The organism is Solwaraspora sp. WMMD937, from assembly GCF_029581175.1.
GTDB lineage: Bacteria > Actinomycetota > Actinomycetes > Mycobacteriales > Micromonosporaceae > Micromonospora_E.
This window is the reverse complement of record NZ_CP120738.1, coordinates 6,331,694-6,447,036: the sequence shown is the minus strand read 5'-3', so window position 1 is coordinate 6,447,036 and position 115,343 is coordinate 6,331,694. Positions and strand designations below refer to the sequence as shown.

Here is a 115,343-nt window from a genome sequence, read left to right as displayed (position 1 = left end):
ACGGCGAGCAGTTCGGTGTGGAGCACCGGGACCGTCGCCGGCGGCCAGGCCGAGCTGGCCGCCAACCTGACGCACCGGGAGCAGGTCTGCGAACACCTGACCATCACCGGTACCTGCCCGCAGCGCCCCGGCGAGGCGTTGCTCAGCGCACGCAGCGCCGAACGGCTCGGCGTCGGGGCCGGTGACCAGGTCACCCATCAGGCGACGCGCAGCGCGCCGGTGGTTCTCACCGTCACCGGGACCTACCAGGTGACTGATCCCGGGGATCCGTACTGGGCGTTCGACGACCTCGGCAGCGGCGGTACCGACGCCGACAGCGGTGACCCGGTCTTCGCCACCGCCGGCACGCTTGCCGCCGTACCGGTGGACAACCTGTTCGCCGCCCACCACCTGGTGCTGCCGGCCGCCGCCTACCTCGCCGGAGTCGACCTGGCCACCGAGGTCCGCCGCTCCGACGGTGGTGGCGTCGTCGGCCGTTGGCAGGTCCGCACCGACGCGGCGATCCTGGTGGACCAGATCGCCCGCCACCGCCAACTGGTCGAGCTCGGTGTCGCCGTCGCCGCCGGGCAACTGCTGCTGCTGTCCTGGTTCGCCCTGTTCTTCGCCGTCCGACATACCGCCGAACATCGCCGCCGTGACCTGGGACTGGTCAAACTGCGCGGCGGTGCCCGGTGGCGGGTGTGGCTGCTCACGGTGGGCCAGAGCGGGCTGCCGATGATCGTCGGCGCGCTGGTCGGTGCCGCCGCCGGCCTGGTGGCCGCCCGGCTGCTCGCCGGTGCCGGCCCGGACCCGGAGCAGGCCGGCTCCGCCGCCCGGCTCGCCCTCGCCGCGACCGGCACCGCCGTCTCCGGCGCGCTGGTCGCCGCAATCGCCGCCGACCTGCGCAACGCCCGTGCCGCAGTGGTGGACCTGCTCCGGCACGTGCCGGCCCGCCAGCGCGGCTGGCGGACCGATGTCGTCGACCTGATCGCGGTGGCCGTCGCCGGGGCCGGGCTCTACCAGGCGTCCGTCGGCGCGGCCGAGCCGGACGAGGCCGGTGCTCTGGTGCTGCTCGCCCCGGCGTTGCTGGCCCTGGCGATCGCGCTGATCGCCGGTCGGGCGGCCACCCCGGTGGCCGGGCGGGCCGCTGCGGCCCTGCTGCGCGCCGGTCGGCTGCCCGCCGCGCTGGCCGCGCTGCACCTGGCCCGCCGGCCGGGGACCGCGCGGCTGGTCGCCCTGCTCACCGTCGGGGTGGCGTTGCTCGGCACCGCGATCGGCAGCTGGACCGAATCGGTCTCCGCGCGGGCCGTCCGGGCCACCCACGCCACCGGCGCCGACCAGGTGCTCACCGTGCAGGCCCGCAGCCGGGCCCACCTGCTGGCCGCGGTCCGCGCCGCCGACCCGTCCGGCCGGTACGCGATGGCGGTGGTCGGCAACAATCCCGGGTCGGCCCAGTACGTGCTCGCCGTCGACGCCTCCCGGTTCGCCCAGGTCGCCGCCTGGCACCCCGGCTACGGCCCGGTCGCCGCCGAGGTCGCCGCCGCGCTCACCCCGCCGGCCACCGAGGTTCGGGTCGGCGACGGTCCGCTGGTCCTGACCGCCACCGGACCGGACGAGGTGCCGGTCAGCGTCGTCGCGCACCTGGTCGACCCGGCCGGAGACCCGGTGCAGGTGGTCTTCGGCCCGCTCGGCACCGATCGTGCCGGGCACCCCGCCACGGTGACCGGATGCGGCCCGGACGGCTGCCGGCTGGCGTCACTCGAACTGGTCCAACCGGCCTGGAACGGCGCACCGGTGCTGGCCGAACCCGATCTCACGATCATCCTGCACGATCTGGCCGGGGCCACCACACCCCGGCTGGACACGGCGTACCTCGGTGACATCGGAAACTGGCGTGGCGCGGTCGCCGGTGGCGCCCTCGGCCCCCGGATCAGCGCCGGACCGGACGGCGTGACCCTCATCACCCCACCACCGGGCGGGGTGTACCGGGAGCGGTCCACCCGGATCCATCCGATCGACGCGCCGGTGCCGGTGCCGGTGGTGCGCTCCGGGCCGGAGCTCGCCCCGGACGTTCCGGGCGAGCCACGGCTCGCCGTGTTCGGCGGTGCCGAGCTGCCGGTGCGGTACGTGTCGGTGGCCGCCGCTTTGCCGCAGGCCCGCCAGCGCGGCTACCTGGTCGACCTGGAACGGGCTGACCGGCTGGCCGACGGAGCGGGCGCCGGCGACGTGCCGCAGGTCTGGCTCGCCCCCGACGCGCCCGGAGAGCTGACCGACCGGCTCACCGCCGAAGGGTTGACCATCCTCGGCACCGATTCCCGGGCGGCGGTGATCGAGCAGCTCGGCCGCCAGGGTCCGCCATCGGCGCTGCGGTTCCAGTTGGCCGCCGGACTGATCGGGCTGCTGCTGGCTGCCGGGGCGCTGGCGGTGGTCGCTGCGGTGGAACGCGACGACCGGGCCGCCGAGTTGGCCGCTCTGCGGGCGCAGGGGCTACCGGCCCGCGCCGTCACCCGGATCGCCTACGGCGGGTACGCCGTCGCCGTGGCGCTCGCGGTGGTCGTCGGCCTGGTGGCCACCGTGCTCGCCCAGCTGCCGATCCGGCAGACGATGCCGATCTTCGTCGACAACTGGGCCGCCCTGCCGCTGCGGATCGGTCCGCAGGCCGTCCCGTTGCTGGTCAGCGTGCTCACTGCGGCAGGGGTGCTCGGTGCGGCGGCCGCGTTCGCCGGTGCCCGGCTGGTCCGGGCCGTCGACTTGCGGGTCGGTCCGCCGGCCGGTTCTCGAGTGGCTCCGCCGGCCGATTCCCGGGCCGCTCCGCCGGCCGGTTCGAACCCGCCCATGGCCGGCGACCGGGACGGAGACGTCGGATGATCTCCCTGCTGCTGTCGATGCTCGCCGCCCGGCGCGGGCAGGCGCTGGTCGTCTTCCTGCTGAGCGCGTTCGCCACCGCCGCCGCAGTGACCGGCCCGGCGTACCTGGCCGCCGCGGACCGGGCCGTCGTGGCGGCAGAGCTCGACGCGGCCGACCGTGGCGACCGCACCGTCACCCTGTCCATCCCTGACGTGCTACCCGGGGAGGAAGCCGGCCTCCTGGCGGTCACCGGTGCCGTGCTCAATCTGCCCGGCTTCCGCACCGTCTACACGGTGCAGATGCCGATGCTCGGGCTGGAACCCGTCGCCACCGAAATCTCGTACCTGGTCTTTCGCGAGGACGTCTGCGCCAACCTGCGGATGGTCGCCGGGCGTTGTCTGATGTCGCCGAACGAGGTCGTGATCGGGGCGGACACGGCTCGGCGGCTGGACCTGGCCCCGGGCACCCCGATCACCGTCACCTGGGCCGACTACGACCCGGTACAGCGCAGCTACCGCCCCGGCGGGGCGCCGGCCGAAATCACCGTCGTGGGCGTCTACGAACCGGTGGACCCGGACGCGCTCTACTGGGGCCGGACGCCGTACTTCGTACCCGGCGCTCTGGACGCCTACCGCGAGCCGGTATTCACCAGCCGGTACGTCGTCGACGCCATCGACCGGGGCAGCGACTACCGGGGCGTGGACGCGCTGGCCGAGGCCGACGCGTTGGGACCGGACCGGCTGGCGGCGCTCGATGAGCAGTTGGCCAGGCTCGCCGAGCAGGTCCGCGCCGACGGTGCCGGGTACGTCTATCTGTCCGACGACGTCGGGCCGCTGCTGGAGCGGATCTCGGCGGCGCAGGCGCTGAGCCGCCAGGTGGTGCCGGTCGCGGCCGTCCCGCTGGTGGTCCTCTGCCTGTTCGTCGTCTTCGTCGCGGTCGCCGCCGGTACCGTGGCCCGCCGTACCGAGCTGGGCCTGATCGCGCTGCGCGGGATCCCCCGGCGGACGCGGTGGACGCTGGCCGCCGGTGAGCCGGCGGCCGCGATCACCCTCGGCGCGCCGGCCGGCTACCTGCTCGGCTCGGTCGCCGTCGGGCTGCTCGCCGGCCTGCGACTGGAGGAGGGCCGGTTCGCCCCGGTCACCTCGGGCGCGGCGGTGCTGGCCGGCTGCGTCACGTTCGTCGGCGCGCTGCTCGCCGTGCTGGCCGCCCAGCGCAGGGAGCTGGCCAGCCCGGTCGCGGACCTGCTGCGCCGGGTGCCGGCCCGGTCCCGTCGCTGGACGTCGTTGCTGGCGGAGACGGTGATGGTGGCCCTGACCGTGGTCGCCGTGGCGCAGCTGCGGCTGTTCGACAGCCAGCTGATCGGCGTGTCGCTGCTGGTGCCGGCGTTGATCGGGGTCACGGTGGCGTTGCTGGCGGCGCGGGTGGTAGCGCCGCTGACCGGCCGGGTCGGCGCGGTCGCGCTGCGCCGGGGCCGGCTCGGCCCGGCGTTGGGGCTGCTGCACCTGGCCCGGCAGCCGGCCAGCCATCGGCTGTTCACCCTGCTCACCGTCACCGTGGTGCTGACCGGCTACGCGGCCAGCGCGTTCGACGTGGCCCGCCAGTCGCGGGCGGCGCTGGCCGAGGTGCGCAGCGGCGCGGACCGGGTGCTGACCCTGCTGCCCGTCGACGCGGGCACGCTGCTGACGGCCGTACGGTCGGTCGACCCGGCCGGCGAGTACGCGATGGCGGTCGGCTTCGCCGACACGGACGCGGACACCCCGGCGCTGCTCGCCGACACGTCGGCGCTGGCCGCAACGGCCCGCTGGCGGCCCGAGTTCGGCCCGGCCGGCCCCGCTGACGTCGCCGAGGCGCTGCGCCGACCGGCCGCCACCGCGCCGATCACCGTCAACGGGACGGAGATCTCGGTGGACCTGGCCGTCGTCGACGCCGCCCCGGAGCAGCCCGACCCGCAGGACACCGTTCCGGCCGACGATGTGCGGTTCACCGTCCACCTGCGGTCGCCGTCGGGCGGCGCGGTGGCCGAGGCCACCTTCGCCCGGCTGGGACGGCACACCTACCGGATTCCGGTCGAGTGCGCCGAGGGATGCCAGCTCGCCGGGCTGTCCGTCCGGCTCGAACCGGACACCGCCGGTGCGGTCGACCCGGACACCGAGACCGATCCACGGGTCCGTGAGGTGACCCTCACCGGCCTCTCCGTCGACGGGGACCGGCTGCTCGGGGCGGTGGAGCTCACCGACGAGCAGCGCTGGCGTGATCCGTCCGGTGACCCGTCCGAGGCCGGTCCGGACGGGCTGCGACTGCTCGCCGGCGGGGCTGCCCCCGACCCGTGGGCGCTGCCGGCCGACACGCCGTACCCGTTGCCAGCGGTGACCGCCCTGGCCGACGACCGGCCGCCCGGGCTGAACCAGACCACGGCGCTGCTGCCCACCGGTGCGCAGCTGACGTCCGAGGTCGACCCGGTCCCGGCGCTGCCGGCGCTGGGCGACCGCGGCTTCCTGGTCGACATGGAGTACGCCGTACGGGCGGTGCCGGAGAAGACCGGTCTTGAAACGGCCCAGGTCTGGCTCGGTCCCCGGGCACCGGCCGACATCACCGAGCAGTTGGACGCGGCCGGGCTCACCGTCACCGGCGAGTTCACCCCGGAGCAGGTCCGGGCCGGGTTGGACCGGCAGGCACCGGCCCTGGCGATCTGGTTCCACCTGCTCGCCGCCGCCCTGGCGGTGATCCTCGCCGGCTGCGGGATGGTGTTGCTGGCCATGGTCGAACGGCGCCGTCGTGCCGAGGACCTGACCGCGTTGCGGACCCAGGGACTGCCGTCCCGGTCAGCGGCCGGCTCGCTGCGCTGGAGCGGGCTGCCCGCGGTGCTGCTGGCCGCGGCGACCGGGCTTGGCGGCGCGCTGCTCGCCTGGTGGTTGAGCGGCAGCTACCTGCCGGTCGCCGTCGAGGAGGCAGTCCCGCTGGCCCCGGTGCGCTGGCCCCGGCCGGTCGCCGTGCTGCTCCCCGTGATCGGCGTCATGCTGCTGTTCGGGGCGGTGGCGCTGGCGTTGGGACGCGCCCTGCGCGTGCGAGACTAGGTAACCATGAGCGACCCACGTACCACCCCGTCGATTTTCACTCGCGGCGCGGTAGACCTCAGCTCGCTGCGCAGCGCAGCGCCGGCCGGCGGGAACCGGCCGGACGGGACCCCGACCCGGGCCGGTGGCGGCCCGGCGACCGGCGCACCGGCGGCAGCCGGTGCCGTCATCGACGTCACCGAGGCGACCTTCCAGACCGAGGTTCTCGAACGGTCGATGACCACACCGGTGGTCATCGACTTCTGGGCCGAGTGGTGCGAGCCCTGCAAGCAACTGTCGCCGCTGCTGGAGCGACTCGCGGCCGAGGGCGGTGGCGCCTGGACGCTGGCCAAGATCGACGTGGACAGCAACCAGCGCCTGGCGCAGATGTTCCGGGTGCAGAGCATCCCCATGGTGTACGCCGTCGTCGGCGGCCAGCCGGTCGACGCGTTCGCCGGTGTGGTGCCGGAGGCCCAACTGCGGCAGTGGATCGGCGCCGTGCTCAAAGCTGGCGGCGTCACCGTCGAGGAGCCGGAGAACCCGCTGCTCAACGCCGCCGACGAGGCGCTGATGATGGGCGACCTGGACGCCGCGGAGCAGGCCTACCGGAAGATCCTCAACGAGGCGCCGGCGGACACCGCCGCCGAGGCCGGGCTGGCCCAGGTCGCCCTGGCCCGCCGGGTGCAGGGGGTGGAGCCGGCGGCTGCGCTCGACGCGGCGGCGTCGGCCCCGGACGACGTACCGGCCCAGCTGCTCGCCGCCGACGTGGAGGTGCTCGGCGGTCAGGCGGAGCAGGCGTACCAGCGGTTGATCGGCCTGGTCCGGCGCAGCGCCGGTGACGACCGGGAGACCGTCCGCAAACACCTGGTGTCGCTGTTCATCATGGCCGGTCCGGACGACCCGGCGGTGACCAGGGCCCGCCGGGCGCTGGCCAGCGCACTGTTCTGAGCCCCGCAGATGCGCCGGATCGCCGTACTGGACGCACCGTCGAATCTCGGTCTGCGACCGCCGACCGGGACGTCGGTGCCTGGCTGCGCGAAAGCGCCCGGCGCACTGCGGGACCATCAGCTGGTGGGTCGCCTCGGCGCCCGTGACGCCGGGTGTCTGACCCCGCCCCGGTACGACCCGGCGGACTGGCGACCCGGCGACGGGGTCTGCCACGCCGGGTCGATCTCGGCGTACACGATCGCCCTCGCCGGGCGGATCGGTGCCGTCATCGACGCCGGGGAGTTCCCGGTGGTGCTGGGCGGCGACTGCTCGATCCTGCTCGGCGGGGCGCTCGCCATGCACCGGCTCGGCGAGGCGGTCGGCGGGCGGATCGGCCTGGTCTACGTCGACGGGCACTCCGACTTCCGGCATCCCGGCAACGCCTCCTACGTCGGTGCGGCAGCCGGCGAAGGGCTTGCCCTGGTCACCGGCCGGGGCCAGCCGGATCTGGCGGGGATCGAGGGCCGCCGGCCGTACTTCCGTGACATCGACGTCGTGGTGCTCGGCATCCGGGCCCAGGACGAGTACCGGCTGGATCTGCAGGCGGCCGGTATCGTCACCCGACCGGTGCCGGAGTTGCGTGCCGAGGGGGCGGCGCGCAGCGCCCAGTGGGCCCGCGACCAGCTGGCCGACTGCGCCGGCTACTGGGTGCATGTCGATGTGGACGTGCTCGACCCGGCGGTGATGCCGGCGGTCGACGCGCCGGACCCGGGCGGCATTGCCTTCGCCGAGCTGGAGCTGCTGCTCGCGGACCTGGTCGACACCCCGCACTGCCTCGGCGTCGAGTTGACCGTCTTCGACCCCGATTACGACCCGGACGGCAGCTACGCCGCCGACATCGTCTCGACCCTGGTGGCCGGTCTGCGTCCGGTGCACGCCGACCGCGTTCCGGTTGAGGAGGCACCGTCGCAGGCAGCCGATTTGACTGTTGCCGCCCCTGCCGAGCAGGAGACACCGGCGGTCGCCGGGCTGCGGCCGGCGGTGCCGCCTCCGGCGGTGACCTTGACGGTCGCGGATCGGAGCGCGCCAGGTGGCGGGGCGGCCAAGCCCGGACGGCTACGGCGGCAGGCGCCGTCCCCGCGGCCTCCTGACGCTGACTCCACCAACCCGTCGCCGCAACAACCGCCGGCCGCCGAACCGCCGGCTCCGTCCGCCGCCGACACGTGATCTGTCACCGCTGGGAATCGTCGCGCCACCATGCCGGAGTGGACTAAGATGCTAGCTAACTGGGAGGTCTAGTCATGTCTGCCGAGGCCGTGCACTACAACATGCACGACGCCAAGACCCACCTCTCGCGCATCATCGAGCGGGTGGAGCGCGGCGAGGAGATCATCATCGACCGGGCAGGTACCCCGGTGGCGAAGGTGGTGCCGTTGGTACGTCGGGCGAATCGGACCGCGGTCGGCTCACTCGCGGGGCAGCTGGACCTGTCCGGGGACTGGGACTCGGCCCAGACCAACGCCGAGATCGCCGCCGACTTCGGCGTCGGCGCATGAGCTTGCTGCTGGACACCCACGTCGCGCTGTGGGCCATCACCGGCGACGCCACCCTCGGCGACGACCTCCTGGACCGGCTCCGCCACGATCCGGACATCTTCCTGTCTCCGGTCAGCCTGTGGGAGATCACCATCAAGCAGGCCGCCGGAAAGCTCGCCGGCCCGACCGACCTCGCCGAGCAGGTGCGGAACATGGGTTTCGTCGAGCTGCCGGTGACCCACGCTCACGCGATCGCGGCTGGTCGCCTACCTGCGCATCACCGAGATCCCTTCGACAGGATGCTGGTGGCGCAGGCGATCGTCGAGGGTGCGACGCTCGCCTCCCGCGACTCGTCGATAGCGCTGTACGATGTGGACATTTTGAAGGTGTGACAAGCCGGTCAGATCGATTTCGCCAACCAGGTGCCGCTGCCGGGGTCAGTCGGTGGCGAGCCCGCGCAGGAACCGCTCAGCGATCGGGACCGCCCGCCCGGAGCCGGAGCCGCCCTGCTCGACGAAGACGGCGAAGGCCAGGTCGCCCTGCCAGCCGACGAACCAGGCGTGCGTGTTCGCCGGGTCGTTGTCGTACTCGGCCGTGCCGGTCTTGCCGTGCACCGGCTCGCCCGGCACGTCCCGCAACGCCTGCCCGGTGCCGTCGGTGACCACCTCACGCATCATCGTCCGCAGCGCCTGCACCGCCGCCGCGTCCAGCTGCGGGCCGTCCGGCACAGCCGACGGCGGCGGCGGCTCGACGATGAGCGTCGGCTGGCGCCACTGCCCCCGGACGACCGCCGCGGTGGCGCCGGCCATCGCCACCGGGCTGACCAGCGTGGTGCCCTGGCCGAAGGCGGCGGCAGCCCGTTCCGCCGGTGGGCCACCGGCGGAGACCGCGCCGGTGAAGGCGGACACGCCGAGCCGCCATTCGCCTTCCAGCCCGAGCAGCCGGCCCGCCTCGGCCAGCCCGTCCGCCTCCAGCTGCGGGGCCAGCTCGACGAAGGTGGTGTTGCACGACTTGGCGAAGGCGGTCCGGAACGGCACCCGACCCAGCTCGAAGCCGTCGGAGTTGGTGAACGAGCGTCCGTCGACGGTGGCCGTCTTCGGGCAGTCGACCGGCGCGTCCGGGTCGACCGCGCCGGCTTCGAGCAGCCCGAGCGCGCTGATCATCTTGAACGTGGAGCCGGGCGGGACCTGCGCGGTCAACGCCAGGTTCTCCGTACCACCGTCGGGGCCGTTGGCGACGGCGACCAGCGCGCCGTCGCTGACCCGCACCGCCACCAGCGCGGCGCGCTGCCCCTCGTCGGCCAGCGCGGCGTCGGCGGCGGTCTGCACGGCCGTGTCCAACGTGGTCCGCAACGGCTCACCAGGCTGGGCGTCGGCGCGGAACACCACCTCGTCGCCGGAGACGCTGCCGTCCGGGGCGGTCCCGACGATCTGCACCGAGTACCCGGGGACGCCGCGTAGCCGCTCCTCGTACCCGCCCTGCAAGCCGCCGTGGCCAACCAGGTCGCCGACCTCGTACCGGCCGGGGTGCGCCTCCATGTCCTGCCGCTGCACCGGGTCGACGGTGCCGAGCAGCGCGCGGGCGAACTCCCGGGTGGGGGCCAGGTCCCACTCCTGCCGGCGGAACTTGGTGCCGGGCAGCTCGTAGATCCGGTCCCGAATCTGCTCGTACGCCTCCTCGCGCAGGGTGACCACCTCGACGAAGGCGTCCGGTTTCGCCGCGTCGAGCCGGTCCGCCAGCCCGGAGACGTCCACCGGCGGGCTGATCGCCGGTCGGATCGCCCGGAACGCGGCGTCGAGCTGGGCGGCCAGGGCGGCCGGGTCGTCGACCTCGCCGGGCTGTACGCCGACCACCACCACCGGGCGCGGCGCGACGATCGGTTGCCCGGCCCCGTCCAGGATGGCGCCGCGGGGCGGGGCGAGCCGGCTCAGTGCCAGCTGGTCGCCGCTGCCGAGCCGCTCGTGGACGATCGCCGGCTCCCAGATGATCTGCCAGGCGTCGTCGGCGCCCCGGCGTAGCCGGACCGACGTCGGGTAGCTCCACCGCACATCGCCGGGGAGCGTCCATTCGACGGCGATGGTGGCGGTCGCGATGTCCTCGGTCACCTCGGCGTCGCCGTCCGGGCGCAGCTGCGGCGGCGTGTCCTTCAGATCGCCGACGAGGGCGGTCAGCTCCTCGGTGACGTCGGTGGCGGGCAACCGTTCGCCGGCCGGGGTGATGAAGCCGATGTCGGTGAGGTCACCGGAGTGCCATCCGTCGATGAAGGCCGCGACTGTGGCGTCCGGTCCGTCATCGGAGGAACAGCTGGTCAGTGTGGTGACGACGAGTAGCAGCGCGATCGCGACGGTCGCCTTGCGGCGCATGCGACGGCCCCCTTCCGGACGCATGGCGGACACCGGAACGGTAGTACGTGTGCGCATGGACCGCTGTCCCTCGGGGTACCGGATGAACCGCTGTCCCGTTTCGTCCAGGGCATATCACACGACGTGGTCAAACGGTGTCGCCAAGCCGACGACGGGGGGCCGGTGTGCCGTCGGAACGACGATCCGGGAGGAATAGGCTTGGCCGAGGTTGACCCCACAGCGTGGTGGGGCCGAGGGGAGTCTGCGCCAATGAACCGCCGTCCGGTCACGAAGTCGAAACGCCAGGCCTCGGGCGGTGACGGGCAGCGTCGCCGGCAGAGCGCCGGGCCGCACCGCCAGTCCGAGCTGGATCCGGACGAGGTGTTCGACCTCCAGACGTTCGCGCCGCCGGAGTCGGCGCTGGCCGCCGTGGTCGACGACACCGACGACAACGGGTACGACGAACCGATGCCCAGCGCCGAGCGGCTGATCGCCCAGGCGGTGTCGCTGGCCGACACCGACCACGACGCCGCCTGCCTGGTGGACCGGTTCTGGCGGTTCGCCGCCGACGAGGAGCTGGTCGGCTGCCGTCCGCAGGAGATGCTCGACGCCGCCCGAGCGCACCGGGAGCTGGCCGGGCACCGGCTGCCCGGCGAGCTGAAGCTGCGGCTGACCCCGCCCGGCGACGGCCGGCCGTACACGATCGTCGAGATCGTCACCGACGACATGCCGTTCCTGGTCGACTCGGTGACCGCGCTGCTGGCCGAACGGCACTTCGACGTCCATCTGCTGGTGCACCCGCTGGTGGTGGTCCGCCGCGAACCACTCGGCCAGCTCACCGAGGTGGCGGCCGACGTCGAGCCGGACGACGCGATCGACGGCGACCTGGTGGAGAGCTGGATCCGGATCGAGATCGACCCGATCCGGATCGCCGGTGACCTGGACCGGCTCCGCCGCGACCTGCAGCGGGTCCTCACCGACGTACGGGAAGCGGTGGAGGACTGGCCCCGGATGCGGCAACGGGCGCTGGCCCTGGCCGACGAACTCGACCGGGCGGAGCCCGGATCACCCGACGCGCCGCCGGTGCCGGAGAAGGACCTCACCGACTCGGTCGAGCTGCTGCGCTGGCTGGCCGACGACCACTTCACCTTCCTCGGCTACCGGGAGTACCGGCTGGTCGACAACGCGGACGGGGACAAGGCGCTGGTCGCGGTGCTCGGTTCCGGGCTGGGCATCCTGCGCCAGGACCAGACCCGGCCGCGCCCGCTCACCTCGATGACCCCGCAGGCGGCGGCGAAGGCGTTGGAACAGCGGCTGCTGATCATCACGAAGGCCAACTCGCGGGCCACCGTGCACCGGGCCGCCTACCTCGACTACGTCGGCGTCAAGGTCTTCGACTCGGCCGGGGCAGTGGTCGGCGAGCGCCGGTTCCTCGGGCTGTTCTCCACCGCCGCGTACCGGACCAGCGTGCAGGAGCTGCCGGTGGTCCGGCGCAAGGTCGCCGAGGTGCTGGAGCGCTCCGGGCTCAGCCCACGCAGCCATTCCGGCAAGGACCTGCTGCAGATCCTGGAGACCTATCCACGCGACGAGCTGTTCCAGATCCGCACCGACGACCTCTACCACGCCGTACTCGGGGTGCTGCGGATGGCCGGCCGCCGGCAGTTGCGGCTGTTCCTGCGCTCCGACGGGTACGGGCGGTTCCTGTCCTGCCTGATCTACCTGCCCCGGGACCGGTTCACCACGCACAACCGGCTACGGATGCAGCAGATCCTGCTGCGCGAGCTCAACGGGGTCGGCGTCGACTACACCACCCGGGTCACCGAGTCGATGCTGGCCCGGGTGCACTTCATCGTGCGTACCGACCCGGCGTCGCCCCCCGTCGAGCTGGACCCGGACCGGCTCGCCGAACTGCTCGCCGAGGCCACCCGGCTGTGGGAGGACGACTTCCGGCTGGTGCTGGAACGCAAGCTGGGCGACGAGTCGGCCAAGTCACTGCACCGGCGGTACGCCGACGCCTACCCGGAGGGGTACAAGGAGGAGCACACCGCGTACGAGGCGGTCCAGGACCTGGCCAAGCTGGAACTGCTGGAGGAGCCCGGCCAGCTGGAGATGCACCTGTTCCGGCCACCCGGCGGCACCGGGGTCGACGAGCGGGACGTGCGGTTCAAGGTCTACCGGTACGGCGAACCGATGGTGCTGTCCGACGTGCTGCCGGTGCTGCACTCGCTCGGCGTGCAGGTGATCGACGAACGGCCGTACGAGATCGACCGGGTCGACCAGCGGATTTACCTGTACGACTTCGGGCTGCGGCTGCCGGTCGGCGCGCGGGCGATGGCCGAGGTCCGGCCGCACGTGGAGAACGCGTTCTCGGCGGCCTGGCGCGGTGAGGCGGAGATCGACGGCCTCAACGAGCTGGTGCTGCGCGCCGGGCTGACCTGGCGGCAGGTGGTGGTGCTGCGGGCGTACGCGAAGTACCTGCGCCAGGCCGGCGCGGTCTTCTCCCAGGAGTACATGGAGTCCACCTTCGTCGCCTACCCGGCGATCGCCGCGCTGCTGATCCAACTCTTCGAAACCCGGTTCGCGCCGGGGCCCGACGCCGACGACGAGCGCCGCCGCCGGCGCGGCCAGGAACTGGTCGCCGTGATCGGCCGCCAGTTCGACGAAGTGGACAGCCTCGACCAGGACCGGATCCTGCGCAGCTACCTGACGCTGATCCTGGCCACCCTGCGGACCAACTTCTACCAGCGCGGCGCCGACGGCCGCCCGGTCCCGTACGTGGCGATCAAGCTGGACCCGCAGGCCGTCCCGGACCTGCCGGCACCCCGGCCGGCGTACGAGATCTTCGTCTACTCGCCCCGGTTCGAGGGCGTGCACCTGCGCTTCGGTGAGGTCGCCCGGGGTGGGCTGCGCTGGTCGGACCGGCGGGAGGACTTCCGTACCGAGGTGCTCGGCCTGGTCAAGGCGCAGATGGTGAAGAACGCGGTGATCGTGCCGGTCGGCGCCAAGGGCGGCTTCGTGGTCAAGCAGCCCGGCGGTACCGCGCGCGGTCGGGCGGCGGCCGAGCCACCGGACCGGGAAGCGGCCCAGGCTGAGGGGGTGGCCTGCTACCAGCAGTTCATCTCCGGTCTGCTGGACGTCACCGACAACATCGTCGCCGGGCAGATCGTGCCGCCGCAGCGGGTGGTGCGCCACGACGGCGATGACCCGTACCTGGTGGTCGCCGCTGACAAGGGCACCGCGACCTTCTCCGACGTGGCCAACGCGATCTCGATCTCCCGGGGTTTCTGGATGGGCGACGCGTTCGCCTCCGGCGGGTCGGCCGGCTACGACCACAAGAAGATGGGAATCACCGCGCGGGGGGCCTGGGAGTCGGTCAAGCGGCACTTCCGTGACCTGGGGGTGGACGTCCAGCGGCAGGACTTCACGGTGGTCGGCATCGGTGACATGTCCGGCGACGTGTTCGGCAACGGGATGCTGCTGTCCGAACACGTCCGGCTGGTCGCCGCCTTCGACCACCGGCACATCTTCCTCGACCCGGATCCGGACGCGGCCACCTCGTACGCCGAGCGGCGGCGGCTGTTCGACCTGCCCCGGTCGTCGTGGGCCGACTACGACACCGGGCTGATCTCGGCTGGCGGTGGCGTGTACCCGCGTACCGCCAAGTCGGTGCCGGTCAGCCGGCAGGTCCGCGCGGCGCTCGGCCTCGACGACGGGGTCGACCTGCTCTCCCCGCCGGAGCTGATCCGGGCGATCCTGCGCGCCCCGGTGGACCTGCTGTTCAACGGCGGCATCGGCACCTACGTCAAGGCCTCCGGCGAGTCGCATGCCGACGTCGGCGACAAGGCCAACGACCCGATCCGGGTCGACGGCCGGTCGGTGCGGGCGAAGGTGGTCGGCGAGGGCGGCAACCTGGGGCTCACCCAGCGTGGCCGGATCGAGTACGCGACCGCCGGCGGGCGGATCTACACCGACTTCATCGACAACTCGGCAGGCGTGGACTGCTCCGACCACGAGGTCAACATCAAGATCCTGCTGGGCGGCGCGGTGGCCGATGGCGAGCTGACCGTACCGCAGCGTGACGCGTTGCTCGTGGAGATGACCGACGAGGTCGCCGCGCTGGTGCTGCGGGACAACTACGACCAGGCTCGGGCCCTGGCCAACGCCTGCGCCCAGGCACGTCCGCTGCTGCCGGTGCACCGGCGGATGATCACCGACCTGGAACAGTCCGGGCAGCTGGACCGGGAGTTGGAGGCGCTGCCGTCCGACGACGATCTGGCGGAGCGGATCCGCGCCGGCGCGGACGGGTTGACCCTGCCCGAGTTCGCGGTGCTGCTCGCCTACGCCAAGATCTCCATCGAGGGGCAGGTGCTGGCCGACGGGCTGCCCGACGAGGCGTGGACCGACCGGGTGCTGGCCGACTACTTCCCGACGCCGCTGCGCGAGCGGTACGGCGCCCGGATGACCGACCACCGACTGCGCCGGGAGATCGTGGTGACCAGCCTGGTCAACGAGGCGGTCAACCGGGGCGGCATGTCCTTCGTCTACCGGACGATGGAGGAGACCGGAGCGTCGGCCGCCGACGTGCTGCGGGCCTACGTGGTGGTCCGCGACGTGTTCGGGCTCGACACGCTGTGGGCCGACATCGACGCACTGGACAATGTGGTCGACACCGCCGCGCAGGTTGCGGTCTACCTGGAGAGTCGGCGACTGCTGGACCGGGCCGTCCGCTGGCTGGTCACCAACCGCAAGTCCCCGCTGGACGTGTCGGGCGAGACCGCCCGGCTGCGCGAAGGGGTCTCGCGACTGCTGCCGGAGCTGGGCGACTACTTCCGGGGCGACGAGCGGGAGTCGCTGCGGGCCCACGTCGACACCATGACCGGTCGCGGTCTGCCGCCGGATCTCGCCGACCGGGCCACTCGGATCATGTACAGCTTCGGGCTGCTCGACGTGGTGGAGACCGCCGCCGACACCGGCTGCTACGTCACCGAGGTCGCGTCGGTGTACTTCATGCTGTCCGAACGGTTCCGGGTCGACTGGCTGCTGAGCAAGATCTCGTTGCTACCCCGGGGGGACCGCTGGCAGACGCTGGCCCGCACCGCGCTGCGCTACGACCTGTACGCCGCGCTGGCGGCGCTCACCGTCGAGGTGCTCACCTCCACCCCGAGTGAGCTGGCGGTGCAGGACCGGGCCGAACAGTGGGAGCTGGACAACGCCAGCGCGGTGGCCCGGGTACGGCGGGCGATGGAGGACTTCGCCCACTCACCGGCCGACCTCGCCGCACTGTCGGTGCTGCTGCGCCAGATCCGGACACTGGTTCGCACATCTTCGGCCAACTGACCACATCGGCCGGAAAAGCTGCATACTTTCGGCAGGGTAGACAGAGGCGTTTCCGGGCGGGTGAACGGCTTCTCCATCAGGGCGGCGTGCGGGCCGTTCCGTACGGCAGGAGGCAGGCAGGATGCTGGACAAGCGTCTCTACCACCATCTGGTCAGCTGGCTGGGCCAGTGGCCGGCCGGCCGGGCGTTGCAGGTGGTCGGCTCGGAGCGGCGAGTCCGACCGGGCTGGGACGGCCGGCTGCATCCGGTGGTCGGCGTCGGGGCGCCCGGCGGCGCGGTGCTGTCCGTGCCACCCGACAAGGTCGAGGCGGTACGCGCGTTGACCGACCTGCCGCTCACCGATCTGCTGGCCAAGTTGCCCACCGCGGTCGGCCGTCCTGGCTGGCGGGCGCAGCGCACCGTGTTCCGGTACTGTCTGGCGCCGGCGCCGCTGCCCGACGCCGGGGACTGGATCGACTCCGCTGACGAGTCGTTGCCGCCCTGGCTGCGGCAGTTCACCAACCCGGTGCTGGTCGCCCGGGACGCCGAGGGGACGTTCCTGGCCGGGGTCGGGCTGAAGCGGCACGACGCGCACGGCCAGGAGATCGCGGTCGGCACCGTACCGGCGGCGCGTGGTCGTGGTCTGGCCCGCCGGCTGGTCGCCCAGGCCGCCCGTCGGGTGCTCGACGGCGGCGCCGTCCCCACCTACCTGCACGCGGTGGGCAACGCCGCGTCGGCGAAGGTGGCCTCGGCCGCCGGGTTCCGCGACCGGGGCTGGACCGCGTACGGCATCTCCGCCGACTGATCGAGCACCGGCGCTCCTGGCCCGACAACCGGGCCGGCTTCACTCGGTACGGGTGATGCCGTACCACCCAATCGGCCGCGACCCTGCCACTGGGTGGAGGGAGCGGATCATGCCGCAGACGACGCAGCGGGCGCAGACCACACGGACGGCCTCGGCGCGTGAACCGATGCCGGCGACGCGGGAGTTCTTCGACCGCCTCGGCCATAAGGAGAACGCGGCGCTGCTGCGGCAGATCTCCGGGACGGTGCGGTTCGACCTGGCACACGACGAACAGGTGGACTACTGGTTCGTCACCTTCGATGACGGCCGGGCCAGCCTGGTGCGCGAGCAGCGGGACGCAGAGAGCGTGCTGCGTACCGATCAGGAGGTCTTCGAAGGGATGGCCCGGGGCGAGATCAACCCGATGGCGGCGATGTTACGCGGCGACATCATGGTGCTCGGCGATCTTCGCCTGCTGATCCTGATCGAGCGGATGATGCCCGGCCCACCCGGTTCCCACGACCCACGCGCGTTCGCCCGGCGGGAGAGGACTGAGCAATGACCGAGGGAATGGTCAGTATCCTGGACGGTAACACCTTCGTGGTCAGTGACAGTCAGGGCGACATCGACGCCTCTCCGGCGGCACCCACCGGGCTGTTCTCGTTCGACACCCGGTTCCTGTCGAAGTGGCAGCTGACCATTGACGGTGAGCGGCTGTCCTCACTGTCGGTCGATGACCTGCAGTACTTCGAGGCACGGTTCTTCCTGGTGCCCGGCGAGCCGACCCACTACGTCGACGCCGAGATGTCGGTGATCCGGCAGCGCTGGGTGGGCGGCAGCTTCGACGAGGAAATAACCATTCTCAACCATGCCCAGGAGCCGGTGGAGCTGAAAGTCCGGCTGGAGGCGGGCAGTGACTTTGCCGACCTGTTCGAGATCAAGGACGTCCGGAACAAGGTCGGTAAGCACTACGCCCACGTCGACCGGGACTGCCTGCGGCTCGGCTACCAGCGGGAAAGCTTCCACCGGGAGACGGTCATCTCCAGCAGCGAGCCGGCAGCGATCGACGAGCACGGACTGAGCTTCACCATCGTCATCGAGCCGCACGGCCGCTGGGTCACCCACATCAAGGTGAAGACCACGGCGATCGGTCCGGACGGTCGTGACCTGCGCGAAGGGATGCTCGGTCAGCACTTTGACCGGGCCAAGCCGGAGATGCGCCGGGAACTGGACGAGTGGATCGCCCGGGCACCTCGACTGTCCTGCGAGTGTGAGCCGCTCGCGTCGACGTACCGGCGGAGCCTGGTGGATCTGGCCGCGCTGCGCTACACCCCGTTGTCGCTGGCCGGCCAGTCGGTGCCGGCCGCCGGTGTGCCGTGGTTCGCCACCATGTTCGGCCGGGACAGCATCTTCACCAGCCTGCAGGCATTGCCGTTCGCTCCGGAACTGGCGGCGTCTACCCTGCGGCTGCTCGGCGGGTTGCAGGGCAGCAAGCTCGACGACTTCCGGGACGAGGAACCGGGAAAGATCCTGCACGAGATCCGGTACGGCGAGTCGTCGGCCTTCGAGGAGCAGCCGCACACTCCGTACTTCGGGGCAGCCGACTCGACCCCGCTGTTCGTCGTGCTGCTCGACGAGTACGAGCGGTGGAGCGGCGATGTCAAGCTGGTCCGGGCCTTGGAGGCCGAGGCCCGGCAGGCGCTGTGCTGGATCGACACCTACGGTGATCTGCTCAATAACGGCTACCTGTGGTACGAGCGGCGCAACGAGGAGACCGGGCTGGAGAACCAGTGCTGGAAGGACTCCTGGGATGCGATCTGCTACCGCGACGGCCGGCTGCCCGGCTACCCCCGGGCGACCTGTGAGCTGCAGGGGTACGCGTACGACGCCAAGATGCGCGGCGCCCGGCTGGCCCGCGAGATCTGGCACGACCCAGGGTACGCCGACCAGTTGGAGCGGGAGGCGGCCGACCTGAAACATCGGTTCAACCGGGACTTCTGGGTCGCCGACGGGGAGTACTTCGCGCTCGCGCTGGACCCGGAGGGCGGCCAGGTCGACGCGTTGTCGTCGAACATAGGCCACCTGCTGTGGAGCGGCATCGTCGATGTCGGCAAGGCCAAGAAGATCGCCAAGCACCTGGTCAGCCCGCGGATGTTCTCCGGCTGGGGGGTGCGGACCCTTGCCGAGGGGGAGGGCCGGTTCAATCCGATCGGCTACCACGTCGGCACGGTCTGGCCGTTCGACAACTCGTTCATCGCCTGGGGCCTGCGCAAGTACGGCTTCGTCGAGGAGTCGGCCCGGATCGCTGACGGGATCATCAACGCCGCGCAGTACTTCAACGGCCGGCTGCCGGAGGCGTTCGGCGGCTACGACCGGGCGCTGACCAAGTATCCGGTGGAGTATCCGACCTCCTGCAGCCCGCAGGCCTGGTCGACCGGGGCCACCCTGCTGCTGCTGCGGACCCTGCTCGGCCTGGAGCCGCAGGGTGAGCACCTGGTGGTCGACCCGGCGTTGCCGATCAGCATGGGCCGGATCGAACTGTTGGACATTCCCGGCAGGTGGGGCCATATCGACGCGTTCGGACGCGGTCGGATGGACATCCATCGAAAGGACCGCGAGCCGGCCTGACCCGGGGCATCCGGGCGTCCGGCCGGCCCGGGACATCCGGGCGTAGGGTGTCGACCGTGCGGGTAGGGATAGTGATCTTGCCGGACGAGCCGTGGTCGGTGACGTCGCGCCGCTGGCGCCAGGCCGAGGAGTGGGGCTTCGACCACGCCTGGACCTACGACCATCTGGGGTGGCGGGACCTGGTCGACGGGCCGTGGTTCGACGCTGTCCCGACGCTGGCCGCCGCCGCGTCCGTCACCGCCCGGATCCCGCTCGGCACCCTGGTGGCCTCACCGAACTTCCGGCACCCGGTGCACTTCGCCCGCGAGGTCACCGCGTTGGACGACATCTCCGCCGGCCGGCTGCTGCTCGGGGTCGGCGCCGGCGGGCTCGGATTCGACGCCACGGTGCTCGGCGCCAAGCCGTTGACACCGCGCGCCCGTGTCGACCGGTACGCCGAGTTCGTCGAGCTGCTCGACCTGCTGCTGCGCACCGACCGGGTGACCTGGCAGGGCCGGTACTTCCAGGCGGTGGACGCCCGCAGCACGCCCGGCTGCCGCCAGTGGCCCCGGGTGCCGTTCGTCATGGCCGCCAACGGGCCCCGGTCGTTGGACCTGGTCGCCCGGTACGGCGCCGGCTGGGTGACCACCGGCACCGTATTCGACGACCAAGCCGCCTGGTGGGCCTCGGTGGCCCAGTTGACGCGGCGGTGCGACGCGGCGGTGGACCGGGCCGGACGGGACCGGGACGACCTGCGCCGGTACCTGTCGCTGGACTCGGCACCGGTCTTCTCGCTGACCAGCGCCGACTTCTTCGCCGACGCGGTCGCTCGGGCCGCCGCGCTCGGCTTCACCGATGTGATCACCCACTGGCCGCGCCGGAGCAGTTGGTACGCCGGTGACGAGCAGGTGCTGGCTGAGGTGGCGACCGACGTACTGCCGCAGTTGCGGGCATGACTCTGCCCGCCGAGCGCCGCCCGCGACGAGGCGTCAACCGGACCGGTCGGCCGGCCGTGGTCCGGGCAGCTCGGCACTGGGCTGGCGGTCGGCCCGCAGTCCGGCCACCTCGGCCCGCAACGCGGCGAGTTCCTCGGTGAGCGCGACGACGTCGGCGCGGGTCGCCGGCGACTCGGTGGTGTCGGCGTCGCCCGCTGCGGAGATGCGTTCCACGATCCAGCTGGCCAGCGAACCGGTGACGAAACCGATCAGGCCGATACCGCCGATCATCAGGGCCAGCGCCACGAACCGGCCGGTGCTGGTGATCGGGTAGTAGTCGCCGTAGCCGACGGTCGTGATGGTGACCACCGACCACCACAGCGCGTCCGGATAGGTGTTGATCGCACCGTCCGGGTGGCTGCGTTCGGCGTCCAGCACCGCCAGCGCGGAGACGATCACCAGCAGGACAGTGGTCGAGCCGACGTAGAGCGCCAGCCGGCCACGCGCCCAGACCTCGGTGCGCCGGGTCAGCAGGAGCACCGCGGTGACCAGCCGGAGCATCCGCAACGGCCGGAGAATGGGCAGCAGCAGCACGATCAGGTCGAACAGGTTGGCGCGGACGAACCGCCACCGGTCGCCGGCCAGCCACAGCCGGACGAGGTAGTCGACCCAGAAAAGCGCCCAGATCACGATGTTGGCAGCGACACACACGGCGTGCCAGCGCGCCGGCATCTGCGGGTAGAGAATGGGCGCGGCATAGACGACGAGGAACGCCACGGCGAGCACGGTCAACCCGGCCGCTGTCTGGCGCTCCCACCTGGCGGTTCGGTCCTCGCGGTGGGGGTCGGGCCCCGGATCCTGGAGAGACATGCCCGACAGGCTGCCTGATGGCGGCAACCGGCCCGCCACCGGCCCCACCGCGACCTCGGCTGGCCGGCGTCGTCGGTGGCGGGTCCCGATGTGGCGGCGCGGTGCCGACCGGTTCCAGCACCCGGCCCAGGTGATCGCCGGCGGGTTCGCTGCCGCCATCGCGCTCGGTACGGCGCTGCTGATGCTGCCGGCGGCGAGCCGGTCCGGCACCTCGCCGCCGCTGATCGACGCCCTGTTCACCGCGACCTCCGCGGTCTGCGTGACCGGGCTGGTGGTGGTCGACACGGGGGGTCACTGGTCGGCGTTCGGCCAACTGGTGATCATGGGCCTGATCCAGATCGGCGGACTGGGCATCATGACCCTGGCGACGCTGTTCACCGTACTGCTGTCCCGCCGCCTCGGCCTGCGGGCCCGGTTTCTCGCCCAGGCGGAGACCAAGACGCTGAGCCTGCGCGACGTCCGCCGGGTGGTGCGCAACATCGTGCTGTTCAGCCTGGCCAGTGAACTCGTGGTCGCGGTGGTGCTGACCGTACGGTTCGCGGTCGGCTACGACTACCCGTGGGGTCGGGCCGCGTACCACGGGGTGTTCCACGCGGTCTCGGCGTTCAACAACGCCGGCTTCGCCCTGTATGCCGACAGTCTGATGCGCTTTGCCGCCGATCCCTGGATCACCACCACCGTCGCCCTGGCGGTGATCGTCGGCGGACTCGGCTTCCCGGTGGTCTTCGAACTGCTCCGGTGCTGGCACCGTCCCCGCCTCTGGTCGGTGCTGACCCGGATCACCGTGGTGCTGACGGCCAGCCTGCTGGCCGTCGGCACCATCGTGTTCACCCTGGTCGAGCTGCGCAACCCGGCGACGTTCGGCCCACTCGACGGCGCGCACAAGGTGCTGGCCGGCTTCTTCGCCTCGGTGATGACCCGTACCGCTGGGTTCAACAGCGTCGACATCGCGGCCATGCGGCCGGAGAGTCTGCTGCTCAGCGACATCCTGATGTTCATCGGTGGCGGCAGCGCCGGCACCGCCGGCGGGGTCAAGGTGACCACGGTCGGCCTGCTGGCCTTTGTGCTGTGGGCCGAGACGCGCGGCGAGACCCGGGTGAACGTCGGCTCCCGTCGGGTGCCGGAGGGCAACCAGCGGCAGGCGCTCGCGGTGCTGCTGCTGTCCCTCGGCGCGGTGGCGGTGGCCACCTTCACCCTGCTCGCCATGACCCGGTACCCGCTCGACCAGGTGCTGTTCGAGGTCGTCTCGGCGTTCGGCACCGTCGGGCTGTCCACCGGCATCACCGCCGGCCTGCCACCAGCGGCCGACGTCCTGCTGGTCGTGCTGATGTTCATGGGCCGGATCGGGCCGTTGACCGTGGCGTCGGCACTGGCGCTGCGGGAACGGAGCCGGCGCTACGAACTTCCGGAGGAGAGGATCATCGTTGGCTGACGCACGCAACGAACCGGTGGTGGTGATCGGGCTCGGCCGATTTGGCGGGGCGCTCGCCGTCGAACTCAACAACCGGGGCACCGAGGTGCTCGGTATCGATGGCGATGCCCGGACCACCCAGAGCTACAGCGGGCAGCTGCCGCATCTGGCCACCGCCGACGCCACCGACGTCGAGGCGCTGCGCCAGCTCGGGGTGAACGAGTTTCACCGGGCGGTGGTCGGCATCGGCACCGACATCCAGGCCAGCATCCTGGCCACCTCGTTGCTCGCCGAGCTCGGCGTGGCGGACATCTGGGCGAAGGCGATCAGCCGGCAGCACGGCCGGATCCTGGAACGGGTCGGTGCCCATCACGTGATCCTGCCGGAGCACGACATGGGCGAGCGGGTCGCCCATCTGCTGACCGGGCGGCTGCTGGACTACGTGGAGGTCGACCGGGACTTCGCGATGGTCAAGACGACTCCGCCGCAGGACGCGGTCAGCGTGCCGTTGCGCGAGTCGCGGGTCCGGTCCCGGTACGGCGTGACGGTGGTGGCGGTGAAGAGCGAGGTACGGGGCCCGGACGCCCGGTTCACCTACGCCACCCCGGACACCGTGCTGATGTACGGCGACATCGTCCTGGTGCTCGGCAGGATCGACGACGTGGAGCGGTTCGCCGAGTCCGGCTGACGCCCGGCGGGCGAGCGGTTCAGCGGTCAGCGGCGTGGCCGGGAAGAGCGGTCAGCGGCGTGGCCGGCGGGCGTGGTAGACGAAGGCCGGCGGCAGGTTGCCGAGCACCGTACGCCCCATCACCACCTCCTCGAACCGGTCCCGCAGCAGTTGCCGGAACCGACGGGCCGGCGGGGTCTGCGCGGTCAGTACGTACGCGAACGTGGTGAACGCTCCGTCCGCTCCCAGCACGTCGCACACCGCACCGAGGGCGGACGACTGCAGATCACGCGGGAAGGAGACCCACGGCAGCCCGCTGACCACCACGTCGGCGGTGGCCAGGCCCCGCCCGGCCACCAGGGCCCGGCAGTCGGCGGCGTTGCCGACGATCACCTCGACCTGCGGGTGTCGGCCGGCCAGCAGGTCGGCGAGGGTCGGGCTGAGCTCGATCGCCAGGTGTCGACCCCGGCCGCCGAGCCGCCGCTGGATCACCCCGGTGAAGGCGCCGGTGCCGGGCCCGAGCTCGACGACGACCGGGTCGCCGCGTTCCGGGATCGGCGCGGTGATCGCCTCGGCCAACCGCTGCGAGCTGGGAGCGACCGCACCGATCCGGGTGGGCGACCGGAGGAACTCGCGGAGGAACGCCCCGGCGTCGCCGCCGCGTCGGGCAGCCGGAACCGGCGCGGGCTGCGACGTGGTGGCGCTTTCCGACACGGGAACGGACATGAGGGGAACTCCTCTGCGCGGGTGCTCCGGCGAGCCGGGAGACAGGGTCTGCCTCGGGCCCGAGACACAGCATGCCTATTGCGGCACACCGCGTCAAAAGGGTAGCCGGTCGCGGTCAGCTGGTCGCGCTGAGCAGCCCTCGGAGCCACCCGGCCTGACCTACGTGCTGCAGGTCGTCGTTGACCACGCTGACCAGCCGTGCGCCGAGGGTGACCGGCGGGTCCCACCGTTCGTCGACGATCCGGTCCAGGTCGGCGTCGGTCAGGCCGACCAGGAACCGCCGGGTCCGGTCGGCGACCGCCATGTAGTAGTCGACCAGCACGGCGGCGCTCTCCGGCGCCACCGCGGCCACCTGCTCGGCGCTGTGCCCGTACCCGGTGTCGGCCGGATCGGCGGTCAGGCCGAACCGCCGCGCCCAGCCGTCGCCGACCCAGACCTGCGGCTCGCCCATCACCTCGGCCAGATGGTCGTCCTGGACCCGGGTCAGGTGCCAGACCAGCCAGCCAATCGGGTTCGTGCCCGACCTCGGCGACCAGCGCAGCTGCTCCGGGCCCAGGCCGTCGACCGCCGCGCGGACCAGCTCGGGCAGCCGGTCGAAGGTCTCCACCAGCAGCGCGCTCGAATTCACCGGGCCTGTCTCCTCCCTGGGGCGTCGATGTCCCCGGTCCTGGGCTGGGCCGTGGCGACCCTGCCCGGCCGGCCACGGCGGCCGCAGGCTATCAACGTGCCATGGCCCGCCGCCTGCTCCTTCCCGGTCGGCACCACGCTTCTTACCCGGTTCCAGGCCGACTATCTGAGCCGGCTGGCCGCCGCGAGGCGGCGGCGTCCGATGGGCCGTGCACCCCCGTCTGGGCGGTGACGTCGGCCAACCACGGCAACACCCGGCGCAACCCGGTGCCGTACCACCGGCTCGCCCCGGTCGCATCCCTGTCGAACAGCTGAGCGGTCAGAGCCGCTCGAACGGTTCGGCGTAGCGGAACCGGCCCGGTGTCGGCGTGGCCCCGCCCAGCGGACGGGCCTGGAAGTAGGGCCCCCACCGCGGATCGGGCGCGACGATGCCGAACTCGCTGGCCGGCCGCAGCCCGAACCGGCGGTAGTACGCCGGTTCGCCGAGCAGCGCGACGAGTGTCTCGTCGCGGGCTTCGGCGGCGGCGAGCACCGCGTGCATCAGCGCCGAGCCGACGCCGGCGCGTTGCCGGTTCGGGCGTACCGCCAGCGGGCCGAGGCCCAGCACCGGCCGGCTGTCGAGTCGTCCCCGGGTGCAGACCACGTGCCCGACGACCTCGCCGGTGGCGTCCAGGCCCGGCAGGTGCCCGTCCTGCCCGCGTCCAGCGCCGACGGCGACGGCGACCAGCGACAGCGCCGGGATCCACGCGGGGTCGGCACGCAGTTCGTCCAGCAGCCCGACCTCGGCCGGCGTTTCGGTCACGGTCCCCGGCCGGTCCGTCGGCTCCGGCCGGTGCGCAGCCGGCGGCCGGCTGAAGGCTGCTGCCACCACCTCCCGGACCGCCGCGACGTCGCCAGCTCGTTCCCGCCTGACCAGCACGGCCGCCATCCGATCAGGCCGGGCCCCGGCCGGCAACCGGATTCCCGGCGCGGCTTGGGACAATGGGACGCGATGCTCATCGACCTGTACGACGTCATTCATCGGCGCCGCGACGTGCGGGCCGAGTTCACCGGCGCGCCGGTGCCGGACGAGGTGCTGCACCGGGTGCTGACCGCCGCGCACGCCGCGCCGAGTGTCGGGCTCACCCAGCCGTGGGACTTCGTACTGGTGCGCGATCCGGCGGTGCGTGACGCCTTCCACGCCCATGTGCAGCAGGAACGGCAGACGTTCGCGCAGACCCTCGACCCGGTCGCGGCGGCCCGGTTCGCGCACATCAAGATCGACGGGGTACGGGAGGCCACCCTGTCGATCGTGGTGACCTACGACCCGCAGCGGGGCAGCCCGGCGGTGCTCGGCCGGCACGCCATCGCCGACGCCGGCCTCTACTCGGTCTGCCTGGCCATTCAGAACCTCTGGCTGGCGGCCACCGCGGAAGGTCTCGGGGTCGGTTGGGTCTCCTTCTACCGGGAGCCGTTCCTGCGGGACCTGCTCGCCATCCCGGCCGGCATCCGACCGGTGGCCTGGCTCTGCGTCGGGCCGGTCAGCCGGCTCGCCGACGAACCGGACCTGGAGCGGCACGGCTGGCGGCGGCGCCGGCCGGTGACCGACGCCCTGCACCACGACCGGTGGTGATTTTCGCGGAGCCTGCCGACCACCGGCGTTTGCCAAAACGGCAAGGAAGTTTGCCGCTACCCTGGCGGCGGCGGATCGTGGGTGCCGGAGGTGGTCAGGATGGCTGACGACAAGGTGGGGGGACCCACGTACCGGGTCGCCGTGGCGGTGATCGGCGGCGGTGCCGCCGGGTTGAGCGCGGCGCTGACCCTGGCCCGGGCCCGGCGGGCCGTGATCGTGATCGACGCGGGCGAACCCCGCAACACGCCCTCGGCCGGCGTGCACGGCTACCTCAGCCGCGACGGCATCAGCCCGGCCGGGCTGGTCGCCGCTGGCCGGCAGGAGGTCGAACGGTACGGCGGCGTGGTGCTGCCCGGCCGGGCGGAGGCGGTCGAGCGGGTCGACAGCGGATTCGAGATCAGCCTGGCCGACGGCCGTACGGTGGCCGCCCGGCGGCTGCTGTTCGCCACCGGCGTGGTCGACGAACTGCCCGACATCCCCGGGCTGCGGGACCGCTGGGGCCGTGATGTGCTGCACTGCCCGTACTGCCACGGGTGGGAGGTCCGGGACCAGCCGGTCGGGGTGCTCGCCACCGGCGAGATGGCGCTGCACCAGGTGCAGCTGTTCCGGCAGTGGACCTCCGACCTGGTGCTGTTCACCCACACCGGCGTCGACCTCACCGACGAGCAGGCCGAACAGCTGGCGGCCCGCGGCGTCCGGGTGGTGCCGGGCGAGGTCGTCGGGCTGGAGGCGGCCGACGACCGGCTCACCGGGGTGCGGCTCGCCGACGGGACCATGGTGCCCCGGGCGGCGGTGACGGTCGCCTCCCGGCTGCGGGTCGACGACCGGCTGCTGACCAAGCTGGGGGTGCCGCTGACCAGGCATCCGAGCGGGATGGCCGAGCAGGTCGAGGCGGACCCGACCGGGCGTACCCCGGTGCCGGGAGTCTGGGCGGCCGGCAACCTGACCAACCCGTTCGGCCAGGTGATGGCGGCGGCTGCGGCCGGCGCGATGGCGGCGGCGGCGGTCAACGGCGACCTGGCCGAGGAGGACACCGCCGACGCGGTCCGCCGGCACCGGGCCGCTGTGGCAGGAGCGGACGACAGCGATCTGCCGGTGCACCACGGGCCGGCGGACGTGGCTGAGATCGTCAGCCCGACATTCTGGGACGAACGGTACGGCTCCGTCGACCGGGTGTGGAGCGGCAACCCGAACCCGCAACTGGTCGCCGTCGCGACCGAACTGCCCGCCGGCACCGCCTGCGACGTCGGCGCCGGCGAGGGCGCCGACGCGATCTGGCTGGCCGGCCGGGGCTGGAAGGTGACCGCCGTCGACGTGTCGGCGGTGGCGCTGCGCCGGGCCGCCGAGCAGGCGGCGGCGTCCGACGACGACGTGGCGAAACGGCTCACCTGGCAGCCGGCCGACATCCGTACCTGGGACCCCGGGCCCGACCGGTTCGATCTGGTCACCGCCCAGTTCATGCACCTGCCGGACCCGGACCGGGCGATGCTGCACCGCCGGCTCGCGGCGGCGGTACGCCCCGGCGGCACCCTGCTGATCGTCGGCCACCACCCGTCCGACCTGGACGTGCCGGGGCTGCGCCGGCCCCGGATGCGGGACCTGCTGTTCACCGCCGAGCAGGTGGCGGCGGTGCTGGACCCGCGGCAGTGGGCCAGCATCCGGGCCGAGACGGTGCCCCGGCCGGGCACCGACCCGGACGGCAACCCGGTAACCGTTCACGACGCGGTGCTGCACGCCGTCCGCCGGCGCTGACAGACGCCCACGCGGCTCGCCGGGTGGGCGTCTGTCAGCAGTGGTCGGCAGTTCCCAGCCCCTTAGTACAGGACGAGGTCACCACCGGACGCGGTCAGGTTGATCTCCTCGGTGGCGGTGCCGGTCCAGCTCGACGAGAACATCAGCGTGTCACCGTCCCAGACGGTGATCCCGATCTTGTCCAGCTGGCCCGGCCCGCTGACCAGGGTCGCGCTCACCCGCATGGTCAGTCCGGTCGCCACCGCCACCGGCTGCTGCGGGGTGGACAGGTCGAACAGCGTCACCTGGTAGCGCAGCTGCGCCGTGGCGGGGCCACCGCCGAGAGCGTACGAGCCGTACGACTCCAGAACGTTGCCCTGGAACTTGTACCGCTGGTCGCCGGAGCGGTAGCCGACCAGCACCTTGCCGACCAGCCTCTCGCCGTAGGTGATCCGGCCATCGAGGTCGAACTCGATCCGGTGATCCGGGTCCAGCGGGTAGGCGCCAGCGGTCGACTCGCTGCGCAGATAGCCGTCGCCGAGGAACCGCAGCCTGGTCGGCGGGGAGACGGTCACCGTCGCGGTGACGGACCCGGTGTAGCGGCCGTCGACCGTGGTGGTCACCGGGTGGTTGCCGACCGGCAGGGTCGCCGTACAGCTGGCCATCCCGCCGGTGCGGTCGCTGCCCCACAACTTCACCTCGGTGGCACACAGGGTGGTGTCACCGCTGGTGAAGGCGAGCTGGGCACCTCGGACGTCGCCGGCCTCGGCGCTCACCGCCGCCCGCAGCAACACCTGCGCCTGCTCCGCGCCACCCTCCGGGTGCACCAGTGTGTCCCCGGTGTACGCCACCTCGGCCGCGCGGACCTGGTCGATGCGGATGTCGGCGTCGTTGAGGTCGAAGAAGACGTTGCCGACCGCTTCGATCTTGATCCGACCGGTGGTGGTGTCGATGTTCGGCAAGGTCACCGTGGCGCTGCCGTCGTTCGGCACCGCCTCGGCCAGCACGTACGGGAAGGTCTTCGCCCCATCCGTCGAAAGTGAGATCCGCACCTGTGCGGCGTTCACCGGCGCTGCGTCGGTGCCGGCCACGTCCCAGCTGACCTCCTGAACGGAGCCGCCGAGGTAGAACGACGGAACCGGCTGCGAGGTGACCAGGAACGGACCGGCGTCCGGGGCCAGCATGACCGCGGTCTCGGCGTTGCCGACCCCGCCGCCGCCGACCCGGCCGTCGCGGGCGGTCAGCTTGAAGTGCATGGTCCGGTCGTTGGCGTAGCCCACCCAGTCGGCGGTCGGCAGGAACTCCGAGTAGCAGTCGACCAGCGCCTGCGGCAGGTTCGACGCGCTGCCGCTGGCCGGTGGTGCCGGGGCGGCCGGGCAGGCACCGGTCACCGCGTTGGTGTTGCCGGCCAGGATCTGCGCCATGTCCGGGAAGACCCGGGTCGGGTCGTCGTCGACCGCGTTCAGACCGGGGGAGTAGTACTGCTCGGTGTCGTCCGGGCCGACCAGCGCCGCCGTGCCGAACACCCGGAACAGCGGGCCGTTGGTCTTGACGTTGTCGGTCAACGCGGTGCCGGCGGTGCTGACCCCGGCGATGCCACCGCGGTCGTTCTGCTCCCACAGATAGGTGAGGGCGTCACCGTCGGCGTCGGTGGCGCTGCCGGTCAACGCGAACGGGGTTCGCACCGGGATGGTGAACTGGTCCGGCACGGTCACCACCGGGGCATGGTTGGTGGTCTCGGTAACCTGCCAGCCGCCGTTGTCGACCGGGCCGCCCTTGGCGGTCTCACCGACGAAGCCGTCCATGCCGGAATGGGGGATCAACTCCAGCGGCGGTACGTTGGTCCGCGCCACGGCTCCGCCGTTGAACGTCACCTGGAAACCAGTGTTGTCGAGCGCGCCTACACCGCCGAACGCCGCGACGGTCACCGTCGCGCCGTCCGGCCAGCCGGTCATCGACTCGATCGTCTCCTTGATGTAGGCGGTGGTGTAGCTCTCGCCGTACCCGATCTGCCGGGAGTTCCGGCCGTTGAAGGTGAACTGGAACGAGTCGCCGACAGTGTCGAAGTCGCGCAGCGACACCGTCTGCACCTCGTTGATCGCCGGCCGGGCGGAGTTCACGAACGTGGTGATTTCGTGGTAGCTGCGCTGCGACCAGTACGGGTCGGTGTGCGGCTGCAGGTTGTCCTGCTGGCAGATGCCCGCGTACGCCATGATCGACGAACCGCTGCCCGGTTCGTACGAGTTGGTGGCGCTGCGGTTGCCGCCGGAGCAGTTCCACTGGGTGCCGTTGAAGGTGTGGTTGCCGGCGAACTGGTGGCCGATCTCGTGCGCCACGTAGTCGACGGCGTAGAAGTCGCCGATCGGGTTCGGCAGGCCGGTGCAGCCGCGCGCCTTGCCGTCGCCGCCGGCCACCCCCAGCCCGGCGACCCCGCCGCCGGGCAGACCGAAGCCGATGTGCCCGACGTCGTAGCTGCTCGCCCCGACCAGTTGGCCCAGCACGATCCGGTTGCGGTTGAGCGTCGCGCCGGAACACCCGGTCAGCTGTGCCGCGGAGAAGCACGGCGCGGAGCCGCACGGCCCGTCCGGGCCGGTGGCCAGCTCGGCGGTGTTCAGGTTGGTCTTGTCGGTGTCGTTGATCAGCACGAGCCGGATCGCGGTCTCGTCTTCGTAGATCTGAGTAACCCGGTTCACCAGCGTCACCTTGGCGGCTGTCACGTTCGCCGCACCGAAATAGTCCGCGTACGACGGGTCGGTGAGGAAAGCCAGCCGGTAGGTGCGCAGCTTGACCAGCGACCCGGCGGGGTGGTCGGCCTGGGCCTGCTCGACCTCCGCGTCGATCTGCGCGGCGGTGGTGTCGACGTCGCCCCGCTCGGTCAGCGGGCCGTGCCGGTTCACCAGGTCACCGGCGTGGTAGCTGGCGTAGACGCTCTGGTCGCGGTGGTACGGGTCGACGTACCAGGACCCGGTCGACGAGCGGACCGAGGCGTGGAAGCCGAGCGGGGTCAGGTCGGCCCGGATCGTCGCCGTCGGGTCGTCGACGCCGGTGCCGGCGTACGTCCGGATGTCCGGGTGCCGGGCGGCGAGCCCGTCCTGCATCACCGGAGAGTCGACCACCGCGAACCGCTGCACCACGCCGTCCGGGTCGGGCACGGTCAGCACCAGCGGCGCCGTCGCGGCGGCCCGGTCCGACTCGTCCGGCGCCCGGTCCAGCTGGGCGGCGATCGCCTCCCGGTCCAGGGTGTACGCCGCGAACCGGTGCGCCTGGATGTCCGGCGCGCGACCGGACCGGCTGGCCGTCGGTACGTCGTCGAGCACGGCCCACGGGGTGCCGGCAATCGGCGTACCTTCCTGCGGCGCGGCACTGGCGGCCGTGGTCGGGCCGACCGCCGGCAGCAGCGCCGCCGCGACGACGGCGACGAGCAGGGCGATCAGACGGCGGTTGCCGGACCGGCTGGTCGCGGGCAGTGGCTGCGGACGGCCGTTCGGCGGCGAGTGGCGCCTCGACGAGGGCTTCCTCAAAATGTCTCCTCGGGAGTCCGTGACGATCCACAACCCGAACGGCCAGGGGTGTCCAGGCCGCCGGGCGATGGATCTCAAGGGTCGAAAGTCGACGCTAGGCCCCGAGTCGCGGGTACAGCCATCAGCCGTACGGCTGAGACAGTGCATAATGGCCGGCCTTACGAGACCGGCTCATGTGACGAGCGGAGCTCCTACTCGAAGGCGGTCAGGAACCGGTCCCGGAACGAGTCCATCTGCCACACCGGGGCCTGCGGGCCGGGGCGCAGCCCTTCCTGCCAGTCCCAGCCGGCGACCCGGTCGAGGACCGCCTGATCGCTGGTGACGATGGTGACCGGCACGTCGTGGCTGGCCCCCGGACCGGTCACCACCGGCGCCGGCTGGTGGTCGCCGAGGAAGACCACCACCAGGTCGTCGTCGCCCTGCGACTCGATGTAGGAGATGATCGTGCTCAACGAGTACGCCACCGCCTTCGGGTAGTCGCTGCGCAATCCGTCCTCCGCGGACTTGTTGGCCTGGCCGGCGGCCATCGCCTCCCGGTCGAAGACCGAACCGTCCCGGACCGTGTTCCAGTTGACCAGCTGCGGCAGCGGGGTCCACGGCGCGTGGCTGGACAGCAACGCCACCTCGGCCATCACCGGTTGGTCGTTGTCGCGCCGCTCGAAGCGGTCGAACGCCGACAGCACATACTGGTCGGGGATGGAGGCGAAGTTGAACCTGTCGCCCGCGTACCCCATGTTGCGCGAGTCGTAGACCTGGTCGTAGCCGAAGAACGCCCCCTCCGGCCAGGCCCGGCTGTTGCCGGGGAAGAAGCCGGCGACCCGCCAGCCGGCGTGGCCGAACGCCCGGGTCAACGTCAGCCGGTCACTGGCCACCAGGCTGCGGTAGCGCTGCTGGTTGTCCACCCACAGCCCGGACAGGGTGCTGGCGTGCGCCAGCCAGCTGCTGCCTCCGACCGTCGACGAGGTGAGGAACGCACTGCGCGACTGGAACCCCCGCGCCGCCAGCCGCTGCGTACCGTCGTCGAGCAGATCGCCGATCAGCGGGCTGAAGTCGGGGTGGGTGACCGCGTCCCGGCCGTAGCTCTCCACGAACGCCAGCAGAACGTCCTTGCCACGTAGCGCGGTCAGCAGCTCGTCGCCGGGCACGTCCCGGAACGCGTCGACCGCTGCCAGCTCGGCGAACTCCTGCCGGTCCTGCAGGCTCGCGCCGATCTGCATGGTGTGGTCGTACGCCAACCGGGCGGTCGCCCGGTCGGCGATCGGCAGCCCGATCGTGCGCCACTCGTCCTGGTAGACCACCACCTGCGTACCGAGCAGGGCGAACACCAGCCAGCCGGCGGTCAGCGCAGCGACCGTACCGCCGCCGATCCGTCGGTGTGCGGCCAACAGCCGGGCCAGCCGCAGCGTCGCGGCGACCAGCAGCGTCAGCACCGCGATCGTGAGCACGACGGTGCCGACCGCCGCGCCGACCGCTGCGGCCCGGCCGTAGGAGGCGTCGACGAACCGGAACCCGTCGGCCAGCAGACCCCAGTCCAGGACCGGGTCGAACGGCCGGTCCAGCACCGAGAAGAAGCCGATGTCGGCGACCTTCAGCGTGATCAGTACGCCGAGCAGCGCGCCGAGCGCGGCAGCCACCGGGGTGCGGACCCGGCCCGGCAGCACCAGCAGCAGCGCGGCGGCGACCAGCGCCTCGACCGGGATGCGGGCGAACGCGACCGGGACCACCAGATCCAGCTGGTACGGCAGGGTCATCGCGGCCAGCACGCCGCCGACCGCCAGCACGTCGGCCGACCCTCGGGTGGTACGCCGTAGCCGCTGGCGCCCGCCCTCGGTCCGCGGTGCCGTCTCGTCCGCCGCCGACGTCTGGTCCGCCGCCGCCGACGTCTGGTCCGTCACGTCGTCGGCGGTGACCGGGGCGGAGTTCGTGGCGGAGGACAAGTTCAGGCCTTCCTGGTAGTCGGCCAGGCGGTGCGCCCTGCCGGACTGGACTCAGCACGATATCCGTACCACCGGGCACCCACAAATACGCACGACCAGCCGGACCGGATCGATCTGCGGATCACCCGGCTTGCGGCCGTGACCGGTCCGCCGCGTCGACCGGTCTACTTCTGCATGGACCAGTTGCGGACGTACTTCGACCGAGCGCTCGACAGCGAACCGGCACCACCAGCGCCGCCGGACGACCTGGCCCGAGCGGCCATGGCCAGCGGTAGCCGACTACGTCGACGCAGACATATCGGGTACGCCGCTACGACGACCGTCGCTGCCGTGGCGCTCGTCGCGGTGGGCGTGCTGCTCCCGGTCAGGGATGCGCCCGTGCCCGTGCCGGCGCAGGCCGCCCTGCCGTCGGTCTCGCCCGGCTGTGAACTGGTGCGTCCCACCAGTGCTGACGTGGCGACCGAAGCCGCCGTCTACCTGAGCGTCGACGTGACCGCCGAGCAGCGGCGCGCTGTCGACGCGGCGCTGCGGGCCGACCCGCAGGTTGGGTCGGTGGAGTATGAGAGCCGGCAGGACGCGTACCAGCGGTTCATGCGGCGGTACCAGGACGATCCTGCTGTTCTGCTCGATCATCCCGACCTGATGGAGAAGGTGACCCCAGACCAGTTGCCAGAGTCCTTTCGGTTCACCTTGGCGAACCCATCGGCGTACCAGCAGGTCAGCGGCGGACTACAGGCGATGCCCGGCGTCGAGACGGTCACCGGCTGGTTCTGCCTGTACGGCACGGACAAGCAGGTGGGCGAGTGAGTGGGGTTCGGGTCGTAGCGCCGGTCGCTGCGCACTTACCGGCGGAGCCGGCACCGACGAGGTCGGAGCGCGGCGGCGGTCCGCTGGCCCGGTGGGCCGCCAGCCGTCGGAAGCAGCGAGAGGCCGGGGACGAGGCGTTCAGCGCATTCGTCGTCGACGCGGCCCCCCGGCTGCGCCGCGTCGCGTACCTGATGTGCCGGGACTGGCATCTCGCGCAGGACCTCACCCAGATCACCTTCACTCGGATGTACGCCTCGTGGAACCGGATCTGGCCCACGGCGAACCTGACCGCGTACAGCCGTCGGGTGCTGATCAACGCGGTCTCCGACGCGATGAAGCGGCGCAGCCGCACGGAGCTGGTGCTCGCCGAGCCGCCCGAGCCGGCGGGCCAGCCCGCCGGCTCGGGCGGCTCGGCCGAACTGCAGGTGGCATTGCTGCGTGCGCTGGCGGAGCTGCCGGTGCGCGATCGGGCGGTGCTGGTGCTGCGGTACTGGGAGGACCAGAGCGTGCAGGCTGTCGCCGAGATCCTCGGCATCACCACATCGGCGGTGAAGATGTGCAGCATGCGGGCGCTGCAACGGCTGCGTACCGTCCTCGGCGAGGACTTCCCGACCAGCTGATCGGAGCTGCGACCGAGGCTGGGCGGCATGCCACCCGCGTCGACCTCACCGCACCGGCCGACGTCGCCCTACCGCTGGACGTTGCTCGACCTGGTCGTCGCGACGGCGGTGGCCACCGTCGCCTGGCAGTACCGTGCCTCGCTGGCGGACCTGGCGATCGGCTTCGGCATGGCGGTGGCGCTGGTGTGGCGGCGGCGCCGACCGGTGACCGTGATGCTGGCCGTGACCGTGCTCGGTGGGCTGCAACTGTTCGCCGCCCCGGGCGTGCCGGCACTCTACGACGTTGCGGTGCTGATCGCGATGGCCGGGTTGGCGCCGGCCCGCCAGGCCGCCCGGGTCAGCCCGGTCGCCGCCATCGGCGACCCGGACTGAACGGTACCGACGGTGAGTGGGCGGCGGTACGTCGATGCTGGGCGGCGTCACCCCGTACCGCAATGGCTCAGCCGGCCTTGCGCCGGGTAGCTGGGTCGTCAGCCTCGTCGAGGTCGACGATCGGGGCCTGCTGCACCGCGACCGTGAGAGCCTCCAGTGCACGGCGCGCGTCGTCGGAACTGCGGTAGCTCGCAGCACTAGTGGCCAGGATTTCACCGTTCGTACCGACCAGCCGCCAGCGATAGGTACGGAGTCTCCCGCTGACCAACTCGAAGCGAACCTGCCGGAGCTGATCAAACGGACCCGTCACCCGGACGGGCTCGCTATCGGCCAGCATGGCGTCGAATACATCCTCGGTCACGTCGAACTCGGCCAGCTCATCCTGCTGCATGCCTACCATCATCCCCCTCATCCGCCCACCAGCACAGTCCGCAGCCGCCAAGTGCCATCCTTGACGTCCACCGGCTGCAGAATCACCCGCAGCAGCCGTCCCTGCTCATCGTGTGCGACTACCAGAAGCCTACGGCCATGATCGGGATGGTCGTGCCATCCAACGCGAAGTGGGACCGCTGGCCACTGGCACGCGGCTCGGACCTGATCGCCGGTGACACCACGCCGGGAGCGGATCTTTGACTCGATACTCGGCGGTACCTCGATGTAGCCGATCCAGAACGTTGGCACTCGACAACCCTAGGTCACCTTGGTTGGCTGCGCGTCAATGCGTCCTATGGCTGTGGATGGCCAGCGACCGCAGGTCCTCTCTGACCTGGGGCGATGATGGTGCGCCCGGTAGGGTTCGAACCTACGACCTTGGGATTAGAAGTCCCCTGCTCTATCCGCTGAGCTACGGGCGCTTGCTGATCTTCGTCCTAGCGTGCACATAGTAGTGGTCGCAGGTTGCCGTGACGAGTCAGTCGGTCTCCGGTAACCCTCGGTCGACCGGGCGTTTCGCCGCCACCGGTTGACCGGGGTCCGGGCCTAGCGGCTCGGTGGTGAAGTAGCCGCGCAGCCAGCGGTCCAGCTCGCTGAACAGCTCGTCACGGGCCGGCTGGTGGGACAGGGTCAGGTCGTGCAGGCCGCCGTCGATGCGGACCACGGTGACGTGCCGGCCGAGCCGGGGGGCCCACCGGGCCATGTGCTCGACGTCGAGCACCGCGTCGGCCAGGGTAGCCGAATCGTGCCAGCTGTGGCTGCGGTAGGACCGGGAGGAACAGGCCAGCAGGACCGGCGCGGTGATGTGCAGTCCGGCACGCAGTTGTCGTTGGGCGCGGCGGATAGCGGTCAGCCAACCGGCCCGCACCGGGAACCCGGCGAGCGGCTTCCACTCCAGGTCGTAGTTCCAGTGTCCGCGCTGGGAGGCGTGCACGCTCTGCCCGTACACCCGGGAGAGCCCGACCGGGACGACGCGGTAGGGCGAGCGGCCGGTGAGACGGCAGACGGCCGCGGCCACCGGCCGGCGGAGCAGCCACGGTGCATTGAGGTCGAAGAACGGGCTGTTCAGGAACAACCCGTCCGGTGCGGTGCCCTGGCTGGCCCGCGCATCGGCCCAGATCGCGGCGATCAGCCCACCGGTGGAGTGGCCGTTGACCAGCAACGTCTCGTTGCCGTCCTGCTCGCGGATGATCCGGGCAGCGGCGTCCAGTTCCGGAAAGTAGTCGCTGAGGTCGCGGCAGAAGTTCGGGGTCTGGTGCGGTAGCAGGCTCCGGCCGTACTTGCGCAGGTCGAGGGCGTAGAAGTCCCAGCCGCCGCGGACGAAGTGGTCCGCCAGATGGGTCTGGAAGAAGTAGTCGACGAAGCCGTGCAGGTAGAGCACCGCCCGCCCGGCCGGCCGGTCCGCCCGGCGGCGGACCAGGGTCGCGACGACCGGACCCTCGTCGTCCGGGTCCAGCTCGATGACCTGCTGCTCGTACGGGAGTCCGAGGATGTCAGGCTGCACGACCTCGACCGTACCGCCGGATGGTTACCTCCGGGTAGGACCGCGCTGCGCGTCGCACAATCGAAGGCGGCACTGCCAGCGGCCGAGCGGCGGTGCGCGGCGCGAGGAGGTGGGGAGATGAAGGCCGAACAGGCGACGGCGTTTCTGCGGGCGAACCATCGGGCAGTGATGGTGACCCGGCATCCGGACGGTCGGCCGCAGACCAGCCCGGTGCTGGTAGCCGTCGATGACGCCGGCCGGGTGCTGGTCAGCACCAGGGAAGGCGCGGTCAAGGTGCGCAACCTGCTGCGTGACCCACGGGTCACGTTCTGCGTGATGCCGGACCGGTTCTTCGGTGACTGGGTGCAGATCGACGGACAGGCGGAGGTGGTACGGCTACCCGAGGCGCTCGACGTGCTGGTCGACTACTACCGGCGGATCTCCGGGGAGCATTCCGACTGGGACGACTACCGGGCTGCGATGCGCCGCGACAAGCGGGTGGCGATCCGGGTGACCGTCACACATGCCGGCCCGGACGTGCATGGTTGAGCACCGTCGAGGGGTGACGACGCCCCGGCTCCGGTGCCCATAGCAGATGGATCGGAGCGCGTCCCGGTCTGTCCACAGCACGGGCATCGTCCACAGGCGCCGCCCCTGCGCTGGTGGGGGTCGGTTCGTCGGGGTGACGCTGGACGCCGAGTCGACTCGGTTCCAGCCCAGTCCCACGAGCCCATGCGGAGATGCGATGTTTGACACTTACGTAACGATTGTCGGTAACGTGCTGACCACGCCGGACTGGCGGCGGACCACCCAGACGAACACGCTGGTCGCCAACTTCAAGGTGGCTTCGACGGCGCGCCGGCTCGACCGGGAGAACAACCGCTGGGTCGACGGCAACAGCCTGCGGGTCCGGGTGAACTGCTGGCGAAAGCTGGCCGAAGGGGTGTGCTCCTCGGTCATGCTCGGCGACCCGGTCGTGGTGGTCGGCCGGCTCTACACCCGAGACTGGGTGGACGGCGACGGTAACAACCGCCTGCAGTACGAAATGGAGGCGGTCGCGGTCGGGCACGACCTGGCCCGAGGGCGCGGTCGGTTCACCCGCAACCGACCGACGTTGGCGACCAGCGAGGTCGATGGCGACGACCCGGAGCGGCGGGTACAGGGCGAGGTCACCGCTGAGGTGCCGGCCGACGAGGTGCCGGTGACTCGCAACGAGCTGTTCGACGGTGACGACGACCCGATGTTCCTGGAGCCGTCGGTGCCGTCTCCGGTCGAGGGGGAGCCGAACCGCCCGGCCGGCCGCCGGCCCGTCACCCTCGCAGTCGACGTGCTTGCTGCTGCCGCGACTGCCGACACCGGGCCCAGCATCACGGCGGACGGTCACGCCGGTGACGACCACGGCGAGGCCTCGGACGTCGCGGTGGACGAGCCGCAGTCGTCCAGCGGTGACGGGCATTCCGACGGTCCGGACGGCGACCCGCTGCCGGCCGAGGAGCAGTCGGGACCTTCCGGACGGGCCCGACGGTCGCGGAGCCGGGCAGCGGTGCCGGTCTGAGCCGGACCATTCGGAGCTGACGGGGGGTGTGGTGGCGCGGTGGTAATCGGCCGTGCCACCACACCGGCCGCCGGCCCAGTCCCGGTGACCGGGCCAACGTAAGCTGCCACAGTGGCTACCAGCGTTGGCGGGAGCAAGATGTCGGCCGTCGCAGCCACGGCCGGCGGCCTGGCCGCCGGCTACGCCCTGGACACCCTGTTCGGCGACCCGCGCCGCTGGCATCCGGTCGCCGGGTACGGCCGGTTGGCCGGTGCCGCCGAGCGCCGGCTGTACCGGCCGACCCGTCGGGCCGGCGTCGCCTACACGGCCGTGGCCGTCGGGGGGCCGGTGATCGCCGCCGTGGCGGCGTCGGTGCTGACCCGACGACATCCGATCGCCCGGGCTGCTCTCGTCGCCGGCACCACCTGGGCGGTGCTCGGCGGGCGGACGCTGCGGACCGAGGCACAGGTGATGGCGCGGGCGCTGCACCGGGCAGACGTACCAGCGGCCCGACGCCGGCTCAACCATCTCTGCGGCCGGGACCCGGCCACGCTCGACGCGCCGGAGCTGGCCCGGGCGACCGTCGAGTCCGTCGCCGAGAACACCTCGGACGCCGTGGTCGCGCCATTGTTCTGGGGGGCCGTCGCAGGTCTGCCCGGCCTGGTCGGCTACCGGGCGGCGAACACGTTGGACGCCATGGTCGGGCACCGGTCGTCGCGCTACGAACGGTTCGGCACGGCCGCGGCGCGACTCGACGACCTGCTGAACTTCGCGCCGTCGCGGCTCACCGGGCTGGCCGCCGTGTGGTGGTCGCCAGCGGTCAAGGGCGACCGGGCACGGGCCTGGCGGGTGTGGCGTCGGGACCGCGCCGACCATCCGAGCCCCAACGCCGGTCAGTGCGAGGCGGCGTTCGCCGGGGCGCTCGGGGTCCGGCTCGGTGGGCGCAACGTCTACTTCGGGCGTTCCGAGGTGCGTCCGTATCTTGGTGACGGTCCGCGCCCCTCACCTCGGCAGATCCACCGGGCAGCGACGCTGTCCCGGCGGGTCGGCAACACCGCCGCGGCAGTGTCCGTGTTGGCGGCTCCCGTGGTGCAGCTGGTCGCCGCGCAGCTGACCGCGCAGGCGGTCAGAACCGCCGTGCGGGCCATCCGCCCCCGGTAGCAACACCACCAGGAGCAGGTTGGGCAGCGAGACCAGGGTTGCTTAGCGACACCACCAGGAGCGGAAGGGAGGCCGGGGTGCCGGGGAGTGCTGGCCCTGTCGGTGGTGGTGGCCTACTGGTCGCCGGGACCACCTCCGACGCGGGCAAGAGCTTGCTCACCGCCGGAATCTGTCGATGGCTGAACCGGCGTGGGGTGCGGGTCGCGCCGTTCAAGGCACAGAACATGTCCAACAACTCGGCGGTGGTCGTCGGGTCGGACGGTCGGGGCGGCGAGATCGGACGGGCGCAAGCGGTGCAGGCAGCCGCTTGCGGGCTGGAGCCGCAGGTACGGTTCAATCCGGTCCTGCTCAAACCGGGCAGTGACCGGGCCAGCCAGGTCGTGCTGCTGGGGGAGGCGGTCGACACCGTCACCGCGACCAACTACCGTGCGATGCGCTCCCGCCTCGCCGACACCGTGCACACCACCCTCGCCGAGCTGCGTGGCGAGTACGACGTGGTGATCTGTGAAGGAGCCGGCAGCCCAACCGAGATCAACCTGCGGGCTGGCGACTTTGTCAACCTCGGGCTGGCCCGGCATGCCGGGCTGCCGGCGATCGTCGTCGGTGACATCGACCGGGGTGGCGTCTTCGCCGCCATGTTCGGCACCGTAGCCCTGCTCGGCGCCGAGGACCAGGAACACATCGCCGGGTTCGTGATCAACAAGTTCCGTGGTGATCAGGAGTTGCTGCAGCCCGGGGTCGACATGCTGCACCAGGTGACCGGCCGACCCACCTACGGGGTGTTGCCCTGGCAGCCCGATCTCTGGCTGGACGGCGAGGACTCGCTGGCGTACGGCCAGACGATCGGACGACCCACGGTGCCGCGCGGCCGCGAAATCCTGCGGGTCGCGGCGGTGCGACTACCCCGAATGTCCAACGCCACCGATCTCGAAGCGCTCGCCGCCGAGCCGGGCGTGCAGGTCCGGCTCACCGTCGACCCGACCGAGGTCGTCGCCGCCGACCTTGTCGTCCTGCCCGGCACTAGATCGACCGTTGACGATCTGGCCTGGTTGCGGGGGAACGGGCTGGCTACGGCGGTGACCGCGCACGCCAGCGCCGGCCGCCCGCTGCTCGGCATCTGCGGCGGTTTCCAGATGCTCGGCCGGGTGATCCACGACGAGGTGGAGAGCCGCCGGGGCACGGTACCGGGTCTCGGCCTGTTGCCCGTCGAGATCACTTTCGCCGAGCGCAAGACCGTCACCCGCAGCGCGGGGCGGGCCTACAGCGACGTCCCGGTACGCGGCTACGAGATTCACCACGGGTACGTCTCCCGGTCCGATGGGTCGACCTCGCCGCTGTTCACCGGCACCAGCACTGAGGTGGGCACCGGCACCGGCCATGGCGCGACGGGCGGCACCGAGGGCGTACGGCTCGGTTCGGTGTACGGCACCCACTGGCACGGTGCCTTCGAGGCCGACGAGTTCCGTCGCCGCTACCTCACCGACGTGGCCCGCCAGGCCGGCCGGCACGGCTTCGCCGTCGCGCCGGACACCAGCTTCACGGCGCTGCGCCAACGCGGACTTGATCTGCTCGGCGACCTGGTGGAGGAGCACCTGGACACCGCCGCGCTGTGGCGGCTGATCGAGTCCGGGCCGCCCGCCGGACTACCGTTCATCCCACCCGGAGCTCCCCGGTGACGCGGGGGATCTCGACCTTCGAAAGTCTGGCCCGGCGGGTGTACGCCGCCCCGGCTCGCCTCGGCCGGATCCGGCTCGTCGTCGTCGACGGCCCGAGCGGCGCCGGCAAGTCCACCTTCGCCGACCGCCTGGCCACTGCCTGCGCGACGATCACGGCGACAGAGCTGGAGCCGGCCACGGAGCCGTTCAGCACCGCCGCCGGACCGGCCGTCGCGGTCGTACACACCGACGACCTGTTGGATGGCTGGCGTGACCAGTTCACTTTCTGGCCCCGGCTCAGCGCCTGCGTGCTCGACCCGCTGCGGACCGGCCGTCCGGCCCGCTACCGACGATACGACTGGGCCGCCGGGCGGTTCGGCGCAGACTGGACCGTGATCGAACCGCCCGTCGTACTCGTGATCGAAGGGGTGAGCGCGGCCCGCGCGGCGGTCCGGCCGGCCGCGACGCTGTCGGTCTATGTCACCGCGCCAGAACCGGTGCGCCTGGCCCGGTCGCTCACCCGCGACGGGGCCGCGATACAGCCGACGCTCGACCGCTGGCGGCGGGCCGAGGAGCGGTTCTTCTCCGCCGACGGTACGCCTGGTGCGGTCGATTTGCTCGTCGACGGCGCTGCTGAGCTCCAGTCCGGCCAGCTGGCGTACGGGTGGATCCGGGCCTGGCCGGACGTAGACGCCGGTGGCGCAGGTGGGGCACCATCGGCCGGGTAGGCCAGTCAGCCGATCCCGGGGAGCGTCCGCCATGACCGCAGACGACGACGGCACCACGCCCACGACTGCGGCCAGCGGCGGTACGCCGGACGCCACCACCCCGCCGGACCGGCGGCGGATCACGTTGACCGGGATCAGCTCCCGTGCCTGGGAGCACCCGGCCGACCGGGGCGCGTTGACCGCGCTCCGTGAGCTGCGTGGCTTCGACGACGTGGTCCGGACGTTCTTCGGGATGTGGAACGAGCGGGCCTTCCGGCTCAGCTACCTGGCGTCGGCGATCCGGGTTGACCACCGCCAGTACCCTCGGGTGCACCGGTTGCTCGCCGAAGCGGCGACCGCGCTGGACGTTCCGGAGCTGCCGGAGCTGTTCGTGACCCAGTCCCCGGTGCTCGGTGCCCAGGCCATCGGCCTGGACAAACCGTTCATCGTGGTCAACACCGCCTGCGTACAGCAGCTCGACGACGCCGAGCTGCGGACGCTGCTCGGCCACGAGCTGGGGCACGTCCGCAGTGGTCACGCCGTCTACCAGACAATTCTCGCCATCCTGACCCGCTGGGCGGCGAACCTGAGCTGGCTGCCGGTCGGCGCGATCGCGCTGCGGGCGATCATCGCAGCGATGCTGGAGTGGTGGCGCAAGGCGGAGTTGTCCGGCGACCGTGCCGGGCTGCTCGCCGGTCAGGACCCGGCGGCGGCGCAGCGGCTGCTGATGAAGCTGGCCGGCGGCGGCGACCTCAGCCAGATCGACACCGCCGCGTTCCTGGAGCAGGCTGCCGAGTACGACGGCGGCGGTGACCTGCGGGACAGTCTGCACAAGTTCCGGATGACCGCCTGGAGCACCCACCCGGTGCCGGTGGCGCGGGCCGCGGCACTACGGCAGTGGATCGACTCCGGCGGGTACGCGCAGGTGCTGGCCGGTGACTACCCGCGCCGTGCCGACGACCCGGCCGCTTCGGTGACCGAGGAGATCAAGGCAGCCGCGCAGGCGTACCGCGAGGAGTTCGGCCGCAGCCAGGATCCGTTGGTCGGCCTGCTGCGTCGGCTGGGTTCCGGCGCGGCCGACGTCGGCGAGTGGGCCAGCGGGGCCGCCGGCCGCGCCCGGTCCTGGATGGGCGCGGCCAGCTCCACCGGCCGGCCCGGTGGCCGGCGGAGCTGACTTCAGGCCGGCCCGGTGGCCGGCGGGCCGAGCTGCCGCCGGTCAGCGCAGCGCGGCCAGCCGCCGCTCGACCACGTCGGGATCGAACCGCCCCGGGTCCAGCGGTGCCTGCCCGTCGTCGAGACCGAGCCAGTCGCGCCGGTCCGCGTGCTCCGGATGGGACGGGTCGGCCAGCACGTCGAGCAGATGGGCGTAGCCCCAGACGCCGCCGCAGTCCTCCGGTGGGGCGGCCCGCTCGCCTCCCGTACACCGGGGGTAGATCGCCGTCGGGTCGCGGTCGGTGACCGCCACGACGGTGATCTCGTGGGTCCAGTCGTCGCCGAAGTCGTACCGGTAGGTGAACGTGTCGCCGACTGCCGGGGCGACCTGCTCCAGGGTGACCTTGCGCTCCGACTGGTGCCCGGTCCGGTCACCGGGCGGTGCGAAATCGCCGTACGGCGTCTCGAACAGGTGCAGGTGGCTGTCGTCCCAATCGAACGCCGACTGGATCACGTGGTGCAGGTCCTCCAGCGGAGTGTCACCGACGACCTCCAGCTGCCGCCGGACCGGCGGCTCGCTGTCAGCCAGCACCACGTCGACCCGGTAGACCGGCGCCGGTCCCTGTGACTTCTTCCGTCTGGCCGGCAGGTTGCGCGTCGGCGCCGGCCGGACCGACCCGGGACGGCGCTGCGCGGGGAACCCACGGCCGTCGGGCAGGACGGGGAGCAGGTCCACCAGGTCGTCGGGACCGGCTTCGTGGTGCGGGGCCGGCGGCCGGCCCGACTCCGGCATGGTGGCCAGCCGGGCGTCCAGCAGGGTGGCCAGCACCGGGTACGGCGGTCCTTCGTCGTCGTCGGGCTCCGGTTCGTCGTCGAGTTCGGCGTCGGCCTCGTCGTGCACGCCGCGGGCGTCCAGCGCCTGCTCGACGTGCCACCGCAGGTCGGCCGGGTCGAGTCGGGTCCGGGTCGTGCCCGGATCCCGGGTCAGTTCGTCCAGGGCCGCCGGCAGTTGGTCACCGTCCAGCAGCAGGATGTCCTGTGCGGCAGCGCAGTCGGCGTGGTCGACGATCACCATCATGGCGTGCGTACGGCCGGCCCGTCGGAAGGCGACGGTGAAGACCGAGTCGGTCCCGTCCGGGCTGTCGATCCGCCAGCAGTCGTCCACCGTCACCTCGGCGGCGACCTCGTCGGCCCACTTCGGCATCGGTACGCCGGTCCCGGCGAGGGACGTCGCCGCGGCTCTGGCCTCCTCGGCGGCGGGCGGTGGGGACACGGCGGCGATTGCGGTCAGCAGGGCCACCGCCTCGGGGCCGCCTCGGTCGGCTAGCTGCGGAATGAGTCCGTCGCGGAGCGGGCGGACGCCGTCGGGGTCGGGTTCGTCGCCGACCATCGCGACGAACATCGCCCCGGTGAGTTCGGCGGCGATCGGATCGTCGTCGTCGACCAGGGCGGCGGCGCCGCTCAGCAGGGTGCCGATGACGTCGCCGGACTCCTCACTGCAGCCGGGGCAGTCGCACGGTTCGGGGTTGTCGGTGCCGTCCATCGCGCCAGTGTGCCCGTCCGCTGGCGGCGGCGCGAGGCGAGGCCCACGGCGTGTCGTCGGATGAGAACCGGACGGCCCTACCATCGTCGGATGACGACTGCCATTCCCACCGCCGCCGACCTGCGGTCCGCCATCGCCCGGGAGCTGCCCGGGGTCCGCGCCGACCTGGAGCGGCTGATCCGTATCCCCGGTATCGCCTTCGACGGGTTCGACCACAGCCAGGTGGAGCGGTCCGCCGCAGCGGTCGCCGAGCTGGCCCGGGGCTGCGGGCTGGACGTGCAGGTGGTCCGGGCCGGCGGGCAGCCGGCGGTGCTCGGCCGCCGGCCGGCGCCGCCCGGCGCCCCGACGGTGCTGCTGTATGCCCACCACGACGTGCAGCCGGTCGGCGATCCGGCGCGGTGGTCCAGTGACCCGTTCGAGCCGGTGGAGCGGGACGGCCGGCTGTACGGGCGTGGTGCCGCCGACGACAAGGCCGGAGTCATGGCGCACGTCGCCGCGCTGCGGGCGTTCGGCGACGCGCTGCCGGTCGGTGTGGTGCTCTTCGTCGAGGGGGAGGAGGAGTACGGCAGCGAGTCGCTTTCCCGACTGCTCGACGCCCACCGCGACGAGCTCGCCGCCGACGTGATCGTCATCGCCGACTCGGCGAACTGGGAGATCGGCGTACCGGCGTTGACCACGTCGCTGCGGGGTCTGGTCAACTGTTTCGTCGAGGTCCGCACCCTCGAGCAGGCGGTGCACAGCGGCATGTTCGGCGGTCCGGTGCCGGACGCGCTGACCGCGCTCTGCCGGCTGCTGGCCACCCTGCACGACGAGGCCGGCGACGTGGCGGTACCGGGCCTGGTCGGCCGGACCGGCTCCGCCGTGGACCTGCCGGAGCAGCGGATACGGGACGAAGCCGGCATGGTCGACGGGGTGCGGTTCACCGGCACCGGAGCGTTGACCGACCGGCTGTGGACCAAGCCGGCGCTGGCCGTGCTCGGCATCGACGCCCCGGCCACCGACGGCGCCCCGAACGCCCTGGTGCCGGCGGCGCGGGCCAAGCTGAGCCTGCGGTTGGCCCCGGGTGACGACCCGTCGGCGGCGTACGCGGCGCTGACCGCGCACCTGCGGGCAAAGGCCCCGTGGGGGGCACGGGTCGAGGTGAGCCTGGAAAGTGACGGCGACGCCTGCGTGATCGACGCGACCGGTCCGTACTTCGACGCGGCCCGCGCGGCGTTCGCGGCGGCGTGGGACGGCGTGGCGCCGGTGGACGTCGGCGTCGGCGGTTCGATTCCGTTCATCGCCACCTTCCAGGAGATGTTCCCGGACGCGGCGATCCTGGTGACCGGGGTGGAGGACCCGTACACCGGCGCGCACGGGCCGAACGAGAGCCTGCACCTGGGCGAGTTCGCCCGGGTCTGCCTGGCCGAGGCGTTCCTGCTCGCGGCGGTCGCGGATCCGGCGATTCAGCTGCGCGGGCTTCCGCCGGTACGCTAGTGTTTCGAACATGAGTACGAACGAGGTGATTGCGCGGCTCGACGCCGCGGTCAGTGCTCTGCGGGGCGTCAGCGTCTCCGCTTGGTCCGAGGAGTCGCTGCGCGCCCAGCTCGGCGAGGTCTCGGTCGCCCTCTGCGCCATTGATTCCGCGTTGGCCCGGGTGGCCGACGAGGTGCGTGCCCACGGTCTGCGGGTCGAGGAACCGGCCACGGCTGGCGTCTCAAGCGGGTCGTGACCTGGTCTGTCGGTCGGCCGTGACCTGGGTCCCGGCCGACCGACGAAGGGAGCCAGGGCCGACGGACGTCGGTCTCAGACCAGCGGGGTGTGGTCGGCCGGCACGCGCTCGGCGGCCGGTGGCGGCCCCGGCGGGCTGCCGGTGCCGAACGGGCGCCCGCCGAGCCTGTCGCGTCCGTGCGGGGTCAGCCAGTTGGTCAGGTCCGGGCCGGCCGGTACCACTCCGGTCGGGTTGATGTCCCGGTGGACCTCGTAGTAGTGCCGTTTGATGTGGTCGAAGTCGATGGTGTCCCCGAATCCCGGCGTTTGGAACAGATCGCGGGCGTACGCCCAGAGCACCGGCATTTCGGTCAGCTTCTGCCGGTTGCACTTGAAGTGTCCGTGGTAGACGGGGTCGAAGCGCACCAGTGTGGTGAACAGTCGTACGTCGGCTTCGGTGATGGTGTCGCCGACCAGGTAACGCTGGTTCTCCAGTCGCGTGGAAAGCCAGTCGAGCCGGTCGAACAACCGTCGGTACGCCGCTTCGTATGCCTGCTGGCTGCCGGCGAACCCGCAGCGGTAGACCCCGTTGTTCACGTCGGCGAAGACCACTGAGTTGACCTCGTCGATCTCGTCGCGCAGCGGCTCCGGGTAGAGCTGCGGCGCGCCGCTGCGGTGGTACGCGGTCCACTCGGTGGACAGGTCGATGGTCATCTGGGCGTAGTCGTTGGTCACCACCTGCCCGGTCGGCACGTCGACGAACGCCGGCACGGTGATGCCGCGCTCGTAGCCGGGGAACCGGGCGAAGTAGGCGTCCTGTAGCCGTTCGACACCGAGTACCGGATCGCGTCCGTCCGGGTCGAGGTCAAAAGTCCAGCTGCGCTTGTCGTGGGTGGGCCCGGCCACGCCCATCGACAGAGCCTGTTCCAGACCGAGCAGCCGGCGGACGATGATTGCCCGGTTTGCCCACGGGCACGCCCGGCTGACCACCAGACGATATCGATCCGGCTCCACCGGGTATCCGTCGCGACCGTCGGCGGTGATCCGGGTTGCGATGTACCGCTGGTCGCGGGTGAACTCGCCGCCGGGGTTGACGTAGCTGCCGTCTGCCGTCTTCGCCATGTCTGCACCGTACCCACTCGACGCGCGCCGCACCTGGTCCGGACGCAGTCGGGTCGACAGCGGCAGCTTCCTGTGCGGTATCGGTCATGCCGGTGGCTTCGGTAGACGTCGGACGGGGATTGGTAGTCTGCTCAGCCAGTTATCGCCCGGCGACGTGCACCCTGGCTCATCGTCGTGCAACTCTCCGGTGGGCGTTGACCCACCTGAAATCACCCCGGAGGCAGGGCATGGCTTCACTCGACACGGCACTCAAGGACGCGATGGGCATCGAGGGTGCCATCGGTGCCGCGCTGGTCGACTATTCCAGCGGCATGACACTCGGCACCGCCGGTGGCTCTGCTGAGATGGATCTCGCGGTGGCCGCAGCAGGGAACACGGACGTGGTCCGGGCCAAGATGCGCACCCTGGAGATGCTGAAGATCGCCGACGGCATCGAGGACATCCTCATCACGCTGGACACCCAGTACCACCTCATCCGCCCGGTCTCCTCCCGGTCCGGTCAGGGCCTGTTCTTCTACCTGGCGCTGAGCCGTTCGCGGTCGAACCTGGCCCTGGCCCGGCACCAGTTGCGACAGGTCGAGGCCTCGATCGAGCTCTGACCGGGCCGGTAGGAGTTTTCGTCTGCTCGCCGGGGCGGGCGGCCGGGTGCGCTCGGCGGCCCTTCCCGGCGAGTGCGCTGCCCGGGTGGAGAGACGACACCCGCACCGTACCGTCGAACGGAGATCAGTCATGTCTGGAACCAACGGCAGCGTTCCGTCGCCTCCGGATCCGGCGTCCGCTGAACTTGCCTCGCTGAAACACGGCGTCACCGGCGTGATCGGCTCGGTGATCGCCGGTGTCGACGGGCTGTTGCTGCTGCACGATCTGACCGACGGGACAGAGCCGCACGACCTGGCGGCGCTCGCGGCGGCGACCTTCGGACTTGGCCGGCAGACCGGCCTCGCGCTGCGGCAGGGCCCGTTCCGGGAGTCCACCGTCCGCAGCCACAAGGGCTATTTCTCGGTGTACGCGATCAATGACAGTGCGCTACTCGCGGTGCTCGGCGCAGACGGGTTGAACGTAGCCCGGTTGCATATCGAGGCGCGCGGAGCGGCCGGTCGGTTGACCACCATGCTCGACGAGCACCTGGCAAATCAGGTACGCCTCTGAGTAGACGTCAACCCAAGGTTGACGTCGGGACATGCGTCAACCTATGGTTGACGCATGTCCGAATACCTGCCGCTCGGCAATCCGGTCCGGCTCGACGACCTGATCGCCGGAATCAAACGAGCCAGTGACGATCGACTCGCCCAGCTCAGCAATGCCGTCGTCGTCGGCGACCACCTTGGCGAGCTCGCCGATCACCTGATCGGCCACTTCGTCGATCAGGCCCGTCGGTCCGGCGCGTCCTGGACCGAGATCGGGCGCAGCATCGGGGTCAGCAAGCAGGCCGCGCAGAAGCGGTTCGTGCCGAGGACCCCGGAGGAACCCAACGACCTTGACCCGCAGCAGGGGTTCGGCCGGTTCACTCCGCAGGCCCGCAACGTGGTGGTCGCCGCGCAGCACGAGGCCCGCAGAGCCGGCAACGACGAGATCACCACCGGGCATCTCGTGCTGGCTCTGCTGGCCGACCCGGACAGCCTTGCCGCTCAGGTTCTGACCGAACGGGTGGGCGACCCGGATCGGATTCGTCAGGTGGCGGTGACCGCCCTGCCGCCGGCGGTCGACCACGTGCCGGAGCTTGTCCCGTTCGACGCCCAGGTGCGCAAGGTGCTGGAGTTGACCTTCCGCGAGGCGCTACGGTTCGACGACCGGATGGTCGGAACGGCCCACATCCTGCTCGCCCTGCTGGAGTACGCCGCCGGGGCCGGCCCGCTGGCCGATCTGGGAGTCACCAAACCCGATGTCGAGACGTACGTCCGCTCCGCGGCCTCCCGGGAGGACCTGCCGGCGTCCTGACCGGCCAGCGGCGGTCGCGGCCGTCCGACAATTCAGCCGTCAGCCGTCAGCCGTCAGCCGTCAGCCGTCAGCCGTCGGTCTCGGCGGCCGATGGTTGGCGGTTGGCGGGCAACTTGCGGGTGTCCCGCAGCTGAAGGTACGGCTCGCGGTCGTCCGGATGACCGGCCGCGATCGCCCGGCCCCGCTCCAGTTCGGCGTCCAACTCGCCGCCGAGCAGGATCGCGATGTTGGTCAGCCACAACCAGACGAGGAAGACGATCACGCTGGCGATGGCACCGTAGGTCTCGTTGTACGACCCGAAGTTGGCGACGTAGAACGCGAACCCGGCAGAGACCAGCAGCCAGAGCAGCACCGCCAGGACGCTGCCCGGGCTCACCCACCGGAACCCGCCCTGCCGGGCGTTCGGCGTGGCCCAGTACAGGATCGAGAACATCAGGCTGACCAGGACCACCAGCACCGGCCACTTGGCGACGTCCCAGGCGGCGACCGCCTCCGGCCCGACGCCCAGCAGTTCCCCGGTCCGGGCGGCCAACTCCCCGGTGAAGACCACGATCAGCGCGCTGGCGATCAGCATCAGCCCGATGACCGCGGTGACGCCCAGCCGGATCGGCAACGTCTTCCAGATCGGGCGACCCTCCGGCACGTCGTAGATGGCGTTCGCGGCCCGCATGAAGGCCCCGATGTAGCTGGACGCCGACCAGAAGGCGGCGAGCAGACCGACGATGGCCACCAGGCCGGCCGTATCGGAACTTTCCCGGACCTGGGCGATCGCCTGGTCGAGGAAGCCGCCGATCTCGCCGGGCGCGAGACCGCCGATCACGCCCTGGACGTCATCGGTGGCGCCGCCGCCGAGTAGCCCGAGCACCGCCACCAGCACCAACAAACCAGGAAAGATCGACAGTACGCCGTAGTAGGTGAGCCCGGCCGCCAGGTCGGGCACCGCGTCGGCGGTGACCTCGCGGACCGTACGCCGAGCGGCCGCCCACAGCGACGCAGTTGACAGCCGGGCAGGACTGGCCGGCCCGTCGTCCGGCCCCACCGGCGGCCGGCCAGGATCGTCCGGGTCACGGCGATCGGTCGCCGGCCCGTCCCGGTCCGGCTGAGTCCCTGTGGTACCCGCTGTCGACATCGTGGCGACCTCCGATCGGTACGGTACGGTACGAGGATCCTGCCCAACCGCCGTCCCGGCCAATCCTCGGGTCGCCCGCCCGCCCGGGCCGGAGGGACCGACTTCAGGCAACGCCCCTGATTGCCGGATCGGGTCGGACGCGGACCCCGGGCCGGATGCGGCGATGAATGGCGGCAGCCGGCTGACGGCGGCCCGGCCCGCGTCGGCCGCATCTCAAGGGGCGCTGCAGTACCTGGCGGCACACTTCTCGGTGCGTGACATTCACGACGGAAGGAATCCGATGACACTTCGTGCCACGATTGTCGGTGCCGGGCTCGCCGGATCGTTGACCGCGGTCGCGTTGGCCCGTTCCGGCGTCGGAACTTCCGTCTACGAGGCGTACCTCGATCCAGCCGGGACGACCGGGGGCTTTCTCAACCTGACCGCCAACGCGCTCGGTGCGCTGCATTCGGTCGGCTGTCTGGAGCAGATACAGGCACGCGGGATCGTGGTGAACCGGTTGTGCCTGTGGAACGGCGAAGGCCGGCTGCTGGGCCGACTGTCTCGGGCCGGTCGCCTGGCCAACCGGACGATGAATCTGTCGATCATGCGTGGCGACCTGGTGTCCGTACTGCGCGACGAAGCGGTTCGGGCCGGGGCAGAGGTCCACACCGGCCGCTGGCTGGCCGGTGCCACCAGCAGCACCGGTGGGGTGACTGCGCAGTTCATCGACGGGGCCCGGGTGGAGTGCGACGTGCTCGTCGGTGCCGACGGGACGCATTCGCGGGTGCGCAGGGTGATCAGCAACGCGGCGCCACCGCCCGAGTACGGCGGACACTGCGCGATCGACGGGGTGACCCGGCTGCCGGGCATCGCGGCCGGGACGTTGCATCTGGTGGTCAGCCGGCAGGGCTGCTTCCAGTACACGCCAAGCCGGACGGCACCGTCTGGTGGAACGCACTGGTGCCCACCGGCGACCTCGACCAGGCGGGGCTGGCCGGCATCAGCGAGCAGGGCTGGCGAAGCCGGCTGTCCGCCCAGTACGGGCAGGGCGATACCCCGTGCGCTGCCCTGATCGCGCAGTGCGCGACGCTGGGCCGGCCCGCGCCGATCTACCTGCCGCAGCGGTTGATCTCGGTGCCGGCGGTCCGGGAGCGCCGTCGGGCGGCCGGCGGCCAGTGCGTGGACCGCTGCCACGGGTAGCCGGGCAGGTCGACGCCGAACCCGTCGGGCAGCCCGGCGAACGGGGCCAGCCCGGCGACGTAGCCGCGGCCGAACGCGGCAGCCAGGTCGGCCGGGGTGCCCTGGTCACGGCGCAGCGTGGACAGCACCCGTGGCGGCTCCGGCCGGGCCGCCGCGAGCTGCTCCAGCGCCGGTACCAGCACCGGGTGCGGGCTGATCTCCACGACGTGGGTGACGCCGTCGTCGAACAGCCGGCCCATCGTGTCGTGGAACTGCACCGGCTGGCGCAGGTTGTCCACCCAGTAGCGGGCGTCCATCTCCGGCTCGGCCAGCGGGGCGACCCGGACCGTGGACATCAGCTCGACCTCGCCCTGACCGGGCCGCAGCTCGTGCAGCGCGGTGAGCAGGTCGTCGGTGAGCGCGTCCATCTGCGGGCTGTGTGAGGCGTAGTCGACGTCGACCAGCAGGCAGAAGACCTCGTCGGCGTCGAGCAGCTCCTTGAGGGTGAGCACCGCCTCGGTCTCGCCGGACAGTACGCACGAGCTGGGACCGTTGTGCACCGCCAGGGAGACCAGCTCCTCGAAGCCGGCGAGCGCGTCGAGCGCCGCTTCCCGGTCCAGCGAGACGGCGAGCATCCGGCCGTTACCGGAGGTACGCAGCGCGAGCGCGCTGCGCCGGGCCACCACCATCGCGGCGTCGGAGTAGCTGAGGATGCCGGCGACCGTGGCGGCGGCGACCTCGCCCTGGCTGTGCCCGACGACCACGTCCGGCACCACGCCGTTGGCCCGCCACAGCTCGGCCAGCCCGACCGAGGTGGCCCACAGGGTCGGCTGCAGCATGTCCACCCGGGACAGCCAGCCGTCCCCGGCGGCGCCGGAGACCACCTCGGCCAGGTCCCAGTCGACGTACGGCCGTAGCGCGTCGGCGCACCGGTCCATGACCTTCGCGAACGTCGGCACCTCGGCGTAGAGCCGTTGCCCTATGGCCGCCCACTGGGCACCCTGCCCGGGGAAGACGAACGCGGTCCGGCCGGTGGTGTCGGCCCGGCCGGCGGTGATCCCGGCGAGGTCCGCCTGTGGGTCGTCCAGATGGGCGTCGATCAGCGTCACGGCCGATTGGGCGTCAGCCGCGACCACGGCGGTACGCAGCGGGAAGTGGTCGCGGCGGTGGCCGGCTCCGCGCGGCGGTTCGTGCCGGCCGGCGGGTCGGCGACCACGACGTGTGCGTTCGTGCCTCCCCAGCCGAACGAGTTGACGCCGAGGCAGACCGCCTCGTCGACCGGCAGCGGCAGCGGCTCGCGGACCAGCTGCAGGTTGAGGCCGGTGAAGTCGATGGCGGGGTTGAGCTCGGCGGAGTGCAGGCTGGGCGGCACCACCCGGTGTTCGATGGCGAGCAGCACCTTGACCAGGCCGGCGAGCCCGGCGGCCGCCTCGGCGTGTCCGATGTTGGTCTTCACCGAGCCGATGGCCAACGGAGTACCCACCTGACCACCGTCACCGGCGCGGGCGCCGGCCCGGCCGAGGACCCGGCCGATGGCGCCGGCCTCGATCGGGTCGCCCCGGCCGGTGCCGGTGCCGTCCGCCTCGACGTAGCGCAGCCGGTCGACCACGCCGTCCAGCCCTTGGTACGCCCGGCGCAGCAGGTCCTCCTGACCGGCCGGGTTCGGGGTGACCAGGCTCTCCCCGCCGCCGTCGTTGTGCCGTGTAGAGCCCCTGCAGGGCGCCGGCGCATCCCGAGGTGAGCTGGAAGGTCGGGATGTCGTTGAGTCCGAGCCGGTCGGCGACCAGGTTGACGGTGGCCGGCATCAGGTGGTCGGGCGACGCGGTGGTCAGGATGACGAAGTCGAGGCTGGCCGGGTCCAGACCGGACCGCAGCAGGGCCTGCTCACCGGCGGCGGTGGCCAGGTCGCTGGTGGACCGGGGCACCCTGGGCGGGCCGTCCGGCCGGCAGAAGTAGCGGGTGCGGTTGCCGGTCATCGCGTCCAGCCACCGTTCGTGTAGGCCGAACCGGGCGGCCATGTCCGCGTTGGTGACCGGCTCGCCGGGTAGTACCTCACTGAGGGATACCAGTCGCACGGCTGCGTCCTTACGTCGGTTCGTGCGGGTACGGGGAATCGGGATTGGCCGGCGGGTCAGCCGTACCGGCTGACGTCGTGGAAGAAACCGGGCACGGTGTGCAGTCCGCCGGCCGCCGCGACGCTGTCGTAGACGTACTTGGCCAGCACCAGGTCCAGCGCCCCGAGTCCGAACGGGGAGAAGACCACTGGCTGGTCGGCGGGGATGTCGATCCGCCCGGTCAGCACGTCGTCCAAGGTGCCGGCGACGAACCGGCGGTGCCCCACCCGCTGCTCGGTCAGGTGCACCGAGGTGTCGGCCTTCATGCAGTGTTCGACGTCGTCGACCACGTTCGTCGAGGCGAGGATCAGCTCCGGGGACAGGTCACGCAGCGAGACGTGCAGCACCAGCGGATGGTGGGCGAGCAGTCGCGGGTCGGACAGGTGGGGCCGGCCGGCGACGGTGGCGAAGACGACCAGCGGGTACGACCGGACCAGCTCCTCGGCGCTGCCGTACAGCTGGACGTCGTCGTGCCCGCCGCGGACCAGATGGTCGCGGAACCCGCCGGCGTGCTCGGCGGACAGGTCGTACAGTCCGACGCTGTCGAACTCGCACCCGTTGCCGACCAGGTAGGTGTGGATGTACGGCGATCAGGCCGGTGCCGACGAAGCCGACCCGGCGCGGTACCCCGCCGCGGGCGGCGGACAGCCGCAGCGCGGCGGACGCTGCGGACGCGGCGGTCCGGGTCGCGCTGATGATCGAGGACTCCAGACAGGCAATCGGGTACCCGGTCTCGTAGTCGTTGAGAACCAGCACGGCTGTGCCGCAGAGCTGGCAGGAACGGCGGTTGATGCCGACCTGCGAGGGTGGTGAGGTTCGATACGAGGCCGACAGGAGCGGTGCTCTCTGTCAAGACTATTGCTCGTGAGTACGACCCGTGCTCTAATTCGTGGTACCCGGTCGGGTAAGCTTCGGCGGTACTGACCTGCACGATCGGTGCGGTGGGTGCCTGGTGCCGGGACCGACGGGACCGCTCGAAGGAGGAGAGGCCTTGGCTTCCGCACGCGCGCTGCGGGAACGCGTCCGCAAGGAACTGACCGAGGAGATCGTCGAGATCGCCAAGGCGCAGCTCGCCGACCGGGGAGCCGAGAACCTTTCCCTGCGGGCGATCGCCCGGGACCTCGGCATGGTCTCGTCGGCGGTCTACCGCTACTTCCCGAGCCGTGACGACCTGCTGACCGCGCTGGTCACCGACGGCTACAACTCCGTCGGCACCGCCGTCGAGCAGGCCGACGAGGCGGCGGCGGCCGACGACTTCGCGGGCCGGTGGCGGTCGGTCGGGCAGGCGCTGCGTAGCTGGGCGATCGAGCACCCGCACGAGTACGCACTTCTCTACGGATCACCGGTACGCGGCTACCACGCCCCGGAGACCACTCTGCAGGCGGCGATGCGGGACAAGGTCGTGCTCGGCCGGATCATCAGCGACGCGCACCGAGCCGGAGTGCTGCGTACCCCGCCGACCGCTCAGGCCACGCCCGAGTCGCTCGGCGGTGACCTCGAGCGGGTGCGGTCGGCCGTGCTCCCAGCCGTGCCCGACGAGTCCGTCATCGCCGCGCTGGCCGCCTGGAGCGGGCTGTTCGGGATGCTCAACCTGGAGCTGTTCGGCCATTTCAACAACATCATCGACGACCGGGCAGCCCTGTTCGACCAGGCCCTGACCCGCCTGGCCGAGTTGGCCGGACTGCCGACCTGACCCGACACACCACGCCAAGACACCGCGACACCCCTCGGAACACCGCGGTACACCACGCCCGAACAACTGGAGACTGTCCGTTTGGATCATCGTCATCATCTGCTCAGCCGTGCTCATCATGGAGTTCGTCCTGCACGGCCTCGCCATGTACATCGGTATGGAGGCAGGTATCCAGCCGTTGCAGAACCACTTCGGGTTCCGCCCCAGCCGGGCGTTGACCCTGCTGATCGCGGTCCTCGACACTCTGGCCGCCGCCGGCCTGGTGATCGGCATCTGGCGGCCGGAGATCGGCGCCATCGCCGCCGGCTACACAGTGGCCTTCTTCGGCATGATGCTGATCCTGCGCTTCTACCGTAACCTCGGCGGCATCCTGCCGCCCGACTTCCCGCTGTTCTTCGCCCTCGGCGTGGTCGTCCTGGTACTGCAGCTGATGCGTTGACGCCCGCAGCGGACGCGAGTCGGAGCCGGTGGGCGAAGCGGCCCCAGCGGGCGAGGTTGGCGCGGCGGCCAACCGCACCGGCCGGGCCGGCCGGTACCCGACTGGTGATCGGCGTGGAACGATGGGCGGATGCCACGAGGTGCGAAGGCGGGCGAGGAGCGGGCCGGGGTGCCGTTGACCAACCTCGACCAGCCGCTGTTCGACGGCGCCGGTGCGACAAAACGCGACCTCGTCGACTATCTCGACGCGGTGCACGACCGGATCGTCCCCGCGCTGCGCGACCGGCCGCTGTCGGTGGTCCGGGTCCGACCCGGCCAGCCACCGTTCATGCAGAAGAACCTGCCCGGGTACGCACCGGACTGGATCGCCACCGCCGAGGTGTGGGCGGACCGTTCCCGGCGGATGCTGACCTACGGCCTGTGTAACGACCGGCGGACTCTGCTCTGGTTCGCCAATCAGCGGTCGGTCGAGTTCCATCCGACGTTGACGACAGCCGGCGAACGGGCGTACCCGACGCACCTGATCCTCGACCTCGACCCGCCGCCGGGCGGCGCGTTCCGGTTGGCGGCGCAGGCGGCCCTGCTGGTCCGCGAGGTGCTGACCTCGTGCGGCATGGCCGGGGCGGTGAAGACCAGCGGCGCCAAGGGTGCGCACGTGTTCGTGCCGCTGGCGGGTGACGCCGACCATGCCGACGTCGCCGCGGCGACCCGGGCGATCGCAACCCGCGCCGAACGCCTGGACCCGGCGCTGGCGACGACGGCTTTCATCGTCGAGCAGCGGGACGGCAAGGTCTTCCTCGACTCGACCCGGGCCGGCGGCGCGACCGTGGTCGCCCCGTACAGCCCACGGCTGCGGCCGGGTCTGCCGGTCTCCTTCCCACTGACCTGGGAGGCGCTGGAGGCGGCGGTGCCGACCGACTACACCATCGGTACGGTGCCGTCCCTGCTCGGCGACGGCGATCCGTGGGCGACGCTGATGCCGCTGCCGCAGCGCCTCGATCCCGGCCTGGTCGAGCAGGGCCACGGCATCCCGATCGCGCGGGTGGTCGCGATGCACGAAGGCAAGCGCCGCGCCGCCGAACGCCGTAGACGCGAGGCCCGGGAGCCCGACGGCGGGCCGGGCTGACGCTGTCCGGGTACGACGGCCTGGCCGGGTACGACGGTCAGTCGATCCGGCCGACCGGCTCGCGCTTCTCGGCCTGGAACACGTCCTCGGTGCGGCCGCGGGCCCAGTAGCCGGAGATGGAGATCGCCTCGCGGGGGATGCCCCGTGCCTGGAGCACCTTGCGGACAGCCTTGATCGACTCACGCTCGCCGTGGGCGAAGACCTGCACGGCGCCGGGAGAGTCCTCGGCGGGCGGCCAGGGCCAGTCCTCCATCGCGCGGGCGAGGAACACGGTGTCGCCGTCGTCGGCGTTGACCAGCCAGTTCACCGTCACCTGGGCGGGATGTTCGAGGTCGATGATGTCGGCCGGATCGGTGATCTCGAGGTGCGCGACGCCGCGCGCGTGCTCCGGCAGTGCCTGCAGGGACGCGGCGATCGCTGGCAACGCGGACAGGTCCCCGGCGAACACGTGCCAGCCGACCGCCGGGTCGGGCGCGTACGCACCGCCGGGACCCGACAGCACCAGCCGGTCGCCGGGCGTGGCCTTGGCCGCCCACACCGCCGCCACCCCGGCGTCGCCGTGCGTCACGAAGTCGATCGCCAGCCGCCGGGTGGCCTGGTCGAACCAGCGGACCGTGTAGGTACGGGTCACCGGCCGTTGCCCGGCCGGCAGGGTGGTTCGCAGCGCGGCGAGGTCGTAGGGCGGCTCCAGCCCGAGCGTGGGGTCGACGAACAGCAGTTTCACGTACGCGTCGGTGTGGGCGGCGTAGCTGAACTCGGCCAGTGACGGCCCGGCGAGAACCACTCGCACCAGGTGCGGCGTCAGCCACTCGGTGGACTCGACCGCGAGTACGTACTGATTCGGTGCCTGTCGCTGGGTCGTCGCCATCGCGTGTTCCTCCGCTCGCTGCTCCTTCTTAGGTTAGGCGAGCCTACTTCGCGGCGCACTGCGTGGCGACGGAGGTCGGTGCGTGACCCCCCGGGCGACCTCGTCGTGTATCGGCTCCGACATGGCTTGCTAACCGTGCCGCAACAGCCAGGGCGACATCGCCGTAACAAGCTCTACCTAATCTCGTCTCTAGTCTATAGAGAAGGGAGTGAGATGACCGCTACGCAGAGTGCGGCCCTCGTCGAGGCGGCCGGCACCCACAACGAGGTGCTGGCGTCGAGTGCCCCTGAACCTGCGCCCATGGTGTCGATCGTCGACCTCCACAAGCAATACCGCACCGCCGACGGCGATGTTCACGCCGTACGGGGGATCAGCTTCGACATCGCCAAGGGCGAGTTCGTCACGCTGCTCGGCCCGAGCGGCTGCGGCAAGACCACCATCCTGCGCTCGGTCGCCGGCCTGGAGACGCCGACCTCCGGCGAGATCGCCATCGGCGGCCGACCCGTCTACTCATCCGACCGTCGGATCCGGCTCACCCCGGCCCAGCGCCAGATCGGCATGGTGTTCCAGTCGTACGCGATCTGGCCGCACATGTCGGTCTTCGACAACGTGGCCTACCCGCTGCGGCGGCGCAAGCTGCGCAAGGCCGAGATCAATGCCCGGACCACCGAGGTACTGGAAATGCTGGGGCTCGACCACGCGGCGCGGCGCCCGGCAACCAAGCTCAGCGGTGGACAGCAGCAGCGCGTCGCGGTGGCCCGCGCCCTGGTGTCCCGTTCCGAACTCATCCTCTTCGACGAACCACTGTCGAACCTCGACGCGAAACTGCGTAAGGAAGTCCGCCAGGAGATCCGCGACCTGCAGCAGCGGCTCGGCATCACGGTCCTCTACGTCACCCACGACCAGGAAGAGGCGATGGCGGTCTCAGACCGGATCCTGGTGCTGGAGAGCGGCGAGATCAAGGACCAGGGCGCCCCGACGCGGGTCTACTCGCGCCCCGCCGACGTGTTCGCGGCGAACTTCGTCGGCGAAAGCGAGACGCTGCCGGGCACCGTCGTTGACGCCGACGCCGATCACTGGCTGGTACAGACCGTTATCGGCCAGCTCCACGTGGCGCGACAGCCACACGACACCGTACGGGTCTCCGAACCCGTCGTGCTCACCGTCCGTCCGGAGCACCTGCAACTGCGGGAGGCGACCTCGGACACCCCGGTGCCGGCGATCGCCGGGTCGGTGCGCTCGGCGTCCTTTCTCGGCCCGTTCGCCGAACTGGTCGTCGAACTGGAGTCCGGCCACCTCGTCACCGCCCGGGTGACCGGCGGCGCGGGCGCGGCACTGGGCAGCCGGGTGCACGTGCGGATCGAGCCGCACCACGTGGTGCTGCACCCGGACCGCTCGCCGGCGGGCCACGACCCGCAGTGACAAGACGACCAAGACCAGTGCGATGAGCCAGCGACTCAAGGAGAACGACGTGACATACAACCAGGTGCACCCCAAGAGCCACGCCGTCGAGATCATTGACCGCAGCGCGACGCTCCGCAAGCTGAACGACGCCCTGGAGATCGACTTTGCGAAGACCGCCGTCGTGCAGATCGACATGCACGTACGGCAGATCGACAAGGACTGGTCGTCGTTCCCGCAGAACGTGGCCGAGCGGATCCTGCCGAACGCCGCCGCCTTTCTGGACGCCGGCCGCGAGCTCGGGCTGCCGGTCATCCACGTCATGGTCTACCAACGGCTCGTCGAGCGCGGCATGCAGCCGCGCACCGCGATCGTGCAGAGCACCGGCCGGCACGGTACGCCGTACGGCCAGGCACCCCGGCCCGGGTACCACCCGGACGCCCCCGAGGGCTACTTCGAGTGGGACGTCATGCCGATCCTCGGCCCCAAGCCGGGTGACTACATCATCAACACCAAGCGGCAGATGACCAGCAGCTTCCTGTCGACCGACGTGGAGCACCTGATCCGCTGCCTCGGCGTCGACACGTTCTTCGTCGTCGGCATCAACACCAACAACTGCGTCTCCAACTTCTCGTTCGACGCCTACAACCGGATGTGGATGCCAATCGTCGTCACCGACGCGGTGGGCTCCACCCACGGCAAGGACCTGCACGAGTTCGCGCTGCAGAACTACCCCCGCACCATCGGGCTCGCGATGTCCTCGGCCGAGGCCGTCGAGCGGCTCAGCGCCGCCAAGGCCACCGCCGCGGACACCGCGATGGCGGGTATCTGACCTGCCCGCCGGCTGATCGTCACACCAATCGAGGGGAAGACACATATGCTCACCGGACCCACGGTCGACGTGTACGACCGTAAGGAATTTCTTCAGGTCATCAACGACGCCGTTCCGGTCGTCCCGGCCCAGTCCGCAGTCGTGACGGTGGAGATGACCAAGCGTCGGCTCACGCCCACCGCGCCGTTCCCGCCCGGCGTACGCGACGAACTGCTCGCCAACACCGAGGAACTGCTCACCCTGGCGCGGGCCACCGGCACCGCCGTGATCCACGTCCTGTCGGCGCTGCGGCCGGTCGAGACGCAGGCGCGGGCCAACACCCGGGTCGGCCGGGCCTGGGCGGCCATCGGCGAGTCGCCGAGCCCGTACGGCCCGGTGCCCGACGAGTCGGTCGACGTGCAGGACGGCACGTTCAAGCCGGACTTCGCGGTCTCCGTCGCCGACAGCGACTACATCATCAAGACCAAGAAGTCGTTGAGCGCCTTCTACCAGACCGACCTGGAGTGGCTCACCAAGGCGCTCGGCGTCGACACGCTGATCCTCGCCGGGGCGAACACCAACGCCGACATCCAGTCCACCGCGTACGACGCGAGCTGCAAGGCGTACAAGGTGATTACCGTCGCGGAGTGCGTCGCCACCTGGTTCGGCGAGGACCTGCAGGAGCTCGGCCTGCAGCAGCTCGGACGTTGCCAGGGCTGGGTCCTGTCGCTGGCAGAGCTCGCCGGCAAGCTCAACTCCGCCCCGGCCGCGATGGAGGTGCCGGCATGAGACACCACAGAACGACCATGCTGAAGCTCACGGTGCCGCTGACCGCGGCGGCGTTCGTGCTGGCCGCCTGCGGCGGCGGTGACGACGCCGACGCCGCGACGACGGCGCTGCCGGAGGAACTCGCGGTGGCGTCGGCGGTCGACATGACCGACGAGGAGTACGCCGAGTACCTGACCGCGTTGGAGGAGGCGTCGAAGGCGGAGGGTGGCGTACTCAGCTACTACTTCAGCGCTCCCGCCGCCGCTGCGGAGAAGCAGATCAATCTCTTCATCGAGAAGTACCCCTGGGTGGAACTGGAGTACACCTCCGGCGGCACGCTCGAGCTGATCGAGCGCGTCATCACCGAGAACGCGGCCGGGCGCCCCAGCGCCGACGTCCTGCAGGGCGGGCCGCTGGAGGACAACACGCTGTGCCGTGACGAAGGGCTCTGCCTGGAGTACGACCCGCGTGGCGAGGCTGACCTGCCGGCGGACCGCGCCTACGCGGACTGCGGCTGCTCGGTGGCCGACTTCTTCACGTTCCACATCACCTACAACACCAACCAGGTCAGCGCGGCCGAGGCTCCCCAGACGTACGAGGACCTCACCGATCCGAAATGGAAGGGTCGGTTCGGCGTCAACATCGACCAGCTCGACTGGTTCGCCGGCGTGCTGGCCGAGATGGGTGAGCAGGACGGTCTGGCGTTGATGGAGGCGATCGCCGCCAACGAGCCGGTCGTCTACGCCGGCGCCGACGGCCTGGAGAAGCTGGCGGCGGGCGAGTTCGACATCGCGTTCCCGCAGAGCGCGACCCGCACGGTCCGGGATCTGATCGCCGACGGGGCACCGATCGAGATCGTCACCACGCCGGTGACCATCGCCCAGCCGGACATGTACTTCCCGCTGAAGAACGCGCCGCACCCGGCCACCACCCGGCTCTACATGGAGTGGCTGATGAGCGACGACTGGCAGAACAAGGTCGGTGCGGCCGTCGTCAAGGTGCCGATCAAGGAAGGCGCGCCGATCCCCTCGTCGGCCGAGGGCATCCTGGACAGCGAACTGTTCTTCGAGACCACCGACAACTTCGGTGACTACGACACCCGCGTCGAACAGCACCAGTCGATCTTTGTGACGGGCTGATCGACATGACCACCCTCGTGGACAGCTGGGCCCGGCTCACCACCGGTCGGGGCACCCGCTTCCCCGCGCTGCGGGGGGTCTTCACCCCCCGCAGCGTGGTCTACGGCCTGGTCCTGATCATTCTGCTGGCACAGGTGGCGCTGCCGATCGCCATCCTGCTGTTCACCAGTTTCAAGGACGCCCGACCCACCGACGCGGACTTCTTCTCCCTCAGCTTCACGTTGGAGAACTTCCGCGACGCGTTCGCCTCCGGCCGGCTGCTCAGCGTCACCTGGACCACGGTGCAGTTCGCCGGCGGATCCACGCTCGTGGCGCTGGCGCTGGGGACGTTTCTGGCCTGGATCGTCGCCCGCACGAACGCGCCGTTGCGCAACCTCGTCGGGGTGCTCACCATCGTTCAGATGGCGGTGCCGGGGATCCTCGTCCCGGTCGCCTGGACGTTCCTGGCCAGCCCGAAGATCGGGGCGATCAACGTGGCCTGGCGCAACCTCACCGGGACCGAGGGCACCCTGTTCAACGTCTACTCGATGCAGGGCCTGATCCTGGTGAACGGGCTGACCATGGTGCCGATGGTCTACCTGTTCGTGGTAACCGTCTTCTCCTCGATGAACTCCTCGCTGGAGGAGGCCGCCGAGGTGTCGGGAGCCTCGAAGCTGCGCGCGGTACGGGACATCTCGCTCCCGCTCGCGGCGCCCGGCATCGCCGCCGTGGCGATCATGGCCCTGATGCGGGCCTGGGAGGCGTTCGAGATCCCGTGGTTCCTCGGGGTCAACGAGAAGATCTTCACCTACGCCTCGGAGATCTACCTGCGGACCAGTACGCCACCGAGCAACGTCGGTCTCGTCTCCACCTACGCGGTCTTCATGCTCCTCGGGGCCGTGGTGATGATCTGGTGGTACGACCGTTTCAACCAGGCGGGGGAGCGCTACGCCGTGATCAGCGGCAAGAACTTCTCCTCGGTACGGATGGACCTGGGCCGGTGGCGGGTGCCGGTGACCATCCTCACCTTTGCCGTGCTGACCCTGGTGATCCTGCTGCCGCTGTTCATGCTCCTGTGGATGTCGCTCAACCCGTTCTTCCGGCAGTTCAGCTGGGAGGCCGTGACATCGCTGTCACTGGAGTCGTATGTGGCCGCCCTGCAGACGCCCAACATCCTGCAGGGGTTCGCGAACAGTCTGCTGGTCGGCGTACTGGCGAGCGTCGGGGTGCTGACCCTGTCGACCCTGGCGGCGTGGTTCTCCGCCCGGCGGGTTCCCGGCGGCCGGCTGCTCTACCTGCTGACGTCGGTGCCGATGGCGCTGCCGAACGTCATCGTCGGTGTCAGCTTTCTGTGGATCTTCCTGATCACTCCGTTGCCGATCTACTCGACGCACTGGGCGCTGGTGATCGCGTACATCACCATCATCATCGCGGTGGTGTCCCGCCTGGTCAGTGCACGGATGCTGCAGATCAGCTCCGAGCTGGAGGAGGCCGCGCAGGTGGCCGGGGCGAGCTTCGCGCGGGCGATCTGGACGATCGTCGTGCCCCTGCTGTCGCCGGCGTTGCTGGCCGGCGCGCTCATCACGATGGTGATGAGCTTCCGTGAGCTGCAGACCACTCTCTACCTCGCGGGTCCGCAGACCCGTACCGCGGCGGTCGTCATGTTCGACATGGCCGGCGACGGACAGTTCTCCACCGTGGCGGCGTTCGGCATCGTCACCTTCGCCGTACTGCTGGTGGGTCTGGTCGGCTACAACCGCCTCAACGCCCGGATGGGACTCGAGGGCGGCCTCTGAGGCCGCCCTCGGGCCCTGGGCCTACCCCTGTCACCCGGGCCTGTTGCCGACCGTCGCCCAACCCTGCCGACCGGTGTTCCGTGCCGACCGGTGTTCCCTGCCGGCCGGCGGCCACCCTGCGAACACTCTAGTGAGGACGTATGACCACCACCGCCGCGCTACCCCTGACCGACCGTGACTATCCCCGCTTCACCGCCGCCGAGTTCGACCGTCGCGACGCCGAGATCCGCGCCCGGATGGAGGCCCTCGACCTCCAACTCGTCGTCGTCTGCGGTCGGGGCGGGCGGGACCCGAATGTGCTTTACCTCAGCGACTGGTGGTCGACCCGGGAGGCCTGGGTCCTGTTCCCCCGGCACGGCGACCCGACGATGCTGATCCAGCTGTCGAACCATCTGCCGCTGGCCCGGCGGATGTCCCGGTTCCCGGACGTACGCTTCGGCGGCTCGGCGCCGACCGGCTCGGTCGACACCACCCCCACCCTCGTCGAATGTCTGCGGGAACGCGGCGTCTCGACCGGCCGGGTCGGCCTGGCCGGGACCGTCACCTGGCGCGAGTACGCCCGGCTCACCGCCGCCTTCCCCGGGGTGGAGTGGGTGGAGTTCGGCGGGCAGCTTGCCGATCAGCGTCAGGTCAAGAGCTCCGAGGAACTGCAGCGGCTGGCCGTCTCGGCGCGGATGTGCGACGCGTCGGCGATGGCGATCGCCGAGCAGGCCCGGCCCGGCATGACCGAGCACGAGCTGGCCCGGATCATCGAGGACAGCTACCTGACCGACGGCGGGATCAACGGCATTCACTTCATGGTCGCCACCCAGATGGCCGACCCGCGTGGCGGCGTACCGTGCCAGCACCAGTCCGACCGCCGGCTCCAGATCGGTGACGCGCTCGTCGCGGAGCTCAGCACCAACTACGCCGGCTACTCCGCCCAGGTGCTGCGCAGCTACACCATCGGCGCGGACCCGACCCCGCTCTACGCCCGGTTGCACGATGCCGCGCTCGAGGTGTTCGACGCCGTCAGCTCGGTGATCAGGCCGGGCGCGACGGTGTCCGACATTCTCGACGCGGCAGAGGCCGCCCAGCGACACGGCTACACGATCTACGACGACCTGGTGCACGGCTGTGCGCAGCTGCCGGCCATCGTCCGCACCCGGCAAACCTACCGCGGCGAGCCGGAGGGCTTCGTGTACCGGGAGGGCATGTGCCTGGTGGTGCAACCGAACGTGGTGACAGCCGACGGCCTCGCCGGCGTCCAGTACGGCGAGATGTTCGTCGTCACCTCGTCCGGTCTCGAATCGCTGCACTCGGTGCCGCGCGAGTTCTTCCGGTGCGGCTGACCGCGTGAGCGCCACCGACAACCAGGGACGCACGCAGCGCAGCGGGGCCGTCCGTCGCCGCCTGGTCATCGACGTCACCCCGCTGCGCGAGTCACCGGACTTCCGGCGGCTCTGGACCGGTCACGCCGTCGCCATCCTGGGTACCCAGATGACCAGGGTCGCCGTGCCGTACCAGGTCTACGTGCTGACCGACTCGACGCTGATGGTCGGCCTGGCGAGCCTGGCGCAGCTCATCCCGCTGATGGTCTGCTCGCTGTTCGGTGGGTCGGTGGCGGATGCCGTTGACCGCCGCAGGCTGCTGGTGGTCACCGAAGGTCTGCTCGCCGCCGTGGTCGGCGGCCTGGCGCTGCTCGCGCTGCTCGACAGCCCGCCGATCTGGGCCATCTTCGTGCTGGTGGCGGTCACGGCCGGACTCTCGGCGCTGGAGAGCCCGGCGCGCAGCGCGGCGGTCGCCGGCCTGGTCCGTCGGCAGATCCTCCCGTCCGCGTTCGCGTTGAACCAGACCCTCACCCAGGTGGGGGCGATCGTCGGGCCGGCCGCCGCCGGCGTGGTCATCGCGGCGCTCGGCCTGTCGACCACGTACGCGCTGAACGTCGTCACGTTCCTGGTGTCCATCACGGTGCTCACCCGGATGCGGCCGATGCCGCCCGCCCACCAGGTGACCAAGCCGGGGCTCAGGTCGGTGATCGAGGGCCTCACCTACCTGCGGAGCAAGCCGGCGGTGATGGGGTGCTTCCTCGCCGACGTGAACGCGATGTTCTTCGGTATGCCCCGTGCGTTGTTCCCGGCGATCGCCCTCGGCCAGCTCGGCGGCGACGCGGTGACCGTCGGCCTGCTGCACGCGGCCCCGGGCGCCGGGGCACTTATCGGGGCCCTCACCTCCGGCTGGGTCGGGTCGGTGACCCGCCACGGGCGTGCCGTGATCGTCTCGATCATCGTGTGGGGCCTGGCGATCGCCGGGTTCGGGGTGTCGCACTGGTTGCCGCTGACCATCGCCCTGTTGATGGTGGCCGGTGCCGCCGACGTGGTGTCGGCGGTGTTCCGCCAGACGGTGCTGCAGCTCAGCGTCCCGGACCACCTCCGGGGGCGGCTCTCCGCCGTGCATATCGGGGTGGTCACCGGAGGGCCGCTGCTGGGCGATGCGCGGGCCGGGGCGACGGCGAGTTTCAGTAGTCCGGCCTTCGCGATGGTCTCCGGTGGTCTGGCCTGTGCGGTCGTGATGGGCATCCTCGGCTGGCGGCTGACCGCGTTGCGCCGGTGGACGCTCGCTGATGCCCATAACGGGGCCGAAGGCCGAGAGGACGGGGCCTGACGTGCCGCCACGCACGGAACCACGCGACTCCGATGGTCTGACGACTCGACTCTGTAGAATCGAGCCATCGGACGGTACGCCGGGGGGTGTACCGCGGGGTGAGGAGAATCGAGGGCATGGCAGTGGTGTTCGACAACCACGAGGCAACGTCCTTCGCCGGTATCTCGGGAACCGTCCACGAACGTGTCCGGGACTGGATGCGTGCGGCGATCGTCGACGGGACGCTCAAGAGCGGGTCACGGATCGTCCAGACCGAGATCGCGCAGCTGCTGGGGGTCAGCCCCACGCCGGTACGCGAGGCGATGCGCGACCTGGCCGCCGAGGGGTTGATCAAGGTCCACGCCCGGAAGGTGGCCACGGTCACCGCCATCGACGCGGACGAACTGCGCGATATCCGGCAACTGCGCGAGACCCTCGAGGCGCTGGCGGCCCGACTGTGCGCCGAGCGGATCACCGAGGCGGAGCTGGCCGAGGCCGAACGGATGCAGGAGGAGATGGAACGCGACCCGGACCTCGGCAAGTACGTCGAGCTGAACCGAACGTTCCACGTGTTTCTGTACAATGCGGCGCGTTCGCCGCGTCTCACCCAGATGCTGCTGTCGCTGCGTTCGGCGACGCCCGGCATGCTGTCGGTGGCGTTCACCCGGTCCAAGGAGCGGCGGCTCGACGGGCTCGACGAGCACCGGCGCTTCCTGAAGGCCTGCCGCGACCGGGATCTCGACGCGGCGGAGGCCATCTTCCGTACCCACTCGTCTCCCGCCTTCGACGAGATGCTGGCCATGCTGGAACGCCAGCCGACCGACTGACGCCCCGGCCGTCCCGGCGGCCGCTGCTCGCACGGATGCCCCGGCCGGCGCGGCCGTACCTCGGCGGAGGTCAGCCGTGAGCGACGGTGCCGGCCGCCCGGCCCGGACCCCGTTGGCCGCCGCCGTACCCCCGCTGCTGGTGTTCTTCAACCCGCTCACCCAGCTGGCGTACATACCGATCTCGGTCGGCCTGGGGCGCAGTCTCGACCTGAGTCCGGCCCAGATCGGCATCACCATCGGTGCGCACAGCGTGGCCACGGCGGCCGCCGGTGTGCTCACTGGCCCGCTGCTCGACCTCGTTCCGGTCCGCCGGATCCTGCTCCCCGGGATGCTGGTCAACGCCGTCGTGTCGATCCTGCTGTGCCTGTACCAGAGCTACGCCGTACTCACCGTCGGACGGCTGCTCACCGGCTTCGCCAGCGGTGCCGTGGCGCTCTGCGGCCAGGCGCTGGTGGCCGACCTGACCCAGGGCGACCCGAAGGCCCGCGACCGGGGCTACTCGATGTTGCAGACGTTCGTCAGCATGGGCGCCGCCTCGGCGCTCGCGCTGGGCGCGTTCGCCGCGTCGCTGCAGCAGCCGGTCATCGTGTTCGCGGTCGGTGCCGGCTACGCGACCGCGCTGCTGGCCGTCGTACTCGTTGCCAGACTGGGCCGGGAACGCCCGCCCGCCACCCATCCGGCCGACGTCCCGTTCGGACAACGGATCCAGCTGACGCTGCGGGCGATCCGCCGGATGCTGGGCGAACGGCGCCGCCGCTGGCTGATTCTGTCCAGCATCGGTATCGGCCTGATCATGCAGGGCAGCCACTTCGGCATCAGCGTGCTCCTCGACCGGCTACCCGAGCTGAGCACACTGGAACGGATCGGCGTGTCGATCCTCATCCCCTGCGGGGTCTTCACCGGCAGCTTCATCAACCGGATGTCGCTGAAACGGATCAGCCGCGAACAGCTGTTCACCCGGCTCTACCTGGTCATCCCGCTCGCGGCGGCGGCATACGCGGCGGTCGCGTTCGCCGGGCTGGATGTGGTGGCCGTCGCGCTGACCCTGGTCCTGCTCGGCACCTGCCTGGGCGCGCTCATGCCGCTGTCCATGGCGATCAGCGTCAACTGGAACCCGGAGCTGCGGGCGACCGCCGCCGCCACCGACGCACTCTCCCGCAGTGTCGGTCAGACCACCGGTCCGATCGCCGTCGGCGCGCTGGTGGCCTTCGGTGGCGTCGGCACGGTCGGCGTGGTCGTCTTCGGCGCTACCCTGCTCGGGCTGGCCGCCTCCCGCAACATCTTCACCGCCAGGGCCTGACCGAGGCCGCGGTCTCGGAACCCGTCTGTTACCGCGAGCGGGTACGCCGCAGAAGGGCTCCTCGGTGCCGGCCAACGCGTCGCTGGGCGTTTCACTACGTGCTGACCGTGCTGATACTGTCGGTCGCACTGCTGCGGGGTCGGCGGCGGTCCCGGCGATCTGCGGCGGCTCCCGCGCCGCCGCGCGGTGGGACGAGTCCGAAGAACCCGGCCCACCAGTCAAGCTCCTCGACTGAGCGCCGTTACCTCTCAGTGGGCTTTGGTGAGCGCACGGTTGGTAGTCCTGCCTTGCGGTAGGACGGTCCCGGTCTGATCCGCTTGAGCGGTGCCGGGTTCACGCTTCACGGCCACCTGCCCGCGTGTGCGGGTCTTCTGGTCGGCTCCACGTGCTGCCACCGGGCCACTCCCGGCGGTTGCCGCCGCAAGGGCGGCCAGGTTCACAGCGGCGTTGCGGTCACGGTCGATGATTAGACCGCACGCCTCACACCGGTATTCACGCTCGGACAGGGCCAGCTTGGTTTTCACCGTGCCACAGCCCGAGCAGGTCTTGCTGGACGGGTACCAGCGGTCGGCCACCACAAGCCGGCCGCCGTTCCATCCGGTCTTGTACGCCAACTGGCGGCGGATCTCCGCGAATCCGGCGTCGGCGACGTGCCGAGCCAACCGCCGGTTGCGCAGCATGCCGGTGACGTTGAGGTCTTCCACCACAACGGTGCCGTACGTCGTGGCGAGTCGGGTAGTGAGCTTGTGCAGCCCGTCACGGCGCAGATGAGCGACCCGGGCGTGAGCGCGACCGAGCCGGCTCGCGGCCCGTTCCCAGCGCTTCGAGGGACGTCGTCCGGTACGCCGGTCCGGGCCCTGCTCGCGCGACAGCGTCCGGCCGAGCGCATGCATCCGTTGCCGCGCGGCCACGAGGTGGCGCGGGTTGTCGACCAACTCGCCGGTGGACAGCACCGCGAGATGCCGGATACCGACGTCCACACCAACCACCGAGCCGGGTCGGGCCGGGCTGCGTTCGGCGCGTTCGACCTCGACGGTGAACGACACATGCCACCGTCCGCCATCACGACGCACTGTCGCGGACATGATCCGGGCGGTGCCGGCTTCAATACGGCGGGCGAGCTTGCGGGCGGACTCGTGCAACTTCAACCGGCCCAGCCGGGGTAGCACCACGTGCATCCGGTCCGGTTCGACCCGGATCGCCCCGGTGGTGAACCGGACGCTGGGCGTGGTACGGCGGCGGGACTTGAACCGGGGGAAACCCGACAACCGACCGGCGCGTTTCCCGCTGCGGGAGTCAGTCCAGTTCTTCAACCCGCGAGCGAGCGCGTCGAGGCCGGTGTTGAACGCCTCCTTCGACACCTCACCCCACCACGGCGCGACTTCGGGCTTCGCGGCGTTCCACGCCTTCCGAAGACCGGCCAGCGACCAGGACAGTGATGGCGTCAGCAACTCGTCTGGTACGCCGTAGGAGCGTTCGGCGACGCGCTGGTCCATGACCGCCTTGACCTTCGCGAGCGCCCAGTTGTGGGCGAGCCGGGCGGCCCCAGCGTGTGCAAGGACGTCGCGTTCCTGGCGCGAGGTGAGGTCGAGGGCGAACCGGTACCCCTGGATCGTTTTCACGCCGGGCCACTCTCGGTGGCGGCTTCGACCGCTCGGCGGGCACGGTTCGCGGCAGCGCGACGCCCGTACAGGCGGGCGCACAACGACGTCAGGATCTCCGTCACGTCGCGGACCAGATCATCGTCGACCTCAGCCGGGTCGACCACCAGCAGTCGGCGGCCCTGCGCGGCCAGCGCCGCCTCAACGTACTCGGCCCCGAACCGGGCGAACCGGTCCCGACGCTCAACCACGATCGTCGCCACCTTCGGGTCGCGCAGCAGCGCGAGGAACTTCTCGCGGTGCCCGTTCAACGCGGATCCAACCTCGGTCACCACCCGGTCGACGCCGAGTTTCTGCCCGGTGGCCCACACGGTGACCCGGGCGACTTGCCGGTCCAGGTCGGGTTTCTGATCGGCTGAGGACACCCGGGCGTACACCACGGTCTGCCCCGTCTCGGCCGACGTGCCGGTGACCGGCTCACCGACCATGATCAGTCGACCGATCCGGTAGGTGGGAACAGGCAGCGTCCCGGCTGCGTACTGTCGCCGAGCGGTGATGTACGCGATGCCGGTCGACGCTGCCCACTCCTTGAGGTTCACGCGAGCATCATAGTAGCTTCAAGAGCGCCATCGATGCCCGGAGCGCCAACAGTCAGCTACCCCCGGTGTCATTCGGCGGGGGCCGCCGAGGCGGGGCGGGTGGCCGCGACCGGGTCGAGCGTCGGTCCGGTGGGTATCCGCGAGACCAGCGTGGTCGGCACGTCGGTCGCCTGGGCCGCCGAGTAGCCGAGCTGCCCGAGGACGGTCGCGTTGGGCACCGGGAACTTGATGCCGAGGTCGGTGACGACGTAGTACGGGCCGGTATCGGCGGTCGGCGCGCCAATCACCCGCACGACGGCGACCCGGCCCGGCGGCACCAGCACATAGTCGGCGAGGATCACGCCGTCGCGGGTGACCGAGCCGGTCGGTACGGCCTCGTCGAGGCCGGCCACCGTACCGCCAACAGCGGCGATCGTCGGTACGGCGCGTGCGTCGCCGGTGACCGCGCACAGCGCGTCGCCGGTTGCCGGTCGGATCAGCGCGGGCGGCGTCGCGGGCGGCGCGCTGTCTCCGGTCGCTGGCCGCACCTGGCTGCTGGTCGGTGCCGCCGTGGCCTGGGACACAGATATCTCGACCGGCTCCACGGTGAACTCGGCGCGCAGGAGGTTCTGCTGCAGCTCGGTGATCGGCGCGAGCCCGTCGTCGAGGACGAGGTAGTACTGTGGCCCCGAACCGGTCTGCGTGACCAGCACCTCGCCGATCGCCCAGCCGTCCACTTCGCCGGACGGCTGGTTGCGGCCGCTGAACTTGACCCGTTCGATGGCGTTGCCGGCGGGCAGCGCGTTGAGCCACGCCGCGCCGACCGGTGCGGCGTCGACCTCTCCGAAGAGGGCGGGTACGACGTTGCGGGCGTCGCGGATCAGGAACCGACGGCCGTGCCAGACGAGGTGCGTCGTGTCCTGCCGGGAGTCGCGGACCAGCACGCCCTCCTCCGCCAGCGACCGCCCGCCGACCGGTGCCCGAGACACGACCAGGGAGACGGTCTCGACGGTTCGGCCGGTGTCATCCCCGCTGGGCGCCGAGCAGATCGTCCAAGGTAGGCCAATGTGCCTACTGGCCGGTGCCAGAGAGTTGGGCGCGCCCGGAATACCGATCGTGACGCCGCGGGGCGTGCTGGCCAGCGAGTTGCCAGGCACCCGGAACACGGGCGCGTCGGTTCGGCCGGAGGCCAGCACCGCCGACGCGTAGTTGAGCGTCGGGTGCAGTTTGCCCTGGAGGTAGATGAAGCTGGCGCCGGTCTCCTTCTCGATCACGACCGCGCCGTCGGCCTGCCACCTGTCGCTGCCGGCCTTGGTCATGATGCCGTAGATGCCGAACCCGGCGGCGACCAGGACGGCGATCATCAGGCCGCCGAAGGTTGCGCCGACACCGCGGCGCAGCGGGGACTGCTGCGGGTCGGTCTCGCGCATCACGAAGGCAGAAATGACCCGTCGAGTGAGAAACTGGTACGAGTGGAGTTGGTCGCGTCGCGTGGCCATGTCTGGGTCACCTCCCGTCGGGGCGGGCGCCGTCACGCGCACCAGGCCGCGTAGGTCGGTCATCTTCGGGCTGCCCTCCGATGCCGTCGCTCGCGTCGATCGTCACGGAGCCGGCTTCACCGGCCGCGACCTCCAGGGCATCGCGGATGCTCGGGTAGGCCCCCGAACGCTGCGTCGAGACGACAGGTACGCGCGCCATCGGTTCCTCCCCGTACCGCTCGGTGAAGAATCGTAACGAGTGGCTGCTCGCGCTCATCACCCCGCAGACGCAAGTCGTGCCCGACAAATGCAATTGCTCCAATTTAGGGAGTCGGGCTTGGTAAGGCCGGCATGATCCAGTTTGAGTTGGTCGACCCGGTCCAGGAAGGAACCGGTTCCGAGGCCACTTGACAGGTCGATCGGGAGCCTGTTTCGTACTTCTGTCCTGGGCGTGTGGCGGGCGATGGTGCGGTGGGGGCACGGTGAGCGGTCTGCTCGGCATCTCGATCGTCAACTACCGCAGTGCGGGTGACACCGGCTGCCTCATCCGTTCCATCGTGACCGGACTGGCCACCGGCCCGCAGGCCACCGGCCCGCGCGTCGCGATCGCGATTGTCGACAACAGCGACCAGGTCGCCGAACTGTCAGAGATCGCCGGGTACGCCGAGCGTGCCGGCGTGCCGGTCCGGGTGATCGCCGGGCACGGCAACGTCGGGTACGCCGCCGGCAACAACCTCGCCGCCACCTGGCTGCTGGCCGAGGGCGCCGAGGTCATCTGGGTGCTCAACCCGGACACTCGGATCGTGGGTGGCAGGCTCGCCTCGGCCCTCGACGTGCTGCGCGCCGGCGACCGCGCGATCGGTGCGACGGCCAGCGCCGCGCCGGGCGTCGCACCGGGCGGCGGGCCGGACCTCGGCATGGTCGACCTGTGGACCGGCCAGAGCGGACGACCGCCCGCCGCCGGGGCGGCTGGTTCGCACAAACTGGTCTACGCGGCCGGCCACTCGCTGCTCGTCACCCGCCGCGCATGGCAGGATCTGGGCGGGTTCTCCGAAGACTTCTTCCTGTTCTACGAGGAGGCTGACATAGCGCTACGCGCGGCCCGGTTGGGCATCCCGACCAGGGTGGTCCCGGACCTGGCCGTCCAGCACACCGGCGGGGTGGCGACCGGGGCGACGGCGGACATGGCGGCCAAGTCGACCACGACGTACTTTCACGCCAGCCGCAGCTGCATGGTTTTCTTCCGCAAGCACTACCGGCACCGGGTGCCGTTCGCCGCCGCGGCCCGGCTCGGCTACGCCGCGAAGGCGCTGCTCGCCCGCCGCCCCGACGCGGCGACCGCCGTCATCCGGGGCACCGTCGCCGGGTTGCGGGCTTGACGAGCCGAGGGCTGAGCCCGGGCCGGCCCAGTCCGGGCCGGGCTGCGCTGGCCGCGTACGCGATCCGGCGCGCGGTCGGCAGCGCGACGGTGATGTACGTGGCCGCGCTGGCCATGTCCGGGTTTGCCATCCTGCTCAGCGTCGCGCTGCCGCCGGCAGAGCGCGGCCTGCTGGTCGCGACGACGACCAGCGCGACCGTCGGCGTCGCGGTCGGCGGGCTGTCACTGGAGACGTTCATGCTCGCTCAGGGCAGCGACTGGCTACGGGAGCGGTCCGGGCGGCGCAGCCTCGCCGTCTACGCCGCCACGGTGCCGCTGTCGGCCACGCTGGGCTGGGTCTTCGCCTGGTACGCGGCGGCGGCGGCGCCGGCACTCGCGGCAGCTGGGGCGGCGTGCGTCGCGGCCGGCACCATGCCCGCGGCGGCGGGCCTGACCCTCGGGCGGTTCGTCGCCGTCTACCGCCAGCGCGCGCTGTTCGCCGCCACCGCGCCCGTGCTCTACCTCGTACTCATCCTCGCCTCGGTCGACGACGCGACGGTCTGGCTGCTGGCCTGGCTGGGCTGCCAGGCGGTGATGGCCGTCGCGATGTGGGCGGCGCACGGGGCACCCTTGGGCGCGATGGCGCGGCGCGCCTCGACGGAGCCCGAACGCCTCGCCCGGCTGGGCCTGACCCATACCGGTTCGGTGGCACAGATCTTCACGTACCGCTTCGACCAACTCGCGCTGGCCCGCTACCAGGGCGCGGACGCACTGGCGATCTACTCCCTGGCGGTAGCGGCCATCGAATTCTCCCAGGCCGGCGCGGTCGTCGCAGCCCAGCGGACGCTGCGCGACCACGAGGAAGGCTCGGCCGACCGGCTGCGCGGGGTGCTGCGCCGGGCCGTCTACCTGGCGGTCGGCATGGGAGTGCTGGTGCTCGTCGGGCTGGCCGGTATCGGGGTGCTGACCAGCGGGTACGCGGCGGCCGTGCTGCTCGGCGCGCTGCTGGTGCCGCGCAGCGTCGCGGTGTCGGTCGGTAAGGTCCTCAGCGCGCGCCTGGTCAACCTCGGCGGCGAGCGCACCACCGCCGTGATCGCGCTCGGTACCGCGCTGGCCGCGGTGGTCGGCTATCCTCTCGTCGCCGCGCCGTACGGGGCGTGGGGCGTCGCCGCGCTGTCGGTGGCTCTGTTCGCCGCGCACAGCATGGTGCTGGGCCTCGCCGTCCGGTCCGGGGCCGGTCATCGGGTGGCGGGGGACAGGGTCGGTGGGCGTGGATAGCGACGGAACCCGCGTCGTCGCGGTGGTGCTCAACTGGAACTGCGCGGACGACACGATCCGCTGCGTCCGGGCGGTCGCCGCCGGCAGTGTCGTGCCGGAGGTCGTCGTGGTCGACAACGGCTCCACCGACGACTCCATCGACAAGCTGCGTACGCTCGGTGACGCGGTGACACTGGTGCGGCTCGACGCCAACCTCGGCTATGCCGGCGGGATGAACGCCGGTATCCGGGTCGCGCACGACCGCGACGCGGCCTTCGTCTGGCTGCTGAACGCGGACTGCGTACCCCGGCCGGACACGCTGCCGGCCCTGTTGTCGCAGGCGGACCGGTACGCGGTGTCCACATCGGTTCAGACGACGTCCGCGCGACCCGACGACCCCGACCCGGAGCCGTACGTCGTCGCCGCGACGCTGCCGGGCGGCCGGGTACGGCCGTTGCGCTGCGCCGGGTGCGAGGTCGGTGCGCACGATGTGGACGTGGTGACCGGCGCGGCCATCCTCCTCGGCGTCGGTTGGGCCGTCCAGGTCGGCCTGTTCGACGAGCGGTTCTTCCACTACAAGGAGGAGTTCGACCTGGTACGGCGGATCGCCGCGGCGGGCGGTCGGATCGGCCTGGTATGCGCCTCGCAGGTGTGGCACCGGCGGGGCGGCAGCCTGGCCGGTTCGAGTCCTCGCGCGCAGTACTACCATCACCGCAACGAGATCCTCTACGTACGCAAGCACTACCCCCGTCCGCTGCGGCGGATCCTGATCGGGGAGCCGGTCCACTACAAGAACCTGGCCAGGTCGGTGCTCCGCCTCGTCGCCGGAGGCCGCAACGACCGGCACCGGGCGCTCGCCGTCCTTGCCGGCTACTGGGACGGGCTGCGTGGAGTGCACGGCCCGACGGAGAGGTTCTAGCGTGCACGTCCTGTTCGTCAGCCACTCCGCCGATCTCATGGGCGCGGAGCGTTCGTTGCTCGCCCTGGTCGGCGAGGCGGTACGGGCGCGCGGGTACCAGGTCACCGTCACGCTACCCGGGGACGGGCCGCTGCGCGCGCAGCTCGCTGCGGCCGGCGCCGATGTGGTCGTGCTGCCGACCTGGTTGTGGATGGGCCGGCGGTACGGCCCTGCTGTCGGCGCGGTCCGACTGCTCCAAGCGCTCGCGTCGGTTCCCCGATACCGGCGGTTGCTGCACCGAACGCGGCCGGACGTCGTGGTCACCAACTCGGCGGTGGTGCCAGCCGGGGCGATCGCCGCACGGATGGCCCGGACGCCGCACATCTGGGTGGTGCGGGAGAGCCTGCTCAGCAACCCGAGCCTGCGGTCCGTGCTGCCCCGGGCCGCGATCGCCCGGCTCATCGCGTGCCTCTCGGACGGCGTCGTAGCGGTTTCCGCGTACGCCGCCGGTCAGGTCACCAGCGCCGTGCCGACGGCGCGGACGAAGCTGCGGGTGATCCCGCCGCCGGTCGAATCCGGGCCGGACGCGGGCGGTCCGTCCGCGCCCGACGGTGTCCTGGCGCCGGGTGCGGACCGTCCGGTCGCACTGGAGCGGCTGCTGCTGCTGGGCCGGCACAGCGCCGAGAAGGGCCAGGCCGACGCGGTGGAGGCGCTGGCGATCTGCGCGCGCCAGGGCCGCACGTTCACCCTCACCCTGGCCGGGGTCGGCGACGGTGAAGCGCGGCGGGGCCTCGTCGACCTGGCCCGCCGGTACGGCGTCGAGACGCAGCTCGAGACCGTCGCGTGGACGGACGACCCGGCCGCGTTGTGCGCGCGGGCGGACGCGACGCTGATGCTGTCCCGCAACGAGGCCTACGGCCGGGTGACGGTGGAGTCGCTCCGCTGCGGCACCCCGGTGATCGGCTACCGGGCGGGTGCCACGACAGAGATCCTCGCCGGTGGTGGCGGACTGCTGGTGGACCCCGACGCCGGTGCGCTCGCCTCGGCGTTGCTGAATCTGGCCGCCGACCGGGAGGCGTTCGGGCGGCTCACGGCCGAGGCGTCACGGCGCGGGCGGGAGCTCGCCACCGAACCGTCCCCGGCCGCACGCTTCGTCGCGTACCTCGAAGAGTTGGGCGCGGTCAGCTGATGTCGCACCTGCCCACGCTGCGCGGCGCGACCCGGCCGGCGGACGCGGCCGTGGCGGTCGTCGCCGGGGCGGCTGCCGTCGCGGTCGGGGTGGTGGCGGCCTGGCAGCCGTTCGCGCTCGCCGCCGTGGCCGTGGCCGGCCTGCTCGCCTGGGGGCTGTGGACCCCGGATCGGCTCAGCTACACGCTGTTCGCGGTCCTGTTGCTCGTTCCGGTCACCGCCGATCCCGGATACCCCGTCGATCCGGTATGGATAGTGCTGCTGGCGGCGACGGCGATCGCCGCACTCGGCCGGATCCAGCGCTTCCAGCCGTACGCGCCGCCGCCGTCCATCGGGATGGTGGGATTCGCGGTCCCGGCGGCCTGCGTGCTCACCGGCCTGGTGTGGTGGACCGGCCCGAAGGACATTGTGATCGCCGTCGCGCCGCTGACCTGCTACGCGCTGGTCGGCTGGCATGTCGTGGCCGAGGCGCGGGCCGGTGCGCCGGTGACCCGCCTGGCGCGGGCGTTCGCCTGGGTCGCCGTACCCATCACGCTGCTGGCCGTCTACCAGCGGATGTCCGGCACCTGGCCGGTTCTCGACCAGCTGGCCATCAGCAACGCGTTCACGGCACAGGCGGGAGCCGGCAGGTCGGCCGGCACCATGGGACATCCGATCGTCTACGGCACGTACGGCATGCTGGCGATGTGCGTGGCCGTCGGCCTGCGCGGCCGGCTCTGGCAGGTGCCGTTCGCCGCAGGCGCGGTCGGCCTGCTGCTGTCCGGGTCGCGCAGCGCGTGGATCGGCACGGCCTGCGCGCTCGCCATCTGGTACCTGGCCCAGCCGCGCAAGCTCACCCGGCGCGGGGTCGGTCTGGTCGCGGCGTCCGCCGCCGCCGGCACCGTGCTGGTGGCCGTCGGTCCCAAGCCGGTGCGGGACCTGACGGACCTCGTCCGGGCCCGCCTGACCAACGTCGGCGGGTCGAGTTCGGCGACGGCGCGCTACCGCCGTACGGAAGAGGCCTGGTCCGGCATCACGGACGGTGCCGGCAGTGCGCTGTTCGGCCTGGGCCCGGAGGCGCACGTGCGGTTCTTCCAGCAGATCGGCATCTCCGACGGGCAGGCACAGGCGTTCGACAACAGTTACCTCACCCTCTGGTACGACTTCGGCGTGCTCGCGCTGCTGGTGTTCGTGTCCATCCTGGCGGTCGTGCTGGTCAAGCTCAGGTCGCTGACGGCACGGATGCTCATCGTCGGGTTCGCCGTACAGATCTGGTTCTTCGACTTCTACCTGTGGCCGGCCGCCGCTGGGGTGCTGCTGCTCGCCGTCGGCATCGGCGCCGCCGAGTCGCTGCGACCCGTCGACTGTAGGCTCCCCGACCCGGCGCTGACGGCCTTCCGACGATGAGCGGAGCGGACCTGCCGCTGGAGTCGACCGTGTGCCCACCAGAACGCACTGAAAGGTGACGGTGTGAGGTTCAGCGTGAAGCTTTCCGAACGGTTCGCCCCGGCTCGGCTGCTCAGCCGGCCTGCCTCCGACGGGCCGGGCGACGGCGCGCCATCCGTACACCAGCAGTGGCAGCAGCTCACCCTCGAGCGCCAGCTGCGAGCCGTGTGGTCGCAGCGGTGGCTGGTGCTGGCGCTGGTGCTGCTTGGCGGCGCGGGCGCGGGTCTCGCGTCCGCCCAGCAGGAACCCATGTACCGGGCGGACGCCCAACTGTTCTTCGCGCCGAACTTCACCACCCGCGACATCGGCCAACTCAACGAGGGCGGCAACTACATCCTGCAGCGGGTGCGCTCGTATGCCGAGGTGGGCAACAGCCCCGAGGTGGCCGAAGCCGTCGTCCGGCGGCTCGGACTGCCGTACCAGCCCTCAGAGTTGACGCAGCGGGTCACGGTGACCGGCGCGGCCGGCACGGCGGTGCTCACCGTCGAGGTCCGTGACCCGGATCCGGTACGCGCCCGCGACATCGCCGACGCGATCGCGGCGGAGTTTCCCGCATACGTCGCGCGCCTGGAAAAGCCGACCGGCATCGACGAGTCACCCGTCAAGGTCTCGGTGACCCGGCCGGCGACGACGCCCTCGGCCCCGGCCACACCGCGGGTCACCGCCGACACCGGGCTCGGCGCCGCCGGGGGCCTTGCGATCGGGGTCCTCTTCGCGGTGGTCCGCTACGCGCGCGACCGCACCGTACGAGACGAGAGCCACGCGGCCGAGGTCGCCGGCACCGTCCTGCTCGGTGCCGTCGCGGCCGGCGGGGGCAGGCCGCCGCTGGCTACCGGCGACGACACGGAGCCGCGCGTCGAGGCGTTCCGGCAGATCCGCGCCAACCTGCTGCTGCGCGCGGCCGGGAGCCGGTTCGCCAGCCTCACGGTCACCGGCTCGGTGCCGGGGGAAGAAAGAACGGCTACTGCGGCGAACATCGCCATCGCGTTCGCCCGGGCCGGCGAGCCGGTCGTGCTGGTCGACGCGGACGTACGGCATCCCGGCGTACACCGGCTCTTCGACGTGCCGAACACGGTCGGCCTGACCAGCGTGCTGCGCGGCGAGGTCGCGGCCGAGCAGGCCACACACCGGCACCCGGACCTGCCGTTGTACGTCCTGCCGGCCGGCCCGGCCGGGCCGGGGCCGAGCGAGCAACTGCTGGCCTCGGATGCGCTGGCCCCGGCGCTGGAGTCGATGCGGCTCGGCGGCCGGTTCGTCGTGGTCGACGCGCCATCGCTACTGTCCGATGCGGAGACACTGCTGCTAGCGAGCGTGACCGACGCGACGCTGCTGGTGGCCCGGGTCGGCTTCACCCGCGCTGATCGGCTGGCCGTCGCCGCCGACGTGCTGCGTGCCCTACCGGTCAACCTGGTGGGCCTGGTGGCGACGCGGCGCGGGGCGGCGACGCGGCGCGGGCGCTCGGCGGTACCCGGTCGCCGGCACAGTCGCGTACGTTAATCCACATGAACGATAGCGTCGCACTGCTCCTGCGACGTGTGGGGTTCGGTCCGACCTCGTCCGAGTTGGCCGCCGCGTCGAAGGCCGGATACGCGGCCACCGTGGCGCGCCTGATGGACCCCGGAGAGCAGGACCGGGGTGCAGCGGCGGCGCCGATGCCGGAGCTTGGCCCCGACGCGTTCGACGATCTGCCCGACCCGGGCGCCGAGCGGCGCGCCGCCGCGGAGGCGCTCCGCCGCCAGCAGACCGACACGATCATCCGGTGGTGGCTCGACCGGCTGACCGTCGCCGACCACCAGGCCACCGAGAAGCTGCTGTTCTTCTGGCACGGGCACTGGGCGACCTCGATACGGAAGGTCGGAAGTCCGCAGTTCATGCTGGCACAGCACCAGAAGATACGGAGCTCGCCGACGTTCACCACAATGGCCCGCAAACTGGTCACCGACCCGGCGCTGGTCTACTGGCTCGACGGGCACACGAACACCAGACGGGCGCCGAACGAGAATCTTGCCCGAGAGCTGATGGAACTGTTCATGCTCGGCATCGGGCAGTACAGCGAACGCGACGTCAAGGCGGCCGGCCGGGCACTGACCGGCTGGAAGACCGACCTGAGCGTGCCGGCGACGGCGATCTTCGTGCCCACGGACCACGATGCCGGTCCCAAGACCATCCTCGGCGCCACCGCGAAGTTCGACGCGCTTTCGCTGGTGGACCACCTCGCCGCCCGCCCGGCCTGCCCCCGGTTCATCGCGGAGCGGCTGTGGATCCGGTACGCGTCCGCCACCGAACCGATCCCGGAGTCCACCCGGGGGAAGATGGTCGCGGCGTTCCCGGTGGGCATCTCGATGCTGCGTGCGCTGGTCGAAGACGAGCAGTTCCGCTCGGGGCGCTACCGGATGGTGAAGCAGCCGATGGAGTGGCTGGTCGGAGCCATGCGGCAGCTCGGCATCCGCCCGGCGCGACTCTCCGGCGAGGCCTTCCACACTGTCGTCAGCGGGCTCAAAGGTCTCGGACAGGTGCCGTTCGCGCCGCCGAGTGTGGCCGGCTGGCCGAGTGGGACCGCCTGGCTGACCTCCTCGGCAGCCCAGGTAAGGCTGGGCCTCGCCGGCGTACTCGCCGAGCTGGCCGGCGGCGTGTGGGTCACGGTGGAGCGGTTGGCCGACGTACTCGTGGTTCCGACGTGGACCAACCGCACCTACGCGGCGTTGAAACAGGCGACGACACCGCGAGAGCTGATCACGCTCGGCCTGGCCAGCCCGGAATACCTGGTGAACTAGCATGGATCCGCTGACCCGACGCACGTTCCTGCTGGCCTCCGGCGCGGTCGGCGGCGGTGCGCTCGCCGCAGCCGGCCTGGGCATCGCCGAGCTGCTCGCCAAGGGCGACAAGGGCGCTGAGCCCGGACCGGCCGACACGCTGGTGATCGTGACGCTGTACGGAGGCAACGACGGGCTGAACACCGTCATCCCGTACGCCGACCCGGCCTACCACTCCGCCCGGCCGGAGCTGGCCTACGCTCCCGAGGAGGTGCTGCACCTCGACGGCGTACTCGGCCTCAACCCCGCGCTGGGCGGACTGAAGCGGCTCTGGGACGACAACCGGTTGGCAGTCGTCCTCGGCGTCGGATACCCCCGGCCGGACCGCAGCCACTTCCGGTCGATGGACATCTGGCAGACAGGGTCGCCCGACACACCGATCCGGACCGGCTGGGTGGGGCGCTGGCTCGACGGGATCCAGGCATCGCCGGAAGCGGCCGTCAGTTTCGAGCCGGTGCTTCCGCCACTGCTGGCGGGCGAGACGCGGGCGGGAGCGAGCGTCACGCTCGGCGCACCCCAACTGCCCTCCGGGATCAGCGCGGAGATGGTCCGCGCACTCGGGCGAGAACAGCGGGGCGAGGACGTCCTGCAGGCGCGGGCGGCGACCGCGCTGCACGACTTCCTGCGGGTGGACGGCCTGATCCGACGGGTACGGGAGTCCGATCAGCCGTTCGAGGCCGGCGAGCCTGGTCACCTCCCGGCCACCGGCACGGGCGGTGAGACGTCACTGGCCACCCAACTCGCGCTCGTGCACCGGTGCATCGAGGCAGGCGTACCCACCCAGGTCTACTCGGTCAGCCTGGGCGGCTTCGACACGCACGCCGACGAACGGCCCGCGCAGGAGCGGCTGCTCAAGGAGGTCGACGGGGCGCTGACCATGTTCATGGACCGGCTGGCGACGAGCCCGGCCGGGCGCGACGTCACCGTCGTTGTCTACAGTGAGTTCGGCCGCCGGGTGCGCGCCAATGCCTCCGACGGCACCGACCACGGGACCGCCGGGCCGGTCTTCGTGCTCGGCTCCCGAGTCGTCGGAGGCTTCCACGGCGGACAGCCCAGCCTCACCGACCTGGACGACGGCGACCTGAAGGCGACCACCGACTTCCGGGACGTATTCGGCACACTGCTCGCCTCCGTACTGCACGCCGATCCGGCCCGCTACCTGGAGGGGTACCAGCCGAAGCCACTGTCGCTGCTCGCGCTGTAGCTAGTGGTGGCGGTCGGGCCCGTGCGGGTCGGGCCCGACTTCGTCGGGCAACGCCTCGTCGTCGGGCCACGTCTGGTCGTCGGGCGCTGCCCCCTGTCGCGGGGCAGGCGGCGCCTGGTAAGCGGGTGCGGGTGGCTGGTAGATAGGTGCGGACGGCTGGTAGATGGGTGCGGGCGGGTATTCCCGCGCTGGCTGTTGTGCCGGATAGGCGGGTGCCGAGGGGTACCCGGGAGTGGGCTGGCCCGGGTATCCGGACGCCGGCGAGAACGGATATGGCGCGGCCGGGGGCACCGGCTCGGCCGACGTGAGCTGGCGGCGGGCGCGGCGCTGCAGAAGCAGCACCACGAGCATGATCAGCCCGATCACCAGCGCGCCGCCGGCCGCGCCGCTGGCCCAGATCAGCCAGCCAGCTCCGCTGGAGAAGCTGTCTTCGATCTTCTGCAGCTCGGTGGCGTTCTGCCGGTACGTCTGGGCGACCGAGTTCACCGGCGAGTTTTCCACGACGGTGCCGAGCTGGCTGATGGCGGTCTCGTAGTCACCGGCGAAGTAGGCGTCGAGCCCGCTGCGGAACAGCTGATCGGTCTCGCCCAACGCGTTGTCGACGCCCGCCTCGGCGAGCAGCGCGGTGATGGTTTGCATCGGCACCAGCGCACGGTTCGCCCGGTCAGGCAGTTCCAGGTCGTTGTCGAGCACCCCGACGACGTGGCCGTTCGTGTCGATCGCCATCCCACCGAGCGAGTGGATGCCGACGTCCTCGTTGACCCGGTACACCGACGCGGAGCCGCGGGTGCCGGTACCGATGACCTTCACCGGCTTGGAGCGCAGCGAGTACGTCGCCGTGCGGGGATCGACCTCGTCGGTGGCGTAGCCGACCACGACCAACGAGGCCCCCGGGTCGAGGGTGCCCGACGAGGCCAGCTCGACCGTGGGCAGGTTCTGCTGTTCCAGCTTGACCAGGGCGATGTTGCCGGCGTCGGCGTCCAGCACCTCGGTCACCTCGCCGGGGATCGCCGGGCTCTCCGTCAGACCGCCCGTGGACGCGACGCCGAGCTGCCCGTACACCTGATGGTCCGGCTCGTCTGCGGCTTCGAGGCCGGTGAAGATGCTCTGGCGGAGGTTGTCGGCGACGTAGCGGTCGAGCGCGTCGGCCTCGAGAGAGTTCTCCGCGATCAGGATGCGTCCGAGCGAGTAGAGGGCGTTCTGCGCCGCGGTGTCCTTCGCCGGCCGAACGCAGAGCCCGTTGGTGATCACCTCGCCGCCGGTGCCGACGACGAATCCGCTGCACCGCCGGGTGAACGTGATCGGCGACGCGCGCAGTGGTGCGCTGGACCGCTTGTCCCGCAGGTATCCGGTGTAGACCACTTCGACGTAGGCCAGTGACGGCGAGGCGATCGCCAGGGCACGCTCATCCAGCGTGTACGGCGGAGCTGCGGCCGCCGGGGTCGGCGTCACAAGGACCACCAGCGCCACGGCGACCGCCGCCGCGTACGCGACGACGCCGGTCGGCCACGACGCGTCCGCACCGACCGTACGGGATGAAACTCGCCTAACAGTCATTTTCGGACTCACAGGTTGGCTGGTGCTGGTAGCGTCTTCCACCCTACGCACCAGTCGCGAAACACCCGCGTATGGTGACGGGCCTCCGGCACTCTGGCTGTGGCACCCCGAAACGACTCTCCAGGCTGCTGTGCCGGCCGTCACAACGTGTACTCATGATCGAGCGTGCTTGGCGGCTGCCCTGGGCTAGGTGGCGCTGCCGCTGGGGCGCGGACGAGCTTGCGAAGCTGGAAGCGGCGCAGGACCGCGCGGACGCCGACGCTGAGCGGCTCTGGGGCGTACGGGCCGAGTCCGGCTGGCTGCAGATCCTGCTGCCTACGACCGCCATATGCGTACGCGCTGGTCAGTAGGCGTTTTTGCTGATCTCTGGGGTGCCCCCGGCAGGATTCGAACCTGCGACACACGGTTTAGGAATGGAATTCGGATCGGATGGCATCTGGGGCGCTGACCTGCGGCGGCGCGGCGAACTCAGCCGCCGACGTTCAAGATCAGTCCGTGCATGGTCCGTGACGCGGGGAACCCTGCCAGCGGGTCCGGTGGGGGAGGATGAGACGTGGTCGAGAGCCGCGAGGAGGTGAACCGGGATGTCGAGCAACGCCGAGCAGATGTCCGAGTTGCCGACCGTTGAGCACGTGCCGGCTGAGGAGCTGGCGCGTCATCAGGGCGTGCGCCCGGTCGCCTCCATCGACGACCTTGCCCGGCCGGACCTGTTCGAGTCGGATGAGGAGCTGGATGACTTCCTCGCCGACCTGTACGCCTCCCGTCGAGCTGAACCCGCCTGAGTCTGGTCCTCCCGAAACCCGCCGTCGCTGCCCCACCTGTCAACGCATCGCCTGCCAGTGGGCGCGGCTGGCCGCTGCCGTACGGGTTACCGCCCCGGCCTTCGGGCCGGGGCGGCTTGCCGTGGCGGCGGTTGCCCGCGACCTGGACCACGTTGACCGGTGGCAAGCCGCGTAGCGGCGCGGCAGCCGATCGCCCCGGCCTCGGCGGCGGCCGACCGCCCTCGCGATCGTCACGCCTCCCCATGGCCTGGCTGACTCGCTCACGCGGGTTCTTAGCAGCATGACCAAGCGCGTAGACTACCGTGCGGGTAGGGCCGAACTATAAATCCGTCACAAAAGCTGTAGAGGCTCGAATCCTCTACCCGTCACTAGGGAGCGACAGGCCCCTGACCTGCGAAATGCAAGTCAGGGCCTTCGGCGTCTCCCGCCACTGTCAACCGCCGCTACCCCTGATCGACCGTCTGAACGGGCACGTAGCGGGCACGGTGAAGGGCTAAGCGCACCCGACTGGCCCTTGGGAGGGGTCTTGATAGTCGCTTCCAGTATGAGCATCGACTGGGTAACCGTGGAGTTTGCGGGTTGGGTTGCCGGGACTCTTACGGGTGTTCTGGGCATCCTCACGAGCCTCGGTGGATTCTTCACGTTGCGTCGCTCGTCTGAGCGATCGGCAGAGCACCTCAAGGTGGAGGTTTCGCGTACCTCACAGGTTGTCCAAGCCGGTCGAGACCTCTATATCTCATGGGCCGAGGATTCGACGGAGGACCGAGTCGAGCGGTTGATGAACGCGTTGCGAGAGTCGCGACAGCTGGTTCAGGAGCTTGAGGCTGAGATAGATACGCGCGCGGCTGCTGTGAAGAGACTGCAGGCCGAAGAGGAGCAGAACCGGCAGCTAGCAGCCCTGCGCAAAGAAGAGGCTAGGGCTGTTCGAAACCTAGTGGATAGCGTTATAACTTCAGCCCACATTGACCTTCAACGGCAGATGGCAGAGGAACGGGACGAGGTCGCCAAAACTCTGGGCGGTCTTCAAGCCGAGATCGTGGCGCTACAGAAGAAGGGACGACGCGACCAGGTCCTCTTTTTCGTCTTCGGTGCCATCCTCTCGATCCCCATTGGCCTGACGATCAACTGGGTCACCGCCTGAAATCCTTGCGGATCTCCTCGTCGGGCAGTCCCCGTCTGGGGAAGCTGGTACCCCTTGTGGTGCCCGGCGAGGTGATTCGCGCGACGGTATCTCTGAGGAGGGTTGGGGTTCGGGGCGGGCCCTGAGGTCTTCATGGTTGTCCGTCAGTGTGGCTGGCCGGCCCGGGCCGATGCCGGCCGGAGGTCGCCAGCAGGCCGGGCCGGCCAGCGCGGCCGCTTTGCGGGCCGCCTTGATTCAGAAGAGAACAACTCGGCAGAGCTTGCAAGTGCAGCGCAAGTGCAGCGCGTGGGGCTGTACCGCCGTCCCCCGTGATCCCTCGCCTGCGACCCCTCCTCGTCTGGGAGGGTCCGCGCAGGTCGTGTTGGCATGGGTGCCGGGTCCTTATCGCTTGGTCGTGGAGCGACTGGTGAGGCCTTCCAGCCTGTCACGCCCACTTCCTAGGAATGTCATCGGGGATATCCGATGGTTCTTCAAGGATTCGCTCGATGACAATCTGCATCCCCCGTGGTCGGTGTCCAGATTCGGCCATCTTGTCGATAATTACATTTCGGAATCCTTCATATGCAATGCGGGGAACGTGGTCTCTTGTGAACAGAGTTAGAATGCTCCGTCCCGGAAACTCTGAAATCCAACTCCCCTCCCGTATTTTGGATAGTAGGTCTTCTCTAATTGAGTCCCTGGTTTGCTCGAGGTAAGCAGATTGGCCAATGACGTCGAGCTTACTTGATAGGCGATACCTTGATGCTTCAATCGACTTCAGTAAGGCAGGTACTGGATTCTCTGCTTGCGGGTCGGTTCCAATATTGATCTGATCGACGATTTGGTTGTTAACGAGACTTTGAAGCTTCTTTGCTGTGATCACTCCAATGCTCTGTTTGGCGCACCTGAGAAGATCGCCGAACACTTCCTCCTCGCTGGAGTACTTACTCTGAATGCCGAGTAGCGCTCGGTGGGCGGCCAGGATATACCTTGGTTCAAGCAAGTAGTTTTCAATGTGATAGACGTCCCAGTGGTACTCTTTGGTGGCTCCGGTGCTGATTCCTATGTCGAAGTCTTTGTCGCAGATTGAGAAGACCTGGTCGCCAAGGCCAAGCCTCCGGGCGACTCGCCGTAAGTGAGAGGCTAGGTCCCTTACCTTCTTCTTGTCTCCGGCGGCGCCGATGTTCACTTGCTGTGCAAACTCTGGGAACAATCTCGATATGACGTCTGTATCGAATCCCTCGCCCTCAACAATTACCACCTTGCTGTAGGGGCGATAAGTTGTAAGATCTCCGACTAGCGCCCGTGTCGCCTCTGCCAGCTCGCTATCTTGAAGCACTGGCGTTGCTTGATTTTGCGTTGGCTTTGGCTGCGAAGAATCCGACATGTAGAAGACGCTATACTTAGGATGCCCGGCGCAGTGGCGGAGCATGACGTCTGAGTGTGTGATCAGCCATATCTGGTTATTCTCTGCGACGCCTAGGTGTTTGTGATAGAAGTCGGGGAGATGGCGGAGAAGCGCGGGGTTCAGGTGGAGCTCCGGCTCATCGAAGAGTATTACGGAGTTCTTTAGTCCTGCCGACTTCAGTCGGAGGTATCCGTACACGATCTCTTTTTCGCCGGAACTTAGTTCGTCGATATCGTGCGAATCTCCGTTGGTAAGTCGTACCGGAAACTGAATCGACCCATGGGGATCGACCTCGGGGCCAAGATATACCTTGGCTGGGAAGAATTGCTGGAATAGCTCGGTGACGGTGGCGTTAAGACTCGGGCCTCGATCTGCCTGCGCGCCACCCTTCGAAAGTAGTCGGTGTAGGAAATCTGTTACGAGGTGGCTTTTGATCGACCGATATTTTGCTTGCGAGTCGTAAAGGGTCTGATCTCTTTGTCGATCAATATTTGATTGCAGATCAAGGCTGATGTTGTTTAGTTTCTCGCGCATGTAGGTCCGGGAGGCGCTTTGAAACTCGAATATTCCTAGACTTGCCGGCAGATAGGTCCCGAAGGCGAGCTCTAAGATTGGCGACTCTAGGGGGATAAGGCTTCCCTTGGGTGAGACCTCTAGTGCCAACTCGTGAGACTGCCTGGAGAGTTGGTTCCTCATTTCAGCGGCAAGAGATTCCGCTCTACGAATGATCCGCGGCTGCTCTCGGAGGTCCTGTGGTAGCGAGCGCCCGGTTGCTGCCGATATATGGTGACCAGGGCTTTCCCGCCAGAGTTTCTCTGCGATTAGATCAACTAGATTCGCCTGGATGAAGTCGATCTCCGCTTTGGCAAGCTCGATAGAGGCTGAAATGTGTAGCGGCTTGGATCTATCACGTAGGAGGCGGTCTGCGAACCATGGCTTATTGATGTCTAGGTTGAATTCTTGAAACCAGCTCTTCCATTCGTTTGGTTTGTAGCCACCGTATGATGACTTGAGTAGCCGAATTGCGTCTAGGACTGAAGACTTCCCGCAGCCGTTGGGTCCTGCGATTACTACAAGGTCTCCGAGTTTGTCAATTTCGAAATTCTCAATGCTTCGAAAGTTCTGGATCTTAATTGACCTGAATCGCATCTGCGTCTTCTTGGCTTCTCTGTTTGTTTGTGATGGGGTTGATGTGGCTTTCCTACTCGCCGTTCTCTGCGTATATCGCAGTGTTGGCGGCGTGTGCCTTGAATGAGGTTCGTATTCGTCTCGCGAGTCGGTCTGGGACATGTGAGTCTAGGTCTGCATCTGAAACCCAGGATAGGTCAGAAATCTCGCCATCGTTAAAGTGTATGTCCTCCGGCTTCAGCTTGTAGTTCCGGCTCCCGTGAAATACGAATAGGATTTTGTCGCCTTCGGTCGGTGCTGGGGCCCAGTCGACGACTAGGAGAGGCCCCACGTCAATCACTAGGCCGAGTTCCTCGTGTATCTCGCGCACGCATGCGGCGCGGGGTGACTCGCCGGGTTCGACGTAGCCGCCGGGGATGTCCCAGTGGTTCTTGTAGGTGGGCCGAACGAGGAGGATGCGGCCGGCGTCGTCGAAGAAGAGTGCGCCAGCGGCAACGCGTGGGGTCGCCATGGGCGGTGTCTCGGGCTCGGTCACCCTTGGCAGGGTAGACGGGGTGGGTCAGTCGAGCACGTTCAACCGGCGGGCGAGGCCGACGAGTTGGGTCGAGGGCTTGCCGCGCTGCCGGCGTACCCAGGTGAGGGCGAGTTGCCGGCTGAGGTAGTGGTGGCGGACCTGTTCGGGTGCCATCTGCTCGGCGTCGAGGAGGATGGCTTGCGCCTCGTCGGTGCGGTTCCATGAGCTGAGGGCGCGGGCGACTTCCAGGGCGTGGCGTATCCGGCGTTCCATCGGTAGCGCGCTGGTGTCGATGCGCGGTCCAAGGTCTACGGCAACCTGGATGTCTCCGAGTTCGGCGGCGGTGGCTACCCGGTGGATGGCGACGTTGGTGGGGCCGAAGGCTGTCCAGAGGTGGTTGGCGTCGTTCCCGAGCCTGGCGGCGGCCTCTTCGGCGGCAGTCAAGAAGGTCCTTGTGGTGCTTGCGTCATCGGACCGGGCTGCGGCCATCGATCCGGCGAGCATCAGCGTTCCGTAGACGGAGAGCAGGGCCGGGCTTGCGGTGGTGCCGACGTGCGGCGCGAGGTAGGCGGCTGCGTCTTCGGTGAGGCGGACGGCTTCGCGGTAGCGGCCGGTGGAGTGCAGTGCGTGGGATACCGAGCGGAACAGCGAACCCATGATGACGGGGTCGCCGGTGGGCCGTACGGCGGCTAATCCGCGGTCGGCGGCAATCCACGCGAGGTCAGCTTCTCCAAGTTTGGTGAGCTGTGTTGCGGCGAGTTGGTACGTGAGGCCGAGCAGCTGGCGGGCCTGGTCCTGGTCGGTGCCGTCGCTTCCGTCGACTGCCGCGTGTGCGTTGTTGATCAGCGCGGGTAGGCCGCTGGTGACGTAGCCGAACCGGGAGCCCTGGTAGGCGCTCCACAGGTCGTCGACCTGGCGTCGGACGTCTGCCGTGTCGGGTGCCTCGTCACGGCTGCCGTTCCCGGCGAGCTGGGTGACTGCGCGGTAGTCGGTGAGCGCTGCCCGGAGAGCAGGGACGGTGCTGGTGCCGCTGTCGCCGGTCCAATCCAGCAGGGTCGGTTCGGCCAGGAGGTCACCGAGTCCGACGTCAAGGACGTCAGCGAGGGCCTTGATCACCGATAGGCGGTCGAGGTCGATCCGGTTGTTTTCGACCTTGCCGAGCCAGTCGGCTGTACGGCCGACGAGTCCGGCCAGGACTTCTTGGGAAAGTCCTCGGCGGCGGCGGTACCAGGCCACGCGTTCGCCGATGGTCAGTGACATGTTCATCCCGCGCATGGTGATGATCCTCCCGCGCTGTGGCTGTGGTACCCCGGAACGATTTTCCGGGTTGATGGGCCGGTTGTGCCACAACCTGTGTTCATGATCGAGCACAACGCGAGCAACTGCCCCTCCTGTGCCGGCTCCGGGTGGAAGTACGTCACCCGACGGTCGGACCTTCAGAGGGTCGCCAGGGGTGCGGGTCGCGGTCAGGCGTTGGCGCGTCGGTCGTGCGTGGACTGCGCCGGCTCGAGGAAGTCGGCCGCGTGAGCTGGGCACCGGGGCGGGTGCTGGCGCCTGGTTGTACGGGACGACGGCAGCCGACTGAATGCCCGCCCGTCCCGGTGCCTGTCCAGTCGTGAGGGGGCACGTGGCGCGGCCCGGCGCGGTGCTGCTGATCGATGGCCGGGCGTCGGTGCAGTTCGCCGGGGATCGCGCGCTGGTGCTGCGGGTGATCTCGGTGTCCGAAGGCCCGACGTACCACGGCTGGGCCTGGCTCACCGGCTACGTGTTGGACGGTGCCGGTCAAGCCCTGGATAGGCGTGAGGTGTTCGTCCAGGTGGCCGGGCTGCGGCCGGTGTCGGTGCGGACGGCGAACGTAGTGGGGAGGAACCGTGGCGTTTGACCTTCGGGTGCGGCTGGGGGACGTGGTCCGGCTGACCGCGCAGGACCGGTTCCGACCGACCGACGGGCCGGTCTCGATCTGGGTGACCGGGGTGCGGCTGGTGACCAACCGTCCGGAGGGCCACGAGTGGATCTGGCTGGAAGGCGTCAAGATGCTGCACGACGGCCGGTCCGGGGATCACGCCCTGGTCCTCGTGCGGGCGTCGATGTTCGCGGCTGACGGCGGGCAGTCGTGACGACGTACCTGTCCGCTGACGCGCGGAAGGCGCTCGCGGCGGCGCAAACTCTGCTCGATCTGCATGTTCCGTCGGTCAACGACGATCGCTGTCTGGAATGCGGGCATGAAGGTCCGTGCCCGGCACGGCGGGCGGCCTTGCGAATCTTCGGCCGTTACCGGCGGTTGCCTCGACGGCGGCCGGGTGCCACGTTCCCCGAACTGATCGGCGAGCGCCTGGGATCCTGGTCCGGCTGGTGGCATGGGTCGTCCCGGCCGGGCACGCCGAACGGCTGACCGTACTTGTCCCGTCATGCTGCGTGCCTTTAGGCTCCTGTCTTGACATGTGATCTTCGATGGTGGGGTGGCCCGCGATGGCGTACGAAGCGCCGACGCCGAAATACCTGCGCGTGTTGAACACGCTGCGGGAGCGCATCGAGAATGGCTCGTACGCGCCGGGCGCGGTGCTGCCGTCAGAGAACCAGTTGTGCTCGGAGTTCGGGGTTTCCCGTCCTACCGTCCTCAAAGCTCTGGGCATCCTGAAGCAGGACGGCTGGATCGAGTCGCAGCAGGGCAAGGGCAGCTTCGTGCGTGGCCGACCGCCCTCGGGTCGCACCTCGCCGCAGTACGCGCGGGACGCGGTCGAGCTGGACGAGAGCGCCGAAACAGAGATCCTGCATGTCGGGCCGGTGCTGGCGTCGCCGCGTGTCGCTGCGGCGTTGAACGTCCCGGACGGAACACCCGTCTACGAGCGGCGTCGCCGGACGGTGTCACAGTTCGGCCCGGTTGACCTGATTTCGACGTTCGTGCCGGTCGACATCGCTGTGGGCACGGAGATCGTCAACCCGCAGCCGATCGTCGGTAGCTTGATCGAGCACATCACTAGACACAAGGGACTACGGGCGGACTACGCCACCGAGCGGATGACCACGCGGCGGGTCAGTGCGGACGAGGCGGACGCTCTGGACGTCTCGGCGGACGAGTCGGTCTTCAGCGTGGTCATCACCGCGCACCGGGCGTCGGGTGAGCCAATCATGGCGTCAGTGCTGGTGCTTCCCGGTAGCCGTCATGAGATCGAGGACACCTACCCGCTGTCCTGACTGGTCGAACGTTCTCACTATCTGCATGATCAGACTTCGACCTTGGCTTGTGTTGACAGGCTGACGTAACTTGTAAGCTCAACCGGATGTCAGGCGGACATCTGGTCCAGCTAGGAGGCTTACGTCGTGGTTCCTGCGTCGATCAAGGTCCCGGTCCCGTTCGAGTACGTGTTCCCCGCCGGTGCGTTGTTCCTCGGCGTCGATGCTCAGGTCGACTTCGACCGGCGTGGCGAGGCGGACAACCAGGCGCGGGACAAGGAGACCGGTGAGCGGGTCTGGGTGGTCCGGGTGCTGGATCTGGACGCTGAGGCGGGCAAGTTCGGTCGGTCCACTGAGGTCAAGGTGAAGATCGTCGCCGGGCAGCGTCCGGTGCCGCCGCCGTCGACCGTGCCGGGGTATCCGCCGGCGGTGGAGTTCGACGGGCTGACCCTGACCCCGTACGTGGATTCGCACCGGTGCCGGGCGTCGGGTCAGTGCCGGGCGCGGATGGCGTACTCGCTGCGGGCCACCGGCATGCAGCCGGCCTCGGCTCACGCTCCCGCCGCTGCCTGACCGCTCCCTCTTCCACGCGGGGCGGGCCGTTTCCCCGCCAAGAGTCCCGGCCCGTCCCGCGCTCCCAACCCTTCAACCCCTCGTGAAAGGGGGCCGGGCTGTGACGCCCATGCTAATGAACCCTGCCCTGCACAGGCCGGACCGCCGCGAGCCACGGCGGTATTGCGACGCCTGCGCGCTCGTCGTCTTCCTCGACCAGCCGGCGGGCGGTGATGACCGTGGCTGACGGAACGCGGTCGTTCGCCGCTGAGCTGGCGGCGCTGCTCAACAGCCGGCCGACCTGGCGGGCGTCCGCCGAGGAGCGGGCTGCCTGGTACGACCGGAAAGCCGACCTGTTCGGCCGGGCTGCCGCTGAGACGTCGTCGCCGGACCTCGCCGGTGAGGCGTCCGACCTGGCCGAGATCGCCCGTGAACAGGCCAACCGCATCCGCCGGGGGTGGTCGGCGTGACGTGGCGTCGTCGTCTGCTCGCTGGTGTGTTGTGGTCCTGGCTGGCGGTGGCCCGCCGGGTGGTCGGCATGCGGGATCTGCCGGCGTTGGTGGATGAGATCCGGTGTCCGCGTTGCGGGCGGTGGGTGCGTCCGCGTCGGTTCGATCTGCTGCACATGGCGTGCCGGACCTGCATGGCGACGCTGGGTCGCCCGGTCCGTTGGTCGGGGCGGTGACGACGTCATGCCGTTGATCAACATCATTCCGGGGGAGAAGGTCCCGGTCGCGCCGATGAACGTGCGGCTGCCGTCGTGGCGGTTGCCGGGCTGGCTGCTCCTGGTGTGGTGGCTGGCCCGTGGCCTGGTCCGGTTGACGGTGTTGGCGGTCCGGTACTGGTGGATTTCCGGCCCGACCATGGCGGTCGGGTGGGTGTATGTGGAGTGGGGGCCGTTGGTCCTGGCCGCCGTCGCCGCCGGCCTCGCCGGGGTGTGCGTGGTGTGGTGGCGGCTGCATCCGGGGTCGTGGTGGCGGTTCGGCTGGTACCCGGTCGTGGGGCGGTGGCGTCGGTTGTGGGTGTACCGGCGTCGTTGGGTCGCGGTCACCGCCACGTGCGGGTTGGCGGTGATCTTCGACGGGGTCCGGTATGTGCCGCGTCTGGTCCGGGTGGTGTCGGACCGGTTCGGGGACACGGTGACGGTGCGGATGCTGCCGGGGCAGGTGCCGGATGACTGGGCGCGTAACGCGGACCGGTTGGCGCACGGTTTCCACCAACGCGAAGCGCGGGCGTCGGGGTGTGTGCGGCCGGATCTGGTGGCGGTGCGGTTCACCCGCCGGGATCCCCTCGCCGGGGTGGTGGCGCCGCTGCCGGTCCCGGCCGTACCCGACCTTGCCGGCCTGCCGCTGGGTGTGCAGGAGGGCGGGGAGCCGTATCGGCTGCGGCTGGCGGGGTCGCATGTGCTGGTGGCGGGGGCGACGAACTCCGGCAAGGGGTCGGTGATCTGGTCGCTGATCTCCGCGTTGGCCGGCGGCGTCCGTTCCGGCTTGGTGGAGCTGTGGGTGTTCGACCCGAAGGGCGGTATGGAGTTGGCGGCGGGGCTGCCGTTGTTCGCCCGGTTCTGCTACCAGGACCCTGACACCATGGCCGGCGTCCTGGAAGAGGCCGTGAAACGGATGCGGCTGCGGGCGGACCGGCTGCGCGGGGTGACCCGGCAGCACACGCCGAGCCGGGATGAGCCGTTGATCGTCGTGGTCGTCGACGAGTTGGCGGCGTTGACCGCCTATCTGACGGACCGCAAGGTCCGCGACCGCATCAAGGAAGCCCTGGGCTTGTTGTTGTCGCAGGGCCGGGCGGTGGGTGTGCATGTGGTGGCGGCGTTGCAGGACCCGCGTAAGGACGTGCTGCCGTTTAGGGATCTGTTCCCGACGCGGATCGCGTTGCGGATGACCGAGCCGGAGCAGGCTGACATGGTCCTCGGCGACGGTGCCCGTGACCGGGGTGCGGTGTGTGACCGGGTTCCGGAGACGCTGCCGGGGGTCGGCTACGTCGTCCTCGACGGTGTGCGGGAACCCGTCCGGGTCCGGTTCGCCTACCTGTCCGACGACGACATTCGCGGCCTGGGCCGGACCTACCGGCACCTCGACGACACCGACACCGACAACGGCGCTGGCGGCGTGCCGGGGGTGGTCGCATGACGCCGACGACTGGTGGGCCGACCCGCGCGGAGCGGGCGGAAGGCGTCGTCCTGGTGCTGATCCTGCTCGTCGTCGGTGGCCTGGCGGGGGCGGCGTCGTTCACCCACGTCCACGACTGGACGATGGACAACTCCCCGCCCGGTACGGGGGAGTGGTTCGGCTGGGCCAACGCCGCTATCAGCGAACTCATCCCCCTCGCCGCGCTGCTGACGATCCGGCGGCGGCGTCGCACCGGTGGGCCGGTCGGCTACCCGATGTTCCTGCTCGTCTGCGCGGTCTGCCTGTCCCTGGCCGCACAACTCGCGGTCGCCAAGCCGGGGATCTCGGGCTGGCTGCTGTCGGCGGTGCCGGCGTTGGCGTTCCTCGGCCTGTCGAAGCTCGTCCTGTCCACCAAACCCGCCACCCCCGGCCCAGCCGGTGTCGACCAGCCGGACAACCAGCGGCCGGCGGCTGCTGTCGTCGAGCCGGGCAACCCCTCGGCGGCTGCTGTCGACCAGGTCGACACCGACCATGCTGCCCCGGTCGTGCCCGTCCCGGCTGCCCGGCCCGTTGACCAGGTCGCGGGCGTCGACCAGGCGCCGATGGCCGAACCGGTCCGCCCGGTTGTCCCCGGTGTGCGGCGGGGTGTGGTGCCGGTACCGGTGGCGGGGTTCCCGACCCGTAACGGCTCTGCGATGGCTGGTGTGGAGGCTGACCAGTGACTCACCCCGAACCCGCGAACCGGCCGGCGGGTGTGGGCGCTCCGATCCCGGACAACGCGCCATCGCCGCTGTCGGTGGTGCCGCGTCCGGGGTCGCGGGCGGCCCGGATGCGCCAACCCCTCGCCAAAGACGCGCTACGGCAGCTGGCGGAGCAGCATCAGGTGTGCGTGCGGCCGGTGGTGCTGCGCCGCACCGACACCGTGACCGGCCGTACCGACGTCGTCGAAGTGCCCTGCGGGGCGACCCTTGCCGCGAAGTGCAAGCCGTGCGCGGAACGCGGCCGGCGTCTACGTATCCAGCAGATCCGGGAAGGCTGGCACCTGGCCGACGAACCGGCCGTCCGCCCGGACAAGCCGGGTGAGGACGTGCTGTCGCTGGTCCGGCTGCGGGCACACCTCGAATTCGAACGCCACGCCCTGGCCTACGAACCGATGCATCCGGACGCGCGGGCGGCGCAGGTCGCGGATCTCGATGCGGCGATCGTCGAGGTTGACGCCGCGTTGGCGGAATCGAACCTGCGTGGCCGGTTGACCCCGGTCGAGCGGGATGAGCGGCCTCGGCGTCGCCGGTCGACCCGCCGACGCCAGGACACCCCGGACCTGCCCCGGCTGCCCGTCGACCCGCGTACGGTCGGCCGCGCCTACACCGGCCGGCAGGGCAAAACGTATCGGCCGTCGATGCTGCTCACGCTCACCCTCGACAGTCACGGCCCGGTGCACTCGCACTTCCGGCGCGGCGGATACGTGGTGCCGTGCGAGTGCGGGCAACGCCACCAACCACACGATCCGCTGCTCAGTACGCCGGTGGATCCGGACAGCTACGACTACCGACGGGCCGCGCTGGACTCGATCCACTTCGCCCGGGTGCTGGACCGGTGGTGGCAGAACCTGCGCCGGGCGGCGGGCTGGAACGTCCAGTACGCCGGGGCCGTCGAGCTGCAACGCCGGCTCGCCCCACACGCACACTTCGCGATCCGGGGGACGCTGCCGCGCAAGTTGTTGAAGCAGATCGCCGCCGCGACGTATCACCAGGTGTGGTGGCCGCGCTTCGACCAGCCCGTCTACGGGGTCGACAAACCGCCGGTGTGGGACGTCGACCAACAGGCGTACGTCGACCCGAAGACCCGTGAGCCGTTACCCACCTGGGGCGAAGCGCTCGATGAGCTGGAGGAACCCGGCACCCCACCCGCGTACGTCGCCCGGCTGGGCCGGATCGACGCACGCGGTATCGACCAGGGCACCAAGGACGCGGAACGCTCCATCCGCTACGTCACGAAGTACGTCACCAAGGACCTGACCGACCAGGCCCGGCCACGCTCCGACCCGCAGAAGGCGCACTTCGACCGGCTCCACGCCGAACTCTCCGTACTCCCGTGCTCGCCGACCTGCGCCAACTGGCTGCTCTACGGCGTCCAACCCGACAAGGCCAAACCCGGCCTCACCCCCGGCCGCTGCACCGGCAAGGTCCACCAACGGGCGACCCTCGGCTTCACGGGCCGCCGGGTGCTGGTCTCCCGGCAGTGGTCCGGCAAGACCCTGGCCGACCACCGCGCCGACAACCGGGCCTGGGTCCGGGCCATTCTCGCCGGGAACCTCGCCGACACCGACGACCAGGCCGCCACGGACAGCAACGACGGCAACGGCGGGCAGGCGGACGGGCAGGTCGACAACCCGGACCGTTACCGGTTCGAACTCGCCCGACCCGACGACCCCGACGTCCCGCCCCTGCAACACCGCATCCTGCGCGCCGTCTCCGAACGCATCCGCTGGCGCACCACCCTCACCAACGCCCGACAACGCGCCACCGGCGCTGTTCCGGCAACGACTCGACCCCTGACCCTCGCAGCCTGAACCCCTCGGAGGAAACCACCCCAATGGACGACGAGCTGTTGACCGTCCCTCAGGTACTCAGCGCACTCAACGGCGTTTCTCGGCGGACCTTCTACCGCTGGCGTGAGCTGGGCATCGCCCCGGAGTGCATCAAGCTCCCGAACGGTGAGCTGCGCATCGGCCGGCGTGACCTGCGTGCCTGGCTCGAACGGCACCGGGAGGCGGCGTGAAGTCCCGCGCTGTGCGGGTGTGGGACATCCGCGTCAACAAGGGCGGCAGGAAGAAGACGTACACCGTCCGGTGGGTCGTCGGCGGCCGGGAGAAGTCGCGGAACTTCGCCACCCGTGCCCTTGCCGACAATTTCCGGTCGGACCTGATGCAGGCCATCAACCGGGGCGAGGCGTTCGACTCGGTGACCGGCCTGCCTGATTCGATGATGGCGGCCAAGGAGGCGCAGACCTGGCTTGAGTTCGTTCAGTCCTACGTCGACATGAAGTGGCCCGGTGCGGCTGCAAAGTCGCGGGCCAGCCTGGTCGACGCGTTGGCCACCGTTACTCCGGCCCTGGTCCGGGACCTGTTGGGCCGACCTGGGCCGGGGGAGCTGCGGCGCGTGCTGGTGGATCACCTGCTGCCGCCGGCTGTTCGGCAATCCGACGTCCCGCCGGAGTTGGCGCCCGCTGCGCGTTGGCTGCGCCGTTGCTTCGCTGCCCCTCGTCGAACTGGGGCAGGCGGCGACGGTCCGGGGCGCTCTCGATGTCCTGGCCCTGACGCTCGACGGGCGGGCGGCTGCGGTGACGACGGTCCGCCGGAAGCGGTCGGTGCTCTACAACGTCCTGCAGTACGCGGTGGAACTGGAACTGCTCGACTTCAACCCGGTCGACAAGCTTCGGGTGCGGTCGACTCGCAAGAAGGTCGCGGTGACGGTCGACCGGCGGGTGGTGGTCAACCCGCGTCAGGCGGCGGAGCTGCTGACCGCGCTGACGTACGTCGGGCGGCGGGGTCGGGTCCGCAAGGGTGAGCGCCTGGTGGCGTTCTTCGCCTGCCTCTACCTCGCGGCGCTGCGGCCCGGTGAGGCGTTGGGCCTGCGTGAGCAGGACTGCCACCTTCCGGCAACTGGGTGGGGTCGGCTGACGCTGGTCGACAACCGGCCGCAGTCCGGCAAGCGGTGGACCGACAGCGGCGAGGCACACGATCGGCGCGGGCTCAAGTATCGGGCCGACGCCGAGTCACGCGGCGTGCCGATCCCTCCGGAGCTGGTGACGATCCTGCGGGAGCACATCGACCGGTACGGCGTGGCGGACGACGGCCGGCTGTTCCGCAGTGAGCGGGGCAACGTCGTGGCGGCGTCCACGTACTCGCGGGTGTGGGAGGAGGCGCGGGCGTTGGCGCTGACTCCGCATCAGGTGGCGTCGCCGTTGGCGGGTCGGCCGTACGACCTGCGGCACGCGGCGGTGTCGCTGTGGCTCAACGCCGGTGCTCCGGCAACGGAGGTCGCGGAGCGGGCCGGGCATTCGGTCGATGTGCTGTTGAAGGTGTACGCGAAGTGCATCGACGGCCAGGAGGCGACGGTCAACCAGCGGATCGGCGACGCGTTGGAGGGCTTCGGTGGGTAGGCTCGCGGTGTCGGCCGCCAGTCCGGATCTTGCTCCGGGCACCGGGTGTGACCTGGGGAAACGCCTTCAAGATCAATCCGTGAATAGTCCGTGGCTGGCGACAAACGGCGGCTTCCGGTGGCATCCGGCTGCATGTTGTGGATCATCGACGGATCTGCGTACGCGCTGGTCAGCTGGCGTTTTCACTGATCTCTGGGGTGCCCCCGGCAGGATTCGAACCTGCGACACACGGTTTAGGAAACCGTTGCTCTATCCCCTGAGCTACGAGGGCGCGAGGGCCCAGTCTAGCGACCTGGGGTTCACCTTGGATGGCAGGGAGTCGCCCACGTTCACCCACGTCACCCGCCCCCGTTCTCCCAGGCCAGGACCACAACTCCAGCACACGAATCCCGGTCTGCGGCCGGCGGTCCGCCCTACGCGGGCGGCACAGCCACGAAGGCGTCGCACAAGGCCGTCTGGCATACCCTGGGCGACGAGCGTAAGGGACGCCGGCACAAACCCGTGCTACGCACCGAGCCGCGCGGCACCCGTTCGGTCACGTGGGCCGAGTTCGTCGAGGCCGGGCTGTTGCGGGAGTACCGCCGTACCCACCGGGTGCCGATGGTCGAGTTGCGGGCGTTCATCGACCTGCTCCGGGAGGATTCGGGGTGCCCTACCCACTCGCCGACCGCCGACCGTACGTCGCCGGCAAGAAAACTCGTTCTGCAAGCTCAGGCGGAGGCTGGTCTCGACCCGGAATACTGCCTGGTGGCCGCAGTCGGTAACCAGTTGCTGCTCACTCCTCCGTCGGCGGCGTTCGTCGAGCGGGTCACCTGGGACGGCGATGTCGCTGCCGGCTGGCGACCGGACCCCAACCCCCAGTCCCCGGTCCGTATCCTGTCAGATGTCCGGTTCGGTCGGCCATCGATCAAGGGGGTCAGCACCGAGGTGCTCTGGGAGCAGGACGAGGCAGGGCTGGGCGTCGAGGAGATTGCCGAGACGTACCAACTCGACGTGCCCGACGTGCGGTGGGCGCTGGCGTACGAAAACTCCCAACGCGCCGCGTGAGCAGGATCAAACCTGCCGAGGTCCGGTTCTATATCGATGCCGACCTCCTCGGCCTTGCGCGCGTCCTCGCCGGCCTCCGCTCCGACGTCACCCATCCCGGCGACCCTGGCACGGTCATCCACAAACGCCAACGCCCCCCGTGTCCCATCGCGCTGCCTCGCCGAGCCGCGACCCTCATCTACGCAGCCACCCGAACCACGATGCGGCAGATCCCGCTGACCTGACGCGGTCGTGAGAGGCCCGGCCCGCAGGCGTCGTTAGGTCGCCAGGCTGACTCGGCAGTGGCAGCACAGCGGCAACGACACGGCAGCGCACCAGCCCTCTGACCGGCGGGTGACTGGTGCTGCCCACCGGGCCACCGATCTGTCGGTGGGGTGAGTAATAGCAGGGCCGTTGCGGGGTAGACCTCCAACCAGGGGACGCAAGCAGATCGACCCGGAGGGTCACCATGACGACACCAGCCGCGCAGCCGCCCATGCGGACCAGCAACGAGGCCACCGAGGAGCAGCTCGCCGTCGCCCGGCGGCAGGGTCAGGCGTACGGCGGCGCGCTGCGCGCCATGGCCGAGGAGGACGGGGCGCTGAGCCAACTGGCCGGCGACTACCTCGTGGCGTTCGTCAACGAGGAGGCGGAGGGCATGTACGAGTTCTCCGGCGGTCAGCTGGTCTGGCGGGAGGCTGCCCCGGATGCGAACGTGCATCTGGAGGTCGCGGTCGCGGACGCCGCCGACGGCCGGTTCATCCCCGGTCTGGACGTGCGGATCACGGTCAGCCGGAACGGTCAACCGGTCGCCACCGCCGGCCTGCCGTTCCTGTGGCACCCGTTCCTGTACCACTATGGCGGCAACGCCTCGGTGCCCGGTCCCGGCCCGTACGACGTGACGGTCCGGATCGCGCCGCCGCAGTTCATGCGGCACGACCCGGTCAACGGTAAGCGGTACGCGACTCCGGTCGAGGTGCGCTTCGACCAGGTGACGTTCGCGAACGGGCGCAAGACCAGCCCGGACGCGCAGCCCCGTGGTGCCGACGCCCCGACGATCGGCGGGGACGGTGCCGGCCCACGCGACTGGGCGGACACCGCTGCCGCCTCCCGTACCTCGGACGATCCCAGTGCCCGTACCCCGCATGACGCCGCCGGGGTGCCGTCGATCGGCCGCTGGTAGCGCCCGCGACATCGACTGCAGCTATCGGCGGCGGAGCGCCAACATGGCGATGTCGTCGACCAGCGGTCGGCCGTCCACCAGCGCGCCCATTGTTTCCGCGCAGGCCGTTTCGGCGCTGGTGGCGACCAACGAGTCGCACAACTGACGCAGGCCGTTGTCGATGGTCGGCCCCCACCGCTCCACCAGGCCGTCGGTGAAGAAGAACAGCAGCGCGCCGGGCTCGAGGGGGTGCCTGCGCGCCCGGCGTGGCCGGTGGATGCGGGTGCCGAGCGGAAGGTCCGCCAGCACCGGCAGACTGTGTGCGGCGTGGCCGGCGCCGATCATCACCGGCGGCGGATGGCCGGCCGTCGACACCGACACGACCGTCCGGGTGGGGTCGATCGTCGCGTAGCACACCGTCGCCATCATGCCCGGCTCGAAGTGCTGCACCTTGCGGTCCAGCCGGGCGAGCACGTCGGCCGGGTCGGTGGTTTCCAGAGCGTACGCGCGCAGCGCGCTGCGCAGCCGGCCCATCACGGTGGCCGCGTGCAGCCCGCGTCCGGTGACGTCGCCGATCGCCACGCCGACCCATCCGTTCGGCAGCGGCAGTACGTCGTACCAGTCACCGCCGACCCCGGCGTCGTGGCCGGCTACGTACCGGGCGGCGAACTCCAGCCCGGCGACCGCCGGTAGTTCGGTGGGCAGCAGGTCGTACTGCAGCGCCAGGGTGGCGGCGCGGTCGACCTGGCTTTCGCGGGCCTGGTCGGCCAGGGCGATCCGGTCGGCCAGCAGCCGCAACATATGTTCGTCGTCGCAGGCCGGCCCGCGTCGTCGGGTTGCCACGTGCAGCACCCCGCCGACCGAGCCGCCGATCGTCACCGGCACCGCCAGCAGCGACCGGATGCCCTGCCCCTGCAACGCCGGATGCGCCAGCGCGTCGTCGTCAGGGTCGGTCAGCATGACCGTGTCACCGGTGGTCAGCACCTTGCCGGCGTACCCGCGCCCCAGCGGCAGCCGGGCCGGCGGTTCGTGGCCGGCCTCGATTCCCCAGGCAGCTGCGGTGACCAGCTGCTGGGAGTGCGCGTCGAGCAGGCAGACGGCGGCGGAGTCGGCGCCGAGCAGCCCGCCGGTGCGGGCCAGTGACTCGACCAGTAGCGCGTCAAAGCTCAGCCGGGACAGGGCAGGGTCGGTGATCGCCTCGATGCGTTTGAGGCGCTCGTCCGCGTTCCCACCCTCGACTGACACGAACGCAGCCTAGTCGAGCGGCCGGCTCACCCGGCACCGACGGACAGTGACGCCGTGTCGGACAGGTATCGAAGCCGGTGCCTTGGCGGGTAATGACCGATTCGTCACCCGGTGGTGGCGACCCGGTCCGGCTCCGCCTCGTCGCGGGCGTCGACGATTGCGGCCACCAGGTCGTCCAGAGTGTCCATCCGCTGGCCGGGGCCGTCGAACTCCACCTCGACGCCGAACTCGGCCTCGACGGCGTCGACCAGTCGGAGCAGGCCCAGCGAGTCGACTCCCAGCGCGATCAGCGATCCGCCGTCGGCCAGCTGGTCGACCGGCACCGTGCCGCCGGTCGCCTCGTCGACCAGCTCCATCACCCGCTGCCGCAGCGTCGTCGTGTCCACCGAATCCTCCTTCGTCTCCACCTTGTTCGGCGTCGTCCGCCCGGTCAGCACCGGCCGCCGGCCTCGCGGACCAGGTTGGCGATCTCGGCGATCGTCGGCGTGTCGAAGAACGCGTCCAGAGGCACCTCGACGCCGAGCCGACGGTGGATCCGGCTACTGATCCGGGTGATCGTCAACGAGTGCCCGCCCAGGTCGAAAAGGTCCTCGTCGATGCCGATCTCGGCAATCTGCAGCACGTCCTGCCAGATCGACCGGATCGCCTCGACGACCGGGTCCGCCTCGGCGGGGTCTGGGGCGCCGACCGGGTCCGTACCGCCGCTCGTCGCCGCCGGCAGCGCGGCCCGGTCCAGTTTTCCGTTCGGGCTCACCGGTAGCCGATCGAGCAGCACCCAGTCGGTGGGCACCATCGTCGTGGGCAGCGTCTCGGTCAGGTGCCGGCGCAGCTCGGCGATGGTCGGCGCGGCGTTGCGGGGCACCAGGTAGGCGACGAGCCGCGGGGTCGCCTCGTCCGTACCGTCCAGCAGTACGGCGGCCTCGGCGAGAGCCGGATGCTCCAGCAGCCGGCCGGTGATCTCACCCAGCTCCACCCGGTGGCCGCGGATCTTCACCTGGTCGTCGGCCCGGCCGAGGAATTCCAGCCGGCCGTCGGGCAGCCAGCGACACAGGTCGCCGGTGCGGTACAGACGACGGCCGGCGTCGGTAGCGTACGGGTCGGGGACGAACCGCTCGGCGGTCAGCTCGGGGCGGTTCAGGTAGCCGTCGGCGACGCCCCGCCCGCCCAGGTACAGCTCGCCGGGCACTCCGATCGGCACCGGCCGCCGCTCTGCGTCCAGCAGGTACGCGGTGGTGTTCGGCACCGGCCGGCCGATGGTGACCTCGGCCGGCTGCGGCGGGATCTCCGCCATCGTCGCGTAGATCGTCGCCTCGGTCGGGCCGTACCCGTTGACCAGCCGGGCCACCCGTGAGCGCAACTGGCGGGCCAGCGGGACCGCCAGCGCCTCGCCGCCGGTGACCGCCACCACCTGGTCGTCGAGCCCGGCCTCCAGCAGGACCCGCCAACCCGACGGAGTCGCCTGCACATGTGTCACCCCGGTCTCGCGCATCAGCCGCAGCACCCCGGCGCCGTCGAGCGCGCTGACCCCGGAGGCCACCACCACCTGGCCGCCGGTGGTCAGCGGCAGGTAGACCTCGACCCCCGAGATGTCGAACGACGGCGATGTCAGGTTGAGCCACCGGTCAGCCGGCCCACTGTCGAACATGTCCCGCATGCCGAGCAGGAGGTTGGCCAGCGCGCCGTGCGGGACACGTACCCCCTTGGGCCGCCCGGTGGAACCCGAGGTATAGAGCACGTACGCCAGCTCGTCCGGGTCGGGCAGGTCCGCGGTCCACGGGTCAGCGGCCCCTGGGGCACCGGTTTCTGGGTCAGCAGTCGTCGGATCGAGCTGGTCGAGGGCGAGCACCGGTGGCCCGGCCGGCAGGGCGGCCGCCGTACCGCTGGTGGTCAGTACCAGCGCCGGCGCGGCGTCGTCGAGGATCATCGCCTGCCGGGCCGGCGGATAGTTGGGGTCGACGGGCAGGTACGCGGCCCGACTGCGCAGCACCGCGAGCAGCGCGACGACCGCCTGCCAGGAGCGGTCCAGCAGCACGGCGACCAGCGATCCCGCCCCGACGCCACGGGCCCGCAGCAGCCCGGCCAGCCGAGCGCTGGCCGCGTCGAGATCGGCGTAGCTCAGCGTACGCCCACCGTCGACGACCGCGACGGCGTCCGGTGTCCGCCGTACCGCCGCCGCGAACAGCAGCGGCACGGTCGTGTCGGCCGGGTAGTCACGGCCGGTGGCGTTCCAGCCACGGCAGACCAGCTCGGACTCGGCGGGAGGCAGCACCGGAAGGTCGGCGACCGGCTGTTCCGGGTCGGTGGCCACGGCGGCCAGCAGGGTCCGCAAATGGTCGCCGACCCGGGCGACGGCGGCGGTGGGAACGGCCGTCGGGCTGAACTGCAGGTTGATCTCCAGGTTGCTTTCCAGGTGCTCCTGGTCGCTGTCCGGTGCCGGCCCGTCGACGACCTGGATGTGCAGCGCGTTGCGGGCCGCGCCGCTGAACATCGCCCAGTCGACGGTGGTCGGCACCGCGTCGAATACAGGTCCCGGCGCGCGGCGGCGGTAGCCGATCGACACCGGGGTGAGCGCGGGCGCCGGCCGCAGCCCGGTGGCAACGTGCGCCAGCGGGACGGCCCGGAACCGGTTCAGCGCCCGTGTCTCGTCCCGGACGGCGTGCGCGAGGTCACGGAAACCCGCGTCGTCGGGCACCGGGGCGGTGACCGGCAGTTCGTTGACGAACAGGCCGATCTCGTCGGCGTCGTCGGCGGTACGGGTCGACACCCCGACGCCGACCGGGACCTGCTGGTTGCCGTACCTGTGCAGCAGCGCGTGCACCGCGGCAAGCAGCAGCTCGAACCGGGTGACCCCGAGCTTGCGCCGGGCCTGGTCGAGCCCGGCGACCAGACCCGGCTCCAGGACCACCGGTACGGCGTCGCCGGGTTCGGCGCCGGTCGGCACCCGGGTGAGACCGGGCAGCACCAGCCCACCCGGGCCGGACCAGCGGGTGGCCCAGTGCTCTGCGGCCGCCGCCGACTCGGCCGCGACCCGGTCCCGTTCGATGCCGGCCCGTGCCGTGTACCCGTCGGTCGGTGCCGCCGGCAGTTCGACCGGGCGACCGGCGCGGGCGGCACCGTACGCCGCCGCCAGGTCCCGGACCAGCACGTCCTTGGAGGTGCCGTCGAAGACCAGGTGGTGGGCGGTGATCAGCAGCAGGTGCCGGTCACCGTCGGCGGCGGGGATCAGGCTGAACCTGGCCAGCGGACCGGTGCGCAGGTCGTGGCGGCGGGCGATCTCCGCCGCGATCAGCCGGTCGGCGTCCGCGCCACCGGCCGACGGCGTCAGCCGCTGCAGCGTCTGATGCTGCAGCGTCGGGCGGTCGGCGGCCGGGGCGAGTCGCGGTACGCCGTCGCTGTCGTCGACCCGGGTGGCCAGCACCGGGTGCCGGTCGACGACGGCGGCGCACGCCGTGGCCAGCGCCGCCTGGTCCAGGCCGGCGGCGAACCACACGCCGAGAGCCATGTGGTACGCCGTACCCGCCACCCCGGCCTGTTCGGTGAACCAGACGGCGTGCTGTGCGTACGTCGCTTCGGCGGTGCCCACGGGATCCTCCTGGTACTGCTGTTGTCTTGTCGATGTCGGACGGTGCGGCCGGGTTGGAGCCGGTCAGCCCGGCGGGTCGAACAGCGCGGCCAGCGCCCGTTTGAGGACCTTGCCGGCCTCGTTGCGGGGCAGCGCCTCGACGACCAGCACCCGGGCCGGCAGTTGGTAGTCGGCGAGCCGGTCGGACAGGAAGGCACGCACCGCGGGCAGGGCGAGTTCGTGCGGTGCATGCCCGGCGCGGGGTACCAGCACCGCCCCGACAGCCGACCCGAGCACGGGGTGCGGGACGGCGACCACGGCCGCCTCGCCGACGGCCGGATGCTCGTGCAGCGCGGCCTCCACCTCCAGTGAGGAGATCTTGAAGGCACCGGACTTGATCATGTCCTGGTGCCGGTCGGCGAGGTACAGGTAGCCGTCGGCGTCCAGCCGGCCGAGATCGCCCATCCGGACCCAGCCCTGACGGAAGGTCGCCTCGGTGGCCGGGCCGTCGCGGTAGTACGAGCGCGGATGCGGGCAGCGCAGCCAGACCTCGCCGACACTGCCGGGCGGCAGCGGCCGGCCCTGTTCGTCGGCGATAATCAGCTGACCGTCGGCCGGTCGGCCCACGGCGGCCCGCCGTGCCGGGTCGAAGACCATCACGGTCTGGGCGGGGGCGGCCTCGGTCGACGAGTAGTAGTTGACGATCGTCGCGGCCGGGAACGTCGCGGCCAGCCGGGTGGCGACCGCCGGTGCGAGCGCCGCCGCCGTCGACCCGATCAGCATCACGCCGGAGGTGTCCCGCGCCCGCAGGGCACCGGAGTCGAGCAGTTCGATCGCCATCGACGGGACCAGGAAGACGGTGCCGGTGCCGGGCGCGGTCACCAGGCGGGCGAACCGCGCCGGTGTGAACCGGGGCAGGGTCAGCGCGGCCGGCTTCGCGGTCAACGCGTTGAACAGCATGGTCTGCCCGGCGTTGGTGCCGATCGGGAAGGCGTGCAGGAAGCGTTCCGAGTGGGCCAGGGCCAGCCGGCGCGGGTGGTTCGGCGCCCCGGCCACCAGGTTGGCGTGACAGGCGCCGACGCCCTTGGGCCGGCCCGTGGTGCCCGAGGTGTAGAGGATCTGAGCCAGGTCACCGGGGCGTGGCGGGGGAGCGGGCGCGTCGGTGCCGCCGGCGACCGGGCCGTCGGCGACCAGGTCGGCGAGCGCCAGTGGCGCGACCCCGGCGGGTACGGCCGGCGCCGGTCCGGCCGGGCCGGTCAGCGGTCCGTGCAGCACCAGCCGGGCGGCGCAGTGCCGCACCGCGTACTCCAGTTGGGCCGGGGCGAGACGGTCGGACAGCGGCACCGCGACCGCACCGGCCCGCAACACCGCGCAGTACGCCACGGCGTAGCCGGTCCACTCCCGCGCCGCGAACACCAGCCCGACCCGGTCACCGGGGGCCACTCCGGCCCGCCGCAGCGCGGCGGCCACCGCCAGCGAACCGGCCCGCCAGGCGGCGAAGGTGAGCTGGTCCACGCCGTGGACCTCGACGGCGACCCGGTCGGGGTGCAGGGCGCAGCGCCAGTCGAGCAGTTCGGGTACGGTCCGAGCGGCCGGCGCGGCGGCCGGCCGCCGGGGGACGCCGGTTGCTGGGCTCATCGGCCACCGCCGGGGGACGCCGGTTGCTGGGCTCGCTGTCCACCGCCGGGGTACGCCGCCACCCGGGCCTGCCGGGTCTCGATGCCGACCAGGTCGTCCGGCGGGGCGTCCGGCACCTCGTCGTCGAACCGGGACAACACCCGGGTACGCATGGAGACGGTCGCGGTCAGCGCGATGCAGACGCCGAAGGCGATGTAGAGCAGGGCGATGCCCCGGCCCGGACCGACCCCGATCACCAGCCCGACCGTGCCGGCCAGCGCCCCGTCCGGCATCAGCAGCGGCTCCATCAGGCTGGTGGCCAGCGGGGCGATCACCCCCCAGCCGAGTGGCATCGTCGACCAGGCGACCATCTGGTTGAGCGCGAACACCCGACCGTGGAACCGGGGCGGCACCTTGATCTGGATGATCGTGTTGTAGATGCCGTTGACCAGGCCGAGCGCGCAGTACATGCCGAACGCTCCGGCACCGATCACCAGCAGGCTGGGGCGTAGCCCGGTCACCGCGCAGGCCACTGCGATGCCCAGCGTGCCGATCAGCACGGCCCGCATCCGGTAGCGGCGCGGGCCGCCCCAGACCAGCATCACCAGGCCGCCGACGGCCGCGCCGACCCCGCCGGTGAGCGCGATCCGGGCCACCTCGGCCAACTCGGCGAAGCCCAGCACCAGCGGGGAGAGCAGGAACAGCACGGGGAACAGGAACAGGTTGAGGGCGGCGAAGAAGGCGAGCATGCCGCGGAACTCCCGGCGGCGCAGCGAGTAGCGCAACCCACCGAGGATCTCCTGCCCCAGGCTCTCCCGCCGCTGCAGCGCCAGCGTGCGGGGGAACCGGATGGCGATCAGCACCGCGACGGCGAAAACGTACGCCACCACGTCGATGATCATGATGCCGCGCAGTCCCACCGTCTCCAGCAGCGCGACCGCCAGCAGCGGCACCATGAACTGGGTCAACCCGACTGCGGTCTGGGTAAGGCCGTTGGCGTGGCCGAGGAAGCGTTTCGGCACCAGCTGCGGCACCGCCGACACGAACGACAGCCGTTGGAACGCCAACGCCACCGACAGCCAGCCGACGAGCAGGTAGAAGTGCCAGATCTCGGCCCGGTCGGCGATCAGCAGCCCGGCCATCACCGCCTTGGCGCCGCCAGCGGCGACGCTTGCCGCCAGCAGTACCCGGCGGCGACTCGTCCGGTCGATCAACGCCCCGGCCAGCGGGGCGATCAGCAGTCCGGGAAGCAGGCTGACGATGGAGAACAGGGCGAACCGGGCCAGCGAACCGGTCTCCAGGTAGATCCACAGTGGTACGGCGAAGTTGGTCAACGCGGTGCCGGTGGTGGTGACGATCTGGCCGGCCGCGACCAGACCGAACCGGCGCAGGCTGGGCTGTGGCCCACCTGCCCGGTCCGGTCCGGTCGCCGCCCGGTCCGGTGCCGACGGTCCGGACCGGGCCCCCGGCGGGTCGGCGGCCGGGCCTCGGTCGGAGACCGCGTGCAGCCGCCACGCCGGGTCTTCCGCCCCCGCGTCGTCGGTGGGTGGCACGTCTGGTTCGGCCGGTACGGCGAGCCGGAGGTGGACGCTGGTGACAATTTCCGCCAACTCGCCGGCCCGGTACTTGAGGAAGTAGTGCCCTGCCTCGTCGATCACCGCCAGCGCGGTGCGGTCGGACAGGAAGTGCCACTCCTGGAAACGTTCCTCGTGGAAGTCGGTGCCCCGGTCGCGTTCCCCGACGACCGAGATCACCGGGGCGCGCAGCGGGGTCACCTGGTCGCGCATCAGCGCGGTGAAGTAGTCCTCGCTGACCCGGGCGTCGTGACGCATCGCCCGGATCAGGAACGCCGCCTCTTCCGGGTCGAGGGAACCGATCGACGTGCCCTGCGCCTGCAACCAGGTGCGGTAGATCCGGTCGCTGCGTACCCGCTCCACCAACCGCAGCCGCAGCAGCGGACCGAGCAGCCCGCCGGTCGGCCGGCCGAACGGGAAGATCGCACCGAGGTAGACCGCGGTCAACTCCCGCCCGGCCTGTTCCAGCCGGCGGGCCACCTCGACGGCGAGCGCCCCGCCAGGCCCACAGTGGCCGTAGAGGATCAGCGGCCCGTCGACCCGGTCCAGGATCTCCGCGACCACGCCTTCGGCGACTTCGTCGATCGGCGCCGGCTCATCGGCCAGCCCGATGTCGTGGCCGGGCATCGCCACCGACAGCAGCCGCCAGCCGGCCGGCAGCGCGTCGGCGAGCGGCTGATAGACCACTGCGTTGCCGCCGCCGTACGGGACACAGACCAGGGTGGCGACCCGCTCGGCAGCGGAGGCCGGTGCGGTCAGCTCATGCAGCAGCCGACCCCGCTCGGCGTCACCGTCGGTCAGCAGGGCGGCGAGTTCGCGTACGGTCCGGTGCCGGAACAGGTCCATCACGCTGACCGCCGGAGGCGCGCCGTCACCGGCGCGGACCGTCGGCAGTTCCCGGCGCAGCCGGGCGACCACCTGGGTGGCCAGCAGCGAATGCCCGCCCAGCTCGAAGAAGTCGTCGTCGGTGCCGACCCGGGGCACCTGCAGCACCGCCTGCCAGACGGCGGCGATCAGCGTCTGCACCGGACCGGTCGGCTCGACGTACTCGCGGGCGGGTTGATCGTCGCCCGGTTCCGGCAGCGCCCTGCGGTCGATCTTGCCGTGCTCCTGCAGCGGCAGCCGGTCCAGCCAGCAGTACCGACTGGGGATCATGTGGTCCGGCAATCGGTCGGCGAGCAGCCGGCGCAGCTCGGCCGGCTCAGGCCCGTGCGCCGTCTCCGGTGCCGGGTCCTGCGGGGCGCGTTCCAGGTAGCCGACCAACCGGTCGTCACGCAGCAGTACGGCGGCCTGCCGTACCCCGGGAATCTCGCGCAGCGCCGCCTCCACCTCACCCAGCTCCACCCGGTAGCCGCGGATCTTGACCTGGTGGTCGGTGCGGCCCAGGAAGAGCAGTTCGCCGTCGGCACGCCACGCGCCGAGGTCACCGGTGCGGTACAGCCGGGAGCCGGGCGGACCGAACGGGTCCGGGACGAACCGCTGCCCGGTCAGCCCGGGCCGGTTCAGGTAGCCGCGGGCCAGCCGGTCGCCGCCCAGGTACACCTCACCCGGTACGCCGACCGGCACCGGCCGCAGCCGGGCGTCGAGCACGTGCACCCGGGCGTACGGCAGTGGGCGGCCGATCGGCACGCTGCCCGGCCCCCGCTCGTGCGCCGACACCCGGTAGGTGGTCACCCCGACGGTGGCCTCAGTCGGTCCATAATGGTTGAACACTGGTACGCCGTGCCCGGCCAGGTCCGCCGCCCAGTCCAGGTCGGCCGCCTCCCCGCCCAGGATCAGCGCCCGCCGGGGCAGCAGCCGCGCCGTGTCAACCTCGGCGGCCAGCGCCCGCAGATGCGACGGCGTCATCTTCAGGTAGTCGATCCGTCCGGTGCGCAGCGCGTCGGCGAGCTCCTCGCCGGTGCATCGCCTCGGCACCAGATGCACGCAACCGCCGGTCGCCAACGCCAGGTAGAACACGGTGACGCTGAAGTCGAACGACAGCGACTGCAGCAGCGCGTACCGGCCGGCCGGCACGACGTCGAACCGCTCGGCGACCCCGTCCAGATAGTTCAGTACCTGCCGGTGGGCGACCGCGACCCCCTTGGGCACGCCGGTCGAGCCGGACGTGTAGATGACGTAGGCCAGGTCGTCGCCGCTCGCCGCCCCGGCCGGCGGCCCGGTCGGCTGCTTTGCGACGACCGGGGCGATCCGGTCCAGGCAGGTCGCCCCGGCGAGGGCCGCCTGGGCGGCGTCGCCGCCCAGCTCGGCGCGGATCGCGCTGCTGGTCAACACCACCGTCGGGGCGGCGTCGGCGAGCATCAGCCGCAGCCGGGCGGGTGGCTGCTCGGGATCGAGCGGCAGGTAGGCCCCGCCGGCCCGCAGTACGGCGAGCAGCGCGACCGCCAACTGCACCGACTGATCCAGGCAGACGCCGACCAGGTGGCCCGGCGCGACACCCTGCTCCCGCAGCTGGTGGGCCAGCTGGTTGGCGCGTCGGTCCAGCTCGGCGTAGCTGATCAGGTCGTCGCCGTGGACCACGGCGGGTGCCTGCGGGGTGGTCGTGGCGTGCCGGGTGACCAGGTCGCCGAGGGTGACCGCCCCGGCAGTGGCCGGTCGTGGCCGGTCGGTGCCGGGCACCGGGCCGGTGCTGAAGGCGGTCAGCTGCCGCTGCTCTGCGTCGTCGAGCAGCGGCAGATCCACCACCGGCCGGTCCGGGTCGGCCACCGCGGCGCGCAGCAACGCCCGGTAGTGCCCGGTGAGCCGTGCCACGGTGGCGGCGTCGAACAGGTCGGTGTTGTAGACCAGCATGGCCCGCAGCCCGTCGCCGGTCTCGCTGACGTAGAGCGACAGGTCGAACCGGGCCGCCGCCGTGTCGCTGCCGAACGCCCCGGTGGTGATCCCGCGCGGCCAGCTGCTCTGCGCCCGCGAGTAGTTCTGCAGGGTGAACAGCACCTGGAACACCGGCGCCCGACTGACGTCGCGGGCGACGTTGAGCTCCTTGACCAGACGTTCGAACGGGACCTCCTGGTGGCTCAGCGCCCGTAGCACCCGCCCCCGGGTACGGCGCAGCAGCTCACCGAAGCCCGGCTCACCGCCGTCGCCGGCACTGCTGGCACCACCGCGATCGCCGGCACCGCCACCGCCACCGCCGGCGCCGTTGGCCGGTGCCCGGGACAGGTCGGCCCGGATCGCCACCGTGTTGACGAACAGCCCGACAAGGTTCTCCACCTCCGGCACCACCCGGCCGGCGACCGGTGATCCGACGGCGAAGTCCCGCTGCCCGCTGTACCGGAACAACGTCGCCTGCCAGCCGGCGAGCAGCGTCATGTAGAGGGTGCTGCGGTGGGCCCGGCTCAGCCGGCGCAGCGCCGCGGTGAGCTCGGCGTCGAAGCCGAACCGGTGCACGTCGCCGGCGTACGACTGCACGGCGGGTCGGGGCCGGTCGGTCGGCAGCTGCAGCGGCGGCACTCCGGCGAGCGCCCCGGTCCAGTAGGTGAGCTCCCGCTGAACGGCCGGCCCGTCACCGCGTACCCGCTGCCAGGCGGCGTAGTCGGCGTAGTCGATGGCCGGTGCCGGCGGCACCGGCAGACCGTCGGTGAGCGCGCCGTAGAGGGCGGCGACCTCGGCCAGCAGCAGGTTCAGCGACCAGCCGTCGCTGACGATGTGGTGCATCCCGACGTGCAGCACCTGGTCGTCGTCGCCGAGCCGGACCAGGAGCACCCGCAGCAGCGGTGCGACGGCCAGGTCGAACGGGGTCCGCACGGCGGCGTCGACCAGCTTCCGGGCGTGTGTCTCGCTGTCGGCGTCGAGCACCCTGAACGGTACGGTGACCTGCGGTACCACCTCGACCCGCGGCTCGCCGTCGAGGTTCTCGGTGAACCGCATCCGCAGGCTGTCGTGGCGGGCCGCGGCGGTGTCCACTGCGGCGCGCAGCAGGTCGGCATCGAGCGGTCCACCCATCCGTACCGTGCTGTGCACGACGTAGCCGGCGGTGCCCGGCGTCAGCTGTTCGGTGAACCAGATCCGTTCCTGACCGAACGACAGTGCCGGACTTTCCCCATTTCGCCGCTGAATCACTTGTGATTGGATCGGGACATCCTGCGTTGGTACGTCGAGATTCGTCACCCGGATTGCCTTTGATTTTGTCTACGTGAACCATCAGCCTGACTCCCGTCGTCGGCACAGCGGAATCAACTTTTGGTGCACTGTGGTGCAGACGAACGATCGATTCGATGCACGTCGTGCCGTCGTACCGTCAGGAATGCGATTCGCCGATGCCATCGTGCCCACCGAGTGGGCCATGGACGAGTTGATCCACGCGGAGTTCCACGGTGGTCGGACCGAGGACGCGCCGATGACCTGGGCGCAGCAGGTCATGTGGCGGGCAGCCACCCTGTCGAGGACCCAGCATCTGTTCCTCAACCTGCGCCGGGTGCTGACGGTGCCGCGTCGGGCCCCGGCCGATCTGTCCAGCGTGGTGCAGGCGATCGGCACGCTGGTCGGCCGGCACGGCGGGCTGCGTACCCGGGTATGCCGGACGGCGGACGGCACGTCGCGGCAGGAGACTGCGGCGGCCGGGCAGGTCCCGGTCCTGGTGGTTGCGGGCACCGGCGACGGCGCCGTGGCGGCCGCCGAGCTCACCCGCCGGCTGGGTGATGTCGCCTTCGACCACGGTCGGGAGTGGCCGGTGCGGTTCGCCGTGGTGCGGGTCGACGGCGTGGTACGCCAGCTGGTGCTGGTCTTCAGCCACTCGACCGTGGACGCGTACGCGGTCGAGGTGGTGCTGCGTGACCTGCGGCTGATCCTGCTCCGGGGCGACCTGGGCACCCCGGCCGGGCTGCAGTCGGTGGACGTGGCCCGCCGCCAGCACGGGCCGGACCAGCGGCACTCGGGCCGTACCGTGGCGTACTGGCTCCGGCAGTACCGCCGGCTGGCCGACGTCTCGCTCGACGAGCCGGCGCCGCCGGCCACCCCACGGCTGCACCGGGGCACGCTGGTCTCGTCGGCCGCCGCCACCGCTGCCCGGATGGTCGCCGCCCGGCATCGGGTGAGTTTCTCGACGGTGCTGCTCGCCGCTACCACCGCCCTGTCCGCCGGAGCGACCGGGCGTCAGGTCTGCGGACTGTTCAACATGTCGCACAACCGCTTCCGGCCCGAGTACGTCAATGCGATCGCCAATCTCGGTCAAATCGGCTTCTGCGTGCTAGACATCGCCGATCGCCCGGGTTTCTTTGAGCTGCTACCACGGATCTATCGGGTCGCGCTGGACGGATATTTGCACGCCTACTACGACGCCGTCGCGATGCGGACGACGTTCGAGGAGCTCGGCTACGACTACACCACTGCATTCCTGCCGCACTACTATTTCAACGACGTCCGGCTGCCCGGCGGGGACGTGGTGGACGACGTGCCGCCGGTAGCCGAGCAGCAGTTGCGGGCGACCGCAGACGGCAGCCATTTCACTCTCATCGACGGCCTGGACGCCGCCTCCTGGCACCGCCTGCTGCACGTGGTGGACGAGCCGGAGGCGCTCGGCCTCACCTACACGGTCGACACCCGGTTCCTTGCGCCGGAGACGATCGAGCCGTACCTGCGTGACCTGGAGGCGCTGCTCATCGAGGCCGCGTACCGGGACGTGCCCTGGCCCTGGCAGCCCGGTTGTGCCGGTGGGCGGAGCTGAACCCGCCGGTCGGCCCCGCTTCTGTACCGACCGGCGACAGATCTGCCCCGCCCTCGTCGTGTGGGGGCGGGGCAGATCACGGTAGGCGTGGTTACCTACGAGCCCCAGCAGGTTAGCGACGCCCGTGGCGTGAGGCCCCGCTGCGTTGGATGATGGTGAGCTGCGCCGCACCACCGGTTGACAGCGCATCGGTGGTTCGTATGGCTCAGCGGGAGGCGACGCCGGCGCGGCGCTTGCTCCACACATCGAAGGCGACCGCGGCCAGCAGCACCGCACCCTTGACCAGCATGACGTTCTCACTGGGGGCGCCGATCAGCGACATCCCGTTGTTGATCACGCCCATGATCAGACCGCCGGTGACCG

The 115,343-nt window shown here is 70.8% G+C and carries 97 protein-coding genes, 2 tRNA genes and 1 pseudogene (2 of these 100 running past the window's edge); 68 read left to right on the top strand and 32 right to left on the bottom strand.

All coding sequences use genetic code 11. The features are described from left to right. The 6 genes from O7621_RS28455 to O7621_RS28430 form a co-directional block, all read left to right on the top strand. Nucleotides 1-2,847, top strand: the 3' portion of a protein-coding gene (locus tag O7621_RS28455; RefSeq protein WP_282232052.1) for an FtsX-like permease family protein. The gene continues 336 nt to the left of window position 1, outside the view; 2,847 of the gene's 3,183 nt are visible here — the last part of the coding sequence; its start codon lies beyond the left edge, outside the window; the stop codon is at nt 2,845-2,847. After that, nucleotides 2,844-5,900 (top strand): FtsX-like permease family protein, encoded by a 3,057-nt coding sequence (locus tag O7621_RS28450; protein WP_282232051.1) that lies wholly within the window; start codon nt 2,844-2,846, stop codon nt 5,898-5,900. Before O7621_RS28455 ends, O7621_RS28450 begins: the two co-directional genes overlap by 4 nt. 6 nt (nt 5,901-5,906) lie before the next feature. After that, nucleotides 5,907-6,827: a tetratricopeptide repeat protein gene (locus O7621_RS28445; protein ID WP_281551309.1), complete on the top strand. Its 921-nt coding sequence runs from the start codon at nt 5,907-5,909 to the stop codon at nt 6,825-6,827. A gap of 9 nt (nt 6,828-6,836) precedes the next feature. Then, entirely contained in the window at nt 6,837-8,033 is a 1,197-nt protein-coding gene (locus O7621_RS28440) for an arginase family protein (protein ID WP_282232050.1), read from the top strand. Between the two features lie 74 nt (nt 8,034-8,107). Continuing rightward, a complete protein-coding gene (locus tag O7621_RS28435; RefSeq protein WP_282232049.1) occupies nt 8,108-8,362 on the top strand; it encodes a type II toxin-antitoxin system prevent-host-death family antitoxin in 255 nt (84 codons plus the stop codon). Then, a complete protein-coding gene (locus O7621_RS28430) occupies nt 8,359-8,733 on the top strand; it encodes a type II toxin-antitoxin system VapC family toxin (protein WP_282232048.1) in 375 nt (124 codons plus the stop codon). The genes O7621_RS28435 and O7621_RS28430 overlap by 4 nt, the downstream gene beginning before the upstream one ends. A gap of 45 nt (nt 8,734-8,778) precedes the next feature. Here the strand turns inward: O7621_RS28430 and O7621_RS28425 are convergent, their stop codons facing one another. Next, nucleotides 8,779-10,704 carry a penicillin-binding transpeptidase domain-containing protein gene (locus tag O7621_RS28425; RefSeq protein WP_282232047.1) on the bottom strand — a complete coding sequence of 642 codons (1,926 nt, stop codon included), beginning with the start codon at nt 10,702-10,704 and terminating at the stop codon, nt 8,779-8,781. A 249-nt stretch (nt 10,705-10,953) separates the two neighbouring features. On the opposite strand from O7621_RS28425, the gene O7621_RS28420 reads away from it, so the two are divergent. From O7621_RS28420 to O7621_RS28400, 5 genes are all read left to right on the top strand, one after another. Next, complete coding sequence (locus O7621_RS28420; RefSeq protein ID WP_282232046.1) at nt 10,954-16,020, top strand: NAD-glutamate dehydrogenase; 5,067 nt, start codon at nt 10,954-10,956, stop codon at nt 16,018-16,020. Nucleotides 16,021-16,141: 121 nt separating this feature from the next. Further along, the gene (locus O7621_RS28415) at nt 16,142-16,804 is read left to right on the top strand and encodes a GNAT family N-acetyltransferase (RefSeq protein WP_282232045.1); all 663 of its coding nucleotides are present in this window, start codon (nt 16,142-16,144) and stop codon (nt 16,802-16,804) included. Nucleotides 16,805-16,913: 109 nt separating this feature from the next. After that, the gene (locus O7621_RS28410; protein WP_282232044.1) at nt 16,914-17,345 is read left to right on the top strand and encodes an SCP2 sterol-binding domain-containing protein; all 432 of its coding nucleotides are present in this window, start codon (nt 16,914-16,916) and stop codon (nt 17,343-17,345) included. Next, nucleotides 17,342-19,411, top strand: coding sequence for a glycogen debranching N-terminal domain-containing protein (locus O7621_RS28405; protein ID WP_282232042.1), 2,070 nt, complete (start codon nt 17,342-17,344; stop codon nt 19,409-19,411). Before O7621_RS28410 ends, O7621_RS28405 begins: the two co-directional genes overlap by 4 nt. 56 nt (nt 19,412-19,467) lie before the next feature. Continuing rightward, a complete protein-coding gene (locus O7621_RS28400; RefSeq protein ID WP_282232041.1) occupies nt 19,468-20,346 on the top strand; it encodes an LLM class flavin-dependent oxidoreductase in 879 nt (292 codons plus the stop codon). Between the two features lie 33 nt (nt 20,347-20,379). Here the strand turns inward: O7621_RS28400 and O7621_RS28395 are convergent, their stop codons facing one another. Beyond that, nucleotides 20,380-21,195 carry a potassium channel family protein gene (locus tag O7621_RS28395; RefSeq protein ID WP_282232040.1) on the bottom strand — a complete coding sequence of 272 codons (816 nt, stop codon included), beginning with the start codon at nt 21,193-21,195 and terminating at the stop codon, nt 20,380-20,382. Here O7621_RS28395 and O7621_RS28390 point away from each other — a divergent pair. Together O7621_RS28390 and O7621_RS28385 are read left to right on the top strand one after the other, a co-directional pair. Continuing rightward, complete coding sequence (locus O7621_RS28390; protein ID WP_282232039.1) at nt 21,194-22,627, top strand: TrkH family potassium uptake protein; 1,434 nt, start codon at nt 21,194-21,196, stop codon at nt 22,625-22,627. The genes O7621_RS28395 and O7621_RS28390 overlap by 2 nt on opposite strands. Further along, on the top strand, nt 22,620-23,294 hold the full coding sequence (locus tag O7621_RS28385) for a TrkA family potassium uptake protein (RefSeq protein WP_282232038.1): 675 nt from the start codon (nt 22,620-22,622) through the stop codon (nt 23,292-23,294). The genes O7621_RS28390 and O7621_RS28385 overlap by 8 nt, the downstream gene beginning before the upstream one ends. A gap of 51 nt (nt 23,295-23,345) precedes the next feature. Here O7621_RS28385 and O7621_RS28380 read toward each other — a convergent pair whose 3' ends face one another. The 3 genes from O7621_RS28380 to O7621_RS28370 form a co-directional block, all read right to left on the bottom strand. Further along, complete coding sequence (locus O7621_RS28380; protein WP_282232037.1) at nt 23,346-23,999, bottom strand: SAM-dependent methyltransferase; 654 nt, start codon at nt 23,997-23,999, stop codon at nt 23,346-23,348. Between the two features lie 115 nt (nt 24,000-24,114). Continuing rightward, a complete protein-coding gene (locus O7621_RS28375) occupies nt 24,115-24,627 on the bottom strand; it encodes a DinB family protein (protein ID WP_282232036.1) in 513 nt (170 codons plus the stop codon). A gap of 318 nt (nt 24,628-24,945) precedes the next feature. After that, nucleotides 24,946-25,554, bottom strand: coding sequence for an N-acetyltransferase (locus O7621_RS28370; RefSeq protein ID WP_282232035.1), 609 nt, complete (start codon nt 25,552-25,554; stop codon nt 24,946-24,948). A 69-nt stretch (nt 25,555-25,623) separates the two neighbouring features. Between O7621_RS28370 and bluB the strand changes: the two genes are divergently transcribed. Together bluB and O7621_RS28360 are read left to right on the top strand one after the other, a co-directional pair. Further along, complete coding sequence (gene bluB / locus O7621_RS28365) at nt 25,624-26,238, top strand: 5,6-dimethylbenzimidazole synthase (protein WP_278174605.1); 615 nt, start codon at nt 25,624-25,626, stop codon at nt 26,236-26,238. A 99-nt stretch (nt 26,239-26,337) separates the two neighbouring features. Further along, nucleotides 26,338-27,990 (top strand): bifunctional NAD(P)/FAD-dependent oxidoreductase/class I SAM-dependent methyltransferase, encoded by a 1,653-nt coding sequence (locus O7621_RS28360; RefSeq protein ID WP_281551293.1) that lies wholly within the window; start codon nt 26,338-26,340, stop codon nt 27,988-27,990. Between the two features lie 62 nt (nt 27,991-28,052). On the opposite strand, the gene O7621_RS28355 is transcribed toward O7621_RS28360, so the two are convergent. Further along, nucleotides 28,053-31,490: a M12 family metallo-peptidase gene (locus O7621_RS28355; RefSeq protein WP_282232034.1), complete on the bottom strand. Its 3,438-nt coding sequence runs from the start codon at nt 31,488-31,490 to the stop codon at nt 28,053-28,055. Nucleotides 31,491-31,681: 191 nt separating this feature from the next. Next, a complete protein-coding gene (locus O7621_RS28350; protein WP_282232033.1) occupies nt 31,682-33,427 on the bottom strand; it encodes a sulfatase-like hydrolase/transferase in 1,746 nt (581 codons plus the stop codon). A 138-nt stretch (nt 33,428-33,565) separates the two neighbouring features. Between O7621_RS28350 and O7621_RS28345 the strand changes: the two genes are divergently transcribed. Genes O7621_RS28345 through O7621_RS28335 form a run of 3 tightly spaced genes read left to right on the top strand, consistent with a single transcriptional unit; the run spans nt 33,566 to nt 35,226 of the window. Beyond that, on the top strand, nt 33,566-34,234 hold the full coding sequence (locus O7621_RS28345; protein ID WP_282232032.1) for a permease-like cell division protein FtsX: 669 nt from the start codon (nt 33,566-33,568) through the stop codon (nt 34,232-34,234). After that, nucleotides 34,231-34,854 (top strand): SigE family RNA polymerase sigma factor, encoded by a 624-nt coding sequence (locus tag O7621_RS28340; RefSeq protein ID WP_282232031.1) that lies wholly within the window; start codon nt 34,231-34,233, stop codon nt 34,852-34,854. Before O7621_RS28345 ends, O7621_RS28340 begins: the two co-directional genes overlap by 4 nt. A gap of 27 nt (nt 34,855-34,881) precedes the next feature. Continuing rightward, on the top strand, nt 34,882-35,226 hold the full coding sequence (locus O7621_RS28335; RefSeq protein ID WP_282232030.1) for a hypothetical protein: 345 nt from the start codon (nt 34,882-34,884) through the stop codon (nt 35,224-35,226). Between the two features lie 67 nt (nt 35,227-35,293). Here O7621_RS28335 and O7621_RS28330 read toward each other — a convergent pair whose 3' ends face one another. From O7621_RS28330 to O7621_RS28320, 3 genes are all read right to left on the bottom strand, one after another. Next, entirely contained in the window at nt 35,294-35,617 is a 324-nt protein-coding gene (locus O7621_RS28330; protein ID WP_158632248.1) for a YegP family protein, read from the bottom strand. A gap of 387 nt (nt 35,618-36,004) precedes the next feature. Beyond that, nucleotides 36,005-36,080: transfer RNA gene (locus tag O7621_RS28325), tRNA-Arg, on the bottom strand. A gap of 56 nt (nt 36,081-36,136) precedes the next feature. After that, on the bottom strand, nt 36,137-37,162 hold the full coding sequence (locus O7621_RS28320; RefSeq protein ID WP_282232029.1) for an alpha/beta hydrolase: 1,026 nt from the start codon (nt 37,160-37,162) through the stop codon (nt 36,137-36,139). Nucleotides 37,163-37,279: 117 nt separating this feature from the next. On the opposite strand from O7621_RS28320, the gene O7621_RS28315 reads away from it, so the two are divergent. The 6 genes from O7621_RS28315 (at nt 37,280) to O7621_RS28290 (ending at nt 43,372) form a co-directional block, all read left to right on the top strand. Beyond that, nucleotides 37,280-37,690, top strand: a complete 411-nt coding sequence (locus O7621_RS28315) for a PPOX class F420-dependent oxidoreductase (RefSeq protein WP_282232028.1) — start codon at nt 37,280-37,282, stop codon at nt 37,688-37,690. A 196-nt stretch (nt 37,691-37,886) separates the two neighbouring features. Beyond that, nucleotides 37,887-38,696, top strand: coding sequence for a single-stranded DNA-binding protein (locus O7621_RS28310; RefSeq protein WP_282232027.1), 810 nt, complete (start codon nt 37,887-37,889; stop codon nt 38,694-38,696). 138 nt (nt 38,697-38,834) lie between these two features. Continuing rightward, entirely contained in the window at nt 38,835-39,836 is a 1,002-nt protein-coding gene (locus O7621_RS28305; RefSeq protein ID WP_282232026.1) for a cobalamin biosynthesis protein, read from the top strand. Between the two features lie 77 nt (nt 39,837-39,913). After that, nucleotides 39,914-41,512, top strand: coding sequence for a cobyric acid synthase (locus O7621_RS28300; protein ID WP_282232025.1), 1,599 nt, complete (start codon nt 39,914-39,916; stop codon nt 41,510-41,512). Further along, on the top strand, nt 41,509-42,219 hold the full coding sequence (locus O7621_RS28295) for a hypothetical protein (RefSeq protein ID WP_282232024.1): 711 nt from the start codon (nt 41,509-41,511) through the stop codon (nt 42,217-42,219). The genes O7621_RS28300 and O7621_RS28295 overlap by 4 nt, the downstream gene beginning before the upstream one ends. 31 nt (nt 42,220-42,250) lie before the next feature. Next, the gene (locus O7621_RS28290) at nt 42,251-43,372 is read left to right on the top strand and encodes a M48 family metallopeptidase (protein WP_282232023.1); all 1,122 of its coding nucleotides are present in this window, start codon (nt 42,251-42,253) and stop codon (nt 43,370-43,372) included. A 42-nt stretch (nt 43,373-43,414) separates the two neighbouring features. Here O7621_RS28290 and O7621_RS28285 read toward each other — a convergent pair whose 3' ends face one another. After that, on the bottom strand, nt 43,415-44,893 hold the full coding sequence (locus tag O7621_RS28285; RefSeq protein WP_282232022.1) for a plasmid pRiA4b ORF-3 family protein: 1,479 nt from the start codon (nt 44,891-44,893) through the stop codon (nt 43,415-43,417). 90 nt (nt 44,894-44,983) lie between these two features. Here O7621_RS28285 and O7621_RS28280 point away from each other — a divergent pair, with 90 nt between their 5' ends. Both O7621_RS28280 and O7621_RS28275 read left to right on the top strand, forming a co-directional pair. Continuing rightward, a complete protein-coding gene (locus tag O7621_RS28280; protein WP_282232021.1) occupies nt 44,984-46,369 on the top strand; it encodes a dipeptidase in 1,386 nt (461 codons plus the stop codon). 10 nt (nt 46,370-46,379) lie between these two features. Then, entirely contained in the window at nt 46,380-46,604 is a 225-nt protein-coding gene (locus O7621_RS28275; RefSeq protein WP_282232020.1) for a hypothetical protein, read from the top strand. Nucleotides 46,605-46,678: 74 nt separating this feature from the next. On the opposite strand, the gene O7621_RS28270 is transcribed toward O7621_RS28275, so the two are convergent. Further along, the gene (locus O7621_RS28270) at nt 46,679-47,704 is read right to left on the bottom strand and encodes a glutathione S-transferase C-terminal domain-containing protein (RefSeq protein WP_282232019.1); all 1,026 of its coding nucleotides are present in this window, start codon (nt 47,702-47,704) and stop codon (nt 46,679-46,681) included. A gap of 227 nt (nt 47,705-47,931) precedes the next feature. Here O7621_RS28270 and O7621_RS28265 point away from each other — a divergent pair, with 227 nt between their 5' ends. From O7621_RS28265 to O7621_RS28255, 3 genes are all read left to right on the top strand, one after another. Continuing rightward, the gene (locus O7621_RS28265; protein ID WP_282232018.1) at nt 47,932-48,303 is read left to right on the top strand and encodes a hypothetical protein; all 372 of its coding nucleotides are present in this window, start codon (nt 47,932-47,934) and stop codon (nt 48,301-48,303) included. 130 nt (nt 48,304-48,433) lie between these two features. Then, nucleotides 48,434-48,853, top strand: a complete 420-nt coding sequence (locus tag O7621_RS28260) for a roadblock/LC7 domain-containing protein (RefSeq protein ID WP_282232017.1) — start codon at nt 48,434-48,436, stop codon at nt 48,851-48,853. A 54-nt stretch (nt 48,854-48,907) separates the two neighbouring features. After that, the gene (locus O7621_RS28255; RefSeq protein ID WP_282232016.1) at nt 48,908-49,642 is read left to right on the top strand and encodes a Clp protease N-terminal domain-containing protein; all 735 of its coding nucleotides are present in this window, start codon (nt 48,908-48,910) and stop codon (nt 49,640-49,642) included. A 67-nt stretch (nt 49,643-49,709) separates the two neighbouring features. Here the strand turns inward: O7621_RS28255 and O7621_RS28250 are convergent, their stop codons facing one another. Next, a complete protein-coding gene (locus O7621_RS28250) occupies nt 49,710-50,771 on the bottom strand; it encodes a YihY/virulence factor BrkB family protein (RefSeq protein WP_282232015.1) in 1,062 nt (353 codons plus the stop codon). A gap of 280 nt (nt 50,772-51,051) precedes the next feature. On the opposite strand from O7621_RS28250, the gene O7621_RS28245 reads away from it, so the two are divergent. Then, nucleotides 51,052-51,825: an FAD-dependent monooxygenase gene (locus O7621_RS28245; protein WP_282232014.1), complete on the top strand. Its 774-nt coding sequence runs from the start codon at nt 51,052-51,054 to the stop codon at nt 51,823-51,825. A gap of 37 nt (nt 51,826-51,862) precedes the next feature. On the opposite strand, the gene O7621_RS28240 is transcribed toward O7621_RS28245, so the two are convergent. The 4 genes from O7621_RS28240 to O7621_RS29270 form a co-directional block, all read right to left on the bottom strand. Continuing rightward, a complete protein-coding gene (locus O7621_RS28240; RefSeq protein ID WP_282232013.1) occupies nt 51,863-53,041 on the bottom strand; it encodes an acyltransferase domain-containing protein in 1,179 nt (392 codons plus the stop codon). Beyond that, nucleotides 53,038-53,607 carry a ketoacyl-synthetase C-terminal extension domain-containing protein gene (locus tag O7621_RS28235; RefSeq protein WP_282234774.1) on the bottom strand — a complete coding sequence of 190 codons (570 nt, stop codon included), beginning with the start codon at nt 53,605-53,607 and terminating at the stop codon, nt 53,038-53,040. Before O7621_RS28235 ends, O7621_RS28240 begins: the two co-directional genes overlap by 4 nt. A 456-nt stretch (nt 53,608-54,063) precedes the next feature. After that, on the bottom strand, nt 54,064-54,393 hold the full coding sequence (locus O7621_RS28230) for a hypothetical protein (protein ID WP_348775270.1): 330 nt from the start codon (nt 54,391-54,393) through the stop codon (nt 54,064-54,066). Continuing rightward, nucleotides 54,371-54,802, bottom strand: a complete 432-nt coding sequence (locus tag O7621_RS29270) for a hypothetical protein (protein ID WP_348775269.1) — start codon at nt 54,800-54,802, stop codon at nt 54,371-54,373. Before O7621_RS29270 ends, O7621_RS28230 begins: the two co-directional genes overlap by 23 nt. A gap of 235 nt (nt 54,803-55,037) precedes the next feature. Here O7621_RS29270 and O7621_RS28220 point away from each other — a divergent pair, with 235 nt between their 5' ends. From O7621_RS28220 to O7621_RS28210, 3 genes are all read left to right on the top strand, one after another. Then, entirely contained in the window at nt 55,038-55,739 is a 702-nt protein-coding gene (locus tag O7621_RS28220; protein WP_282232011.1) for a TetR/AcrR family transcriptional regulator, read from the top strand. Between the two features lie 109 nt (nt 55,740-55,848). Further along, nucleotides 55,849-56,178: a hypothetical protein gene (locus O7621_RS28215; RefSeq protein ID WP_282232010.1), complete on the top strand. Its 330-nt coding sequence runs from the start codon at nt 55,849-55,851 to the stop codon at nt 56,176-56,178. Nucleotides 56,179-56,307: 129 nt separating this feature from the next. After that, the gene (locus O7621_RS28210) at nt 56,308-57,303 is read left to right on the top strand and encodes an ATP-dependent DNA ligase (RefSeq protein WP_282232009.1); all 996 of its coding nucleotides are present in this window, start codon (nt 56,308-56,310) and stop codon (nt 57,301-57,303) included. A gap of 37 nt (nt 57,304-57,340) precedes the next feature. Here O7621_RS28210 and O7621_RS28205 read toward each other — a convergent pair whose 3' ends face one another. Beyond that, nucleotides 57,341-58,171, bottom strand: a complete 831-nt coding sequence (locus O7621_RS28205) for a siderophore-interacting protein (RefSeq protein WP_282232007.1) — start codon at nt 58,169-58,171, stop codon at nt 57,341-57,343. Nucleotides 58,172-58,384: 213 nt separating this feature from the next. On the opposite strand from O7621_RS28205, the gene O7621_RS28200 reads away from it, so the two are divergent. The 9 genes from O7621_RS28200 to O7621_RS28160 all read left to right on the top strand — a co-directional run bounded on the left by O7621_RS28200 (nt 58,385) and on the right by O7621_RS28160 (nt 68,814). Beyond that, complete coding sequence (locus tag O7621_RS28200; RefSeq protein ID WP_282232006.1) at nt 58,385-59,593, top strand: ABC transporter ATP-binding protein; 1,209 nt, start codon at nt 58,385-58,387, stop codon at nt 59,591-59,593. A gap of 49 nt (nt 59,594-59,642) precedes the next feature. Continuing rightward, nucleotides 59,643-60,404, top strand: a complete 762-nt coding sequence (locus O7621_RS28195) for an isochorismatase family cysteine hydrolase (RefSeq protein ID WP_282232005.1) — start codon at nt 59,643-59,645, stop codon at nt 60,402-60,404. 45 nt (nt 60,405-60,449) lie between these two features. Beyond that, the gene (locus tag O7621_RS28190) at nt 60,450-61,172 is read left to right on the top strand and encodes a cysteine hydrolase (RefSeq protein ID WP_282232004.1); all 723 of its coding nucleotides are present in this window, start codon (nt 60,450-60,452) and stop codon (nt 61,170-61,172) included. Further along, complete coding sequence (locus tag O7621_RS28185) at nt 61,169-62,290, top strand: ABC transporter substrate-binding protein (RefSeq protein ID WP_282232003.1); 1,122 nt, start codon at nt 61,169-61,171, stop codon at nt 62,288-62,290. The genes O7621_RS28190 and O7621_RS28185 overlap by 4 nt, the downstream gene beginning before the upstream one ends. 5 nt (nt 62,291-62,295) lie before the next feature. Beyond that, nucleotides 62,296-64,065 carry an iron ABC transporter permease gene (locus O7621_RS28180; RefSeq protein WP_282232002.1) on the top strand — a complete coding sequence of 590 codons (1,770 nt, stop codon included), beginning with the start codon at nt 62,296-62,298 and terminating at the stop codon, nt 64,063-64,065. A 140-nt stretch (nt 64,066-64,205) separates the two neighbouring features. Beyond that, on the top strand, nt 64,206-65,396 hold the full coding sequence (locus O7621_RS28175) for a M24 family metallopeptidase (RefSeq protein WP_282232001.1): 1,191 nt from the start codon (nt 64,206-64,208) through the stop codon (nt 65,394-65,396). 4 nt (nt 65,397-65,400) lie between these two features. Next, the gene (locus O7621_RS28170) at nt 65,401-66,708 is read left to right on the top strand and encodes an MFS transporter (protein WP_282232000.1); all 1,308 of its coding nucleotides are present in this window, start codon (nt 65,401-65,403) and stop codon (nt 66,706-66,708) included. A 116-nt stretch (nt 66,709-66,824) separates the two neighbouring features. Further along, on the top strand, nt 66,825-67,514 hold the full coding sequence (locus O7621_RS28165) for a GntR family transcriptional regulator (protein WP_278170998.1): 690 nt from the start codon (nt 66,825-66,827) through the stop codon (nt 67,512-67,514). A 76-nt stretch (nt 67,515-67,590) separates the two neighbouring features. Beyond that, complete coding sequence (locus O7621_RS28160) at nt 67,591-68,814, top strand: MFS transporter (protein ID WP_282231999.1); 1,224 nt, start codon at nt 67,591-67,593, stop codon at nt 68,812-68,814. A 248-nt stretch (nt 68,815-69,062) separates the two neighbouring features. Here O7621_RS28160 and tnpB read toward each other — a convergent pair whose 3' ends face one another. From tnpB to eccB, 3 genes are all read right to left on the bottom strand, one after another. After that, nucleotides 69,063-70,436 (bottom strand): IS607 family element RNA-guided endonuclease TnpB, encoded by a 1,374-nt coding sequence (tnpB, locus tag O7621_RS28155; RefSeq protein ID WP_282231998.1) that lies wholly within the window; start codon nt 70,434-70,436, stop codon nt 69,063-69,065. Further along, nucleotides 70,433-71,014: an IS607 family transposase gene (locus O7621_RS28150; protein ID WP_282229855.1), complete on the bottom strand. Its 582-nt coding sequence runs from the start codon at nt 71,012-71,014 to the stop codon at nt 70,433-70,435. The genes tnpB and O7621_RS28150 overlap by 4 nt, the downstream gene beginning before the upstream one ends. Nucleotides 71,015-71,082: 68 nt before the next feature. Beyond that, nucleotides 71,083-72,492: a type VII secretion protein EccB gene (gene eccB, locus O7621_RS28145; RefSeq protein WP_282231997.1), complete on the bottom strand. Its 1,410-nt coding sequence runs from the start codon at nt 72,490-72,492 to the stop codon at nt 71,083-71,085. Between the two features lie 461 nt (nt 72,493-72,953). Here eccB and O7621_RS28140 point away from each other — a divergent pair, with 461 nt between their 5' ends. From O7621_RS28140 to O7621_RS28105, 8 genes are all read left to right on the top strand, one after another. Further along, nucleotides 72,954-73,850 carry a glycosyltransferase family 2 protein gene (locus O7621_RS28140; RefSeq protein WP_282231996.1) on the top strand — a complete coding sequence of 299 codons (897 nt, stop codon included), beginning with the start codon at nt 72,954-72,956 and terminating at the stop codon, nt 73,848-73,850. After that, entirely contained in the window at nt 73,847-75,106 is a 1,260-nt protein-coding gene (locus O7621_RS28135; RefSeq protein ID WP_282231995.1) for a hypothetical protein, read from the top strand. Before O7621_RS28140 ends, O7621_RS28135 begins: the two co-directional genes overlap by 4 nt. After that, complete coding sequence (locus O7621_RS28130) at nt 75,099-76,004, top strand: glycosyltransferase family 2 protein (protein ID WP_282231994.1); 906 nt, start codon at nt 75,099-75,101, stop codon at nt 76,002-76,004. Before O7621_RS28135 ends, O7621_RS28130 begins: the two co-directional genes overlap by 8 nt. Before the next feature lies 1 nt (nt 76,005). Further along, the gene (locus O7621_RS28125) at nt 76,006-77,172 is read left to right on the top strand and encodes a glycosyltransferase (RefSeq protein ID WP_282231993.1); all 1,167 of its coding nucleotides are present in this window, start codon (nt 76,006-76,008) and stop codon (nt 77,170-77,172) included. Then, the gene (locus tag O7621_RS28120) at nt 77,172-78,557 is read left to right on the top strand and encodes an O-antigen ligase family protein (RefSeq protein WP_282231992.1); all 1,386 of its coding nucleotides are present in this window, start codon (nt 77,172-77,174) and stop codon (nt 78,555-78,557) included. The genes O7621_RS28125 and O7621_RS28120 overlap by 1 nt, the downstream gene beginning before the upstream one ends. Nucleotides 78,558-78,620: 63 nt before the next feature. Continuing rightward, entirely contained in the window at nt 78,621-80,093 is a 1,473-nt protein-coding gene (locus O7621_RS28115) for a polysaccharide biosynthesis tyrosine autokinase (protein WP_282231991.1), read from the top strand. Between the two features lie 5 nt (nt 80,094-80,098). Then, entirely contained in the window at nt 80,099-81,370 is a 1,272-nt protein-coding gene (locus tag O7621_RS28110; RefSeq protein ID WP_282231990.1) for a DUF1800 family protein, read from the top strand. Between the two features lies 1 nt (nt 81,371). Then, nucleotides 81,372-82,613: a DUF1501 domain-containing protein gene (locus O7621_RS28105; RefSeq protein ID WP_282231989.1), complete on the top strand. Its 1,242-nt coding sequence runs from the start codon at nt 81,372-81,374 to the stop codon at nt 82,611-82,613. Here the strand turns inward: O7621_RS28105 and O7621_RS28100 are convergent, their stop codons facing one another. After that, nucleotides 82,614-84,170, bottom strand: a complete 1,557-nt coding sequence (locus O7621_RS28100; protein WP_282231988.1) for a trypsin-like peptidase domain-containing protein — start codon at nt 84,168-84,170, stop codon at nt 82,614-82,616. Between the two features lie 155 nt (nt 84,171-84,325). On the opposite strand from O7621_RS28100, the gene O7621_RS28095 reads away from it, so the two are divergent. The 3 genes from O7621_RS28095 to O7621_RS28085 all read left to right on the top strand — a co-directional run bounded on the left by O7621_RS28095 (nt 84,326) and on the right by O7621_RS28085 (nt 86,093). Then, entirely contained in the window at nt 84,326-84,520 is a 195-nt protein-coding gene (locus O7621_RS28095) for a hypothetical protein (protein WP_282231987.1), read from the top strand. A 234-nt stretch (nt 84,521-84,754) separates the two neighbouring features. Beyond that, on the top strand, nt 84,755-84,952 hold the full coding sequence (locus O7621_RS28090; protein WP_282231986.1) for a hypothetical protein: 198 nt from the start codon (nt 84,755-84,757) through the stop codon (nt 84,950-84,952). 544 nt (nt 84,953-85,496) lie between these two features. Beyond that, nucleotides 85,497-86,093, top strand: a complete 597-nt coding sequence (locus tag O7621_RS28085) for a hypothetical protein (protein WP_282231985.1) — start codon at nt 85,497-85,499, stop codon at nt 86,091-86,093. A 424-nt stretch (nt 86,094-86,517) separates the two neighbouring features. On the opposite strand, the gene O7621_RS28080 is transcribed toward O7621_RS28085, so the two are convergent. From O7621_RS28080 to O7621_RS28070, 3 genes are read right to left on the bottom strand one after another with little or no spacing between them, the layout of a single operon-like run. Beyond that, nucleotides 86,518-88,629 (bottom strand): AAA family ATPase, encoded by a 2,112-nt coding sequence (locus O7621_RS28080; RefSeq protein ID WP_282231984.1) that lies wholly within the window; start codon nt 88,627-88,629, stop codon nt 86,518-86,520. 52 nt (nt 88,630-88,681) lie between these two features. Continuing rightward, on the bottom strand, nt 88,682-89,143 hold the full coding sequence (locus O7621_RS28075; protein ID WP_282231983.1) for an NUDIX hydrolase: 462 nt from the start codon (nt 89,141-89,143) through the stop codon (nt 88,682-88,684). A gap of 24 nt (nt 89,144-89,167) precedes the next feature. After that, on the bottom strand, nt 89,168-90,388 hold the full coding sequence (locus tag O7621_RS28070; protein WP_282231982.1) for a helix-turn-helix transcriptional regulator: 1,221 nt from the start codon (nt 90,386-90,388) through the stop codon (nt 89,168-89,170). 349 nt (nt 90,389-90,737) lie between these two features. Between O7621_RS28070 and O7621_RS28065 the strand changes: the two genes are divergently transcribed. The 12 genes from O7621_RS28065 (at nt 90,738) to O7621_RS28010 (ending at nt 99,132) form a co-directional block, all read left to right on the top strand. After that, nucleotides 90,738-91,004, top strand: coding sequence for a hypothetical protein (locus O7621_RS28065; protein ID WP_282231981.1), 267 nt, complete (start codon nt 90,738-90,740; stop codon nt 91,002-91,004). Then, nucleotides 90,994-91,239: a hypothetical protein gene (locus O7621_RS28060; RefSeq protein WP_282231980.1), complete on the top strand. Its 246-nt coding sequence runs from the start codon at nt 90,994-90,996 to the stop codon at nt 91,237-91,239. The genes O7621_RS28065 and O7621_RS28060 overlap by 11 nt, the downstream gene beginning before the upstream one ends. Continuing rightward, the gene (locus O7621_RS28055; RefSeq protein ID WP_282231979.1) at nt 91,236-91,514 is read left to right on the top strand and encodes a hypothetical protein; all 279 of its coding nucleotides are present in this window, start codon (nt 91,236-91,238) and stop codon (nt 91,512-91,514) included. Before O7621_RS28060 ends, O7621_RS28055 begins: the two co-directional genes overlap by 4 nt. Before the next feature lie 77 nt (nt 91,515-91,591). Continuing rightward, complete coding sequence (locus O7621_RS28050; RefSeq protein ID WP_282231978.1) at nt 91,592-92,317, top strand: GntR family transcriptional regulator; 726 nt, start codon at nt 91,592-91,594, stop codon at nt 92,315-92,317. 126 nt (nt 92,318-92,443) lie between these two features. Then, the gene (locus O7621_RS28045; RefSeq protein WP_282231977.1) at nt 92,444-92,869 is read left to right on the top strand and encodes a hypothetical protein; all 426 of its coding nucleotides are present in this window, start codon (nt 92,444-92,446) and stop codon (nt 92,867-92,869) included. Between the two features lie 218 nt (nt 92,870-93,087). After that, nucleotides 93,088-93,318 (top strand): hypothetical protein, encoded by a 231-nt coding sequence (locus tag O7621_RS28040; RefSeq protein ID WP_282231976.1) that lies wholly within the window; start codon nt 93,088-93,090, stop codon nt 93,316-93,318. Next, nucleotides 93,315-93,533, top strand: coding sequence for a hypothetical protein (locus O7621_RS28035; protein WP_282231975.1), 219 nt, complete (start codon nt 93,315-93,317; stop codon nt 93,531-93,533). The genes O7621_RS28040 and O7621_RS28035 overlap by 4 nt, the downstream gene beginning before the upstream one ends. Nucleotides 93,534-93,540: 7 nt before the next feature. Further along, the gene (locus O7621_RS28030) at nt 93,541-94,989 is read left to right on the top strand and encodes an FtsK/SpoIIIE domain-containing protein (RefSeq protein ID WP_282231974.1); all 1,449 of its coding nucleotides are present in this window, start codon (nt 93,541-93,543) and stop codon (nt 94,987-94,989) included. Beyond that, nucleotides 94,986-95,690: a DUF2637 domain-containing protein gene (locus O7621_RS28025; protein WP_282231973.1), complete on the top strand. Its 705-nt coding sequence runs from the start codon at nt 94,986-94,988 to the stop codon at nt 95,688-95,690. Before O7621_RS28030 ends, O7621_RS28025 begins: the two co-directional genes overlap by 4 nt. Further along, nucleotides 95,687-97,540 (top strand): replication initiator, encoded by a 1,854-nt coding sequence (locus O7621_RS28020; protein WP_348775268.1) that lies wholly within the window; start codon nt 95,687-95,689, stop codon nt 97,538-97,540. The genes O7621_RS28025 and O7621_RS28020 overlap by 4 nt, the downstream gene beginning before the upstream one ends. 23 nt (nt 97,541-97,563) lie before the next feature. Then, nucleotides 97,564-97,749, top strand: coding sequence for a helix-turn-helix domain-containing protein (locus tag O7621_RS28015; protein WP_123603208.1), 186 nt, complete (start codon nt 97,564-97,566; stop codon nt 97,747-97,749). A 561-nt stretch (nt 97,750-98,310) separates the two neighbouring features. Beyond that, a complete protein-coding gene (locus tag O7621_RS28010) occupies nt 98,311-99,132 on the top strand; it encodes a tyrosine-type recombinase/integrase (RefSeq protein ID WP_282231972.1) in 822 nt (273 codons plus the stop codon). 198 nt (nt 99,133-99,330) lie between these two features. Here the strand turns inward: O7621_RS28010 and O7621_RS28005 are convergent. Beyond that, nucleotides 99,331-99,403 (bottom strand) — tRNA-Arg (locus O7621_RS28005). Between the two features lie 230 nt (nt 99,404-99,633). Here O7621_RS28005 and O7621_RS28000 point away from each other — a divergent pair. Together O7621_RS28000 and O7621_RS29265 are read left to right on the top strand one after the other, a co-directional pair. Next, nucleotides 99,634-100,179: a hypothetical protein gene (locus tag O7621_RS28000; RefSeq protein WP_282231971.1), complete on the top strand. Its 546-nt coding sequence runs from the start codon at nt 99,634-99,636 to the stop codon at nt 100,177-100,179. A 448-nt stretch (nt 100,180-100,627) separates the two neighbouring features. Further along, a pseudogene (locus tag O7621_RS29265) lies at nt 100,628-101,143 on the top strand (iron transporter); the annotation flags it as partial. Nucleotides 101,144-101,362: 219 nt separating this feature from the next. Here O7621_RS29265 and O7621_RS27990 read toward each other — a convergent pair. From O7621_RS27990 to O7621_RS27970, 5 genes are all read right to left on the bottom strand, one after another. Further along, nucleotides 101,363-102,565 carry a GAF domain-containing SpoIIE family protein phosphatase gene (locus tag O7621_RS27990; RefSeq protein WP_281551245.1) on the bottom strand — a complete coding sequence of 401 codons (1,203 nt, stop codon included), beginning with the start codon at nt 102,563-102,565 and terminating at the stop codon, nt 101,363-101,365. A gap of 104 nt (nt 102,566-102,669) precedes the next feature. Beyond that, on the bottom strand, nt 102,670-102,951 hold the full coding sequence (locus O7621_RS27985) for an acyl carrier protein (RefSeq protein WP_282231970.1): 282 nt from the start codon (nt 102,949-102,951) through the stop codon (nt 102,670-102,672). A 44-nt stretch (nt 102,952-102,995) separates the two neighbouring features. Next, a complete protein-coding gene (locus tag O7621_RS27980; RefSeq protein ID WP_282231969.1) occupies nt 102,996-106,148 on the bottom strand; it encodes an amino acid adenylation domain-containing protein in 3,153 nt (1,050 codons plus the stop codon). Between the two features lie 63 nt (nt 106,149-106,211). Beyond that, nucleotides 106,212-107,765 (bottom strand): AMP-binding protein, encoded by a 1,554-nt coding sequence (locus O7621_RS27975; protein ID WP_282231968.1) that lies wholly within the window; start codon nt 107,763-107,765, stop codon nt 106,212-106,214. Then, on the bottom strand, nt 107,762-113,377 hold the full coding sequence (locus O7621_RS27970; RefSeq protein WP_282231967.1) for a non-ribosomal peptide synthetase/MFS transporter: 5,616 nt from the start codon (nt 113,375-113,377) through the stop codon (nt 107,762-107,764). Before O7621_RS27970 ends, O7621_RS27975 begins: the two co-directional genes overlap by 4 nt. A gap of 184 nt (nt 113,378-113,561) precedes the next feature. On the opposite strand from O7621_RS27970, the gene O7621_RS27965 reads away from it, so the two are divergent. Next, the gene (locus O7621_RS27965) at nt 113,562-114,980 is read left to right on the top strand and encodes a condensation domain-containing protein (RefSeq protein ID WP_282231966.1); all 1,419 of its coding nucleotides are present in this window, start codon (nt 113,562-113,564) and stop codon (nt 114,978-114,980) included. A gap of 205 nt (nt 114,981-115,185) precedes the next feature. On the opposite strand, the gene mmsB is transcribed toward O7621_RS27965, so the two are convergent. After that, a protein-coding gene (gene mmsB / locus O7621_RS27960; protein WP_282231965.1) for a multiple monosaccharide ABC transporter permease crosses the window boundary here: on the bottom strand, nt 115,186-115,343 show its 3' end. Its footprint extends 1,024 nt past the window's final position; only the last 158 of its 1,182 coding nucleotides appear in the window; its start codon lies beyond the right edge, outside the window; it ends in the stop codon at nt 115,186-115,188.

Excerpts from the sequence above, each read along its gene's own strand:
- O7621_RS28305 (WP_282232026.1), top strand. The coding sequence starts at position 38,835 with ATGTCGGCCGTCGCAGCCACGGCCGGCGGCCTGGCCGCCGGCTACGCC.
- O7621_RS28430 (WP_282232048.1), top strand. The coding sequence starts at position 8,359 with ATGAGCTTGCTGCTGGACACCCACGTCGCGCTGTGGGCCATCACCGGC.
- O7621_RS28185 (WP_282232003.1), top strand. The coding sequence starts at position 61,169 with ATGAGACACCACAGAACGACCATGCTGAAGCTCACGGTGCCGCTGACC.
- O7621_RS28165 (WP_278170998.1), top strand. The coding sequence starts at position 66,825 with ATGGCAGTGGTGTTCGACAACCACGAGGCAACGTCCTTCGCCGGTATC.
- O7621_RS28050 (WP_282231978.1), top strand. The coding sequence starts at position 91,592 with ATGGCGTACGAAGCGCCGACGCCGAAATACCTGCGCGTGTTGAACACG.
- O7621_RS28435 (WP_282232049.1), top strand. The coding sequence starts at position 8,108 with ATGTCTGCCGAGGCCGTGCACTACAACATGCACGACGCCAAGACCCAC.
- O7621_RS28425 (WP_282232047.1), bottom strand. The coding sequence starts at position 10,704 with ATGCGCCGCAAGGCGACCGTCGCGATCGCGCTGCTACTCGTCGTCACC.
- O7621_RS28190 (WP_282232004.1), top strand. The coding sequence starts at position 60,450 with ATGCTCACCGGACCCACGGTCGACGTGTACGACCGTAAGGAATTTCTT.
- O7621_RS28360 (WP_281551293.1), top strand. The coding sequence starts at position 26,338 with ATGGCTGACGACAAGGTGGGGGGACCCACGTACCGGGTCGCCGTGGCG.
- O7621_RS28255 (WP_282232016.1), top strand. The coding sequence starts at position 48,908 with ATGTCCGAATACCTGCCGCTCGGCAATCCGGTCCGGCTCGACGACCTG.
- O7621_RS28095 (WP_282231987.1), top strand. The coding sequence starts at position 84,326 with ATGATCGAGCGTGCTTGGCGGCTGCCCTGGGCTAGGTGGCGCTGCCGC.
- O7621_RS28030 (WP_282231974.1), top strand. The coding sequence starts at position 93,541 with ATGCCGTTGATCAACATCATTCCGGGGGAGAAGGTCCCGGTCGCGCCG.
- O7621_RS28380 (WP_282232037.1), bottom strand. The coding sequence starts at position 23,999 with ATGTCCGTTCCCGTGTCGGAAAGCGCCACCACGTCGCAGCCCGCGCCG.
- O7621_RS28210 (WP_282232009.1), top strand. The coding sequence starts at position 56,308 with ATGCCACGAGGTGCGAAGGCGGGCGAGGAGCGGGCCGGGGTGCCGTTG.
- O7621_RS28245 (WP_282232014.1), top strand. The coding sequence starts at position 51,052 with ATGACACTTCGTGCCACGATTGTCGGTGCCGGGCTCGCCGGATCGTTG.
- O7621_RS28440 (WP_282232050.1), top strand. The coding sequence starts at position 6,837 with ATGCGCCGGATCGCCGTACTGGACGCACCGTCGAATCTCGGTCTGCGA.
- O7621_RS28015 (WP_123603208.1), top strand. The coding sequence starts at position 97,564 with ATGGACGACGAGCTGTTGACCGTCCCTCAGGTACTCAGCGCACTCAAC.
- O7621_RS28415 (WP_282232045.1), top strand. The coding sequence starts at position 16,142 with ATGCTGGACAAGCGTCTCTACCACCATCTGGTCAGCTGGCTGGGCCAG.
- O7621_RS28265 (WP_282232018.1), top strand. The coding sequence starts at position 47,932 with ATGGCTTCACTCGACACGGCACTCAAGGACGCGATGGGCATCGAGGGT.
- O7621_RS28285 (WP_282232022.1), bottom strand. The coding sequence starts at position 44,893 with ATGGACGGCACCGACAACCCCGAACCGTGCGACTGCCCCGGCTGCAGT.
- O7621_RS28310 (WP_282232027.1), top strand. The coding sequence starts at position 37,887 with ATGTTTGACACTTACGTAACGATTGTCGGTAACGTGCTGACCACGCCG.
- O7621_RS28410 (WP_282232044.1), top strand. The coding sequence starts at position 16,914 with ATGCCGCAGACGACGCAGCGGGCGCAGACCACACGGACGGCCTCGGCG.
- O7621_RS28445 (WP_281551309.1), top strand. The coding sequence starts at position 5,907 with ATGAGCGACCCACGTACCACCCCGTCGATTTTCACTCGCGGCGCGGTA.
- O7621_RS28370 (WP_282232035.1), bottom strand. The coding sequence starts at position 25,554 with ATGGCGGCCGTGCTGGTCAGGCGGGAACGAGCTGGCGACGTCGCGGCG.
- O7621_RS28275 (WP_282232020.1), top strand. The coding sequence starts at position 46,380 with ATGAGTACGAACGAGGTGATTGCGCGGCTCGACGCCGCGGTCAGTGCT.
- O7621_RS27975 (WP_282231968.1), bottom strand. The coding sequence starts at position 107,765 with ATGAGCCCAGCAACCGGCGTCCCCCGGCGGCCGGCCGCCGCGCCGGCC.
- O7621_RS28420 (WP_282232046.1), top strand. The coding sequence starts at position 10,954 with ATGAACCGCCGTCCGGTCACGAAGTCGAAACGCCAGGCCTCGGGCGGT.
- O7621_RS28335 (WP_282232030.1), top strand. The coding sequence starts at position 34,882 with ATGCCACCCGCGTCGACCTCACCGCACCGGCCGACGTCGCCCTACCGC.
- O7621_RS28390 (WP_282232039.1), top strand. The coding sequence starts at position 21,194 with ATGCCCGACAGGCTGCCTGATGGCGGCAACCGGCCCGCCACCGGCCCC.
- O7621_RS28110 (WP_282231990.1), top strand. The coding sequence starts at position 80,099 with ATGAACGATAGCGTCGCACTGCTCCTGCGACGTGTGGGGTTCGGTCCG.
- O7621_RS28290 (WP_282232023.1), top strand. The coding sequence starts at position 42,251 with ATGACCGCAGACGACGACGGCACCACGCCCACGACTGCGGCCAGCGGC.
- O7621_RS28080 (WP_282231984.1), bottom strand. The coding sequence starts at position 88,629 with ATGCGATTCAGGTCAATTAAGATCCAGAACTTTCGAAGCATTGAGAAT.
- O7621_RS28085 (WP_282231985.1), top strand. The coding sequence starts at position 85,497 with ATGAGCATCGACTGGGTAACCGTGGAGTTTGCGGGTTGGGTTGCCGGG.
- O7621_RS28025 (WP_282231973.1), top strand. The coding sequence starts at position 94,986 with ATGACGCCGACGACTGGTGGGCCGACCCGCGCGGAGCGGGCGGAAGGC.
- O7621_RS28260 (WP_282232017.1), top strand. The coding sequence starts at position 48,434 with ATGTCTGGAACCAACGGCAGCGTTCCGTCGCCTCCGGATCCGGCGTCC.
- O7621_RS28090 (WP_282231986.1), top strand. The coding sequence starts at position 84,755 with ATGTCGAGCAACGCCGAGCAGATGTCCGAGTTGCCGACCGTTGAGCAC.
- O7621_RS28405 (WP_282232042.1), top strand. The coding sequence starts at position 17,342 with ATGACCGAGGGAATGGTCAGTATCCTGGACGGTAACACCTTCGTGGTC.
- O7621_RS28270 (WP_282232019.1), bottom strand. The coding sequence starts at position 47,704 with ATGGCGAAGACGGCAGACGGCAGCTACGTCAACCCCGGCGGCGAGTTC.
- O7621_RS28100 (WP_282231988.1), bottom strand. The coding sequence starts at position 84,170 with ATGACTGTTAGGCGAGTTTCATCCCGTACGGTCGGTGCGGACGCGTCG.
- O7621_RS28280 (WP_282232021.1), top strand. The coding sequence starts at position 44,984 with ATGACGACTGCCATTCCCACCGCCGCCGACCTGCGGTCCGCCATCGCC.
- O7621_RS28180 (WP_282232002.1), top strand. The coding sequence starts at position 62,296 with ATGACCACCCTCGTGGACAGCTGGGCCCGGCTCACCACCGGTCGGGGC.
- O7621_RS28395 (WP_282232040.1), bottom strand. The coding sequence starts at position 21,195 with ATGTCTCTCCAGGATCCGGGGCCCGACCCCCACCGCGAGGACCGAACC.
- O7621_RS28120 (WP_282231992.1), top strand. The coding sequence starts at position 77,172 with ATGTCGCACCTGCCCACGCTGCGCGGCGCGACCCGGCCGGCGGACGCG.
- O7621_RS28330 (WP_158632248.1), bottom strand. The coding sequence starts at position 35,617 with ATGCAGCAGGATGAGCTGGCCGAGTTCGACGTGACCGAGGATGTATTC.
- O7621_RS28070 (WP_282231982.1), bottom strand. The coding sequence starts at position 90,388 with ATGAACATGTCACTGACCATCGGCGAACGCGTGGCCTGGTACCGCCGC.
- O7621_RS28175 (WP_282232001.1), top strand. The coding sequence starts at position 64,206 with ATGACCACCACCGCCGCGCTACCCCTGACCGACCGTGACTATCCCCGC.
- O7621_RS28315 (WP_282232028.1), top strand. The coding sequence starts at position 37,280 with ATGAAGGCCGAACAGGCGACGGCGTTTCTGCGGGCGAACCATCGGGCA.
- O7621_RS28105 (WP_282231989.1), top strand. The coding sequence starts at position 81,372 with ATGGATCCGCTGACCCGACGCACGTTCCTGCTGGCCTCCGGCGCGGTC.
- eccB (WP_282231997.1), bottom strand. The coding sequence starts at position 72,492 with ATGGCCACGCGACGCGACCAACTCCACTCGTACCAGTTTCTCACTCGA.
- O7621_RS28205 (WP_282232007.1), bottom strand. The coding sequence starts at position 58,171 with ATGGCGACGACCCAGCGACAGGCACCGAATCAGTACGTACTCGCGGTC.
- O7621_RS28450 (WP_282232051.1), top strand. The coding sequence starts at position 2,844 with ATGATCTCCCTGCTGCTGTCGATGCTCGCCGCCCGGCGCGGGCAGGCG.
- O7621_RS27965 (WP_282231966.1), top strand. The coding sequence starts at position 113,562 with ATGCGATTCGCCGATGCCATCGTGCCCACCGAGTGGGCCATGGACGAG.
- O7621_RS28250 (WP_282232015.1), bottom strand. The coding sequence starts at position 50,771 with ATGTCGACAGCGGGTACCACAGGGACTCAGCCGGACCGGGACGGGCCG.
- O7621_RS28200 (WP_282232006.1), top strand. The coding sequence starts at position 58,385 with ATGACCGCTACGCAGAGTGCGGCCCTCGTCGAGGCGGCCGGCACCCAC.